The sequence below is a fragment of the Hymenobacter lucidus genome (assembly GCF_020447265.1).
In the GTDB taxonomy this organism is placed as follows: Bacteria; Bacteroidota; Bacteroidia; order Cytophagales; family Hymenobacteraceae; genus Hymenobacter; species Hymenobacter lucidus.
Genome location: NZ_JAJADR010000001.1, coordinates 859,811 through 975,153 on the forward strand (window position 1 = coordinate 859,811; position 115,343 = coordinate 975,153).

At 57.8% G+C, this 115,343-nt stretch carries 108 protein-coding genes and 4 tRNA genes (2 of these 112 running past the window's edge); 98 read left to right on the plus strand and 14 right to left on the minus strand.

What is annotated here, in order from left to right:
- The 57 genes from LGH74_RS03595 to LGH74_RS03875 form a co-directional block, all read left to right on the plus strand.
- Positions 1 to 1,446, plus strand: partial view of a M1 family aminopeptidase gene (locus LGH74_RS03595; protein WP_226172065.1) — the 3' portion only. 1,149 nt of this gene lie to the left of the window's left edge; 1,446 of the gene's 2,595 nt are visible here — the last part of the coding sequence; the start codon falls outside the window, past its left edge; it ends in the stop codon at positions 1,444 to 1,446.
- Between the two features lie 253 nt (positions 1,447 to 1,699).
- Positions 1,700 to 1,779 (plus strand) — tRNA-Tyr (locus LGH74_RS03600).
- A 71-nt stretch (positions 1,780 to 1,850) separates the two neighbouring features.
- Positions 1,851 to 1,923: transfer RNA gene (locus LGH74_RS03605), tRNA-Gly, on the plus strand.
- Between the two features lie 17 nt (positions 1,924 to 1,940).
- Positions 1,941 to 2,012: transfer RNA gene (locus tag LGH74_RS03610), tRNA-Thr, on the plus strand.
- A 170-nt stretch (positions 2,013 to 2,182) separates the two neighbouring features.
- On the plus strand, positions 2,183 to 3,373 hold the full coding sequence (gene tuf, locus LGH74_RS03615; protein WP_226172069.1) for an elongation factor Tu: 1,191 nt from the start codon (positions 2,183 to 2,185) through the stop codon (positions 3,371 to 3,373).
- Between the two features lie 127 nt (positions 3,374 to 3,500).
- Positions 3,501 to 3,571, plus strand: a tRNA-Trp gene (locus tag LGH74_RS03620).
- 53 nt (positions 3,572 to 3,624) lie between these two features.
- Entirely contained in the window at positions 3,625 to 3,819 is a 195-nt protein-coding gene (secE, locus tag LGH74_RS03625) for a preprotein translocase subunit SecE (protein WP_135464436.1), read from the plus strand.
- 15 nt (positions 3,820 to 3,834) lie between these two features.
- Positions 3,835 to 4,395, plus strand: a complete 561-nt coding sequence (gene nusG, locus LGH74_RS03630; RefSeq protein WP_226172072.1) for a transcription termination/antitermination protein NusG — start codon at positions 3,835 to 3,837, stop codon at positions 4,393 to 4,395.
- 187 nt (positions 4,396 to 4,582) lie between these two features.
- Positions 4,583 to 5,026, plus strand: a complete 444-nt coding sequence (gene rplK, locus LGH74_RS03635; RefSeq protein WP_226172078.1) for a 50S ribosomal protein L11 — start codon at positions 4,583 to 4,585, stop codon at positions 5,024 to 5,026.
- 21 nt (positions 5,027 to 5,047) lie between these two features.
- On the plus strand, positions 5,048 to 5,743 hold the full coding sequence (rplA, locus tag LGH74_RS03640; RefSeq protein WP_226172081.1) for a 50S ribosomal protein L1: 696 nt from the start codon (positions 5,048 to 5,050) through the stop codon (positions 5,741 to 5,743).
- Positions 5,744 to 5,760: 17 nt separating this feature from the next.
- Complete coding sequence (gene rplJ / locus LGH74_RS03645; RefSeq protein ID WP_226172084.1) at positions 5,761 to 6,315, plus strand: 50S ribosomal protein L10; 555 nt, start codon at positions 5,761 to 5,763, stop codon at positions 6,313 to 6,315.
- A gap of 65 nt (positions 6,316 to 6,380) precedes the next feature.
- On the plus strand, positions 6,381 to 6,758 hold the full coding sequence (rplL, locus tag LGH74_RS03650; RefSeq protein ID WP_226172087.1) for a 50S ribosomal protein L7/L12: 378 nt from the start codon (positions 6,381 to 6,383) through the stop codon (positions 6,756 to 6,758).
- 203 nt (positions 6,759 to 6,961) lie between these two features.
- Entirely contained in the window at positions 6,962 to 10,852 is a 3,891-nt protein-coding gene (rpoB, locus tag LGH74_RS03655; RefSeq protein ID WP_431357437.1) for a DNA-directed RNA polymerase subunit beta, read from the plus strand.
- A gap of 339 nt (positions 10,853 to 11,191) precedes the next feature.
- Positions 11,192 to 15,541: a DNA-directed RNA polymerase subunit beta' gene (gene rpoC / locus LGH74_RS03660; RefSeq protein ID WP_226172090.1), complete on the plus strand. Its 4,350-nt coding sequence runs from the start codon at positions 11,192 to 11,194 to the stop codon at positions 15,539 to 15,541.
- 100 nt (positions 15,542 to 15,641) lie between these two features.
- Positions 15,642 to 16,055: a hypothetical protein gene (locus LGH74_RS03665; RefSeq protein ID WP_226172093.1), complete on the plus strand. Its 414-nt coding sequence runs from the start codon at positions 15,642 to 15,644 to the stop codon at positions 16,053 to 16,055.
- Positions 16,056 to 16,066: 11 nt separating this feature from the next.
- Positions 16,067 to 16,399 carry a DUF3467 domain-containing protein gene (locus tag LGH74_RS03670; RefSeq protein WP_226172096.1) on the plus strand — a complete coding sequence of 111 codons (333 nt, stop codon included), beginning with the start codon at positions 16,067 to 16,069 and terminating at the stop codon, positions 16,397 to 16,399.
- 236 nt (positions 16,400 to 16,635) lie between these two features.
- A complete protein-coding gene (gene rpsL / locus LGH74_RS03675; RefSeq protein WP_135496054.1) occupies positions 16,636 to 17,064 on the plus strand; it encodes a 30S ribosomal protein S12 in 429 nt (142 codons plus the stop codon).
- A gap of 86 nt (positions 17,065 to 17,150) precedes the next feature.
- Positions 17,151 to 17,618, plus strand: coding sequence for a 30S ribosomal protein S7 (gene rpsG / locus LGH74_RS03680; protein WP_100337277.1), 468 nt, complete (start codon positions 17,151 to 17,153; stop codon positions 17,616 to 17,618).
- Between the two features lie 111 nt (positions 17,619 to 17,729).
- Positions 17,730 to 19,874 carry an elongation factor G gene (gene fusA / locus LGH74_RS03685; RefSeq protein ID WP_226172115.1) on the plus strand — a complete coding sequence of 715 codons (2,145 nt, stop codon included), beginning with the start codon at positions 17,730 to 17,732 and terminating at the stop codon, positions 19,872 to 19,874.
- 21 nt (positions 19,875 to 19,895) lie between these two features.
- Positions 19,896 to 20,201 (plus strand): 30S ribosomal protein S10, encoded by a 306-nt coding sequence (gene rpsJ / locus LGH74_RS03690; RefSeq protein WP_022822123.1) that lies wholly within the window; start codon positions 19,896 to 19,898, stop codon positions 20,199 to 20,201.
- Positions 20,202 to 20,348: 147 nt separating this feature from the next.
- Positions 20,349 to 21,623, plus strand: coding sequence for an O-antigen ligase family protein (locus tag LGH74_RS03695; RefSeq protein ID WP_226172118.1), 1,275 nt, complete (start codon positions 20,349 to 20,351; stop codon positions 21,621 to 21,623).
- A gap of 282 nt (positions 21,624 to 21,905) precedes the next feature.
- Positions 21,906 to 22,526, plus strand: a complete 621-nt coding sequence (gene rplC, locus LGH74_RS03700; protein WP_135464443.1) for a 50S ribosomal protein L3 — start codon at positions 21,906 to 21,908, stop codon at positions 22,524 to 22,526.
- Positions 22,527 to 22,532: 6 nt separating this feature from the next.
- Positions 22,533 to 23,171, plus strand: a complete 639-nt coding sequence (gene rplD / locus LGH74_RS03705; RefSeq protein WP_226172121.1) for a 50S ribosomal protein L4 — start codon at positions 22,533 to 22,535, stop codon at positions 23,169 to 23,171.
- A complete protein-coding gene (rplW, locus tag LGH74_RS03710; protein WP_226172124.1) occupies positions 23,171 to 23,458 on the plus strand; it encodes a 50S ribosomal protein L23 in 288 nt (95 codons plus the stop codon). The genes rplD and rplW overlap by 1 nt, the downstream gene beginning before the upstream one ends.
- A gap of 39 nt (positions 23,459 to 23,497) precedes the next feature.
- Entirely contained in the window at positions 23,498 to 24,325 is an 828-nt protein-coding gene (rplB, locus tag LGH74_RS03715) for a 50S ribosomal protein L2 (RefSeq protein ID WP_226172126.1), read from the plus strand.
- A 3-nt stretch (positions 24,326 to 24,328) separates the two neighbouring features.
- Entirely contained in the window at positions 24,329 to 24,607 is a 279-nt protein-coding gene (gene rpsS / locus LGH74_RS03720) for a 30S ribosomal protein S19 (protein WP_044515463.1), read from the plus strand.
- A gap of 1 nt (position 24,608) precedes the next feature.
- Positions 24,609 to 25,094 carry a 50S ribosomal protein L22 gene (rplV, locus tag LGH74_RS03725; RefSeq protein ID WP_100337284.1) on the plus strand — a complete coding sequence of 162 codons (486 nt, stop codon included), beginning with the start codon at positions 24,609 to 24,611 and terminating at the stop codon, positions 25,092 to 25,094.
- A gap of 5 nt (positions 25,095 to 25,099) precedes the next feature.
- A complete protein-coding gene (gene rpsC / locus LGH74_RS03730; RefSeq protein WP_226172129.1) occupies positions 25,100 to 25,987 on the plus strand; it encodes a 30S ribosomal protein S3 in 888 nt (295 codons plus the stop codon).
- Between the two features lie 39 nt (positions 25,988 to 26,026).
- Complete coding sequence (gene rplP, locus LGH74_RS03735; RefSeq protein ID WP_135496044.1) at positions 26,027 to 26,452, plus strand: 50S ribosomal protein L16; 426 nt, start codon at positions 26,027 to 26,029, stop codon at positions 26,450 to 26,452.
- Position 26,453: 1 nt separating this feature from the next.
- Positions 26,454 to 26,666, plus strand: a complete 213-nt coding sequence (gene rpmC, locus LGH74_RS03740; protein ID WP_226172132.1) for a 50S ribosomal protein L29 — start codon at positions 26,454 to 26,456, stop codon at positions 26,664 to 26,666.
- A gap of 2 nt (positions 26,667 to 26,668) precedes the next feature.
- Entirely contained in the window at positions 26,669 to 26,959 is a 291-nt protein-coding gene (rpsQ, locus tag LGH74_RS03745) for a 30S ribosomal protein S17 (protein WP_226172139.1), read from the plus strand.
- Position 26,960: 1 nt separating this feature from the next.
- On the plus strand, positions 26,961 to 27,329 hold the full coding sequence (gene rplN, locus LGH74_RS03750; protein WP_073107059.1) for a 50S ribosomal protein L14: 369 nt from the start codon (positions 26,961 to 26,963) through the stop codon (positions 27,327 to 27,329).
- A gap of 4 nt (positions 27,330 to 27,333) precedes the next feature.
- Positions 27,334 to 27,597 carry a 50S ribosomal protein L24 gene (gene rplX, locus LGH74_RS03755; protein WP_100337290.1) on the plus strand — a complete coding sequence of 88 codons (264 nt, stop codon included), beginning with the start codon at positions 27,334 to 27,336 and terminating at the stop codon, positions 27,595 to 27,597.
- A 15-nt stretch (positions 27,598 to 27,612) separates the two neighbouring features.
- Positions 27,613 to 28,173 (plus strand): 50S ribosomal protein L5, encoded by a 561-nt coding sequence (gene rplE / locus LGH74_RS03760; protein WP_226172142.1) that lies wholly within the window; start codon positions 27,613 to 27,615, stop codon positions 28,171 to 28,173.
- Positions 28,166 to 28,435: a 30S ribosomal protein S14 gene (gene rpsN, locus LGH74_RS03765; protein WP_135464447.1), complete on the plus strand. Its 270-nt coding sequence runs from the start codon at positions 28,166 to 28,168 to the stop codon at positions 28,433 to 28,435. Before rplE ends, rpsN begins: the two co-directional genes overlap by 8 nt.
- A gap of 186 nt (positions 28,436 to 28,621) precedes the next feature.
- Positions 28,622 to 29,020 (plus strand): 30S ribosomal protein S8, encoded by a 399-nt coding sequence (rpsH, locus tag LGH74_RS03770; RefSeq protein WP_226172145.1) that lies wholly within the window; start codon positions 28,622 to 28,624, stop codon positions 29,018 to 29,020.
- An 18-nt stretch (positions 29,021 to 29,038) separates the two neighbouring features.
- The gene (rplF, locus tag LGH74_RS03775; RefSeq protein ID WP_226172148.1) at positions 29,039 to 29,593 is read left to right on the plus strand and encodes a 50S ribosomal protein L6; all 555 of its coding nucleotides are present in this window, start codon (positions 29,039 to 29,041) and stop codon (positions 29,591 to 29,593) included.
- A gap of 9 nt (positions 29,594 to 29,602) precedes the next feature.
- The gene (gene rplR / locus LGH74_RS03780) at positions 29,603 to 29,953 is read left to right on the plus strand and encodes a 50S ribosomal protein L18 (RefSeq protein WP_100337295.1); all 351 of its coding nucleotides are present in this window, start codon (positions 29,603 to 29,605) and stop codon (positions 29,951 to 29,953) included.
- Positions 29,954 to 29,959: 6 nt separating this feature from the next.
- Positions 29,960 to 30,556, plus strand: coding sequence for a 30S ribosomal protein S5 (gene rpsE, locus LGH74_RS03785; protein ID WP_226172151.1), 597 nt, complete (start codon positions 29,960 to 29,962; stop codon positions 30,554 to 30,556).
- Between the two features lie 6 nt (positions 30,557 to 30,562).
- Positions 30,563 to 30,742, plus strand: a complete 180-nt coding sequence (gene rpmD, locus LGH74_RS03790) for a 50S ribosomal protein L30 (protein ID WP_100337296.1) — start codon at positions 30,563 to 30,565, stop codon at positions 30,740 to 30,742.
- Positions 30,743 to 30,755: 13 nt separating this feature from the next.
- Entirely contained in the window at positions 30,756 to 31,202 is a 447-nt protein-coding gene (gene rplO / locus LGH74_RS03795; protein WP_135464449.1) for a 50S ribosomal protein L15, read from the plus strand.
- Positions 31,203 to 31,215: 13 nt separating this feature from the next.
- Positions 31,216 to 32,538, plus strand: a complete 1,323-nt coding sequence (gene secY, locus LGH74_RS03800; protein ID WP_226172154.1) for a preprotein translocase subunit SecY — start codon at positions 31,216 to 31,218, stop codon at positions 32,536 to 32,538.
- Between the two features lie 7 nt (positions 32,539 to 32,545).
- The gene (gene map, locus LGH74_RS03805; RefSeq protein WP_226172157.1) at positions 32,546 to 33,316 is read left to right on the plus strand and encodes a type I methionyl aminopeptidase; all 771 of its coding nucleotides are present in this window, start codon (positions 32,546 to 32,548) and stop codon (positions 33,314 to 33,316) included.
- A gap of 4 nt (positions 33,317 to 33,320) precedes the next feature.
- A complete protein-coding gene (infA, locus tag LGH74_RS03810; RefSeq protein ID WP_086592757.1) occupies positions 33,321 to 33,539 on the plus strand; it encodes a translation initiation factor IF-1 in 219 nt (72 codons plus the stop codon).
- 9 nt (positions 33,540 to 33,548) lie between these two features.
- On the plus strand, positions 33,549 to 33,665 hold the full coding sequence (gene rpmJ / locus LGH74_RS03815; protein WP_046246595.1) for a 50S ribosomal protein L36: 117 nt from the start codon (positions 33,549 to 33,551) through the stop codon (positions 33,663 to 33,665).
- Positions 33,666 to 33,691: 26 nt separating this feature from the next.
- On the plus strand, positions 33,692 to 34,069 hold the full coding sequence (gene rpsM, locus LGH74_RS03820; RefSeq protein ID WP_226172164.1) for a 30S ribosomal protein S13: 378 nt from the start codon (positions 33,692 to 33,694) through the stop codon (positions 34,067 to 34,069).
- A 75-nt stretch (positions 34,070 to 34,144) separates the two neighbouring features.
- Positions 34,145 to 34,537: a 30S ribosomal protein S11 gene (gene rpsK / locus LGH74_RS03825; protein WP_226172169.1), complete on the plus strand. Its 393-nt coding sequence runs from the start codon at positions 34,145 to 34,147 to the stop codon at positions 34,535 to 34,537.
- A 130-nt stretch (positions 34,538 to 34,667) separates the two neighbouring features.
- The gene (gene rpsD / locus LGH74_RS03830; RefSeq protein ID WP_226172178.1) at positions 34,668 to 35,273 is read left to right on the plus strand and encodes a 30S ribosomal protein S4; all 606 of its coding nucleotides are present in this window, start codon (positions 34,668 to 34,670) and stop codon (positions 35,271 to 35,273) included.
- Between the two features lie 70 nt (positions 35,274 to 35,343).
- A complete protein-coding gene (locus tag LGH74_RS03835) occupies positions 35,344 to 36,333 on the plus strand; it encodes a DNA-directed RNA polymerase subunit alpha (protein ID WP_226172181.1) in 990 nt (329 codons plus the stop codon).
- Positions 36,334 to 36,570: 237 nt separating this feature from the next.
- The gene (gene rplQ / locus LGH74_RS03840) at positions 36,571 to 37,158 is read left to right on the plus strand and encodes a 50S ribosomal protein L17 (RefSeq protein ID WP_226172184.1); all 588 of its coding nucleotides are present in this window, start codon (positions 36,571 to 36,573) and stop codon (positions 37,156 to 37,158) included.
- Between the two features lie 229 nt (positions 37,159 to 37,387).
- Positions 37,388 to 38,698, plus strand: coding sequence for a TraB/GumN family protein (locus LGH74_RS03845; RefSeq protein WP_226172187.1), 1,311 nt, complete (start codon positions 37,388 to 37,390; stop codon positions 38,696 to 38,698).
- A 77-nt stretch (positions 38,699 to 38,775) separates the two neighbouring features.
- Complete coding sequence (locus LGH74_RS03850) at positions 38,776 to 39,780, plus strand: sensor histidine kinase (RefSeq protein ID WP_226172199.1); 1,005 nt, start codon at positions 38,776 to 38,778, stop codon at positions 39,778 to 39,780.
- A 15-nt stretch (positions 39,781 to 39,795) separates the two neighbouring features.
- A complete protein-coding gene (locus LGH74_RS03855; protein ID WP_226172201.1) occupies positions 39,796 to 40,572 on the plus strand; it encodes a LytR/AlgR family response regulator transcription factor in 777 nt (258 codons plus the stop codon).
- 108 nt (positions 40,573 to 40,680) lie between these two features.
- The gene (eno, locus tag LGH74_RS03860; RefSeq protein ID WP_226172203.1) at positions 40,681 to 41,952 is read left to right on the plus strand and encodes a phosphopyruvate hydratase; all 1,272 of its coding nucleotides are present in this window, start codon (positions 40,681 to 40,683) and stop codon (positions 41,950 to 41,952) included.
- 97 nt (positions 41,953 to 42,049) lie between these two features.
- Positions 42,050 to 42,364, plus strand: coding sequence for an FtsB family cell division protein (locus LGH74_RS03865; RefSeq protein WP_226172206.1), 315 nt, complete (start codon positions 42,050 to 42,052; stop codon positions 42,362 to 42,364).
- 110 nt (positions 42,365 to 42,474) lie between these two features.
- Positions 42,475 to 46,485, plus strand: a complete 4,011-nt coding sequence (locus LGH74_RS03870) for a CARDB domain-containing protein (RefSeq protein ID WP_226172209.1) — start codon at positions 42,475 to 42,477, stop codon at positions 46,483 to 46,485.
- A gap of 149 nt (positions 46,486 to 46,634) precedes the next feature.
- A complete protein-coding gene (locus LGH74_RS03875) occupies positions 46,635 to 47,081 on the plus strand; it encodes a hypothetical protein (protein WP_226172212.1) in 447 nt (148 codons plus the stop codon).
- A gap of 12 nt (positions 47,082 to 47,093) precedes the next feature.
- Here LGH74_RS03875 and LGH74_RS03880 read toward each other — a convergent pair whose 3' ends face one another.
- Both LGH74_RS03880 and hscA read right to left on the minus strand, forming a co-directional pair.
- Positions 47,094 to 48,296 (minus strand): anhydro-N-acetylmuramic acid kinase, encoded by a 1,203-nt coding sequence (locus LGH74_RS03880; protein ID WP_226172223.1) that lies wholly within the window; start codon positions 48,294 to 48,296, stop codon positions 47,094 to 47,096.
- Positions 48,297 to 48,381: 85 nt separating this feature from the next.
- Entirely contained in the window at positions 48,382 to 50,238 is a 1,857-nt protein-coding gene (gene hscA, locus LGH74_RS03885; RefSeq protein WP_226172226.1) for a Fe-S protein assembly chaperone HscA, read from the minus strand.
- 414 nt (positions 50,239 to 50,652) lie between these two features.
- On the opposite strand from hscA, the gene LGH74_RS03890 reads away from it, so the two are divergent.
- From LGH74_RS03890 to LGH74_RS03920, 7 genes are all read left to right on the plus strand, one after another.
- Positions 50,653 to 52,701 (plus strand): DUF4331 family protein, encoded by a 2,049-nt coding sequence (locus LGH74_RS03890; RefSeq protein WP_226172229.1) that lies wholly within the window; start codon positions 50,653 to 50,655, stop codon positions 52,699 to 52,701.
- A gap of 162 nt (positions 52,702 to 52,863) precedes the next feature.
- Entirely contained in the window at positions 52,864 to 54,189 is a 1,326-nt protein-coding gene (locus LGH74_RS03895; protein WP_226172232.1) for a tetratricopeptide repeat protein, read from the plus strand.
- Positions 54,190 to 54,209: 20 nt separating this feature from the next.
- Positions 54,210 to 54,896 carry a HupE/UreJ family protein gene (locus LGH74_RS03900; protein WP_226172235.1) on the plus strand — a complete coding sequence of 229 codons (687 nt, stop codon included), beginning with the start codon at positions 54,210 to 54,212 and terminating at the stop codon, positions 54,894 to 54,896.
- 66 nt (positions 54,897 to 54,962) lie between these two features.
- Positions 54,963 to 55,349: a hypothetical protein gene (locus LGH74_RS03905; protein WP_226172237.1), complete on the plus strand. Its 387-nt coding sequence runs from the start codon at positions 54,963 to 54,965 to the stop codon at positions 55,347 to 55,349.
- Positions 55,350 to 55,479: 130 nt separating this feature from the next.
- Positions 55,480 to 55,710 carry a hypothetical protein gene (locus LGH74_RS03910; RefSeq protein ID WP_226172239.1) on the plus strand — a complete coding sequence of 77 codons (231 nt, stop codon included), beginning with the start codon at positions 55,480 to 55,482 and terminating at the stop codon, positions 55,708 to 55,710.
- A 2-nt stretch (positions 55,711 to 55,712) separates the two neighbouring features.
- Entirely contained in the window at positions 55,713 to 58,073 is a 2,361-nt protein-coding gene (locus LGH74_RS03915) for a TonB-dependent receptor (protein ID WP_226172241.1), read from the plus strand.
- A gap of 168 nt (positions 58,074 to 58,241) precedes the next feature.
- Positions 58,242 to 59,039, plus strand: coding sequence for a murein L,D-transpeptidase catalytic domain family protein (locus LGH74_RS03920; RefSeq protein WP_226172243.1), 798 nt, complete (start codon positions 58,242 to 58,244; stop codon positions 59,037 to 59,039).
- A 219-nt stretch (positions 59,040 to 59,258) separates the two neighbouring features.
- Here the strand turns inward: LGH74_RS03920 and LGH74_RS03925 are convergent, their stop codons facing one another.
- The gene (locus LGH74_RS03925; protein WP_226172246.1) at positions 59,259 to 61,634 is read right to left on the minus strand and encodes an alpha-amylase family glycosyl hydrolase; all 2,376 of its coding nucleotides are present in this window, start codon (positions 61,632 to 61,634) and stop codon (positions 59,259 to 59,261) included.
- Positions 61,635 to 61,936: 302 nt separating this feature from the next.
- Between LGH74_RS03925 and LGH74_RS03930 the strand changes: the two genes are divergently transcribed.
- Positions 61,937 to 62,755, plus strand: coding sequence for a murein L,D-transpeptidase catalytic domain family protein (locus LGH74_RS03930; RefSeq protein WP_226172249.1), 819 nt, complete (start codon positions 61,937 to 61,939; stop codon positions 62,753 to 62,755).
- 81 nt (positions 62,756 to 62,836) lie between these two features.
- Here LGH74_RS03930 and LGH74_RS03935 read toward each other — a convergent pair whose 3' ends face one another.
- From LGH74_RS03935 to LGH74_RS03945, 3 genes are all read right to left on the minus strand, one after another.
- Complete coding sequence (locus tag LGH74_RS03935) at positions 62,837 to 63,898, minus strand: Ldh family oxidoreductase (protein ID WP_226172251.1); 1,062 nt, start codon at positions 63,896 to 63,898, stop codon at positions 62,837 to 62,839.
- 200 nt (positions 63,899 to 64,098) lie between these two features.
- Entirely contained in the window at positions 64,099 to 65,049 is a 951-nt protein-coding gene (locus LGH74_RS03940) for a Ppx/GppA phosphatase family protein (protein ID WP_226172254.1), read from the minus strand.
- A 98-nt stretch (positions 65,050 to 65,147) separates the two neighbouring features.
- Positions 65,148 to 66,029: a class I SAM-dependent methyltransferase gene (locus LGH74_RS03945; RefSeq protein WP_226172257.1), complete on the minus strand. Its 882-nt coding sequence runs from the start codon at positions 66,027 to 66,029 to the stop codon at positions 65,148 to 65,150.
- A gap of 148 nt (positions 66,030 to 66,177) precedes the next feature.
- Between LGH74_RS03945 and LGH74_RS03950 the strand changes: the two genes are divergently transcribed.
- The 16 genes from LGH74_RS03950 to amaB all read left to right on the plus strand — a co-directional run bounded on the left by LGH74_RS03950 (position 66,178) and on the right by amaB (position 86,480).
- Entirely contained in the window at positions 66,178 to 66,669 is a 492-nt protein-coding gene (locus tag LGH74_RS03950) for a DinB family protein (RefSeq protein WP_226172259.1), read from the plus strand.
- 61 nt (positions 66,670 to 66,730) lie between these two features.
- Positions 66,731 to 67,531, plus strand: a complete 801-nt coding sequence (gene dapF, locus LGH74_RS03955) for a diaminopimelate epimerase (protein ID WP_226172262.1) — start codon at positions 66,731 to 66,733, stop codon at positions 67,529 to 67,531.
- A gap of 71 nt (positions 67,532 to 67,602) precedes the next feature.
- A complete protein-coding gene (locus LGH74_RS03960; RefSeq protein WP_226172264.1) occupies positions 67,603 to 68,133 on the plus strand; it encodes a GNAT family N-acetyltransferase in 531 nt (176 codons plus the stop codon).
- A gap of 188 nt (positions 68,134 to 68,321) precedes the next feature.
- Entirely contained in the window at positions 68,322 to 69,551 is a 1,230-nt protein-coding gene (locus tag LGH74_RS03965) for a glycosyltransferase family 1 protein (protein WP_226172266.1), read from the plus strand.
- 75 nt (positions 69,552 to 69,626) lie between these two features.
- Complete coding sequence (gene glf / locus LGH74_RS03970; RefSeq protein WP_226172268.1) at positions 69,627 to 70,802, plus strand: UDP-galactopyranose mutase; 1,176 nt, start codon at positions 69,627 to 69,629, stop codon at positions 70,800 to 70,802.
- Between the two features lie 195 nt (positions 70,803 to 70,997).
- Entirely contained in the window at positions 70,998 to 72,305 is a 1,308-nt protein-coding gene (locus LGH74_RS03975) for a family 1 glycosylhydrolase (protein WP_226172281.1), read from the plus strand.
- A gap of 3 nt (positions 72,306 to 72,308) precedes the next feature.
- Positions 72,309 to 73,241 carry an SDR family oxidoreductase gene (locus LGH74_RS03980; RefSeq protein ID WP_226172283.1) on the plus strand — a complete coding sequence of 311 codons (933 nt, stop codon included), beginning with the start codon at positions 72,309 to 72,311 and terminating at the stop codon, positions 73,239 to 73,241.
- 205 nt (positions 73,242 to 73,446) lie between these two features.
- Positions 73,447 to 76,848: a preprotein translocase subunit SecA gene (gene secA / locus LGH74_RS03985; protein ID WP_226172285.1), complete on the plus strand. Its 3,402-nt coding sequence runs from the start codon at positions 73,447 to 73,449 to the stop codon at positions 76,846 to 76,848.
- Positions 76,849 to 76,961: 113 nt separating this feature from the next.
- Positions 76,962 to 78,656, plus strand: a complete 1,695-nt coding sequence (locus LGH74_RS03990; RefSeq protein ID WP_226172287.1) for a T9SS type A sorting domain-containing protein — start codon at positions 76,962 to 76,964, stop codon at positions 78,654 to 78,656.
- 153 nt (positions 78,657 to 78,809) lie between these two features.
- Entirely contained in the window at positions 78,810 to 79,493 is a 684-nt protein-coding gene (gene deoC / locus LGH74_RS03995) for a deoxyribose-phosphate aldolase (RefSeq protein ID WP_226172289.1), read from the plus strand.
- A complete protein-coding gene (locus LGH74_RS04000) occupies positions 79,474 to 80,019 on the plus strand; it encodes a sporulation protein (RefSeq protein ID WP_226172292.1) in 546 nt (181 codons plus the stop codon). Before deoC ends, LGH74_RS04000 begins: the two co-directional genes overlap by 20 nt.
- A gap of 172 nt (positions 80,020 to 80,191) precedes the next feature.
- A complete protein-coding gene (locus tag LGH74_RS04005; protein ID WP_226172295.1) occupies positions 80,192 to 81,406 on the plus strand; it encodes a M20 metallopeptidase family protein in 1,215 nt (404 codons plus the stop codon).
- Positions 81,407 to 81,471: 65 nt separating this feature from the next.
- On the plus strand, positions 81,472 to 82,290 hold the full coding sequence (locus tag LGH74_RS04010) for a hypothetical protein (protein WP_226172298.1): 819 nt from the start codon (positions 81,472 to 81,474) through the stop codon (positions 82,288 to 82,290).
- 246 nt (positions 82,291 to 82,536) lie between these two features.
- Positions 82,537 to 82,980 carry an Hsp20/alpha crystallin family protein gene (locus tag LGH74_RS04015; RefSeq protein ID WP_226172301.1) on the plus strand — a complete coding sequence of 148 codons (444 nt, stop codon included), beginning with the start codon at positions 82,537 to 82,539 and terminating at the stop codon, positions 82,978 to 82,980.
- Between the two features lie 199 nt (positions 82,981 to 83,179).
- The gene (locus tag LGH74_RS04020) at positions 83,180 to 84,682 is read left to right on the plus strand and encodes a Do family serine endopeptidase (RefSeq protein WP_226172304.1); all 1,503 of its coding nucleotides are present in this window, start codon (positions 83,180 to 83,182) and stop codon (positions 84,680 to 84,682) included.
- Positions 84,683 to 84,884: 202 nt separating this feature from the next.
- On the plus strand, positions 84,885 to 86,480 hold the full coding sequence (gene amaB / locus LGH74_RS04025; RefSeq protein WP_226172315.1) for an L-piperidine-6-carboxylate dehydrogenase: 1,596 nt from the start codon (positions 84,885 to 84,887) through the stop codon (positions 86,478 to 86,480).
- 78 nt (positions 86,481 to 86,558) lie between these two features.
- Here amaB and LGH74_RS04030 read toward each other — a convergent pair whose 3' ends face one another.
- Positions 86,559 to 87,101, minus strand: a complete 543-nt coding sequence (locus LGH74_RS04030; RefSeq protein ID WP_226172318.1) for a hypothetical protein — start codon at positions 87,099 to 87,101, stop codon at positions 86,559 to 86,561.
- Positions 87,102 to 87,301: 200 nt separating this feature from the next.
- Here LGH74_RS04030 and LGH74_RS04035 point away from each other — a divergent pair, with 200 nt between their 5' ends.
- The 5 genes from LGH74_RS04035 to LGH74_RS04055 all read left to right on the plus strand — a co-directional run bounded on the left by LGH74_RS04035 (position 87,302) and on the right by LGH74_RS04055 (position 91,484).
- The gene (locus LGH74_RS04035; RefSeq protein WP_226172320.1) at positions 87,302 to 87,865 is read left to right on the plus strand and encodes an RNA polymerase sigma factor; all 564 of its coding nucleotides are present in this window, start codon (positions 87,302 to 87,304) and stop codon (positions 87,863 to 87,865) included.
- A gap of 97 nt (positions 87,866 to 87,962) precedes the next feature.
- Positions 87,963 to 88,706 carry a hypothetical protein gene (locus LGH74_RS04040; protein ID WP_226172323.1) on the plus strand — a complete coding sequence of 248 codons (744 nt, stop codon included), beginning with the start codon at positions 87,963 to 87,965 and terminating at the stop codon, positions 88,704 to 88,706.
- A complete protein-coding gene (locus LGH74_RS04045) occupies positions 88,703 to 89,974 on the plus strand; it encodes a hypothetical protein (protein WP_226172326.1) in 1,272 nt (423 codons plus the stop codon). The genes LGH74_RS04040 and LGH74_RS04045 overlap by 4 nt, the downstream gene beginning before the upstream one ends.
- A gap of 131 nt (positions 89,975 to 90,105) precedes the next feature.
- Positions 90,106 to 90,663, plus strand: coding sequence for a PPC domain-containing DNA-binding protein (locus LGH74_RS04050; RefSeq protein ID WP_226172329.1), 558 nt, complete (start codon positions 90,106 to 90,108; stop codon positions 90,661 to 90,663).
- A 311-nt stretch (positions 90,664 to 90,974) separates the two neighbouring features.
- Positions 90,975 to 91,484 carry a DUF4442 domain-containing protein gene (locus LGH74_RS04055; RefSeq protein WP_226172332.1) on the plus strand — a complete coding sequence of 170 codons (510 nt, stop codon included), beginning with the start codon at positions 90,975 to 90,977 and terminating at the stop codon, positions 91,482 to 91,484.
- A gap of 257 nt (positions 91,485 to 91,741) precedes the next feature.
- On the opposite strand, the gene LGH74_RS04060 is transcribed toward LGH74_RS04055, so the two are convergent.
- Both LGH74_RS04060 and LGH74_RS04065 read right to left on the minus strand, forming a co-directional pair.
- Complete coding sequence (locus LGH74_RS04060) at positions 91,742 to 93,295, minus strand: DNA integrity scanning protein DisA nucleotide-binding domain protein (protein WP_226172335.1); 1,554 nt, start codon at positions 93,293 to 93,295, stop codon at positions 91,742 to 91,744.
- 176 nt (positions 93,296 to 93,471) lie between these two features.
- Positions 93,472 to 94,275 carry an energy transducer TonB gene (locus LGH74_RS04065; protein ID WP_226172338.1) on the minus strand — a complete coding sequence of 268 codons (804 nt, stop codon included), beginning with the start codon at positions 94,273 to 94,275 and terminating at the stop codon, positions 93,472 to 93,474.
- A 111-nt stretch (positions 94,276 to 94,386) separates the two neighbouring features.
- Between LGH74_RS04065 and LGH74_RS04070 the strand changes: the two genes are divergently transcribed.
- The 6 genes from LGH74_RS04070 to LGH74_RS04095 all read left to right on the plus strand — a co-directional run bounded on the left by LGH74_RS04070 (position 94,387) and on the right by LGH74_RS04095 (position 103,314).
- Positions 94,387 to 94,827, plus strand: coding sequence for a RidA family protein (locus LGH74_RS04070; protein WP_226172340.1), 441 nt, complete (start codon positions 94,387 to 94,389; stop codon positions 94,825 to 94,827).
- Between the two features lie 34 nt (positions 94,828 to 94,861).
- Positions 94,862 to 97,069, plus strand: coding sequence for a TonB-dependent receptor (locus LGH74_RS04075; protein WP_226172343.1), 2,208 nt, complete (start codon positions 94,862 to 94,864; stop codon positions 97,067 to 97,069).
- A gap of 75 nt (positions 97,070 to 97,144) precedes the next feature.
- Positions 97,145 to 98,980 (plus strand): MutS-related protein, encoded by a 1,836-nt coding sequence (locus tag LGH74_RS04080; protein WP_226172346.1) that lies wholly within the window; start codon positions 97,145 to 97,147, stop codon positions 98,978 to 98,980.
- Between the two features lie 169 nt (positions 98,981 to 99,149).
- Positions 99,150 to 100,118 carry a bestrophin family protein gene (locus LGH74_RS04085; protein WP_226172349.1) on the plus strand — a complete coding sequence of 323 codons (969 nt, stop codon included), beginning with the start codon at positions 99,150 to 99,152 and terminating at the stop codon, positions 100,116 to 100,118.
- Between the two features lie 476 nt (positions 100,119 to 100,594).
- Positions 100,595 to 100,975: an STAS domain-containing protein gene (locus LGH74_RS04090; protein WP_226172351.1), complete on the plus strand. Its 381-nt coding sequence runs from the start codon at positions 100,595 to 100,597 to the stop codon at positions 100,973 to 100,975.
- Positions 100,976 to 101,175: 200 nt separating this feature from the next.
- Entirely contained in the window at positions 101,176 to 103,314 is a 2,139-nt protein-coding gene (locus LGH74_RS04095) for an FUSC family membrane protein (protein WP_226172353.1), read from the plus strand.
- Positions 103,315 to 103,320: 6 nt separating this feature from the next.
- On the opposite strand, the gene LGH74_RS04100 is transcribed toward LGH74_RS04095, so the two are convergent.
- The 4 genes from LGH74_RS04100 to LGH74_RS04115 all read right to left on the minus strand — a co-directional run bounded on the left by LGH74_RS04100 (position 103,321) and on the right by LGH74_RS04115 (position 109,461).
- Positions 103,321 to 103,971, minus strand: a complete 651-nt coding sequence (locus LGH74_RS04100) for a response regulator (protein ID WP_226172373.1) — start codon at positions 103,969 to 103,971, stop codon at positions 103,321 to 103,323.
- 57 nt (positions 103,972 to 104,028) lie between these two features.
- A complete protein-coding gene (locus LGH74_RS04105; RefSeq protein ID WP_226172375.1) occupies positions 104,029 to 105,900 on the minus strand; it encodes a sensor histidine kinase in 1,872 nt (623 codons plus the stop codon).
- A 207-nt stretch (positions 105,901 to 106,107) separates the two neighbouring features.
- On the minus strand, positions 106,108 to 107,277 hold the full coding sequence (locus LGH74_RS04110) for a hypothetical protein (protein ID WP_226172378.1): 1,170 nt from the start codon (positions 107,275 to 107,277) through the stop codon (positions 106,108 to 106,110).
- A 126-nt stretch (positions 107,278 to 107,403) separates the two neighbouring features.
- Entirely contained in the window at positions 107,404 to 109,461 is a 2,058-nt protein-coding gene (locus LGH74_RS04115; protein ID WP_226172381.1) for a S9 family peptidase, read from the minus strand.
- A 169-nt stretch (positions 109,462 to 109,630) separates the two neighbouring features.
- Here LGH74_RS04115 and LGH74_RS04120 point away from each other — a divergent pair, with 169 nt between their 5' ends.
- Both LGH74_RS04120 and LGH74_RS04125 read left to right on the plus strand, forming a co-directional pair.
- On the plus strand, positions 109,631 to 110,533 hold the full coding sequence (locus LGH74_RS04120; protein ID WP_226172384.1) for a LysR substrate-binding domain-containing protein: 903 nt from the start codon (positions 109,631 to 109,633) through the stop codon (positions 110,531 to 110,533).
- A 93-nt stretch (positions 110,534 to 110,626) separates the two neighbouring features.
- Entirely contained in the window at positions 110,627 to 111,655 is a 1,029-nt protein-coding gene (locus LGH74_RS04125; protein ID WP_226172387.1) for a YeiH family protein, read from the plus strand.
- A 102-nt stretch (positions 111,656 to 111,757) separates the two neighbouring features.
- Here LGH74_RS04125 and LGH74_RS04130 read toward each other — a convergent pair whose 3' ends face one another.
- Positions 111,758 to 111,943 carry a hypothetical protein gene (locus LGH74_RS04130; protein WP_226172390.1) on the minus strand — a complete coding sequence of 62 codons (186 nt, stop codon included), beginning with the start codon at positions 111,941 to 111,943 and terminating at the stop codon, positions 111,758 to 111,760.
- 153 nt (positions 111,944 to 112,096) lie between these two features.
- Here LGH74_RS04130 and LGH74_RS04135 point away from each other — a divergent pair, with 153 nt between their 5' ends.
- The 4 genes from LGH74_RS04135 to LGH74_RS04150 form a co-directional block, all read left to right on the plus strand.
- Complete coding sequence (locus LGH74_RS04135; RefSeq protein ID WP_226172392.1) at positions 112,097 to 112,345, plus strand: hypothetical protein; 249 nt, start codon at positions 112,097 to 112,099, stop codon at positions 112,343 to 112,345.
- 50 nt (positions 112,346 to 112,395) lie between these two features.
- Entirely contained in the window at positions 112,396 to 113,124 is a 729-nt protein-coding gene (locus LGH74_RS04140) for a hypothetical protein (protein ID WP_226172395.1), read from the plus strand.
- A gap of 33 nt (positions 113,125 to 113,157) precedes the next feature.
- Positions 113,158 to 114,327: an SHOCT domain-containing protein gene (locus LGH74_RS04145; RefSeq protein ID WP_226172397.1), complete on the plus strand. Its 1,170-nt coding sequence runs from the start codon at positions 113,158 to 113,160 to the stop codon at positions 114,325 to 114,327.
- A 79-nt stretch (positions 114,328 to 114,406) separates the two neighbouring features.
- On the plus strand, positions 114,407 to 115,343 hold the 5' portion of the coding sequence (locus LGH74_RS04150) for a DUF3089 domain-containing protein (RefSeq protein ID WP_226172399.1). The gene runs 128 nt beyond the window's last position; the window shows 937 of its 1,065 coding nt (coding positions 1-937); the start codon lies at positions 114,407 to 114,409; its stop codon lies beyond the right edge, outside the window.

A 115,343-nucleotide genomic window follows, 5' to 3' on the forward strand; every position in this document is an offset into this window, starting at 1 on the left:
TACGTTACAGCTGAGTCGTGGTCAAATCTGCCCCTGAACGAGGCCTTTGCTGATTACTCTGAGCTACTCTGGGCTGAATTCAAGTATGGAGCCGATGCGGCGGAATTGGTTCAGCAGGAAAAGCTGAACCAGTATCTGACTGAAGCCGAAAGCAAGCGGGAACCGCTGATTCGCTACCGCTATGCCGAGCGGGAGGATATGTTCGACCGTCATTCCTACGATAAAGGCGGCCGGGTGCTGCATATGCTGCGCAAGCAGGTCGGCGACGACGCCTTCTTTGCCTCCCTGAACCGCTACTTGACCACCAACAAGTTTTCAGCCTCGGAAATAGCCAAGCTGCGCATCGCCTTCGAAGAAACTACCGGCGAGGATCTGATGTGGTTCTTCGACCAGTGGTTTATGCAGCGAGGTCACCCCGAGTTGCGCGTCACGCACTCTTACGCTAATGGCCAGGTCACAATGCGCGTGCAGCAGCTACAAGATTCCACGTTCGTACCCATCTACCGCCTGCCCGTCACGGTCACTACTTGGATTAACAAGCAAGCTACCGATACGCGCATCGTCGTTACTAAAGCCGACCAAACCTTTCAGTGGGCCGCCCCGCAGCGTCCCAACCTTGTCAAGTTTGATTCCGAAGGCCAACTGCTGGCCAAAACTCAGGAGGAGCGCAGTCAGGACGAGCTTTTATTTCAGTACTACAACGCCCGCAGCTATCTGCAGAAATACGAGGCAATTGACGGGCTACGCAGCAAAGTCGGTGACTTGGCAGTGAGCGGCATGCTGCGCAACGCGTTGAATGACAATTTCTGGGCCGTCCGTAATGCTGCCCTAGAAGCTCTACGTAAGTATAAAGGCCCTGAAGGCAATGCCATTCGCAAGGACATTAAGCGCGTAGCCGCCGGCGACGTCAAGAGCCAGGTGCGGGCCACCGCTCTTGGTACACTGTCGACTTTTCCCAACGAGGATTTCAGTGACGTCTATAGCGTAGCCCTCAATGACAGCTCCTACCTAGTAGCCGGAGCGGCCATCGATGCGCTGACCAAGGCCCCAACTGTCGACACACGGGACCGAATCAATGCGCTGCAGGAAACCAGTAGCCCCACGATTCTAAGCTCGTTGGCCAACTATTACTCGCTCAACGGCAACCTCGACCAGTACCCGTGGTTTCTGCGCCGCCTGAACGATGTACCAGAAGATGACCTCTACAACTACCTACAGAACTTCGGTACGCTTATGACGCGCATTCCGCCCATCGAGCGGGAGAAGGGAATTCAGCGACTGGAAGTTTTGGCCCGCACTCACCGTAACTACGCCGTAAAGCTGGGCGCTTACCGGGCCCTCAATACCTTGGTGGCAAGTACGCCGAGTTTGAAGCCTTTACTGCAGGATATCAAAGCCAAGGAGAAGGATAGCCAACTAAAAGCTTTCTATAGCCTGCTGCAATAAAAAAACAGAAAAAAATGTACCGGGCTGTTCGTGTCTGTTTCACCAGCGTTAGTCCGCTAAAATCAGCCTCTTAGCTTTCGTTGCGAGGAAATGATGAACGACTCGCTAGAAAAATATTGCAACGATTTTTGCCGATAGGCTTGACTTGCATCAGAAAGCCACTAATTTTGCAACTCCTTTAGCAACCACCCCACTTTTTAAGGGTGTTAACGAAAGGGAAAAGCTCAGCACAAACGGTGCTGAAAAACAAACTGGGGGTATCGCATAGCGGCAATTGCGGGTGACTGTAACTCACCTCCTTCGGGTTCATAGGTTCGAGTCCTGTTACCCCCACAGTAGTGAAATAGTGATTTAGCGTAAGAGTGAACTTGTGCCCTTGGGTGCAGGTTCACTACTTCGCAAACGCGGGAGTAGCTCAGTTGGTAGAGCGGCAGCCTTCCAAGCTGCAGGTCGCGGGTTCGAACCTCGTCTCCCGCTCAACTTTTCAAACATAAGCCGTTTTAGCTCAGTGGTAGAGCACTTCCTTGGTAAGGAAGAGGTCATGGGTTCAAATCCCATAAATGGCTCACAATTACATTACGAATACCGACGGAGCAGCGCGACTGCCCTGTTTGGATCTGTCAAACAGGCAAAGCGACGTGCAGAACCATAGGTGGAGCTGCGTTTCGCTTTCTTGTAGTATAGTTCAGTCGCGTTTTTCCTCTCATCCCACAAATCCTCTTTTAATCTCTTTACAATGGCCAAAGAAAATTTTGATCGTTCCAAGCCGCACGTGAACATCGGTACGATCGGGCACGTCGACCACGGCAAAACCACCCTGACCGCTGCTATCACCACGGTACTGGCGAACAAAGGTTTGGCCGCTAAGCGTGACTTCTCGTCGATCGATAACGCTCCCGAAGAAAAAGAGCGTGGTATCACGATCAACACGGCTCACGTTGAGTACTCGACCGTAAACCGTCACTACGCCCACGTTGACTGCCCTGGTCACGCTGACTATGTGAAGAACATGGTTACGGGTGCTGCCCAGATGGACGGCGCTATCCTCGTAGTAGCTGCTACCGACGGCCCAATGCCCCAGACCCGTGAGCACATCCTGCTGGCTCGCCAGGTAGGTGTTCCTCAGCTGGTTGTGTTCATGAACAAAGTGGACATGGTGGATGACCCCGAGCTGCTCGAGCTCGTGGAAATGGAAATCCGCGAACTGCTCTCGTTCTACGACTTCGACGGCGACAACATTCCCGTAATTCAGGGCTCGGCTCTGGGTGGCCTGAATGGTGATGCCAACTGGGTTCCGAAAATCGAGGAGCTGATGGACGCTGTTGACAGCTACATTCCAATTCCGGCTCGTCTGACCGATCTGCCCTTCCTGATGCCAGTAGAGGACGTATTCTCTATCACGGGTCGTGGAACGGTTGCTACCGGCCGTATCGAGCGTGGTATCATCAACTCGGGTGAGCAAGTTGACATCCTGGGCATGGGCGCTGCCCCCGGCCTGAAGTCGACCGTAACCGGTGTTGAGATGTTCCGCAAGATTCTTGACCGTGGCGAAGCTGGTGACAACGTAGGTCTGTTGCTGCGCGGCATTGAAAAAGAAGCCATCCGTCGTGGTATGGTTATCTGCAAGCCTAACTCGGTAACTCCCCACCAGAAGTTCAAGGCTGAGGTTTACGTTCTCTCGAAAGAGGAAGGTGGCCGTCACACGCCTTTCTTCAACAACTACCGTCCGCAGTTCTACCTGCGCACCACCGACGTTACTGGCATCATCACCCTCCCAGAAGGTGTTGAAATGGTAATGCCCGGTGACAACATCACCATCCAGGTTGAGTTGATCAGCAAGGTGGCAATGGAAAAAGGTTTGCGTTTCGCTATCCGCGAAGGTGGCCGTACGGTAGGTGCCGGTCAGGTTACCGAAATCCTCGACTAGTTTCTCTCTAGAATCTAGTAAATCAAGACAATCCGCCTCTGATTTTTTCAGGGGCGGATTTGTTTTGTATAAAGAGTTCAGTACATTTGCAGTCCCAATCCGGCTTTACTGGATTTAACACGCATCCACGGGCGTAGTTCAAGGGTAGAATAGAGGTCTCCAAAACCTTTGATGGGAGTTCGAATCTCTCCGCCCGTGCAAGTAATGGTCATGCGCAACTGACCGCAATAGCTAAAGCCAAACCCGGCACCATGAGCAAGCTGACGAAATATTTCCGCGATACCACGGAGGAGATGCGTTACAAAGTAACGTGGTCTTCTTTTGAGGAACTGCAGAAGAGTGCCGGACTGGTGCTCATTGGTTCGCTCGTATTTGCCGCCGTCGTGGGTATTATGGACATTGTGTTCAAAACTGGCCTCGAAGCGTTTTACAACTCATTCCGTTAATCGAATTCAGCAGAGATGGGAGAGTTGAAGTGGTACGTAGTTCGTTCGGTTAGCGGACAGGAGAAGAAGGCTAAGCAGTACTTGGAAACCGAAATTGGCCGTCATGGTCTTTCGGAACTGGTACCCCAGGTGTTGATTCCGGCCGAGAAGGTTTACGAAATGCGTAACGGCAAGAAGCGAGTTCGGGAGCGGAACTTCTTCCCCGGTTACATCCTGATCCACGCTGATCTATCGCACGGCGAAGTTGACCACATTATTACCAGCACTCCCGGCGTAATTGGTTTCCTGAGCGACAAAGAAGGCAAAAGCACCAACACCAAGCCAATTCCATTGCGTCTGGCTGAGGTAAATCGGATTCTGGGCATCGTCGACGAAGCTGAAGAAGAAACGGCCAGCCTCGAAACACCATTTGTGGTAGGCGAACTGGTAAAAGTAGTAGACGGTGCCTTCAGTGGCTTTTCGGGCAACGTCTCGGAAGTGTTTGAAGAGCGTAAGAAGCTCAACGTTATTGTCAAAATATTCGGCCGTAGCACTCCCATGGAGCTTAGCTATACTCAGGTCGAAAAAGAATCATAAGTCAGCAGTATACTTTGAGAGCTGAGAAGCAAGGGAATTCTCCTGCTTCTCAGCTCTCTAGTCTACTCTCTGCAAAGAACGTCGTCGGTTATTCGCTCTGAGCCGGCGGTGCTTCCACTAGAGCACAAACAAAATAAAACGGAGGGCTGCCTGTGTTACGACAGACAGCCCGAAGCCTTTCAAACCAATGGCCAAAGAAATTAGAGGTTATCTGAAGCTTCAGATAAAGGGAGGCGCTGCGAATCCTTCGCCGCCGGTTGGACCTGCACTTGGTAGCAAAGGCCTTAACATCATGGAATTCTGCAAGCAGTTTAACGCTCGCACCCAGGATAAGGCCGGCCAAGTATGTCCCGTATTGATCACCATGTACACCGACAAGTCGTTTGACTTCGTGGTGAAAACCCCTCCAGCGCCAGTAATGCTGCTGGAAGCTGCCAAGCTCCAAAGTGGTTCGAAAGAGCCTAACCGGAACAAGGTAGGTTCGGTTACGTGGGACCAAATCCGCACCATCGCTGAAACTAAAATGGTTGACCTGAACGCCTTCAAGGTGGAGTCGGCTATGAAGTCGGTAGCTGGTACGGCCCGCAGCATGGGTATTACCATCAAGGGCGATTCTCCCTTTGCTGAATAACTTTAAAGGAGAACAAGACTGATGGCAAACGTTAGCAAAAAGCGCAAGGAAGCCCTTGCCAAACACGACCTGACGCAAGTACGCAACTTGGTAGAGGCTGCCAAAGTGGTGAAGGACATTACCTACACCAAGTTTGACGCCTCTGTTGATATCGACGTACGTCTGGGCGTTGACCCCCGTAAAGCCGACCAGATGGTACGTGGCGTCGCCACGCTGCCCCACGGTACCGGCAAAACCGTACGCGTTCTGGCTTTGGTAACTCCTGACAAGGAAGCCGAAGCTACCGCAGCCGGCGCTGATTTCGTAGGCTTGGACGACTATATCTCGAAAATCGAGAAAGGCTGGACTGACATCGACGTGATTATCACGATGCCGTCGGTAATGGCTAAAGTTGGTCGGCTAGGTCGCGTACTTGGTCCCCGTGGTCTGATGCCAAACCCGAAGTCGGGTACGGTAACGACCGACGTAGCCAAGGCAGTGCAGGAAGTGAAGGCTGGTAAAATCGACTTCAAAGTTGACAAAACCGGTATCATTCACACCAGCATCGGCAAAGTATCTTTTGATGACCAGAAGCTGGCGGAAAACGCCATCGAAGTAATCCAGACGCTGACGCGTTTGAAGCCTTCTTCGGCTAAAGGTACCTACATCAAGAGCATCACGCTGAGCAGCACGATGAGCCCCGGCGTTCCGGTTGACACTTCGGTTACTTCCGCTTAATTCACAATCAACGAGATATGACAAGGGAAGAAAAACAAGTCCTCGTCGACGAGTTGAGCGAAAAGTTTCAATCGCACAACGCGTTCTACATTGCCGATGCGTCGGGAATGTCGGTGGCGAAAATCAACGAATTCCGTCGCCTGTGCTTCACGCGCGGCTTGGAGTTCAAAGTGTACAAAAACACGCTGATCCGCAAGGCGCTCGATACGTTGAGCACCGATACGGCTGAGTTGGATGCTGCGCTGAAAGGCCAGTCGGGTGTGCTGTTCTCGAAAGAGGCTGGCAATGCTCCCGGCAAGCTGCTGAAAGACTTCTACAAAGCTCAGAACTACAGCAAAAACGCGGTTCCAAAGCCAGCTTTGAAGGGTGCTTACATCGACGCCAGCATCTACTTGGGTGCTGAGCAACTCGAAACCTTGAGCACGCTGAAAGGCAAAAATGAGCTTATCGGTGAAGTTATCGGTCTGCTCCAGTCGCCTGCCAAGAATGTTATCAGTGCTCTGTCGAGTGGTGGCAACAAACTGGCTGGTATCCTCAAGACGCTTTCCGAAAAAGAAGAGGTTGCTGCTTAATTGCCGCCCATCTTTTTCCCCTCAATTCAAATTCAACAACCCCTTTTTTTTAACAATCTACAGAAATGGCAGATTTGAAAGCATTCGCTGAGCAGCTCGTTAACCTGACGGTGAAAGAAGTAAACGAACTGGCTACGATCCTGAAGGACGAGTATGGCATTGAGCCTGCTGCTGCTGCTCCCGTAATGGTAGCTGGTGGTGGTGCTGCTGCTGCTGACGCTCCTGAGGAGAAGACGTCGTTCGACGTAATCCTGAAGTCGGCTGGCGCAAGCAAACTGGCTGTGGTGAAACTGGTGAAAGACCTGACCGGTCTGGGCCTGAAAGAAGCCAAAGAACTGGTTGACGGTGCTCCTAAGGCCCTGAAAGAAGGTGTTGCTAAAGACGAAGCTGATTCGTTGAAGAAGCAACTGGAAGAGGCTGGCGCTGAAGTAGAAGTTAAGTAAGCTGCCCCGCGCTTTTCTCTTAGAAACATGGATAGGCCTGGCAACTAAGCCAGGTCTTTTCCTGTTTGTAGGCTACGAGCTTTACCAGATTGCCCCCAGACGCCGCATTGCGGCTTTTTGTGCCTACGGGTAACGGACGAGGGCGCGGCAGCGTTTGCCGATAGTATAGTACGCTTCAGTGTCCATTTTTAACCTTCAACGCATTGGCTACACCGAAAGCACAGGCTTTGCAGAAAGCCGACGAGCGAATCAATTTCGCCAAGATTAAGAAAGTTATCGAGTATCCGGATTTCCTGGACGTGCAGGTTCGCTCGTTTATGGATTTCTTCCAGCTGGAGACGGCGGCCGAAAGCCGCACCGACGAGGGCCTGTTCAAGGTTTTCGCCGAGAACTTCCCCATCTCGGATTCGCGCGAGAACTTTGTACTGACGTTCATGGACTACCACGTCGATCCGCCGAAGTATTCGGTAGACGAGTGTATCGACCGTGGCCTGACGTATTCAGTTCCGCTGAAAGCTAAGTTGCGCCTGGTCTGCAATGACTCGGACAACGAGGATTTCGAAACGATTGAGCAGGAAGTGTTCTTGGGAAATATTCCCTACATGACCGAAAAAGGCTCGTTCGTGATTAACGGCGCCGAGCGGGTTATCGTTTCGCAGCTTCACCGTTCGCCCGGTGTGTTCTTTGCCCAGAGCAAGCACACCAACGGTACGAAGCTTTATTCGGCCCGTATCATTCCGTTCAAAGGTTCGTGGATTGAATTTGCCACGGACGTGAACAACGTGATGTACGCCTACATCGACCGGAAGAAGAAATTCCCGGTTACGACGCTGCTGCGCGCTATCGGCTACGGCACCGACAAAGACATTCTGGACCTGTTCGGTTTGTCGGAGGAAGTGAAGGCTGAGAAGAAGGCTTTGAAGAAAGCCGTCGGCCGGAAGCTGGCTGCCCGGGTGCTGCGCACTTGGACGGAAGACTTCGTGGACGAGGATACCGGTGAAGTGGTATCTATCGACCGCAACGAAGTGCTGTTGGAGCGCGACTCGACCATCGAGGAGGACGACATTGACACCATCCTGAACGCTGGAGCCAAGTCGGTTATTCTGCACCGTGAGAACGTGAACATTGCGGACTTCGCAATTATTTACAACACGTTGCAGAAAGACAACTCCAACTCGGAGAAGGAAGCCGTGGAGCAAATCTATCGTCAGCTCCGTAACACGGAAGCTCCCGACGAAGAAACTGCCCGCGACATCATCCAAAAGCTGTTTTTCTCGGATAAGCGCTACGACCTTGGTGACGTAGGCCGCTACCGTATCAATAAGAAGCTGGGCCTCGACAAGAATTGGGAAGCTCGGGTACTAACCAATGAGGACATCGTCCTGATCGTGAAGTACCTGATTGGCCTGATCAACTCGAAGGCAGTAGTCGACGACATTGACCACTTGTCAAACCGTCGGGTACGTACCGTAGGGGAGCAGCTGTACGCCCAGTTCGGCGTCGGCCTGGCCCGGATGGCTCGTACCATCAAGGAGCGCATGAACGTGCGGGACAACGAAGACTTCAAGCCCGTTGATCTAATCAACGCTCGTACGCTGTCGTCGGTTATCAACTCGTTCTTCGGCACCAACCAGTTGTCGCAGTTCATGGACCAGACCAACCCGCTGGCGGAGGTGACGCACAAGCGTCGCGTATCCGCACTGGGGCCGGGAGGTCTGTCGCGCGAACGGGCTGGTTTCGAAGTACGTGACGTTCACTACACGCACTACGGCCGCCTGTGCACCATCGAAACGCCGGAAGGACCAAACATTGGTCTGATTTCGTCGCTGTGCGTGCACGCCCGGGTGAACTCGATGGGCTTCATCGAAACGCCCTACCGCACGGTAGAGAGCGGCAAGGTGGATACCAGCTCGAACGTGAAATACCTAACGGCTGAAGAAGAAGATACCCACCACATTGCCCAGGCTAACGCCCGGATCGATGAGAACGGTAACTTCATCAACGACCTAGTAAAAGGCCGTTTCGAAGGTGACTTCCCCGTGGTTGAGCCCGGTGAGTACAGCTACATGGACGTAGCGCCGAACCAGATTGTATCGGTGGCTGCTTCGCTGATTCCGTTCCTGGAGCACGATGACGCCAACCGGGCCCTGATGGGTTCGAACATGCAACGCCAGGCTGTACCGCTGCTCCGCCCGCAGGCTCCCATTGTGGGTACGGGTCTGGAAGGCCGTACTGCTATTGACTCCCGTGCCCTCGTGGTGGCGGAAGGCGACGGTGTTATCGACTACGTGGATGCCAACAAGATTGTAGTGAAATACGATCTGACGTCGGACGACATTCTGGTGAGCTTCGACGCGGAGAAGATTTCGTACGATCTGATCAAGTTCCGTCGCACCAACCAGGATACTTGCATCAACCTGACCCCAATCGTGAAGCGCGGTCAGCGCGTGACAAAGGGTCAGCCACTGTGCGAAGGCTACGGCACCAACAATGGTGAGCTGGCTCTGGGTCGTAACATGCAGGTGGCCTTCATGCCCTGGCAGGGTTACAACTTCGAGGATGCCATCGTTATTTCGGAGCGGGTAGTACGGGACGACATCTTCACTTCGATTCACATCGAAGAGTTCGAACTCGAAGTGCGGGAAACCAAGCGCGGCGAGGAAGAGCTAACGTCGGAAATTCCGAACGTAAGCGAAGAAGCCGTTCGCAACCTCGATGACAACGGTATCATCCGTCTGGGTGCTGAGGTGAAGGAAGGCGACATTTTGATCGGTAAGATTACGCCGAAAGGCGAAACCGACCCGACCCCAGAAGAGAAGCTGCTCCGCGCCATCTTTGGTGACAAAGCCGGCGATGTGAAAGACGCTTCCCTTAAGGCGCCGCCATCCCTGCAGGGTGTGGTTATCGGTACCAAGCTGTTCTCTCGTCCGAAGAAAGACAAAAACCTGCGGGCCAAGTCGAAGAAGGAAGTGGAAGAACTCAAGGATGCCTATGCCAAGGAGCTCCGCGGTGTGAAAGCCGTAATGATCGACAAGCTAGTGCAGTTGCTGGAAGGCAAGACGTCGCAAGGCGTACGGCACAAGTTTGGCGACGAAATCCTGACCAAGGGCGTAAAATTCGGGAAGAAGAACATTGCTGATGCGCTGTTCCCCGAGAAGAACCCTTATAAGGACGAGAGTAACTACGCTGTTCCGGAGGAGGTCAACATGTTCAAGGATCTGATCCTAGAAGGCTGGACCGCCGACGAGAAAGTGAATGGCATGGTGCTGCAGATGGTGAAGAACTACGCCAAGAAGCGCAACACTATCACCGCTCGTTTCAAGCGCGACCGGTTCACGCTGGAAGTTGGTGATGAATTGCCAGCCGGTATCGTGCAGCTCGCTAAAGTATACATCGCCAAAAAGCGCAAGCTGAAGGTGGGTGATAAAATGGCAGGTCGTCACGGTAACAAAGGGGTAGTAGCCCGCATCGTGCGCGATGAGGACATGCCTTTCTTGGCCGATGGTACGCCAATGGACATCGTGCTGAACCCGCTGGGTGTACCAAGCCGGATGAACATCGGGCAGATTTACGAAACCGTACTGGGCTGGGCCGGCCTCAAGCTGGGCCGCACCTACGCTACGCCAATTTTTGACGGTGCTACCGAAGAGGAAGTGTCGAAGGAACTGACGGAAGCTGGGTTGCCAACGTTCGGTCGTTCGTACCTGCACGATGGTCTGACTGGTCAGCAGTTTGACCAGCCCGTAACCGTAGGCGTTATCTACATGTTGAAGCTGGGTCACCTTGTCGACGACAAGATGCACGCCCGCTCCATCGGGCCGTACTCGCTCATCACGCAGCAGCCGCTGGGTGGTAAGGCGCAGTTCGGTGGTCAGCGCTTCGGTGAAATGGAAGTGTGGGCCCTGGAAGCCTTCGGCGCTTCGAACGTGCTGCAGGAAATTCTGACGGTGAAGTCGGATGACGTGGTGGGTCGTGCGAAGGCCTACGAAGCCATTGTGAAAGGCGACGTACTGCCCAAGCCGAATATCCCCGAGTCGTTCAACGTACTCATTCATGAGTTGCGTGGTCTGGCCCTGGAAATCACGCTTGACTAAGGTTTGAACATAGTGGCTGCTGATACTTCGGTATTGGCAGCCACTTTTCAAGTCTTTCCCAATACATGCGGATCGGGCAACCGATGCTTACTGCCGCCGGCGTCGTTCCGAGATAAGGTCAGAACGAGACTACCTCCCGGCTTAAGTTGACCGCAGCCGCCCGGACTTGCCCAAGTTCGAGCGTATTCACCCTGACCTAGCAAAATCTACTGCGCGGCGTACCTATCCGAACCGCAGAGCACTTTTCGCAGAGTCGAACTGTTATGTTCTTTCCGACCAGTCTTAAGACCGGCGTATCTAACTAACAGCATAAAAAGCCAACAGCTAACAGCTTTCTACATGGCGTTTGCAAAAAACAAAAAACTGGTACAGGACTTCTCGAAAGTCACCATTTCGCTGGCCTCGCCCGAATCCATTTTGGAGCGGTCGAACGGTGAAGTTGTGAAGCCGGAGACCATCAACTACCGGACGTACAAGCCCGAAATGGGCGGCCTGTTCTGCGAGCGGATTTTCGGTCCGGTGAAGGACTGGGAATGCCACTGCGGCAAGTACAAGCGGATTCGTTACAAAGGCATCATCTGCGACCGTTGCGGCGTGGAGGTGACCGAGAAGAAAGTACGCCGGGAGCGGATGGGCCACATCGAACTGGTGGTGCCCGTAGCGCACATCTGGTACTTTAAGTCCCTGCCCAATAAAATAGGCTACCTGCTGGGCTTGCCCACCAAGAAGCTCGACCAGATTATCTATTACGAGCGGTACGTAGTGGTGCAGCCTGGTGTATTGGCCGAAGAAGGCGTACAGCAGCTGGACTTCCTGACCGAAGACGAATACCTCGACATCATCGACAAGCTCCCCCGGGAGAACCAGATGTTGCCCAACGAGGACCCCAACAAATTCATTGCTCGCATGGGAGCTGATGCGCTGCAACTCCTGCTGGAGCGTACCAACCTCGACGAGCTGTCTTATAGCCTCCGTGACTCGGCTGCGCACGAAACGTCGCAGCAGCGTAAAGCGGAAGCATTGAAGCGTCTGCGCGTAGTGGAAGCTTTCCGTGACGCCGCTACCCGCGTGGAAAACAAGCCCGAGTGGATGGTAATCCGCATGGTGCCCGTTATTCCCCCGGAGCTGCGCCCCCTCGTTCCGCTCGACGGTGGCCGTTTCGCCACTTCCGACCTGAACGACCTGTACCGTCGCGTTATCATCCGTAACAACCGCCTCAAGCGCCTGATCGAAATCAAGGCTCCCGAGGTGATTCTGCGGAACGAGAAGCGCATGCTGCAGGAAGCCGTTGACTCGCTCTTCGACAACTCGCGTAAGGTGAATGCCGTGCGCGCCGAAGGCAACCGCGCCCTGAAGTCGCTGTCCGATATGCTGAAAGGCAAGCAGGGCCGCTTCCGTCAAAACCTGCTCGGTAAGCGTGTTGACTACTCCGGCCGTTCGGTTATCGTCGTGGGTCCTGAGCTGAAACTGCACGAGTGCGGTCTGCCTAAGAACATGGCGGCCGAGCTGTTCAAGCCCTTCATCATCCGTAAGCTCATTGAGCGCGGTATCGTGAAGACGGTGAAGTCGGCCAAGAAAATCGTGGACCGCAAGGATGCCGTAGTTTGGGACATCCTGGAGAACGTGCTGAAAGGCCACCCAGTGCTCCTGAACCGAGCTCCAACCCTTCACCGCTTGGGTATCCAGGCTTTCCAGCCCCGTCTGATCGAGGGTAAGGCTATTCAGCTGCACCCACTGGTTTGTACGGCCTTCAACGCTGACTTTGACGGTGACCAAATGGCTGTGCACGTTCCCCTCGGGCCGGCCGCTATTCTGGAAGCCTCCATGCTCATGCTGGCCTCGCACAACATCCTGAACCCAGCCAACGGCGCACCGATTGCGGTACCGTCGCAGGACATGGTTCTGGGCCTGTACTACGTGACCAAAGGCAAGCGCACGACGCCCGAAGAGAAAATCGACGGCGAAGGCATGACGTTCTACTCGGATGAGGAAGTCGTTATTGCCCTCAACGAAGGCATTCTGTCGAAGCACGCCTACATCAAGGTGCGTACGATGGTCCGCGACGAAAACGACGACTTGGTTCCCAAGATCATCGAGACCGTAGCTGGCCGCGTGCTGTTCAACCAGATGGTACCAACGGAAGTGGGCTTCGTGGATGAACTGCTAACCAAGAAGAAGCTGCAGCAGATCATTTCGATGGTGTTCAAGCGGACCGGTATGGCCCGTACCGCGCAGTTCCTCGACGACATCAAGACGCTGGGCTTCCAGTCGGCTTACAAAGGTGGTCTGTCGATGGGTCTGGGCGACATCCAGATTCCGAAGGAGAAGGATGCCCTGGTGCTGCAGGCGCAGAACGACGTGAAGGCCGTTACTCAGAACTACCAGATGGGTCTGATTACCGACAACGAGCGTTACAACCAGGTTATCGACATCTGGACCCGCATCAACAACCAAATCACTGAAACCCTCATGGGTCGCCTCGAAAAGGAGAACCAGGGCTTCAACTCGATTTACATGATGATGCACTCCGGTGCTCGTGGCTCGCGTGAGCAGATTCGTCAGCTCGGCGGTATGCGGGGTCTGATGGCCAAGCCGCAGAAGTCGCTGCAGGGCTCGGTAGGCGAGATTATCGAAAACCCGATTCTGTCTAACTTCAAAGAAGGCCTGGACGTTATCGAGTACTTCATTTCGACCCACGGTGCCCGTAAGGGTCTGGCCGATACAGCTCTGAAAACGGCTGACGCCGGCTACCTGACCCGTCGTCTGGTAGACGTTTCGCAGGACGTAATCGTGAACGAAGTCGACTGCGGTACGCTACGTGGCATCGAGACCTTCGCCCTGAAGGATAACGAGGACGTAGTAGAGCCCTTGGCTGAGCGTATCCTGGGCCGCGTGGCGGTGCACGATATCGTAGACCCGCTGACGGATGAAATCATCCTGACCGCCGGTGACGAAATCACCGAAGAGGTAACGCGTCGTATCGACAACACCAGCATCGAATCGGTGGAAATCCGCTCAGTACTGACCTGCGAATCGAAGCGTGGTATCTGCGGTAAGTGCTACGGCCGTAACCTGTCGTCGGGCCGCATGGTCCAGAAAGGTGAAGCTGTAGGTGTAATTGCAGCCCAGTCGATTGGTGAGCCTGGTACTCAGCTGACGCTGCGTACGTTCCACGTAGGTGGTACGGCTTCCAACATTGCTGTTGAAGCCAGTCTGCGCGCCAAGTTTGCCGGTGTTGTTGAGTTCGAAGACATTCGTACCGTCGATTCTCTGAATGCCGAAGGCGAGAAGGTAAAAGTGGTAATGGGTCGTTCGGGCGAGGTGCGCATCGTGGAGAAGGGCACCGGCAAGGTGTTCATCTCGAACCACGTTCCCTACGGCTCTTTCCTGCTCGTCGAAGAAGGTCAGGAAGTAGAGAAAGGTCAGGAGCTCAACAACTGGGACCCTTACAACGCCGTTATTTTGGCCGAGTTTGATGGTACCGTGCAGTACGACGCTATTACGGAAGGTGTCACCTACCGCGAGGAGTCGGATGAGCAGACCGGTCACCGGGAGAAGGTTATTATCGAATCGCGCGACAAGGCTCAGAACCCCTCCATCATTGTGAAGGCTGGGAAGAAAGATGCCGAGGAAGGCTCGAAGGGCTATAGCATCCCGGTAGGCTCGCACATTAGCGTCGAAAACGGCGAGAAAATCAAGGCTGGTCACATTCTGGCTAAGATTCCCCGGGCCGTGGGCAAAACCCGCGACATTACCGGTGGTCTGCCCCGCGTTACCGAGCTTTTCGAAGCCCGTAACCCTTCGAACCCGGCCGTTGTGTCGGAAATCGACGGCGTAGTAACCTACGGTACTGTGAAGCGTGGTAACCGTGAAATCTTCGTCGAGTCGAAAGACGGCGTGAAGAAGAAGTACATGGTGCCGCTGTCGAAGCACATTCTGGTGCAGGATAATGACTTTATCCGCGCCGGTATGCCGCTCTCCGATGGTGCCATTACGCCTTCCGATATTCTGAGCATTCAGGGCCCGGGTGCCGTTCAGGAGTACCTCGTGAACGAAATCCAGGAAGTATACCGCTTGCAGGGTGTGAAAATCAACGATAAGCACATCGAGGTGGTAGTTCGCCAGATGATGCAGAAAGTGGTTATCCTCGATGCCGGCGACACGACTTTCTTGGAGCACCAGGTTATCGACAAAATCGTGTTCATGGAAGAAAACGATACCATCATCGATATGAAGGTGGTAACGAATGCCGGCGACTCGTCGAACATGAAGCCTGGCCAGATTGTGAGTGCCCGTCGCCTGCGCGACGAGAACTCCAGCCTGCGTCGTCGGGACTTGCAACTGGTGGAAGTACGGGATGCCCAGCCTTCCGTATCGCGCCCCACGCTGCAGGGTATCACCCAGGCTTCGCTGGGTACTCAGTCGTTCATCTCGGCCGCTTCCTTCCAGGAAACGACCAAGGTGCTGTCGGAAGCCGCCATCCGTGGCAAGGCCGACGAACTGCTGGGCCTGAAGGAGAACGTAATTGTAGGTCACCTCATCCCGGCCGGTACCGGTCTGCGCGAGTACACTCGTCAGATTGTCGGTTCAAAAGATGAGCCCGAAGTTACGGCTCCCGCTAAGTCTGATGCTCCCGAGCCCAAGACGCGTGCCTCACGCGCCCCCAAGCGCGAAGTATCGGCTGAGTAAGCTGAGTTAAGAAGTAAGGAGAAGCCGGCCGGAGTAATCTGGCCGGCTTTTTCTGTTTATTTGCCTCAACGCTAATTCGCCCTCACTTCACCCAATACCTATGGCAGCAGTTTCTCAGGTTCCTTTGCTTGACACCAGCGCCTCCAGATTTCAGGTTGGCCAAGTCTGGGAATATCGTACCAGACCAACCGAAACAGACTCTTTGTTGACGGTGGTTAAAGTAGAATTACAGCATGGCACTGCCGTAGTAGTACATGTGCACGTAGACGGGCTGATGCTAAAACCAACCGACCTTACTGCAACACCTGGAACCACCGCATCCCACCTGCCATTTTCTGAAGAAGCATTGAATGCTAGCGTAACCCATGTGGTTCGCCACGACAAGGTGCTGCCAGAATTTGGAGAAGGTTATGCGCTATGGCGGGAAGCTTTCCTAGCCGGCGAGGCAGGAACATTTAGCGCAACAGTAGCTGAAGTACTGGACTTCATCGAATCTACATTCAGCAATCAGTAATTAAGTAACTCATGAACGAGCCCCAAGAAACTCCCGGCCCTCAGGACCCCAACGCAATTAATATTGAACTGTCGGAAGCCATAGCCGAAGGCGAGTACGCCAACTTAGCTATGATTGCGCACAGCAGCAGCGAGTTCGTCATCGACTTCATTCGCCTGATGCCCGGTGTGCCGAAAGCCAAAGTCAAAGCCCGCATCATCGTAACACCCGAACACGCCAAGCGGCTGCTCTCGGCCCTGGCCGACAATGTGGAGCGGTTCGAGCAAACGTTCGGGCCCATCAAGCAGCAGCCCGATATGCCCAGCTACCCCATGGGTTTCGGTGGCACGATGGGGGAGGCGTAGGCTGCAACCCACACCCGAGCGAACCTAACCGGTATCAAAAAGCCTTATGGACTCATCCATAAGGCTTTTTTCTTAGAGCTGTAGCGTTGAAATAGACTGTCAGAAGGTGTCAGTCCACACTTCCGACTTTGTCTAAAACAAACTATTTCAACCTGTTTGCTATTTCCGACTAGCTTTTATACCTTTGCAAGCCTAATTTTTTGGGAGAGAACCCTCCTTGACAAACCATTCCGTAGATGCCTACCATTAACCAATTAGTACGAAAAGGCCGCGAGAAGCTGACGACGAAGTCGAAGTCGCCGGCTCTTGACTCGTGCCCGCAGCGCCGTGGCGTTTGCACCCGTGTGTACACCACCACGCCTAAGAAGCCGAACTCGGCCATGCGCAAAGTGGCCCGCGTGCGTCTCACCAACGGTAAGGAAGTTAACGCCTACATCCCGGGTGAAGGCCACAACCTGCAGGAGCACAGCATCGTGCTGATCCGTGGTGGCCGTGTGAAAGACCTTCCCGGTGTGCGTTACCACATCATCCGTGGTGCCCTCGACACCGCTGGTGTTGGTGGCCGTACCCAGCGTCGTTCGAAGTATGGCGCCAAGCGTCCGAAGCCAGGTCAGCCTGTTGCAACGGGCAAAGGCGGCAAACCAGCTCCCGGCAAGAAAAAGTAATTGAATACGAGTGAGGTAGCGCGTAGTGCCGGATAGCACATGGTTCTTATCCCACTTCCCGCTGCTTTACACTCATTTCTAAACTCATGAGAAAGTCAAAACCAAAGAAGCGCATCCTGCTTCCCGATCCGAAGTACAAGGAAACGCTGGTAACTCGTTTCGTCAACTACATGATGTATGACGGAAAGAAAAACCTTGCTTACACCATTTTCTATGATGCCTGCGAACTGGTTGAGCAGCGCACTAAGGAAAACGGCCTGGAAATGTGGCGCAAGGCGCTGAACAACGTAATGCCAACTGTCGAAGTAAAGAGCCGCCGCGTAGGTGGTGCTACCTTCCAGGTGCCAATCGAAGTTCGCCCCGACCGTCGTATTTCGGTAGGTGCAAAGTGGATGATTCAGTATGCTCGTCGTCGTGGTGAAAAAACCATGAAGGACAAGCTGGCTGGCGAAATCATTGCCGCTGCGAAAGGTGAAGGTGCTTCTGTTAAGAAGAAGGACGACACCCACCGCATGGCTGAAGCCAACAAGGCATTCTCGCACTTCCGCTTCTAACAATCGTTATTAGGCACTGGGGTCTTAAGGACTTGGATTTTTTTGACGGATTGTTCTGTTGAGTAGCCCAAGACCTTAAGACCCTAAGTATCTAAGACCCCAATAAAAGCAATGGCTGTTAATAAAGACCTGCAATACCTCCGGAATATCGGGATTATGGCGCACATCGACGCCGGTAAGACCACGACTTCGGAGCGCATTCTCTACTACACCGGTAAAACCCACAAAATCGGGGAAGTGCACGAAGGTGCTGCCACGATGGACTGGATGGAGCAGGAGCAGGAGCGTGGTATTACCATCACTTCGGCTGCTACTACCACCTTCTGGAACTACCCTACCGACGCGCAGGGCGACCCAACTCCAGACACCAAGCAGTACAAGATCAACCTCATTGATACTCCCGGCCACGTTGACTTCACGGTAGAAGTTGAACGCTCGTTGCGGGTACTTGATGGTGCCGTTGCTCTGTTCTGCGCCGTGTCGGGTGTTGAGCCCCAGTCGGAAACCGTATGGCGTCAGGCTGACAAGTACAAGGTGCCCCGCATCTGTTTCGTCAACAAGATGGACCGTGCCGGCGCTGACTTCTTCAAGGCAGTATCCGAAATCAAAGACAAGCTGGGTGCTAACCCCGTACCGCTGCAAATTCCAATCGGTGCCGAAGATACCTTTAAAGGTGTTGTCGACCTGCTGACCGGTAAGGCCATCGTATGGGATGATGCTACCCAGGGCAAATCGTACCACGAAATCCCGGTTCCCGAGGATCTGGTGGACACGGTAGCCGAGTGGCGTCAGAAGCTGGTAGAAAGTGTTGCCGAATACGACGACCGTCTGCTGGAGAAATTCTTCGATGATCCGGACTCCATTACCCGCGACGAAATGATGGTCGTTATCCGCCAGGCGGTTATCGACATGAAGTTCTCGCCCGTAATGTGCGGTTCAGCCTTCAAGAACAAAGGTGTGCAGTCTATGCTGGACGGTGTAATGGCTTACCTGCCTTCGCCGCTCGACATGCCACCCATCATCGGTACCAACCCCGAGACGGGCGAGGAAATCGAGCGTCACCCTGACAACAGCGAGCCTTTCACCGCCTTGGCGTTCAAGATTGCCACTGACCCCTTCGTTGGTCGTCTGTGCTTCTTCCGCTGCTACAGCGGCGTGCTGGACGCTGGCTCGTACGTGCACAACAACCGCACGAACAAGAAGGAGCGTATCTCGCGTCTGATGCAGATGCACTCTAACAAGCAGAACCCGATTGACAAGATCCAGGCGGGTGATATTGCTGCTGGTGTTGGCTTCAAAGACATCAAAACCGGTGATACGCTGACCGACGAAAAGTCGCGCATCGTGCTGGAATCGATGAGCTTCCCCGAGCCCGTAATCGGTTACGCCATCGAGCCTAAGACCCAGGCGGACATGGACAAAATGGGTATGGCTATTGCCAAACTCGTGGAAGAAGATCCTACCCTGGTGGTACAGACTGACCCCGAGACGGGCCAGACGGTACTGAAAGGTATGGGTGAGCTTCACCTTGAAATCATCATCGACCGTATGCGTCGTGAATTCAAGGTTGAAATTAACCAGGGCGCCCCAATGGTAGCCTACAAGGAGATTCTGACCAAGAAGGTGGAGCACCGCGAAACCTACAAGAAGCAAACCGGTGGTCGTGGTAAATTCGGTGATATCCAGTTCGAACTGGGCCCGAAAGAAACCGATCCGGAAAAACCAGGTCTGGAGTTCGTAAACGGCATCACCGGTGGTGTTATCCCGCGCGAATTCATTGCTCCGGTTCAGAAGGGCTTCGAAGAGGCTATGAAGAACGGTCCGCTGGCTGGCTTCCCAATCGAAGGCATGCGCGTGCGTCTGTTCTACGGTTCCTACCACGACGTTGACTCGGACGCCCTGTCGTTCGAACTCGCTGCCCGTGGTGGTTTCCGCGAAGCTGGTCGCTTGGCCGGCCCGAAACTGCTCGAGCCTATCATGGCCGTAGAAGTAGTTTCGCCCGACGAGTACACGGGTGCCGTAACTGGTGACCTGAACCGTCGTCGCGGTATCATGAAAGGTTTGGATACCAAAGGTGGTCTGAACGTGGTGAAAGCTGACGTTCCGCTGTCGGAGCTGTTCGGCTACGTAACTACGCTGCGTACGATTTCGTCAGGCCGTGCTTCGGCGTCGCTCACGTTCTCGCACTACGACCAGGTTCCACAAAACCTTGCCGAAGGCATCATCGCCAAGCAAAAGGGTAACTCCATTCGCTAATCCGCTTTCACTCAACATCACATGAACCAGAAAATTCGCATTAAACTCAAATCCTACGACCACAACTTGGTGGACAAATCGTCGGAGAAGATTGTGAAGGCGGTGAAGGCTACGGGCGCTATCGTAAGCGGTCCGATTCCCTTGCCGACCGACAAAGAAAAATTCACCGTGCTTCGTTCGCCCCACGTGAACAAGAAGTCGCGTGAGCAATTCCAGCTTTGTACCTACAAGCGCCTCGTGGACATCTACTCGACTTCGTCGAAGACGGTAGATGCTCTGATGAAGCTTGAACTGCCCAGCGGCGTTGACGTTGAAATCAAAGTCTGAGGACCGGTTTCACTGACTAATTAAGACAAACACCCCATTGGTTTTCGGACCGGTGGGGTGTTTTCTTATATATACCAGGCAACTTGCAACGGTATAGCCGTCTCATTTACCAAATCAGCTTCCCTAACATCCGCTTACTACTTCCTTATGAGGTCAATCCTAACGGTTCCACGCCTGCTTGTTGCTGCTGCAGTTTTCTGCTCATTCATCGTCGTGGGGCTGTTTGTTGCCAAATTCTTCCGAATTCTGCCCAGCATTGGTATCATCGGGCTGGTACTGACTGCTATTGGCTATGCGTTTTTGCACGGTAGGGGAGAGGAAGCTAGCAAGGATTGGCGGCCCTATGTGGCTTTAAGCTGCGTGTTTCTCATTCATGCGGCGGCAGGAATTCACACTGAGCAAGCCAACATGAGCGAGTATACCCGAGATGTAGTACTACAGTCTCCTTTTCTTTTGTTGCCACTGGCTTTCTGGCTGTTGCCTGGCTTGCCAACTCAGTACTTAAGAATTCTCTGGCAACTGTTCATCGGCTGCGTAGTGGTAGCAGCCTTGGTTGCTACCGGCAATTATCTGCTGCACCCGGCCGAAATCAACGAGATGTACCTGCATTCTAAGATTATGCCCACCGAGCCCGACCATATCCGGTTTAGCCTGATGGTAACGCTGGCTACGGCGGCTGCTTTGGTGCTGTTTGCCTTCGACAAGACGCTCGCCAAGACCAACCGCCAACTTCTGCTGTTTGCAGTTGTGCTACTAGCCCTGTTCCAGCATCTGCTTGCTGTTCGTAGTGGCCTAGTTACTTTCTATGCAATAGGTTTGATAATGATTGGCTGGCTAGTAGTTCGGGCCCGGCAGTTTCGGCAGGCAGCTATACTAGCGGCGGTACTACTTGTACTACCAGTGATAAGCTATGCGAGCTTTCCTACGTTTCGGAATAAGTTTGCCAACACACAGGATGACTTGAGCAAAGTAAGCAACACAGCTGCCGCCAATGACTATTCTCTGGTGGCCCGGGTGTATTCCTATAAGGTTGCAGCCAAGGTCGTCGAAGCGAATCCTTGGTTTGGGGTGAGTAAGGCCGATATGGAAACAGAGCTGGCTGTGCATTACCGACAGGACTATCCTAGTATCAGAGCCGAGTCCTACATCATGCCCCACAATCAGTTTATCTATCTGGCCGTGGCTTTTGGACTATTAGGCGTGCTGCTCTTCACCCTCTGCTTTTATTACCCTCTGCTTTGGACCTGGCCTCGGTTTGCGCCGTTGATTGTCATCCAATATGCTATAGTGTCCCTCTCTTTCTTGGTGGAATACACGTTGGAAACCCAGATAGGGCTGACCTATTCGTTGCTATTTATCCTTTTGGCATTGAATGGTACCAGCAACGGAGAGGAAAAGGCTGGCAGCTGGCGGCCAAGTTAGCCCACCAGACCCGCAGTATTGGACTTTTCAGGAATGCTACTGGGCACGGCTAAGTGGGTGGCGCCTGAAATAGCCTCTGCAGAATGAATCCCAATTGTTAGAGGCCAATAGGAAGCCCCTGAAACTGAGTGAATAGCCGGCTAGATAAGCCAACTGCGTGATTCTGAAAATATTTCGGAACGTGGTTGGGCTATGACGTAATATTTTCCTAGCTTTGCACTCCCATTACGAAAACGCTATTTGGGCGTTTTCTCATTGCGTCTTTTCATTAAATCTAACAGAATGCCTGGCATCATCGGTAAAAAAATCGGTATGACAAGCCTCTTCACTCCGGACGGGAAAAACATTCCCTGCACGCTCATCGAAGCGGGTCCGTGCGTAGTGACGCAGGTTAAGACAGTCGCTAACGACGGTTACACCGCCGTTCAGATCGGCTACGGCGAGAAAAAAGCGAAGAACACGACCAAAGCTTTGGCTGGTCACTTCGCTAAAGCCGGTACCACCCCCAAGAAAAAGCTGGTTGAATTCCGCCTCGACGCGGAATCGACGTACGCTGCAGGCGCCACCATCGACGCAAGCCTCTTCGAAGAAGGCGAGTTTGTTGACGTAGTTGGTACCTCAAAAGGTAAAGGTTTCCAGGGCGTAGTGAAGCGCTACAACTTTGCCGGTGTCGGCGGACAGACCCACGGTCAGCACAACCGTCTGCGTCACCCTGGTTCCATCGGTGCTTGCTCCTGGCCTTCGCGCGTATTCAAAGGAATGCGCATGGGTGGCCGCATGGGCAACGACCGGGTTAAAGTGCAGAACTTGAAAGTGATGCGCGTAGTAGCGGACAAGAACCTGATTCTGGTGAGCGGCTCTATTCCCGGTGCCAAGAACTCTTACGTGGTCCTGGAAAAATAACGCAAGATGGAACTGTCAGTATATAACATCAAAGGTGAGGACACCGGCCGCAAGGTTACCCTGTCCGACGCCATCTTCGGCCAGGTGCCGAACGAGCACGTGATGTACCTCGACGTGAAGCAGTACTTGGCCAACCAGCGCCAGGGCACGCACAAGTCGAAGCAGCGCAACGAGGTGCACGGCACCACGAAGAAGCTCAAGAAGCAAAAAGGTACGGGCGGTGCCCGTGCTGGTAGCATGAAGTCGCCAGTATTCATTGGTGGTGGCCGCGTATTCGGTCCCGAGCCTCGTGACTACGGCTTCAAGCTCAACAAAAAGACCAAGCGTCTGGCCCGTTTGTCCGCTCTGTCGGTACTGGCCCAGGATGGCAAGGTTGCTCTGGTAGAGAATATCTCGCTGAGCGCTCCTAAAACGAAAGATTTCCTCTCGATCCTGAACGGTCTGAAGCTCAACAACGGCAAGAAAACCTTGTTCGTTGCCGCTGAAGCCGACAAGAACGTGCTGCTCTCGGCCCGTAACATTCAGCGCGTGAAAGTTGCTACTCCGGTGGCTCTTAACACGCACGATTTGCTGAACACGGATACCCTGCTGCTGTCGGAAGACGGGTTGAAATCCTTGGAACAACTCTATACTACCGCTGAGTAATGAGCACGCTGAAGAAACCTATCGTGACCGAGAAGGCCACGGCCCTGAACGAAAAAGGCCAGTACTCTTTCCAAGTAGAGCGCACTGCCAACAAGGTTCAGATCAAAAAGGAAATCGAAGCTCTGTACGGGGTAACGGTAACGGGCATTAGCACGATCCGCACCAACGGCAAGCTGAAGTCGAAATTCACCAAGGGTGGCTCCGTTTCGGGCCGTCGCCCCCACGGGAAAAAGGCTATTGTAACCGTGAAGGAAGGCGACGTAATCGACTTCTATAACGGTATCTAAGGTTCGGGCAACTGAACGAAACGCGCATTTTAAGATAAAATGGCACTCAAAAAACTAAGACCAACATCACCGGGTCAGCGCTTCCGCATCGCACCCGCGTTCGACGAGATTACGACGTCGACGCCGGAGAAGTCGCTGTTGGCACCCCTGAAAAAATCCGGTGGCCGGAATGAATCCGGAAAAATGACTAACCGCTACATCGGCGGTGGTCACAAGCAGAAGTATCGGGTAATCGACTTCAAGCGCGACAAGGCTGGTGTTCCAGCTACCGTCAAGACGATTGAATACGATCCGAACCGCACTGCCCGCATTGCTCTGCTGAGCTACGCCGACGGCGAAAAGCGCTATATCATTGCGCCCGCTGGTCTGGAAGTAGGTACGGTAGTCGTTTCGGGTCCAGGTGTAGCTCCTGAAGTTGGCAACGCTCTGACCCTGCGCGAAATTCCGCTGGGTACGATCGTACACAACATCGAGCTGATGCCCGGTGGCGGTGCTTCTATCGCCCGTTCGGCTGGCACTTATGCTCAGCTGGTAGCTCGCGAAGAGAAATACGCAACCCTGAAATTGCCTTCCGGTGAGATGCGCATGGTACTCGTTACCTGCATGGCTACGGTTGGTACGGTTTCTAACGGTGACCACATGAACGTTCGTCTCGGCAAAGCCGGTCGTAACCGTTGGATGGGTCGTCGCCCACGTGTTCGTGGTGTTGCCATGAACCCAGTGGATCACCCAATGGGTGGTGGTGAAGGTAAGTCGTCGGGTGGTCACCCACGTAGCCGCAACGGTATCTTCTCCAAGGGTCAGAAGACTCGAAATAAGAACAAGTACTCCGAGCAGCTCATCGTTAACCGTAAAGGCAAGAAGTAACCAATGGCACGTTCGCTAAAAAAAGGGCCGTACATTGACTTCCGGCTCGAGAAGAAAGTCACGGCAATGGAAGATTCCGGCAAAAAGTCGGTGGTGAAGACCTGGTCTCGCCGCTCGATGATTTCGCCCGACTTCGTAGGCCACACCTTCGCCGTTCACAACGGCAATAAGTTCATCCCGGTGTATGTAACGGAGAATATGGTAGGTCACAAACTCGGTGAGTTTGCCCCGACCCGTAACTTCCGTGGCCATATCGCCAAGAAAGATAAAGGCAAGCGCTAAGATGGAAGCTACCGCTAAACTCCGCAATGTGCCTACCTCGCCTCGCAAGATGCGCATGGTAGCCAACCTGGTACGTGGTCAGAAAGTGACCCGCGCCTTGGGCTTGCTGAAATTCGAAGCTAACTCGGGTGCTGAGAAAATCGAGAAACTGCTCCTGTCGGCTTTGGCCAACTGGCAGCAGAAGAACGAGGACGAGCGCATCGAGGATGCTAACCTCTACATCAAAGAGATTTTCGTTGATGAAGGACGTCAGCTGAAGCGTCTGCGCCCCGCCCCTCAGGGTCGTGGTCACCGCATCCGCAAGCGTAGCAACCACGTGACGCTGACTATCGACACGAAAGTAGAAGCACTGGGAAGCAAGGCTGCTGTAAAGCAGGCTGCTGAAACCAAACCTGCTACTGACGCTGTTGCTGAAGCTCCGAAAAAAACTACTCGTCGTAGCTCAGCTAAGAAATCCAACGAAACCTCGGCTGAAGCCACCGCATAAGCACTATGGGACAGAAAGTAAATCCGGTTGGCTTCCGTCTGGGCGTCATCAAAGGGTGGGACTCGAACTGGTACGGCGGCAAGGACTTTGCCGACAAGCTGGTTGAGGACGAAAAAATCCGCAAATACATCATGGCTCGTATCCCGAAAGGTGGCATTAGCCGCATCGTGATTGAGCGTACTCTGAAGCGTATCACCATCACCATCAACACGGCTCGTCCGGGTGTGGTAATCGGTAAAGGCGGTGCAGAGGTTGATAAAATCAAGGACGAGCTGAAGCAGATCACTAGCAAGGACGTTCAGATCAACATCTTCGAAATTAAGCGTCCCGAGCTCGACGCGAAACTGGTAGGCGAGAGCATTGCTCAGCAGCTCCAGGCTCGTATCTCGTTCCGTCGCGCCATGAAGATGTCGATTCAGGCTGCAATGCGTGTTGGTGCCGAAGGCATCAAGATTCAGTGCGGTGGCCGTCTGGGTGGTGCTGAAATTGCCCGTTCCGAGCAGTACAAAGAAGGTCGTACGCCGCTGCACACGCTGCGCGCTGATATCGACTACGCTTTGTCGGAGGCTCAGACCGTATATGGCAAGATCGGCATCAAGGTGTGGATCATGCGTGGTGAGGTATTTGGCAAGCCTGACTTGTCGCCGAACCAGCAGCCTGCTAACCAAGGTAACGATACGCGCGGCGGCAACGACCGTGGCCCACGTGGCGACCGTAACGACCGTGGTGGTGACCGTGGCCCACGTGGCCCACGCAATGACCGTGGCGGTGATAACCGTGGTGGTCAGGGTGGCGGTGGTGCCGCAGGTGGTGGTCAGCGTCGCGGTGGCGGTGCTCCCGGTGCCGGTGGTGGTGCCAACCGTGGCGGTGGTCAGGGCGGCCCACGTCGCTAGTCCTTTTTCCTTTTCTGAAATTTCAATTTTCAATAACTCATGTTACAACCGAAACGGACCAAGTATCGCAAGATGCAAAAGGGTCGCGTGACAGGCTTGGCCTTCCGCGGCAGCTCCATAGACTTCGGTTCCTTCGCTATCAAATCGTTGGAAGTGGCTTGGATTACGGCTCGTCAGATTGAGGCAGCCCGTATCGCCATGACCCGCGCCATGAAACGTGAAGGTCAAGTATGGATCCGTATTTTTCCAGATAAGCCTATCACCAAGAAGCCCGCTGAAGTTCGCATGGGTAAGGGTAAGGGTTCCCCAGAATATTGGGTAGCCTGCGTGAAGCCCGGTACCATCATGTTCGAATCGGATGGCGTGCCGCTGGAAGTGGCTCAGGAATCCCTGCGTTTAGCTGCGCAGAAACTGCCAGTGAAAACTAAGTTTGTTGTTCGTCGCGACTACGAAGAGAACAAGTAAGATGAAGAACGCAGAAATCCAAGCCCTTTCGCTAGAAGCGCTGAAGGAGCAAATCAAGACTGAACAAGCCGGTGGCCAGGCATTGCGTTTTGCGCATGCTATTTCGCCCCTGGAAAACCCAGTTCGCCTGAAGCATAGCCGCCGTAACGTAGCTCGTCTGAAGACTGAGTTGACCCGTCGCGAAAACGAGCAGGCAAACCAAACTGCTAAATAACGATGGCAACCAACGAAGAACAGCAGGCTACTACCGCCGAAGAGCGGAACCTGCGGAAAGAAATCATCGGGCGCGTAACTTCTGCCAAAATGGATAAATCCATCACGGTAGTAGTAGAAAGCAAAATGAAACACCCGATCTACGGCAAGTTCGTTACCAAGTCGACCAAGTTTATGGCTCACGACGAAAGTAACGAGTGTGGCGAAGGCGACACGGTTCGCATCATGTCGACCCGCCCGCTGAGCAAGAACAAGCGCTGGAGATTGGTAGAAATTGTAGAACGCGCCAAATAAGATGATACAGCAAGAATCCCGTCTGACCGTCGCTGATAACAGCGGCGCCAAAGAAGTTCTCTGCATTCGTGTCCTCGGTGGCACGGGCAAGAAATACGCCAGCGTAGGCGACAAGATCGTCGTTTCGATCAAGTCGGCTATTCCTTCCGGCAATGCCAAGAAAGGCACTGTATCGAAGGCTGTGGTAGTTCGCACAAAGAAGGAAGTACGCCGCAAAGACGGTTCGTACATCCGCTTTGACGACAACGCCGCCGTGCTGCTTAACAACAACGATGAGCCCCGTGGTACCCGTATTTTCGGCCCAGTAGCTCGTGAGTTGCGTGAGCGTCAGTTCATGAAGATTGTTTCACTAGCTCCTGAAGTTCTCTAAGCATATGGCAACGAAGACGAAAGCTCAGCCCGTGAAACTGCACGTCAAAACCGGTGATACCGTTCTGGTAATTGCTGGTGATGAGCGTGGCAAGACCGGCGTTATCAAGTCGGTAAACCGTTCAACGCAGCGCGTTATCGTGGAAGGCCTGAACTTGGTGACCAAGCACAATAAACCCAGTGCTAAAAACCCGCAAGGGGGTATCACCAAGATCGAAGCTCCCATCCACGTATCCAACGTGAAGGCAGTTGAATCGAAAAACGCCTAACCCGGTACGACGACAATGGCCCGACTGAAAGATATATATCAAAAAGAAGTAGTACCCGCGCTCCAGGAGAAATTCCAGTTCAAGAGCATCATGCAGGTACCACGCATCACCAAGATCTGCATCAACCGTGGTATTGGTTCGGCAGTAGCCGACAAGAAGCTGGTTGACAATGGTGTGGATGAGCTGACGACCATTACCGGTCAGAAAGCTGTTCCTACCATCGCCAAGCGTTCGGTGTCTAACTTCAAACTCCGTGAGGGTATGCCAATCGGCGCCCGCGTAACGTTGCGCGGTGAGCAGATGTACGAATTCATGGACCGTTTGCTGACGGTTGCGCTCCCCCGGGTTCGTGACTTCAAAGGCATCAACGACAAAGGCTTTGACGGCCGGGGTAACTATACCCTCGGTATCAAGGAGCAGATCATTTTTCCTGAGATTTCGATCGACAAGATCAAGTCAATCTCGGGTATGGACATTACCTTCGTAACGTCGGCTGAAAACGACGAGCAGAGCTACGAGCTCCTCAAAGCTTTCGGAATGCCGTTCGCTAACGCCAAGAAAGAAAACAATGGCTAAGGAATCCGTCAAAGCAAGAGAAAGAAAGCGCATCGCCACGGTAGAACGTTACGCTGAGAAGCGTAAGGCTCTGAAAGCCGCCGGCGACTACGAAGGCCTGGACAAGTTGCCCCGCAACGCCTCGCCCGTACGCGTCCACAACCGGGACAAGATCAACGGTCGTCCTCGTGGCTACATGCGTAAATTCGGCATCAGCCGCGTTACGTTCCGCGAAATGGCTTTGGCTGGTAAGATCCCCGGCGTAACGAAGTCGAGCTGGTAATACAGCTTTTGCCTTACTTATCCTAAGGCAGTGATATTTGGCAGGTTGCCGAAAGAAACCATTGGCCGAGCCTAAGTAAGTCGAGCCAAGTAGTCTTAACCGAAAATTTCGTCGCCACTTTCAAATGGCGGCGAAATTTTCATATCTTTGCGGCTCCCTAAAAAACGGGCTGCTCTCATCTACACAATGAATACAGATCCAATTGCCGACTTCCTGACCCGGGTGCGCAATGCCATCAAGGCAAACCACCGGGTAGTCGAAATTCCGGCCAGCAACATCAAGAAGGAAATCACGAAAGTGCTTTACCATAAGGGTTATATCCAGAGCTACCGCTTTGATGACTCTTCGGTACAGGGCACCATCAAGATTGCCTTGAAGTACAACCCGACTACGAAGCAGCCTGCTATTACCAAACTGGAGCGCGTAAGCTCGCCCGGTCTGCGTAAGTATGCTGACGTGGAGAACATGCCCCGCGTATTGAGCGGCTTGGGTATTGCTATCCTCTCTACCTCGAAAGGGGTAATGACGGAGAAAGAGGCGAAAGCCCAGAACGTGGGTGGTGAAGTATTGTGCCACGTTTACTAATCGAGGAAAAACGAGACTATGTCACGCATTGGTAAACTGCCGATCAACCTGCCTTCGGGCGTTCAGGTTGAAGTAAGCAACGAAAACACCGTAACGGTGAAGGGCCCGAAAGGCACCCTGACTACTCCGGTTGACCGCGACATCACCCTTACCCAAGCCGATGGCCAGCTGGTTGTTGAGCGTCCTACTGAGCAGAAGCGCCACAAGGCCATGCACGGTTTGTACCGCTCGTTGATCAACAATATGGTCAATGGTGTAAGCAACGGTTTTGAGCTGAAGCTGGAGCTGGTAGGTGTAGGTTACAAAGCAGCAATGGCCGGCACTACGCTGGAATTGTCGCTGGGTTACTCGCACAACATCTTCCTGGCCTTGCCCAAAGAAGTTACGGCTACAGCCCTGACGGAAAAGGGTAAGAACCCAATCGTTACGCTGAACAGCATTGATAACCAATTGCTGGGTCAGGTAGCTGCTAAGATTCGCTCGCTGCGCAAAGTTGAGCCTTACAAAGGCAAAGGCGTGCGTTTCGTGGGTGAGCAAATTCGTCGTAAGGCTGGTAAAACGGCTTCGAAATAATTTCGCATCATGGCTTTCGATAAAGCAACTAGAAGAAAACGGATCCAGCGCATCATCCGCACTAAGGTGGCTGGCACGTCCGAGCGTCCACGTTTGTCAGTGTTCCGCAGCAATACGGGCATCTATGCTCAGATTATTGACGACACCACTGGCCGTACGTTGGCGGCTGCTTCCTCGAAGCACGTTTCGGTGGAAGAGGGCAACGGAGTCGCCCTGGCTGCCGCAGTAGGTAAAGAACTTGCCTCCCGTGCTCAGGAAAAAGGAATTTCGAAAGTGGTATTTGACCGTTCGGGTTACCTCTACCACGGCCGCGTAAAATCATTGGCAGAAGGAGCCCGCGAAGGCGGCCTCAATTTCTAAATCATCATGGCAGAATTCAACAATAACCCCCGTGGTGGTGGCAATGACCGTGGCGGTAATGACCGTCGGGGTGGTGGCAATGACCGTGGCGGCAACCGTGACCAGGCGCCCCGCGCCGGCGAATCCGATCTGAAAGAGAAGGTAGTCGCTATCAACCGTGTTGCCAAAGTAGTAAAAGGTGGTCGTCGCTTCAGCTTCTCGGCTATCGTAGTAGTAGGTGACGGCAACGGCACCGTAGGTTTCGGCCTCGGCAAAGCCAACGAAGTTACCGACGCTATTGCCAAAGGTATCGACGACGCCAAAAAGAACCTGGTGAAAGTGCCGCTGTATAAGCACACTGTTCCCCACGTAATGGAAGGCAAATATTCGGGTGGCTTCGTATTGGTACAGCCAGCAGCAGCTGGTACCGGCGTAATTGCTGGTGGTGCTATGCGTGCAGTATTTGAAAGCGCTGGTATCAAGGACGTGCTTGCTAAGTCTAAAGGTTCTTCGAACCCCCACAACGTAGTAAAGGCAACCTTCGACGCTCTCCTGAAGATGCGCGACCCGATGCAGATTGCTCAGCAGCGTGGTATCACTCTTTCCCAAGTTTTCAACGGTTAAGCAGAGATGGCGCAGATCCAAATTAAACTCGTGAAAAGCGTTATTGACCGCCCCGAGCGTCAAAAGCGTACCGTAAAGGCCCTGGGCCTCGGTAAAATTGGTAGCACGAAGGCCGTGGAAAACACGCCTCAGGTAGCCGGTATGGTAGCCGCTGTGCAGCACCTCTTGGAAGTAACTGAACTCTAGGATTTCCCTCGATATGAATCTCAGCAATCTATCCCCCGCTGTTGGCTCGACGCGCAATAACAAGCGTCTCGGTCGCGGTACGGGTTCCGGCCGCGGCGGCACGTCGACGCGTGGCCACAAAGGTCAAAAGTCGCGTTCGGGTTACTCCAAGAAGTCAGGCTTCGAAGGTGGCCAGATGCCTCTGCAGCGTCGCGTTCCGAAGTTCGGTTTCAAGAACATCAACCGCGTTGAGTACAAAGGCATCAATCTGGATGCTCTCACCAGCCTGAACGAAAAGAACAGCACTTCCACCATGGATGTTGCTTACTTCGTATCAGCTGGCCTGGTGTCGAAAAACGCCAAAATCAAAATCCTGGGTCGTGGTGAGGTTACTACCGCTCTGGAAGTTCATGCCCACGCATTCTCGAAGTCGGCTGTTGAAGCCATTGAGAAAGCCGGTGGTAAAGCTGTGACGCTGTAAAGTCTTATCGGCGATGAAAAAGTTTATCGAAACGATAAAGAACATTTTTGCGATTGAAGATCTGCGTACGCGGATCTTCAATACGCTTTTTTTCATTGCCATCTATCGGCTGGGTTCCTACGTGGTGCTTCCCGGCGTTGACCCTGCTCGCTTGAAGCAGGGAGGCGCCGAAGGTCTGTTCGGCATTCTGGATACGCTGCTGGGCGGTGCATTCAGCCATGCTTCGATCTTTGCTTTGGGCATTATGCCCTATATCTCAGCCTCTATTGTATTGCAACTGCTGACCATTGCAGTTCCTTATTTCCAGAAGCTACAGAAAGAAGGCGAGTCAGGTCGTAAAAAGATCAACCAGTACACCCGGATTCTCACGATTCCGATTGTAATGGCTCAGTCGGTCGGCTTTATTGCAACCATCAACGCGGAAGCTATTATTGCTCCCGGTCCGTTTTTTACCTTTTCAACGATGCTCATCATCACAGCTGGAACGCTGTTTTGCATGTGGCTAGGAGAAAAGATTACGGATAAGGGTATCGGCAACGGCATTTCCATGATCATTATGATCGGGATTGTGTCGCGTTTCCCTGGCGCTATTATTGGCGAGGCTGCTGCTAAAGGCATGCGTGGCTCGTTGATCTTCCTGATTGAACTCGTAGTGTTGTTCCTGGTCGTAATGGCCGTAATCGTACTGACGCAGGCTGTGCGCCGGATTCCGGTGCAGTATGCCAAGCAGGTGGGCGGTACAACGCAACTCAATGCCCAGCGGCAGTTCATTCCTCTTAAGGTGAATGCTGCCGGTGTAATGCCGATTATCTTCGCTCAGTCGCTGATGTTTGTGCCCGCCATTGTAGCTTCAGTATGGCAGGCAGATAGTGATTTTGCTGCTACAGTAGGACAGAAGTTTTCGGACTATACTTCCTGGCAGTATAACCTAGTTTTTGCTACGCTAATCATCGTCTTTACTTACTTCTACACGGCCATTAGTGTCAACCCCAACCAGATTGCGGATGACCTGAAACGCAGTGGTGGTTTTGTGCCTGGGGTGAAACCCGGTCGTGATACCTCGGAGCATATCGATGAGATTCTGACACACATTACTCTGCCCGGTGCAATTGTGCTGGCGCTCATAGCCATCTTCCCGGCTTTGGCCCTGTTGGCTGGTGTTACGCGTCCGTTCTCCGCTTTCTATGGTGGCACTTCGCTGATCATCATGGTTGGGGTGGTATTGGATACGCTAAACCAAGTTGAGAGCTACCTGCTGATGCGTCATTACGATGGTATGATGAAGACTGGCAAACTACGGGGGCGTTCTACTCCAAACGTAGCTTTGGCCTCCTAATTCGGTCATGATCATTTACAAGACCGAAGAAGAAATAGAACTCATCCGGGCTAGTGCGAAAGTGCTGGCTCAAGCCCACGGAGAAGTTGCGGGCATGATTAAGGAAGGAGTTACAACGCGCGCACTTGATCAGCGGGCCGAGGAATTCATCCGGGACCATGGCGGGCAACCTTCTTTCAAAGGGTATAACGGTTTTGAATACAGTCTCTGCATCTCACCAAATTCGGTTGTGGTGCACGGTTTCCCGGGTGACTACCAGCTGAAGAGCGGGGATGTTGTATCGGTAGACTGCGGAGTGTTGTTGAACGGCTACCATGCCGATAGTGCTTACACCTACCCGGTAGGGGAAGTGGCGCCGGAAGTGCTCAAGCTTCTGGAAGAAACCAAAAAGTCGCTGTATCTGGGCATTGAACAGGCAGTGGCAGGCAACCGAATGGGCGACCTGGGCTATGCCATCCAGAACCACGTTGAGAAACAGGGCTATGGAGTAGTGCGGGAACTTGTGGGCCACGGAATTGGTCAGAAGCTCCACGAGCGGCCAGAAGTACCAAACTACGGTAAACGTGGGGCGGGCCTTAAGTTGCAGACGGGGCTGGTGCTGGCCATTGAGCCCATGGTGAATCTGGGAACGAAGAGTGTGATTCAGGAGAAGGATGGCTGGACTATCCGAACCAAGGATTTCAAACCTTCAGCGCATTTTGAGCACACAGTCGTAGTACGTAAAGACAAAGCGGAGATTCTCACTTCCTTTGAATACATAGAAAAAGCCTTACAGTAGCCTTATGGCCAAACAATCCTCCATTGAACAGGACGGAGTCATTCTGGAAGCCCTCTCAAACGCCATGTTCCGCGTGGAGTTAGAAAACGGCCACCAGCTCGTTGCTCACATTTCGGGCAAAATGCGAATGCACTACATCAAAATCCTGCCGGGCGATAAGGTGAAGCTGGAAATGTCCCCTTACGACTTGTCGAAGGGCCGAATTGTTTACCGTTACAAATAACCCGACGACATGAAAGTCAAAACCTCGGTCAAGAAACGCAGCGTTGACTGTAAGCTTGTTCGCCGCAACGGCAAGCTCTACGTCATCAACAAAAAGAACCCACGCTTCAAACAGCGTCAGGGTTAGTAGCACCAGACTTTTTAAGAAAGCAAATGGCTCGTATTGCAGGGGTAGATATCCCGGACAACAAGCGCGGTGAAATCGCGCTGACCTACATTTTCGGCATCGGCCGTTCATCCGCTCAGAAAATCCTGACTAAGGCCGGCATCGACCTCAGCAAGAAAGTGAAGGACTGGACGGAAGCGGAAGCTGGCGAAATCCGTAGCATCATTGCCGCGGAAGTAAAGACTGAAGGTGTTCTGCGCTCGGAAGTGCAGCTGAACATCAAGCGCCTGATGGACATCGGTTGCTACCGTGGTCTGCGTCACCGTAAAGGTCTGCCAGTTCGTGGTCAGCGTACCAAGAACAATTCGCGGACGCGCAAAGGCAAACGGAAGACCGTTGCCAACAAGAAAAAAGCTACTAAATAAATTGTAGCGGGAATCGAAGCCGGTTCAGGATTCTGAACCGGCTTCAACACCTTCCGCAGTTTTTGCGATAACCAAATGGCACAAAAAAGAAAAGACAAGGCTAAAAAGCGCGTTGTCATTGTTGAGCAGATTGGCCAGATTCACATCAAGGCTTCCTTCAACAACATCATCATCTCCATCACCAACAACAATGGCCAGGTTATTTCCTGGGCATCAGCTGGTAAGATGGGTTTCAAAGGTTCTAAGAAGAACACGCCCTACGCTGCCCAGATGGCAGCTACGGATTGCGCCAAAGTTGCCCACGACCTGGGCATGCGCAAAGCCGAAGTATTCGTGAAAGGTCCGGGCGCTGGCCGTGAGTCGGCTATCCGTACCCTCCAGAACGTGGGCATTGAGGTAACCACCATCCGCGACGTGACCCCGCTGCCGCACAACGGCTGCCGTCCTCCTAAGCGTCGTCGCGTCTGATATACTGAACTCGCGAACTATTTGGTTCGCCCCTGTGTCGGGTTTCCGATCCGGCTTGCACTACGTGTGAGCCGCATCCGAGGAGCCCGACACGCGTGGTTCAACCCCTGAAAAACTCAAATACCCCGAAATGGCACGTTATACTGGTCCTAAAACCAAGATTGCCCGTCGCTTCGCAGAGCCAATCTTCGGCCCAAGCAAGGCACTCAACAAAAAGAACTACCCTCCAGGCCAGCACGGCCGTGGCCGCCGCAAGAAGCAGTCGGAATACGCTGTGCAGTTGATGGAGAAGCAGAAAGTGAAGTACATGTACGGTGTACTGGAGAAGCAATTCGAAAACCTGTTCCACAAAGCTGCAGCGCTGCCCGGTATCACCGGTGACAACCTGCTCGGTCTGCTCGAGTCGCGGCTGGACAACACGGTATATCGTTTCGGCATTGCTCCGACCCGTCGTGCTGCCCGTCAGCTCGTACTGCACAAGCACATCACGGTAAACGATGAAGTAGTAAACATTGCTTCGTACAAGCTCCGCGCTGGTGACGTAGTAGCTGTTCGCGAAAAGTCGAAGTCTTTGGAAGCCATCACCACCAGCCTGAGTGCCCGCAACGCGCGTGCTTTCTCGTGGCTGGAGTGGGACGGCAAGGAATTGGTGGGCAAGTTCTTGAACGCCCCCTCGCGTGACCTGATTCCGGAGAAAATCACGGAGCAGCTCATCGTCGAGCTTTACTCGAAGTAATTACTGGAACCCGGCTTATGGTCGGGTTCTTACTTCGTTTTTTCCTTGTTGTATTTTTAAAGCCCCACTTATGTCAATCTTAGCTTTTCAAATGCCGGAGAAAGTAGTGATGGAGAAATCCGACGACTTCTACGGAACATTTGAATTCAAACCGCTGGAGAAAGGCTACGGCGTCACGATCGGCAACGCATTGCGCCGCATCCTGCTGTCGTCGCTGGAGGGCTACGCCATTACGTCGGTCCGCACTTCCAGTGTGTTGCACGAGTTCATGACGATTGAAGGGGTGATTGAGGACATGTCCGAAATCATCCTGAACCTCAAGCAGGTTCGCTTCAAGAAAGTGAGCGACGCCATTGAGGACAAAATCACGGTCCGCATCAAGGGCCAGGAGACGTTTAAAGCCGGCGATATCAACAAATTCTCGACTGGTTTCGAGGTGCTCAATACAGAGATGGTTATCTGTAACATTGACCCTGCAATCGAGTTGGAATTTGAATTCACGATTCAGAAAGGTCGCGGCTACGTGCCGGCCGAAGAGAATCGTCCTGCCGATCAGGTGTTCGGGCAAATTGCCATCGATGCCATCTTCACGCCTATCAAGAACGTGAAGTACAGCATTGAGAATACCCGTGTAGAGCAGAAAACCGACTACGAGAAGCTCCTCATCGAGATTCAGACGGACGGTTCGATTCATCCGGAGGACGCGCTGAAAGGTGCGGCCAACATCCTGATTCAACACTTCATGCTGTTCTCGGACAACACCATGACCTTCGAAACGGCTAAAGCTGAAGAAGAAGAGACGGTAGACGAAGAGACGCTGCACATGCGTAAGGTTCTGAAGACGCCGCTGGCGGATATGGACCTGAGCGTACGTGCTTACAACTGCCTCAAGGCCGCCGACATCAAGACGCTCGGCGAGCTGGTGCAGCTGGACATGAGCGACATGATGAAGTTCCGCAACTTCGGTAAGAAGTCGCTGACCGAACTTGAGAACCTCGTGGAGGAAAAAGGTCTGACCTTCGGGATGGATCTGGGCAAGTACCGCCTCGACGAAGACTAGGCATTATAATGTGCTAATGTGGTAAATGTGGGTAATGTGCTAATGAGAATTAGCCTGACGTCCACCACCGCATTAGCACATTTTGCTTGTCTGACAGCTTTAATACAATACTTCAATAACACTTTTCACCAGTGTGCCCGAGGTAGGACGGTTCTAATGAGGTAGCCACTACACTTCGGCTGCCCGCCGTGGTCGTCCTACGCAAGCACACACATTCATGCTGTAAAGCACAAACCAATGAGACACGGTAAAAAAATCAACCACCTCGGCCGTACCGCTTCCCACCGTAACGCGATGCTGTCAAACATGGCTTCGTCGCTGATCATGCACAAGCGCATCGAGACGACCGTTGCAAAAGCCAAAGCCCTGCGCAAGTTCGTAGAGCCCCTGCTGACTAAGTCGAAGAGCGACACCACGCACTCGCGTCGTACCGTATTCGCTACGCTGCAGAACAAAGAGTCGATTAAGGAGCTGTATGACACGGTAGCTGGCAAAATTGCCAACCGTCCCGGTGGCTATACCCGCATCATCAAGCTGAGCGACAACCGTCTGGGTGACAACGCCGAAATCTGCATCATCGAGCTGGTAGACTACAACGAAACGTTGTTGGAAGCCAAAACTGCTGGTGAGGCTAAAGCTACTACCCGTCGTTCGCGCAGCAAAAAGAAGGCTGACACGGCTGAAACCGCTGCTCCAGTAGCTGCTGCTACCGAGGCTCCGGCCGCCGTAGTAAGCGAAGAGGCTGCTGCCGTCACGGATGCTCCGACCGAAACGCTGAAAGAAGGCGAAACTCGTGACGAGAAAAGCGAAGAAGCTGCTTCGTAGTTTTCGAGCTACCTACTTATAAAAAAGGGACGTGCCGGCTGGCACGTCCCTTTTTGCTTTTATGGGTTGTTGGTAAGCAACTAGGCATTGGGAAAAGCAAGCCGGTGCATCAACGGAAATTTGCCTGAGTTTAAGGAAATTTTCAGGGGATTGGAAAACAGTAGCCGGGAAAAGGCCGGGAAAGCGGCGTGCTTTGGAGCATCCATTCCACTCTTAGCCTGCCAACTATATGAATCCTCTGTTTACCACATTTTACCGCTCACTGGCTTTGGGTGCCTTCCTGCTCACCGTGCATGCTACCGTGAAGGCCCAAGCACCGCAATCGGTAAGTTCTGCGCCAGTGTTTGCCGGCGTGCCACAGGAGCCGATTGAACTAGGAGATGCCAGTTTCCGGCTGTTTGACAAGGCTTTTTATACCAACCAGCTGTTTTTACTGGGCGAGGCGCACGGCGTAGCCCGGCCCCAGGAACTCGACTTTATACTGTTCAAGCACCTGAACCAACGGGCGGGCGTGCGCTATTATGCTGGCGAGTTTGACTGCGCCAAAGCCTATTACCTGAACTACTATCTGCGCAACGGCAACGACAGCACGCTGCGGCTGGTGTTTCGTAGCTGGGTGAAGGCAGAGTCGCAGTGGGCTAATAAGGACCTGTTCGACAAGTTCCGGAAGCTGCGGGCCCTGAACCTGACGCTGCCCGAGGAGCGTCGGTTTGAGTTTATGGGGCTCGATGAAGTGCAGGATATGCCGCTGGCCGCCGACTACCTGGATCATCTGCTGCGGAAAAAGACGTATGGCTCGCCTGGACTGGTTGCGCTGCGCGACTCACTGCTTACGCTGATGCGGCAGCCAGTAACTTCTCCCGTATTGGCGGCGGTGGCCCGGCGCACTCTGAGTGAACTGGAGCAGCACCGCAAGTCGTACAAGTTTTGGCTGGCTGGCTCTTATCCGGCGCTCCAGCATTTGCTCCGCAACCTTACGTACCGCGCCGATGGGCTGGGCCGGGAGCAGAGCATTTTTGCCAACTACCAAGCGTTGAGCCAGACCAAAGAGCTGACGGGCCGGAAAATGTACGGGCTATGGGGACTGGCGCACGTGCTGCAAAGCCCGTTGCAGGGAGGCTACTCGACGTTTGCGGCCATGGTGCGGCAAAGCAGTCTGCCCGCGCACGACAAGGTGGTATCGGTGATGTGCGCGTTTTCGGGATGCCGGATGCTGTATCCCAACAGTGGCCTGCCCGTGGCCTGGCAAACGAAAGGGCAGGTGTATGGCAGCACAACCAAATTTAACCACGATGGGCCATTGACGGTCATTGGCGGCATCGAGGAGCTGAAGGCGCAAACCAAGCCGGGCAGCACCACGCTCTTCCGGCTTGATGCTGCGGGGGCGGCTACCGTGCGCCAGCCAATTCGGGTGACGTATGCGCCAGGCATTCCAGCAGCCCAGCAGATGCAGTTCGACCTGAAGCTACCCGCGGCGGCCTACGTACAGTACTTGGTGCTGGTGCGCGACTCGGAAATGGTGCAGTCCCTGCGGCCCTGATGCTGACAACAGTAGAAACGTGGGGGCAAAGCGTGCATATTGCGCCGCCAACGTGGAGGCGGAACATACTGCAAACTATGAACTCTCTGGTAGAGCGGCCTTCCCGCTCCGATATAGCCGTGCTGCTGGCGTATTGGCTGGTGGCGGTGCCCATTATTCTGCAGACCTACGTGACACAGTTTGGCTGGCCCGGTTCCGTGCGCGGTATCCTGTTTACGATGGTGCTGGATACGCTGACCGTCGGGCTGCTGGTATTCGGCCTGTTGCCGAGGTTGCTGGCAAGGCCCCGGTGGTGGAAAGTGCTGGCTGTGTTGGTGCTGTTCCCGTTGCTGAGCGGCAGCGTGTACTACGGGGGCTACACGGCCGTATTCGGGTTGGAGGCCAACTGGAGCTGGCAGACCGTATTTTTCGGGGCGGCCCAGCACGCCATGAGCTACGGCTTCCTGGGAATTGTGCTGAGCGGTAAGCGGTATTTCGATATGCAGAAGCGGCTGCTGCAAACCAGCCAGGCCCAGACGGAAATGGAGCTGCGCCTGCTCAAGGCCCAGATTGACCCGCATTTTCTCTTCAACAACCTCAACATTCTCCACGGCCTGATTCAGCAGGACAAGGAAGCGGCCAGCCACTACCTGAGCTGTTTCGCGGCGCTCTACCGCTACCTGATTCGCCACAAGGACGACGACTTCGTGACCCTGGCCCAGGAGCTGCAGTTTGCCCACGAGTACATCTACTTGCTGCAACAGCGCTTCGGCGACGCTTACTGCTTCGAGCAGGAGCTGCTGACCACGCTGCCGCCCGATATGCTGTTTGTGGTGCCGGGCACGGTGCAGATATTACTGGAAAACGCCATTAAGCACAACCGCGGCGACGAAGATGACCCTCTAGTAGTGCGCCTGCGGGTTGACAATGAAACTCTGGCCGTCAGCAACCGGATCCTACCCAAGCTCACGCCGCCTGAATCGACGCGTACCGGGCTGCAAAACCTGCGGGAGCGGTACAAGATTCTGGCGGGCCGGCCCGTGGTGGTGCGGCAGGATGCGGAATTCTGCGTGACGGTGCCCGTAGTGAGCAGTGCGCGGTAAGCTTTACTTTTGACAATGCAGATTCTTATTCTGGAAGATGAAGAGCCGGCCGCCCTGCGCGTGCGGCAGTTTGTGGAGCAATCGGAACTGCCGGTAGCGGGCCTCACCGTGCTGCGCAGCGTAGCCAAGGCCCAGGCCTGGCTAATCGGCAATGCCATGCCCGACCTGGTTTTCTCCGATATTGAGCTGCTCGACGGCAACGTGTTTGAGCTCTACCGCCGCGTGGCCGTTACCTGCCCCATCATCTTCCTGACGGCCTACGACCAGTTTTTGCTCCAGGCCTTTCAGGTCAACGGCATTGCCTACCTGCTTAAGCCCTTTACCTACCCGCAGTTTGAAGCCACGCTGGCCAAGTACCAGGCCATGAAAAACAGCTTTGCAACTCCGGCTGCGCCGCAGCTGAGTCCGGCTCTGGTGCAGGAGCTCCGGCAGGCCCTGCAGCACAATGCTCGCAGCTACCGGCAGCGCTTCTCAGTGCGGCTGCGCAACGACCTGCACCTGCTGGCCGTGGACGATGTGGCCTACCTGCAGGCCGATGAGGGGGTTATTTTCGCGGTGGACAAGGCCGGCAGCCGCTTTCCGCTGGGTGGCACCCTCACCGAGCTGGAGCAGCAGCTGGACCCCAACCGGTTTTTCCGGCTCAACCGGAGTGAGCTGGTCAATATTGCCTACGTGGAGAAAGCCGAAGCGTATTTTAACAACCGGCTGGCCGTCAAAATCCGCTATAGTGCTACTGCGCTTATCACTAGCGCGGCCCAAACGCCCGAATTTCGGAAGTGGCTGGAAGGGTAGGAGGGTACAAAGTGAATTCCTTACCTTTCGGCCCCGCAGCCGGAAGTGGGGCCTAGGTTTAGGTTCGGCGGCTGCGGAAACGAATTCCTCACCACAATTCCTTTCAACATGAGCATTATAGCAGCCATCCATGCCCGGCAGATTTTTGATTCGCGCGGTAATCCGACCGTCGAGGTAGATGTAACCACGGAATCCGGCGTAGTGGGTCGCGCCGCGGTGCCGTCGGGGGCCAGCACCGGCAAGCACGAAGCCGTGGAGCTGCGCGACGACGACAAGTCGAAGTACATGGGCAAGGGCGTGCTGAACGCAGTGGAAAACGTGAACAGCAAGATTGCCGAAGAGCTGATTGGCTTCTCGGTATTCGAGCAGGGTTTGCTCGACAAGATCATGCTCGAAATTGACGGTACGCCCAACAAGGCTAACCTCGGTGCCAACGCCATTCTGGGCGCTTCGCTGGCCATTGCCCGCGCTGCCGCCCAGGAAGCCGGTATGCCGCTCTACCGCTACGTTGGCGGCGTGGGTGCTACCACGCTGCCCGTGCCGATGATGAACATTCTGAACGGTGGCTCGCACGCCGACAACAGCATCGACTTCCAGGAGTTCATGATTATGCCCGTAGGCGCCCCTTCCTTCTCGGAAGCCTTGCGCTGGGGTACCGAGATTTTCCACCACCTCAAGGACGTGCTCAAAAAGCAGGGCTTCAGCACCAACGTGGGTGATGAGGGCGGCTTTGCACCCAACATCAAGAGCAACGAGGACGCCATCAAAATCGTCATTCAGGCCATCGAAAAGGCTGGCTACAAGCCCGGCGACGACGTGATGATTGCCATGGATGCCGCTGCTTCCGAATTTTACTCCGACGGCCATTACCACTTCAAGAAAAGCACCGGCGACAAGCTGACCTCGGCGGAAATGGTGGCCTACTGGACCGACTGGACCAAGAAGTACCCCATCATCAGCATCGAGGATGGTATGGACGAGGACGACTGGACCGGCTGGAAAAACCTGACCGACAGCATTGGCAGCACCACCCAGCTGGTGGGTGACGACTTGTTCGTGACCAACGTGCAGCGTTTGCAGCGCGGTATCGACGAGAAGATTGCCAACTCCATCCTGATCAAGGTAAACCAGATTGGCACCCTCACCGAAACTATTGATGCCGTAAACCTGGGCCGCCGCAACGGCTACAAGAGCATCATGAGCCACCGCTCGGGCGAAACCGAGGACAATACCATTGCCGACCTAGCCGTGGCCCTGAACACCGGCCAGATCAAGACCGGCTCGGCCTCGCGCTCCGACCGGATGGCCAAGTACAACCAGCTGCTGCGCATTGAGGAAGAGCTGGGCGAAATTGCCTACTTCCCCGGCCGCAAGATGTAGTGCGCCGGTAGTTGTTGGATAATTCCACGGCTGCCAGTAAAATTTAAAGGGCCCGGTCTATGTGCAGACCGGGCCCTTTGTTTTATCTTTGAGAGCTATGCAGTTACTAGAGTTATTCCAGCGCGTGCCCCGCTTTTTGCGGAGCTTTTATTTTCTGGCCGGAACCGGGTTTCTGGTCTGGATGCTGGTGTTCGACTCCAATGATTTGCTGAAGCAATATGATATGTATGCCAAGTGGCGCGAGCTGCAGGCCGAGAAGGAATACTACCTCAACAACATTGAATTAGTGAAAAAAGACCGGGCTGAGCTATTGAGCAGCCCTGAGCTACTGGAAAAATTTGCCCGTGAAAAATATATTATGAAGCGTCCCGGCGAGGACGTGTTTATCCTGGTGCCCCAGCCGGCGGAATAGCGCCGCCCACCACTCCCTGTCTTTCATTTGACTGCCACGACATGGCTATATGTCGGCTGCTGGCCTTGCCCGCAGGATTTTAGCTTATTTCCTAACTCCAACAACACTGTATGCAACACAATTACCCTCACGGCACCGGCCGCTTCACTTCCTGGTGGGCAATGGCAGTGGCGCTGGTACTGCTGCTCACCGGCCAGGTTGCCGCGCAGACCTACTCGATGCCCACCACGGGCACCACGGCCATTACCACCTGTGCCGGCACGCTCTATGACGATGGTGGTGCCACCGGCAACTACACACCCAATGCCAACGGTACCGTCACCATTACGCCCGCCACGGCTGGTAGCAAGGTACGGCTGCAGTTCAACGGCTTTTCGGTGGGCTACTACGACCGGATGACGATTTACGACGGTTCCAACACGTCGGCTCCCATTATCGGCACCTACTACGACTACTATAGCCCTGGTACGGTGTATGCCACCACCAGCGCCGGTACGCTCACGGTGCGCTTTGCCACCGACTATTACAGCAATGGTTACAGCGGCTTTGCCGCCGATATTGCCTGCGTAACCACCATTCCGCAGTCTGATCTGGTGATTCAGGGTGCTTCGGCCACGCCGATTTCGGCCGTACCGGGCTCCACTCTCTCGCTCTACAGCTCGATTTATAACCTCTCGGGCACTACGGCTACCAGTTCCAACATTGGTTACTACCTCTCCACCGATGCCACGCTGGACGCGGCCGACGTATTGCTGGGTAGCTCCACGGGTAGCAGCCTCAGCGTGGGTAGCTACTCGAGCCGCAGCAACTACGTAGTGCTGCCTGCCAACACCACTGCCGGCGCGTACTATCTGCTATTTGCGGCCGACTACCAGAACGTAGTAAGTGAGAGCAACGAAACCAACAACGTGACGAGCGTGTACCTGAACGTGGTGCCACCTACCGTCGATCTGGTTATTCAGCAGCCTTCGGTGAGCCCGACGAGCACGGCTCCCGGTAACGTAATCGGGCTTTCCTGCACTATCAACAACCAGGGTAACGCCACGGCTACCTACAGCAGCGTAGGCTTCTACCTCTCCACCAACACGACCCTCGATGCCAGTGACCAGCTGCTGACTTCTGCCTACGGCAGCCAGCTGTCGCCCAACTACCCCTCGTACCGCAGCGTGACGACCAACGTGCCCCCGGGCACTACGCCCGGCAACTACTACATTCTGTTTGCCGCTGATTACCAAAATGTGGTAACGGAAAGCATTGAAACCAACAACGTATCGGCCGTAGCCCTGACCGTTGCTGCACCCAACGTCGACCTGACTGTGTCGCAGGCCAGCTTGAGCTACTACTCGGTATCGGCCGGCACCACCATCAGCGCCGGAGCTACCGTGTATAACCAGGGCAATACGGCCTCGCCTTCGAGCAATGTGGGCTACTATTTCTCGTCGGACGCGACCTTGTCGTCGAACGACGTATTGCTGAACAGCAGCACCGGCAGCGCACTGGGCGCGGGCCTGAGCAACTATCCCGGCGCTACGATTACTGTTCCGGCCACGGCTACGCCCGGTAACTACTACATCCTGTTTGCTGCCGATTACCTGAATGCCGTAACCGAATCGAACGAGAACAACAACGTGCGCAGCGTATCCATTACGGTGGTAGCGCCCAGCATCGACTTGGTCATTCAGTCGGCTTATCTGAACTCGACCACCACCACGGCGGGCACCACAATAAGCGGTAGCCACTACATTTACAACCAGGGCAATACCTCGGCTGCCAGCTCCAACGTGGGTTACTATCTCTCCACGGATGCCACGCTGAGCGCCAACGACGTGCTGCTTTCCTCCACTACCGGCGGAGCTCTGGTCAGCGGCGGCTATGCTACCCGCTACCCAAGCATGACCATTCCGGCCAGTACGGCTTCGGGCAACTACTACATCCTGTTTGCTGCCGATTACCAGAATGCCGTAACCGAAACCAACGAGGTAAACAACGTAGCGGCCATCGGCCTGACGGTGGTAACACCCGGCGTCGACCTGGTGATTCAGTCGGCTTACCTGAACTACTCGACCGTAACGGCTGGCAATGCTACTAGCGGCAGCCATTACATCGTGAACCTGGGCACGACTACCGCCACCAGCTCCACGACTGGTTACTACCTTTCTACGGATGCTACGCTGAGTTCCAACGACGTGCTGCTGGGCTCGGTTACGGGCGGTGCCCTGGCCGCTGGCGGCTACAGCACCCGCTACCCCACAATGACCATTCCGGCCAACACGGCCGCGGGTAACTACTATGTTCTGTTCGTAGCTGATTACCTGAGCGCAGTGACGGAAACCAACGAGACGAACAACGTATTCGCGGCGGCTCTGACGGTGGTAACGCCGGGCATCGACTTAGTACCTACGCAGCCGGGTTTGTCGCGCACGGCGGCGGCGGCTGGCACGCTCCTCACCGTTTCGGCCACTATCTACAACCAGGGCACTACGGCTACTACCTCCAGCGACATGGGCTTCTACCTCTCTACGGATGCTACGCTGAGTGCCAACGACGTACTCCTGGGCTCGGCCACTGGCTATACGATTTACGCTGGCGGCTACGACTATCGCTCGGCCAGCGTGACCATTCCTGCGGCTACTGCTACCGGCAACTATTACGTGCTGTTTGTGGCTGACCATCGGGGTGCGGTGACGGAAACCAACGAAACGAACAACGTAACCAGCGTTGGGCTGGCCGTAACCGCCCCTTTCAACGGCACGCTGGTGCCTTTCAGCGGCACGGCTACCATCACTACCTGCGGCACTTCTATTGCTGACAATGGTGGCAACAGCGACTACGCCGACTATTCTAACGGCTCTTTGACGATTAACCCTGCCACTACCGGCAGCAAAGTGCGTCTGACCTTCACCTCTTTCGCGCTGGAAACCTGTTGTGACCGGGTGACGATTTACGACGGCCCGTCGACCAACTCGCCTATCATTGGCTCGTATATCTATAGCCCGGGTATTGTAACGGCCTCGACTACCAACACCTCCGGTGCTCTGACGGTGCAGTTTGTCAGTGATGGTAGCGCGGTGTACTCCGGCTTCGAAGCCTCGGTGTCGTGCGTGACGACCACCACCGTGCAGCCCGACCTGATTGTGCAGAATCCTACGCAGTCGGTTACCTCGGTGGCCGCCGGCAATACCATCGGCCTGGGCGGCACCGTTCGCAACCAGGGTGCCGGCGATGCCAGCAGCAGCCAACTGGGCTACTACCTGTCGCTGAATACGACTATCGACGGTAATGATCTGTTGCTGGGCACCAGCAGCGGCGGCGCTTTGGGCGCGGGCCTCACGGCTCAGCGTACCGGCGTATTCAGCATTCCGTCCGGCGTTACGCCGGGTGCCTATTACGTAATCTACGTAGCTGACCCCAACGCTGCCGTGATAGAAACCAATGAAACTAACAACACCTCTGCGCTGGCCCTGACGGTGGTAGCTGCTCTGCCGGATCTGGTAGTATCGCAGGCTACGCTGAACCCAGCTACGACGCCGGCCGGTGGTACGGTTTCGGCCTCCTGCCTGCTCACTAACTCAGGCACGGCTTCGGCTGCGCAGAGCACCATGGGCTTCTACCTCTCTACCGACAACGTGTGGAGCAGCGGCGACGTGCTGCTGGGCTCGGTAGCGGCGGCGGCAATGCCCGTTAGCGCCGGTACTACCCGCGCGGCTTCTTTCGCCATTCCAGCTACTACGGCCGCCGGCAACTACTATGTACTCTACGTGGCCGATGCCCAAGGCGTAGTAACGGAATCGAGCAAGACCAATAACATCATCAGCATGCCGCTGACCGTGACGCTGACTACCCCAGTGCGGGAACAGCTCAATGGCTTTACCCTGAGCGTGTATCCGAACCCGGCTACCGGCGGTGAATTCTCGGTGCGCATGGATGGCCCCAACACCGGCAAAACAGCCGAGCTGGCCCTCTACAACAGCATCGGCCAGCAGGTAAGCCTGCAGTCGTTGACGCTAACTGCGGGCCGGGTTCCAGCGCGCTTCGTGACCAAGAACCTGGGTACTGGCGTGTATATGCTGCGCATTACCGGCGACGACCTGAACGTAACTCGGCGCATCCTTATCGAATAGTGCGGCAGTAGCCAAACTACGGCAAGCGGCGGCATCGACTCCAGAAGGTAACTTCCGGGGTGGGTGCCGCCGTTTTGTTTGCTACCTGGCCGGCGTGGCCCCGTATTTGACAAGCCCGGCCCGTAATCCATGTTTTGTCGGACAGCACTATGAACAAGTTTTGGAGAAGCCGGGGCGCCCGCCGGGTTGTGGTGTTGCTGGTTGTGTTGCTGCTGGCCGTGCCAACCGTGGCCCGACCCTCGCAGGTGCAGGTGGCCCGGCAGTTTCTGCTGGCCGTACTGCGCGGGGAGTACAAGGCGGCGTATGCGCTGCTCGCTCCCGAATTGCAGGCCAGCATGACGCCGCGGCAGTTTCGGGCGGCAGCTCAGCCACTGATAGCCCAGAGCCGGCAGCGCGGCCGGCCCATCGACTTATACAAGCTGGGCTACCGTATCGGCGAGGCCAACGACGTGCGCAATTTCTACAGCTTCATGTTCAAGAGCGACACGCTGGCCCGCCTGCCCCAGGTGCAGCTCGACGTAGTGTTTCGAGACTCGACGGCCACCCACATCCTGAGCTTCGGGCTGATTCCGGCCCCGCAAAGCAAGCGTAAGTAAGGAGCAGATAACTCAGCCCGGGAAAGAAATCTTGCCCAGCGTAACGGCGGGCACCGCTTGGGCACCGTGCCCAATGGGTCGGGCTTCGCCCACGAGCGTCTCGTTGGCCAGAATGGCGAATAGCACGGCTTCTTTGGCGTCGGGGGCAATGCCCAGCGCGGCGGTAGTGGAGAATTGGCACTGCGGCAACTCCCGCTCCAGCGCGGCCATCAGCGTGGGGTTGTGCATGCCGCCGCCGCTGGCATACACCACAAAAGGCCGTTGCGACCCGAAAGACTGTCGCACTGCTTGGCCCACCCCGGCGGCACTGAAGGCAGTGAGCGTAGCCAATAAATCGGGAGCGGGCAGTTGCTCCGTGCCGGTTCGTTGCTGCGCGGCGCGCACGTAAGCCGGGTTGAACAGCTCGGGGCCGGTGGTTTTGGGAATAGCCGCCGCGAAAAACGGATGCGCCAATAATTCCGCCAGCAACCCGGAATGTACAGTGCCCTGGGCGGCTAAAGCGCCATTTTCGTCGTATTGCCGGCCGGGGTACAGTTCCCGCACGAAGGCATCGAGCAGCGTGTTGCCCGGGCCGGTATCGGTACTGAACACCTCGGTGGCGTCGAGGCTGGCGGCCAAGTAAGTGAAGTTGGCAATGCCGCCCAGATTGAGCAGCAGTCGGTCTTCGCCGGATTGGGAAAACACCAGGTAGTCGCCGTACACGGCCAGCGGCGCGCCCTGCCCGCCGGCGGCTACGTGCTTCTGCCGAAAGTCGCTGAGGGTAAGAATACCGGTGCGCACGGCTATATGGTCTGCGTCGCCGAGCTGCAGGGTGGCATTGGGCCAGCCAGCTAGGCCATGCTGGTGCTGCGGGGCATGAAATACCGTTTGGCCGTGGCTGGCAATGGCATCTACTTCGGCGGGCGTAATCTGCCACTGGGTCAGGCACTGCAGTACTATATCGGCGTGCAGTGTGCCCAGCCAGGCGTGGAGTAGCGTAAGGTGCTGCAGCCCGACCTGTGGCCGGGCAAAAACCTGTCGGATTTCGTGGCGGATCTGCTCGGAATACGGTACTGTGGCAAACTGCTCGACCGTGACCTGAGTGGCCGCCCCGTGACCCGAAAAGCGACACAGCGCCACGTCCAGCCCATCCAGGGAAGTGCCCGACATCAGACCGATAATGCGGCGCTCCGGCTTTTGGGCCGCCGCGAGCAGCTGGGTAAGGTTGGTATTCATTGCCGTAAAACTGGGGTAGCAAGCCAATAAAAAAGCGGGTCATCGTAGGCAAGCTACCATGACCCGCTTCCGGTTCGACTATTCCTTATTCAATCTTTTTGCCGGCCATAGCCTGCTTGATGGAAATGTTCATTACCCGCTCGGCAAACGGGCTGGTGAGGCTTTCCAACTCGTCGACGGCCTTCAGGATGGTGTCCTTGACGTTGGTTTCCAGCGCCTCGCGCAGCACCTGGGTCTGGGCGGCCGTCTGGGTTATTTCGTCTTCGGTCAGGTACTGGGAGTTCTTGTCCACGAAGCGCTCCACCTGGTAGAGCATCTGCTCGGCCACGGTGCGGGCCTCGATAACCATGCGGGCGGCCACGTCTTCGCGGGCGTGGGTGAGGGAGTCCATCAGCATCTGCTCTACCTGCTCGTCGGTGAGGCCGTACTGGGGCTTGATTTCCACCGCCTGCCGGGTGTTGGAGCGCAACTCAATGGCCTCCACCTGCAGAATTCCGTCGGCGTTGAGCAGGAAGTTGACATCGACCTTGGGCAGGCCGGCGGGCATAGCCGGAATACCGCGTAGGTCGAATTCGGCCAGCTTGCGGTTTTCCTTCACCAAATCCCGCTCGCCCTGATATACCGAAATTTTCAGGTTCACCTGTCCGTCCACGGAAGTGGTGTACTGGCGGCCGGCCTTGGTCGGAATCTTGGAGTTGCGCGGAATAATCGGGTCCATCAGCCCGCCCAGCGTTTCAATGCCCAGCGTGAGCGGCGTCACGTCGAGCAGCAGCACGTCGCGGCGGTTGCCGGCCAGGATATCGGCCTGAATGGCCGCACCGAGGGCTACTACTTCGTCGGGGTTGAGGGAGCTGTTGGCGGGCTGCTGGAAAAACGCGGATACCGAATCATACACCAGCGGCACGCGCGTGGAGCCACCTACCAGCAGCACCGCGTCGAGTTGCTGCGGCGTCAGCTTGGCATCGGCCAGGGCCTGGCGGCACGAAACGATGGTGCGCTCGACCAGAGGCTGGATCAGTTCGTTGAATTTCGTTTTGGTCAAGGGTAGCAGCGTGCCGCCGAAATCGGCCGAAAACTCTTCGTGCCGGCTCAGGTGCTTTTTGGCGGCTTCAGCCAGCAGCCGCAACTCCTGCTGGGCACTGCCATTCTGGTACAGATACGCGGCAAGCTGGTAGTCACTGGTCCAGTAGTCGATAATGGCCCGGTCAAGGTCGTCGCCGCCAAGATAGGTGTCGCCGTTGGTGCTGAGCACTTCAAAAATACCCTGCTGTATGCGTAGAATGCTCACGTCGAAGGTGCCGCCGCCGAGGTCGTATACGGCCACGGTTTTTTCCTCGTCGGGGCTCAGACCAATGCCGTAAGCCAGGGCGGCGGCCGTGGGCTCGTTCACGATGCGCAGCACTTCGAGGCCCGCCAGGCGGCCGGCGTCGCGGGTGGCCTGGCGCTGGGAGTCGTTGAAATAGGCCGGCACGGTAATCACGGCCTTGTTGACGGGCGTTTTCAGGGCGTGCTCGGCCCGCAGGCGCAGTTCCTTCAGAATCTCGGCGCTCAGCTCGATGGGGGAGTAGAACCGGTCGCCAACCCGGATTTTGACCAGGCCTTCGGTGTTGTCGTCGATAACCTTGTAGCCAAGCTGGGTGGCATGCTCGCCCAGGTCGCGGTACGACTTGCCGAGCAGGCGCTTCACGGAGTAAATCGTGTTCTGCGGGTCGGTTAGTAGGTAGTCTTTGGCCTCGGTGCCCACAATGGGCTCCTGAGCGCCGGCCGGAAAATGCACCACAGACGGCACGATGGTGCCCCGGCCCTGGTCATTGATAGCCAGCGGGTGCCCGTCGGGGTGGATGTAGGCCACCAGGCTGTTGGTAGTGCCCAGATCAATGCCGACGATGATTTCTTCCTGCTGAATACTCCCCGTGGAGAGGTTGATTGCGACTTTGGCCATGGTAAAGAAAACGACGCGCCGCGGCGCGGAAGGGTACGCTAAAAAAGAAGTAGGACGTGTTTTGCCTACCTACGATGAAGGGGGCAAAAGTAGCGAAGAAATACCGGTGGGTCAGGATAACAAACCGTTGGCAGAGTTGGCGTTGGACCGGGTGCTATTTTTTTGAAATAAAGTTCCATCGGTGCCAATCCAGACTCGGCCTCACCTCCGTATGTCCCTGCAATTCCGCCCCTCCTTATTTTCCTGTTGCTGAGCATTTAGCTCACTCTGCTACGCCCTTGCCCAGCCGCCACACAGCTGGCGGGCACACAGTGCTGCCACTTTCGCAGCCGTCCTATCCCGGTCTCTTTTCAGTGCTTGCCGGCTTGCCGGTAAGGTCATATTTCCTTTTTACCCACTCCAAATTCCTTTATCATGAAGAAGACCTTTACTCGTCCGATTCTCCACATGGGCTTAGCCGCTACTGCTATAGTAGGCGCCCTGGCCTGGAGCGGACAAAACACCCGCATTGAGGCGTCCAGCCACCGTGAGGCGCCGCTTATTGCGGATGACCCATTGGCCGACAACACCGACCTGTATGCCTTCCGCGACCCGAACAACGCGGAAATGATTAACATCATTGCCAACTACATTCCGCTGGAGCTGCCCCAGGGCGGACCCATCTACAACACGTTTGGCGAGAATATCCGCTACGAAATCCACATCAAGAACAAGACGACTTCGACTGGCGACGACCTGACCTACCGGTTCACGTTTACCCGCACGAACGAGGACGGCACCACGTTTTTCCGCACCCGGCTGGGCAAGGAAAACCAGAAAACCACCTACACCGCCGAGCTAAGCGTGAATGGCGGTGCTTTCACTTCCATCGTAACCGGCGGCGTTGTGCCCCCACCCAACATCGGCCCCCGCTCTATTGAGGGCGCCAATGGCCTGAATACGCCCTATAATACGCTGATGACTAACGCCATCCGGACGCTGGCCAATGGCACCAAAGTGTTCTGCGGCCCGGTGGATGACCCATTCTTCGTGGATCTGGGTGGTATTTTCGATTTGGGCGGCGTGCGTCAGACGGGTGCCCGCGACGGGGTAGCTCGTAAAAACACCCACACCATTGCTCTGCAAATTCCAATTTCGGTGCTGCAGAAAGACGGCAAAACCGGCGCTCAGGCCGCCAATATCCTTGATTCGGACTACGTAATTGGGGTGTGGGCCTCGGCCAGCCGGCCGGCTCTGCGCACCCTGAACGTGGACGGCACCCAGACCCACACCGGCAACTACGTGCAGGTTTCGCGCCTGGGTATGCCGCTGACCAACGAAGTGGTTATTCCCATCGGCCAGAAAGACGAGTGGAACGCGGGCAACCCCTATGGTATGGTCGCCAAGTTCGACGAAAACGCCATGAACCCGGAGCTGGCCCTCTACATGGACGAAAGCCGCTTCGCTGCGGCCGTACCTGGCCTGAACCCACTGCGCATCCAGGCCAACTCGCTGCAGGCTTTCGACTTCCGCAATGGTAAGGACGGCCTGGCCAACCTGACCACTGCCCAGCGTGCCGGTACCGTTTTCGCCGACCCAACGTTTGGCCCTTACCTGCTGCGCGCCGGTAAGCCCCGCTCGGTTGATATTCTGCCCATCTTCCACACGGGTGTGCCCAACCTGCCGCCTTACCAGCTGGCTACCGGCAAGCCAGCCCGCAACCCGCTGGCTGCTGGCAAGCCGTTTATCAATAACTTTCTGCCCACGCTCGGCGACATGCTGCGCCTGAACATGGCCGTGCCTACCACGGCCCGCAACTCGGCTGACTTCAGCTCGGAAGGCCTGCTGGCCGCCGCCGTATTGGGTCTGACGGATCCGCGCTACAACACCAGCGCTGCACTGCAGGCTATTCCTAACATGGACGGCTTCCCTAACGGCCGTCGTTTGGAAGATGACGTAACGCGCATCGAGCTACAAGCTGTAGGTGGCGTGGTACTGGCCGCTATTGGCCTGTTCTACGACGACTACTCGGCTACGGCCGCCAGCCCGCTTACGCCCCAACTGCTGAGCGTAGTTGGTTTCCGGACCGGCGTAGAAGCTAACGACACCACCTTTACGTCGGCTTTCCCCTACATGCAGACGCCGTGGCGCGGTACCAAAGCACAGGCTACCATTACTTCCCAGCGAGGCAGCGTAGGCCTGGGCCTGCAGGCTTCGCCGGTTGAGCTGGCGCAGAACTACCCGAACCCCTTCACCGACAAGACCACCATCCGCTACGAAGTAGGCGTGAAAGGTCCGCTGACCATCGTTATCAGTGACATGATGGGCCGGCCCGTGGCTACGCTGGTGAGCAACAAGGAGCACAAGCCCGGCACTTACGAGATGCCGTGGAAAGTGCAGAACCTGGCTGCCGGCACCTACATTGCCACGGTAAAATCGGGCGAAACGGTATTGCAGTCCATTAAGCTGGTGCATACCAACTAAGCAAGCTGACTTCTGAGGAGCCGATTGCCTAAGCTCCGTGCTGTGGCAGTCGGTTCTGAAGTGGGTCACTCTGATAGCCGGACCCGGGTGAGTTCGGCTATCTTGTTGGCTTTCAGTTCTACCCTTAGCTGGGCGCTTTTCTACCCTTTAGCTTCCGCTGCTTTGAGAAAATATCTTTACCCTACTCTGCTGGTTTGTTTCGGCCTGGCCGTGGCAGCCCTGTTTTTCTTCCGCAAGCCCGAGCCCATTCCCACCCTCAAGGAGCGCCACGGCGACCTGGCCCTGGGCGGCGAATGGCTGAATACCAAGAATGCCATTGGGGGCCTGCTGGCGCAATTGCGCGCCAAACCCGACGACAACAAAGCCAAACTGCTGCTGGCCCAGGCCTACATGCAGGAGGCCCGCGTTACCGGCGACCATCCGTACTACGATATGGCCGCCATGCAGCTGCTGAACGGTGTGCTGCAAAAGGAGCCCGAAAACTTTGAGGCGCTGTGCTGCAAAGCCTCCCTGTGCCTCACTCAGCACCACTTTTCCGAAGGCTTGGCCGTAGCCGAACAGGCCGTAGCTCTCAATCCGTCCAACGCTTTCGTCTACGGCTTGCTGTGCGATGCCAACGTGGAGCTGGGCCGCTACCCCGAAGCCGTGAAAATGGCCGACAAAATGAACCAGGTGCGCCCCGATCTGCGCTCCTATTCGCGGGTTTCCTACCTGCGCGAAATCCACGGCGACTACCCGGGGGCCATTGAGGCGATGGATATGGCTGTGAAAGCCGGCTACCCTGGCTTGGAGCAAACCGCCTGGACGCGCATCACGCTGGGCCACCTCTATGAGAATACCGGCGACCTGACCAATGCCGAAAAGCAGTATGCGCAAGCTCTGCTGGAACGGCCCTACTACGCCTATGCCCTGGCCGGTATGGGCCGGGTGGAAAAGGCCCGTAAAAATTACCCGGCCGCCATTGAGTACTTCCGCAAAGCCCGCGCTACGGTGCAGGACTACGCTTTTGCCGATGAGCTGACCGACCTCTACCGCCTAAGCAACGAGCCCGCCAAAGCTACCCAGATGGCCAAAGAAGCCATTTCGATGCTGGCCGACGACGCCAAAGAAGCCGACGACAACGAGCAGATGGGCCACTACGCCGACCGGGAGCTGGCTTATGCCTACGTCAAAACCAACGAGCTGGACAAAGCCCTGACCCACGCCAAAATCGAGTACGACCGGCGCCCCGACAACATTGATGCCTGCGAAACTCTGGCCTGGGTACACTATAAGCGCGGCAACTTCAAGGAAGCCCAGCAGTTGATTACGACGGCTCTGCGTACCAACTCCCAGAACTCCACGCTACTCTGCCGCGCCGGCCTGATTGCCACCAAAAACGGCCAGGCCGAAAAAGGGCAGGCTTTGATTCGGAAGGCACTGGATACCAATCCTTACTTGAGCTTCGACCTGGCTGACGAAGGCAAGAAGCTGCTGGCCGCTAACTAACCAAGCTGGCTCCAACTGCTATGAAGGCACAAGTCTGGCATAAGGGAATAGCCACGCGGGTAGCTTTGCTGCTGCTCGCCGGGCTGCTGTGGCCCCAACTGGCCGCCGCCCACGTGCTGGATGTGGACGTGAGTAAACTCTCGCGCACCGACATCATCAGCACTTATCTGCAGCTCGGTTACACCCACATTCTGCCCCTCGGCCTCGACCATATCCTGTTCGTGCTGAGTATCTTTTTTCTGGAGCCCCGCCTCAAGCCGGTGCTATGGCAGGCCACGGCTTTCACCGTGGCGCACTCCATTACGCTGGGCTTGGCTATGTACGGGCTTATTTCGCCGCCGGCATCCATCGTGGAGCCCGTTATTGCGCTTTCCATCCTGTTTGTGGCCATCGAAAATATCGTGGCCGACAAGCTCAACCCGTGGCGGGTCGTCATCGTGTTTGGCTTCGGCCTGATTCACGGTATGGGTTTCGCCAGTGTGCTAACGGGCCTCGGGCTGCCCCGCACCATGTTTGTCGAGTCCCTGATTTCCTTTAACGTGGGCGTCGAGTTGGGGCAGGTCACCGTGATTCTGCTGGCCTGGCTGCTGGTAGGCCGCTGGTTTGCCGATAAGCCCTGGTATAAGCAGCGCGTGGTAGTGCCCATGTCGGTGCTCATCGGCCTCATTGCCGCCTACTGGACCGTAGAGCGGGTTTTCTTCGCTTAGTTTCCACCTCGAAGTACAACCTGCCAGTCAATTTTTAGCTACCAATTCTCAATTTCTGATTCAAAAATGCTGCGTTTCTGGCTCGTGCTGCTGTTGCTCACCAACTACCTTGTGGTAGTAGGAGCTGGCCTCGTGAACCGGCCGGAAGCCCCGCGCTACTCCGCTGCGCACCCCTACCAGCACAGCCACGACTGCCAGCAGAAGCACTACCTGATGCTTGACTGCTTCGACCAATGCAACGGCGACCAGCAGGCCATTCAAAAGCAAGCTGCCGGCAAGACGGCCCAGCATCTGCTGTCGGTACTCAAGGGCATCGATGTGCATTGCCTGAGTGAAACGGCAGCGGTAACACCTATTTATTATTCTACCCAGATGGCCTTGCCCGCCGCCGCTACGCCGGCCGTGCCCGTGGGCTTTCAGGCTGCTTTCTACCCGCCTCCCCGTCGGGGATAAGTCGTTTTGCCGGCTGTAACAAGCTGGCTCGCTGCGCGTGAAGTTCTCCGCGCCGTTTCGTCTTATCCACTTACCTGCTGCTGCCCGCCGGACGACCCATTCCCGGCTGCCGCAGCTACTCTACCGACGCATGCAATCCTTGTTTACTTTCTCGCTGCCGCTGGCTACTGCCACCGGGCATTTTGCGGCTGCTCCGCTGCCGTCATCCACCACTGTTCAGGGTTCTATTCTTGCTACAAAGCAAGAACCAGCGGCCAAGCACACCTACAAGCCCCGCGAATATGCCAGCCTCGCCACCCACCGGGCGCAGGTACTGGCCCAGCGCCGCACGGCCATTCGTAGCTCTGCCAAGCGTTGGTAAACATGGAGCAGCCCTATTCTCTCTCTGTTTCAAGCGCCCAGGCTGGTCAGGCAACCCCAAAATATGGCTCGTATAGTCTGGCGCGGCGCTTCCTGGCTACGATTGTACTCACGCTGCTGAGCCTTGCCGCTTCGGCTCAACATCCAGCTGCCGGCACGGCCAGCATCCGCGGTACGGTGGTCGATTCAGTGTCGGGGCAGCGCCTGCCGGGCGTCGGAATTCGCCTGGAAGGGCAGGCGGCCGGCACGGCTTCCGACGCGCTGGGTGCTTTTCGGCTCGATAAGCTGCCGGCCGGCACTTACACCGTGCGGGCCACGGCCCTGGGTTACCGTAGCCCGGCCGCTACCGTTACGCTTGTGGCCGGCGCTACCCAAACCGTGAGTCTACACTTGGCCCCAGTGGCTTTGAGCTTGCGCGAAGTCACCGTGTCGCAGCCCCGCGACCCGAACCAGTCGCTAGCTACCATCACTCAGATCGACCGGGTGCTGCGGCCCCTGAACTCGGCTCAGGACCTGCTGCCGCTGGTGCCGGGCCTCTTCATTGCCCAGCACGCGGGCGGCGGCAAGGCCGAGCAGATTTTCATCCGGGGCTTCGACGTGGACCACGGCACCGATTTCAACGTGAGTGTGGATGGGCTGCCGGTGAATATGGTGAGCCACGCCCACGGCCAGGGCTACGCCGATTTCCACTTCACGATTCCGGAAACGGTGGAGGCTCTGAATGTGTACAAAGGCCCGTACACGGCTCGATTCGGAGATTTTGCCACGGCCGGAGCCGGCGAGTTCAGCACCAAAACCAGCCTGACGCACAGCCAGGCCAAGCTGGAGCTGGGCCAGTTCGACACGCGCCGGGCCCTGCTCATGCTCGACTTGCTCCCTGATGGCAAGCACTTGCTCAGCCAACACACCGAAAGCGCCTACCTAGCGGCCGAGTATTCATTTACCAACTCCTATTTCGACGCCAAGCAGGATTTCAAGCGCTTCAATGGCCTGGCCAAATACACTGGCCTGCTCTCGGAGCGTACGTCGTTGATGGTGCTCGGCTCGCACTTCACTTCCAACTGGGATGCCTCGGGCCAGGTGCCGGAGCGGGCCATTCGCGACGGGCATATTTCGCGCTTCGGCAGCATCGACCCGAGTGAGGGCGGCCGCACCAACCGCACCAACGCCACGGCCACGCTCACTACCACGCTGCCCCACGACGCGGTGCTGCGCCAGCAGGCTTACTTCGTCAACTACAACTTCAACCTGTATTCCAACTTCACCTTCTTCCTGGAAAATCCGGTGGAGGGCGACGAAATCCGCCAGAACGAGCACCGCAATATCTACGGCTACACTGGCACGTATGAGCGCGACACGCAGCTGGGCAGCCGCAAGCTGCACTCGGTGCTGGGCGTGGGCACCCGCCTCGACGACGTAGACGTGGCCCTGAGCCGCACTGTAAACCGCGCCGTGCGTGACACCATCGTATCGGGTCACGTCTACGAGCAGAACCTCAACGCCTACCTCGACGAAACCCTGCCGCTCACCGACCACCTGACGCTAAACGCTGCCCTGCGCGTCGATTATTTTCGCTTTAACTTCCAAGAGCAAAACGACCCGGCGCAGTCGGGCAAGGCTGGCAAAGGGCGCGTGAGTCCCAAGCTGAACCTGTACTACGATCTGACGCCCGACGTGCAGTTTTTTGCTCGCTCTGGTTTTGGCTTTCACTCCAACGATGCCCGGGCGGTGGTACAAAACCCCACGGCCAACGTGCTGCCCCGCGCCATCGGCTACGAGGTGGGCAGCACCTTCAAGCCTGTGCCGAGCCTGGTGGTGAATACGGCCCTCTGGGCACTACACCTGCAGGATGAGCTGGTGTACGTCGGCGACGGAGGCTTCACGGAAAGCGCCGGCCGCACCCGCCGCTACGGCGTCGATTTGTCGGTGCGCTACCAGCTCAGTCGCACCCTGTTTCTGGATGCCGACCTCAACTACAACCACGGCCGTCTGGTAGAAGCCCACCCCGATTCCAACCGGATTCCGCTGGCGCCTACGTTCACCAGCATTGGCGGTATCACCTACAAGCAGCCCTCGGGCTTTAGCGCCAGCCTGCGCTACCGCCACCTCAACGACCGGCCCGCCAACGAATTCAACTCGGTGCGGGCCCGGGGCTACTTCCTGCTCGATGCCGTGGTGAGCTACACCCACCGCCGCTTTCAGATGGGCGCCAGCGTGGAAAACCTGCTGAACGTGGAGTGGAATCAGGCCCAGTTCGACACCCAGAGCCGCCTCCCTGGCGAGGCTCCCGAGGGCGTATCGGAGCTGCATTTCACGCCCGGTACGCCGTTTTTCCTGAAAGGCAACGTCAGTGTATTTTTCTAGCGGGCAAAGTACGGTGGCCAGTAGCGGCCACTGTTTTTCCAACCTAGGCAGCGCACCTTCCGAAAAGAAGCCTGATCTTGGCCCCTGGCTTCCCTGTTATCTGTGTAAATGTCCTGTTCCACAACCTACAAACCGTCATTCCCAGGCTGGCTGGCCGGCTTGCTACTTTTGGGAACCGTAAGCTGCCAATCGGTAGGGGAAAAGAGCCAGCCCACAGCCGCCAACGTGTCGGTGCTGCCACCGGTGTTGGCCGATACCGTGAAACCTATAGCTGCCGCCCCCGCCGATTCGTTACTGCCCACAGTGCTGGCTCCCGTGCCTGGCCTGTCCGATTCGTTGCGGCGGGAAGTAGCCGCGCTGTACCAGGCCCTGGGTGCTGAGGCGCAGGCTTTGCGCCTCAGCGTACTGGAGCGGGCCTGTGTAGGCTACCTCACCCTGCGCCACGCCGGCCGCATCGGCCGCCCCCGGGTGCTGGCCGTGGTGGATATGGATTTGCCCTCCACCGAAAAGCGCCTCTGGGTGCTCGATCTGAGCAAAAAGCAGGTGCTGCACCGCAGCTACGTGGCCCACGGCCGGGGCTCTGGTCAGCTGCGGGCCCGGCGCTTCTCCAACCGGATTAAGTCGGCCTGCACGGCGCTGGGCTTCTACCGCACTGCCGACACTTATGGCGGCAAGCATGGCCTCTCGCGCCGTCTGCACGGCCTCGACGCCGGCCAGAATAGCAACGCTCTTAGCCGCTACGTGGTGCTGCACGGCGCCGACTATGCCGGTCAGGACTATCTAAACGCACACGGCCAATTGGGCTACAGCCGGGGCTGCCCCGCGCTGCCGCCCGAGCAATACCGGGTCATTATCAAAGCCGTGGGGGAGGGAGCCTGCCTGTTTCTGAGCGGCCCTGGCCTGGAGTCGAAGTGGCTGGATGGGGCCACGGCTGGCCGGCAGCTGGCCGCAAGGGGCTGGCGGTAAGTGGTAAAAGCAAGTTATGTCGAACAAAGTGAGACACCTCGCGTGCAATGATAAATAAGTAGCATTGCTATAGAGATACTTCGGCAGGCTCAAGATGCCAGGGTAAACAACGTCAGCACGTGAGATTCCGCGCGGGGCTCGGAATGTTGTTCTTGCAAAACAGAAAAAGGCCCCGCCGAGAACCGGCGGGGCCTTTTTTACTATCCAGAGTGGGCTGTTTTACTTCAGCACCAGTTTCTGGGTGAGGCCAAACTCCGCTACCGATAGCTGGTAAATACCAGTCGGCAGGGTCTTTTGCGGCACCAGGTGAATCTGGTTGGAGCCGCTGTAGAGTCGCACGCTTTCCTGATGCACGAGGCGGCCCGTTACGTCGAACAGGCGCACGGTAGCCGACTGCTCGGCCGTGGTTTGGAGCACAAATTCGATTCGCTCAGCCGTAGTTGGGTTCGGGAAAAGCTGCATTTCGGCTTTAGCCGGCGCCGCTATGGCTGCTGGGGCGGCGGTAGCAGACGTAGCCCGGGCCGTCATCGAGCCGCTTACCACTGTGGGGGCCGTATAGGTCGCCTTCACGAAAGCACGCTGGGCGGGGTTGGTAGCCACGGCGTTTTTGGCCTTCAGCGTAATCCAGCCGGCGGTGGTGGGCGTGTAGGTGCCCGTGAGCGTGCCGGTGCCGGTTTTGCTGCTCACCAGCGTACCGGCAGTGTTGTAGAGGGCCACGGTCAGGCTGCGGGTGGCGTCGGTGGGGAAGAGGGTGTAGGTGATGGCCTTATTGGCATCGGCGTAGATGCGGCCGGCTGTGCGCAGGGCCGTAGAGCTGGCCGGCAGTTGGCCGCCTTGCTGCAACGAGCGGGAATCACTGTCGCCGAGGTCATCGGCCAACTCCCATTCCTGCGAGGTAGCCATGGCAGCCCGCACATAGTTGGTACCGATGCCCACCGGGGCCCACACCGAGTAGCCGCGCCGGCCACCGGCGGCCGTGCCGTTGCAGGGCGGCGTATTGATGGCCACGGTCTGGGAGCCGCTCACCGTTACGGTAGCCGTGCCATTAGCCCCGGAATAGTCCTTGAGTACGGTGCCGGGCGCAAAATCACAGGATACGGTGCTGTTCTGCCAGGCCGAGAAATTGTCGTTGATGCCGATGATGGCCTTGGTGCTGCGCTCAATCACGAGGTGGTCGGCGGCCTGCCAGCGCACTTTGTAGGCCCCATCCTTGAAGCGCAGATTCTGGTGGCACCAGATCAGGTTTTCGAGGTCGGAGCGTACCGGAAGGTCGGTGGTGCTTTTGGGGCTATGCGAGTAGCGCTTGCCGGTGTTGCCCACGTTAAACAGGTCTTCGAAGAAAATTTGGGGTGAGCCATCCACGGCCAGCGCGGCGGCATAGGTAGGCGAAAGGCGCGGGTCGAACGGGTCGATGTGGGGAGCCAACTCCGAGCCAGTATTCCAGCCGGTATAGTCGCCGGTGCTGCTCACCTGGGGCCGGAACGTGTCGTGGTTGTTCACGAACGGCACCGTGCGGTGCACATACTGCCCGTTGATGAGTACCGTGCGGGTGCCCTGCTGATAGCCTGGCAGCGTACCCAGGTCGAAGTTACCGCCGCCGCTGACGATGCTGTAGAGGCCGTTGCGCAGCGAGAAGTCGAAGGTGCCCGAGCGGCTTTGCACGGCCGAAACCCACGAGTCCATCTGACTGCTGGAGCCTACCCATTCGCCCACGGCGTACATCGTGGCCGTGCCGTTGGCCCAGCCGGCGTTGCTTTGCAGGTTATAGAGGAAATCCTCCATGGCGAAGTCAGGGAAATGCTTCACCGCATCGAGCCGCACGCCGTCGAAGCCCACCTGCTTTTTGTACCAGATTAGCCAACTGCGTGTGTTATTGCGCATGTAGTCGGCGCTTTGGGCCGGGTTGAAGGTGGCATTGGAGCTGGTGCCGTACGAGCCGTTGTAGTAGCTCACATCGGGCCCGAAGTACACGGCGTTCCAGTCGCCGGAGGTGGAGTTATTGCCGGGGTTGGGGTTGAAGTTCTGCCAGTTTTTGGAGAAGCGGCCGTTGCGGGCCAGGTAGTTAGCGGCGGTTTCGTCGGTGGCGGGCTTGGTGTAGCTCACGTACCGGAAGTTCTTGTACCGGCCGGTCGTGTAGTCGTCCCAGGCGGCCGGATCTACGCCGCCCTGGCCGGCCGCCGAGCCGGCATTGTCCACGTGGTTGAGCACAATATCCTGCACTACCTCGATGCCATTGGCGTGCAGAATGGCTACGCCGCGCAGCAACTCATCCTTGGTGCCGAGCCGGGTGGGCAAAAACCCTTTCTGGTATTTATCCCCGAGGTCGTAGTTGTCGAACGGGGAATAGCCGTTGCCCTGGTTGCCGTTCTTGATGGACGGCGGCATCCAGACCGCGTCAATGCCCATAGCCTTGAGGCGCGGAGCCAGATCGGCAATGTAGTTGGCCCAGCCATTGGGGTAGTTGGTGTTCCAGTAGTCCCACCAGAAGCCTTGCAAAACGACTTTCTGGGCGCGGACCGGGTTGCCGGTCAGCAGCAGGAATAGGGAAAGTGCGACCAGCAGCCAACGGCTGGGTCGGGGAGTAGAGTTGTACATCTGTACTGTGGGAATTGGGTTGGTAAAGGGAGCGGGATGGAATCTATTACTTGCGTAGTTTATTCCGGTAGTAAGGTAGCGGGTTGTTGTAATAAACCAATATATGATACTGGTTAAAAAATTTGGGGCTTCTGCAAGAGCCCAGTGAAAGCCCAAATGGGAATTAATTGAATATCGACATTGTTGGATATGCTGCGACCCGATACTTTGCACCATCGGCGCGGCTTTCACGTATAGTCTTTATACAAGGCCTTAGCCTTGTATAAAGACTATATTTTGATAACTGAAACTGATAAGCGCGAATGGAAAAGCCAAGTGTAACCCAGCGTAAGCGACTAAAAATCCGGGCCCGTCGACTGACGCGCCGGGTGCTGCCGTTTGTGGCTTCGTTGTTTATGGCTACTCCGCTGGCCGCGCCCGTGGCGCGCACTTCCGCCGCCGGCATGGAAACCAAGATGCCCTCGGCCAAAGCACTGCAGAGCGCCTTTTTCGACCAGCGCCTGCACGACCTCTACCGCGACCTGCAGGTAGAGCAGCAGGGCCTGCGCTACGAGGTGTTTGAAAAGGCCGTAACGGGTTATTTCAATCTCAAAAACGAGAATAAGCTCAACGATAAGCAGCTGCTCACCGTCATCGACTTCGACCTGCCCTCCACCGAAAAGCGTCTTTGGGTGCTCGATCTGGCCAGTAAGCAGGTGGTATTTCATACGCTGGTAGCGCATGGTCACAACTCGGGCGAAAACGTGGCGACCAACTTCTCTAACGAGAATGAGTCGAACATGAGCAGCCTGGGCTTCTATGTTACGCAGGCCGAATACGTGGGTAAGCACGGACGCTCCCTGAAGCTGAACGGCGTAGATGAAGGCTACAATGATAATGCCCTCATGCGTTCCGTGGTCATGCACGGCGCCGACTACGTGAGTGAGGAATTCATCAAGCAGAATGGCCGCCTGGGCCGCAGCCTCGGTTGCCCCGCGCTGCCCATGGACCAGTATGCTGAAATCATTGACACGGTTGGCAACGGTACCTGCCTGTTCCTAAATGGTAGCGACACTTCGTACTCGTCGAAGTACCTGAACGAGGACGTGGCCATGAATACGCTGCTGACTACCAACAGCTAGACTGATTTTGGCATAATTGAAAAAGGCCACCCGCGCGAGCAGGTGGCCTTTTTTGTTGCTGGCACTTTCAGCGTTACGGCCTTACAGCTTCACGCCGAACTTCTGGCCGACGCTTTCCAGGTCCTTAATTACCGGGTCGAGCAGGGGAATGCCTTCCAGCAGCCGGTGCTGGGACATGATGCGCTCCGGGTCGCCGGGAATGATTACCTGCTTGCCTTCCACGGCCTGGGCACTGCGGAACGTGCTGATCCAATTGTCCATATGGGCCTTGAACTCGGCGGCGGGCCGGAAAGCATCTACGCGCATAGCCCCGAAGAAATGGCCGATACCCTGGCCCACGGGGTCGGCGGGAGGCTGCAGGAAGGCCACGAACGGCGGCACCCACGGCCCATAATTGGCCCCGGAGAGTACCGCCGAGAAAATATCGACGATGCTGCCCAGGCAGTAGCCTTTGTGGGAGCCGGTTTCGCCACCCAGCGGTAGCAGGGCGCCACCGTTTTTCACGGCGTTGGCATCGGTCGAGCCGCTGCCGTCGGCGTTCTGCACCCAACCCTCGGGCACCGGCAACTGCTTACGCTGGGCAATTTCGAGCTTACCGTTAGCGGCAGTAGTGGTGGCAAAGTCGGCCACAAAATCGGGCTGCTCCCCGGCCGGAATGGCTACCGCAATAGGGTTGGTGCCCAAGAGGCGGTCTAGGGAATAAGTAGGGGCTACCAGGGGGCTGGCATTGGTCATGGCCATGCCAATCATGTCGTGGGCCAGGGCCTTCATGGCGTGGTAGCCGGCAATGCCGAAGTGGTTGGAATTCTTTACCGATACCCAGCCGGTACCGGCCACGCGGGCTTTTTCCAGGGCAATGTTCATGGCCTTGGGTGCTACCACCAACCCCAGGCCCCCGTCGCCATCTACTACGGCCGTACTGGGCGTTTCGTATACCACGCCCACCCGGGGAGTGGCATTGATGCGGCCCGCTTCCCAGAGCCGCACGTAGCCGATAAGCCGGGCTACGCCGTGCGAGTCGATGCCGCGCAGATCGGCCGACAGTAGCGCCTCGGTGGCCAGCGTGGCATCGTCGGGAGGGCAGCCCATGCTCAGGAACACGGACTCGGTGAAGGTGAAAAGCTGGTTGTAGGGAAAGGTCATTGGGGGGAGGTTGGGCAGAGTAAAAAGAACGTCATGCTTGATCTGACGGCAGCTTGCCGAATCATGTCTACCGCTTCGTTGCAATAATTTTGGTTACTACTACGGTAAAGATTCAGGATGGCAGACGGAACAATGTCAGCACGCGAGATGTCGCGCGCTGCTCGACATGACGTCTAAGGGCATGACGGTTAAATAAAAACTTACTGGGCCAGCATTTCCTGCAGCAGACCTTCTTTCAGGGCGTAGGCTGAGGCGCGGATGTGCAGGAAATCGTAGGTTTTGAGCACGAAGTCAATCAGCACGCAGGCCACCACAATCATGTCGGCGCGCATGGGCGTCATGCCGGGCATGGCCAGGCGCTGCTCGTGGGTGCTGTGCAGCAGCTGGTGGTAGCTCTGGTAGAAGCTGTCGAGCGAAATCGGGGTTTCGGGCGGCAGGTTGTTGCCGCGGGGATGCCCGTCGCGGGCGGCCTGCAGGTCGCCGAGGGTATCGAAAGTACCGGAGGCGCCCACCAGGGCCGATGGGCGGAAGTGCTGCACGGCCGCAGTAAGGGCCGTGAGCTTACCGGTCAGGTAGTGCTGCAACTCGCGCACGTCATCGGTGGAGAGCGGGTCGTGGTGGAAAAACTGGTCGAGCAGGCGCTGGGCTCCGATTTCGAAGCTCTGCTTCCAGAAAATTGTTTCCTGATTGGCCACAATGAACTCCACGCTGCCCCCACCAATATCCATTATCAAATGGGCCTGCTCGCCCAGCGGTACGGCCTGACGCACGCCCTGGCAAATCAGCTCGGCCTCCCGGGCCCCGGGAATAATTTCGACCCGGATGCCGGTCTGCTCGAAAATGTCGCGCACTAGGGCGGGGCCGTTGTTAGCATTGCGCACGGCGCTGGTGGCCGTGGCCCGCACTTCCGTTACCTGGTGCAGCTCTATTTCCTCCTGAAAAGCGGCCAGCGTGTGCAGGGCGCGGGCATAGGCTTCCGTCGCAATTTCACCCTTGCTGATACCGTCTTCGCCCAGCCGCACGCCCACCTTGGTCCGGAGTAGCACCACCGGCTCGGGGTGGCGGGCTTCGGGCAATTCTACGATCATCAGATGAAACGTATTGGTGCCCATATCAATCAGAGCCAGGCGTCGGTGACGAGGATTGGTCATTGGTTTTTAGTTATTGGTTTCTGGTTTTTCGTCACGTTGGTAAGTTCGGTTGATAAGCGGAGCCAAAAACCAACAACCATCAACAAAAAACCAACAACTCAGTTGGCGAAGCGGCAAAACGTGCCCAGCGGCAGCTTGCGCTGACCCCGGTCGTGGAGGTAGATTTCCCCAATTTCGCGGGTGGCGTGCTGCTGCGGAAAGATTTGTGTCACCAGGTTGTCCAGAATCAGGGCCGAGAAGCCTAACGAATACAGGTTAATCAGGAAGAAGTGGTCTTCGGGGTCGAGCAGCTGCCGGCAGAGCTTGAGCATCTCGTTCAATTCATCTTCCAGCTGCCATTTCTCACCATTGGGGCCGCGGCCGTAAGCGGGCGGGTCCAGGATGAGGCCCTGGTACTTGTTGCCGCGCTTTACTTCGCGCTGCACGTACTTCATGGCGTCTTCCACCAGCCACCGCACCCCGTCGAGGTTCGAGGCTTCCATGTTGTCGCGGGCCCAGAAGTTGACCTGCTTCACCGAGTCGAGGTGGGTTACGTCGGCCCCGCCGGCGCGGGCGGCCAGCGTGGCGGCCCCGGTGTAGGCAAACAGGTTCAGCACGCGCGGCACGGCGGCTTTGCGCTTTTTGGTTTGCTCGTAGATAAACTGCCAGTTAGGGTCCTGCTCCGGAAACAGGCCGACGTGCTTGAACGACGACATGCCCAGCCGAAACCGTAGCTTGAGGCCTTCCTGCCCGTAATTGATGATCCACTGCTCGGGCGTGCCGGGCTTTATTTTCCACTGCCCACGCTCCTGGCTGCCTTTTTCGCGGGTGAAAGTAGCATTGGCGCGCTGCCACTCACTGGCCGGCAGGTGCGGGTCCCAGATGGCCTGTGGCTCGGGGCGGGCCAGGATGTGCTTGCCAAATCGTTCGAGTTTTTCGAAGTTGCCCGAGTCGATGAGCTCGTAATCCGGCCAGTTGCCGGTGGTCAGAAAAGAATACATACAGATACAGCTGAAGGGCCGCGCCGCGGCCCGCCAAAGGTAGGGCTTCCGGCTTGAACGATGGTGGTGCCGAGAGCAGCAGGCCGCTGAAGTGGACGCCAGCAGTGAGTTTCTACCCTATCCACACATTTTTACCCCCACCTGTGCCATGACCGAACTCCACCGAATCCAAGACCAGCTTACCCGCGCCTTCAACGGCGAGGCGTGGTCGGGACCCTCACTGCTGGCTACGCTGGAGCCCGTGGCGGCGGGCCAGGCGGCAGCCCGCCCGCTGCCCCAGGCCCACAGCATCTGGGAAATAGTGCTCCACCTCACCACCTGGACCAACGTGGTGCGGCAGCGCGTGGCTACCCGGCAGAGCCAGCCCGTGCCCGATACCGTTGACTGGCCCGCCCAACCTGCTGCCCCCGATGAAGCGCAGTGGCAGCAGGCCCTGGCGCAGCTGCGCGCGGCCCACGAGCTATTATTGACGGACGTAGCGGCGTTGAACGACGACGCTCTAGAGGAGCCGATAGGGGAGGAGGCCGGCAGTGAACCAGGCCGCGCCAACACGGTTTATGTACTGCTGCACGGCCTGGCGCAGCACAACCTCTACCACGCCGGCCAGATTGCTCTGCTGCGTAAAGCCGCCGGAAATTAAACCCACTTGCATTGCCGCTCCCGCTCCAACCTTTCCTCCCATCTTTGCACCTATTATGACCATGACGACCACGCTTACTTTCCATAAATACCAGGGCACCGGCAACGACTTCGTGATGCTCGACGACCGAGCCCGCACTTTCGATGAGCACGACAACCGCCTCGTGCGCCACCTTTGCGACCGGCGCCTGGGCATTGGGGCCGACGGCCTGATTCTGCTGCGCAACCACCCCGAGTACGACTTCGAGATGGTGTATTTCAACGCCGATGGCTTCGTGGGCTCGATGTGCGGCAACGGGGGGCGCTGCACGGTGGCGTTTGCCAAATACCTAGGCGTAATGCAGGAAAAAACCCGCTTTCAGGCGGCCGACGGCTTGCACGAAGCCCACGTAGATGCCCAGGGCCTGGTGCACCTGCGGATGCAGGACGTGCACGGGCAGCAGGAAGTGGAAGGCCACGGCGTGTTTCTGGATACCGGCTCGCCCCACCTCATCCGCTTCCTGCCCACTAGCTCTCTGGTTGATTTGAACGTATTTGCCGAGGGCCGGGCTATTCGCTACAGTGAGCTGTTCCGCGAAAAAGGCACCAACGTCAACTTCGTGGAAACGCCGGTGGCCGCCGACCAGCCCTGGCAGGTGCGCACCTACGAGCGGGGTGTGGAAGACGAAACTTTCTCCTGCGGCACGGGCGTCACGGCGGTGGCTCTGGCGGCTTCGCGGCGCGGCGCGGCCAGCCCGGTGCACCTGCGCACCCGTGGCGGCGACCTATACGTGGCCTTCGACGCCAACCCCGACGGCTCCTTCTCCAACGTGTACCTGAGCGGCCCGGCCGTGCGGGTGTTCGGTGGTACTATCGAGGTTTAAGCTTCTTTTTCGGGTTCCGGCGGGCTTGTATGATAAGCCCGCCGGAACCATTATTTCTATAATGCCACCTGATGCTGCAAGCCGGAAACGTGACGCTGCGGGCCCTGGAAGAGTCGGACCTGGAGTTTCTGTACGCGCTGGAAAACGACCCTGGCATCTGGGGTGTGTCCGACACGCTGGCTCCGGTTTCGCGCTTCGCCCTGCGCCAGTACCTGCAGCACGCCACTGCCGATTTTTACGAAGTGCGGCAGTTGCGGCTGGTTATCTGCGCCGATGGTCGGGCCGTCGGTACATTGGACTTATTCAACTTTGAGCCCCTGCACCAGCGGGCCGGAGTAGGCATTACCATTCTGGCTGCTGAGCGTAAGCTCGGCTATGCGGCGCAGGCACTGGCTTTGTTGCTGCCCTACGCCCGCCATACGCTGCGCCTGCACCAATTGTACTGTACCGTGGCCAGTGACAATGAGGCCAGTTTGCGGCTGTTTCAGCAGGCCGGTTTTGCGGTAGTGGGCGTGCGTAAGGACTGGCTGCGCAAAGATTTTTTCTGGCAGGATGCCATAGAACTGCAATGCCTGCTGATCGAAAAGAAGGCTGGCAGCTAACAGGTTAGCAATTAGGTCGAAAGAGCGGTAATTACTAGTGTTGAGCTTGTCCGGCCAGCGGTCCTTAACCGCGTCCAGCCGGGCTGTATCCTTTTTCCGGGGTACTTCGTAGAATACATAAGCCGCGGAAAGCAGGGTTGTGCCGAAAGCTTTCCGCAGCTATATCTACCTCTTCTAGCTTCTTTGATATGCCGCTCTCTACTCCGGCGGAGGCACCCTCGCGCGCTTCTTCCGCTACCACTACCACCACTTCCGATTCTGCTCGTTCTACTTTCTCCTACTCGCTGCCCGACTTCGTGTGCTTCGCGCACCTGCACTGGGATTTTGTGTGGCAGCGTCCCCAACACCTATTGTCGCGCTTTGCCCAGCACGGCCGCGTATTCTACGTCGAAGAGCCCTTTATTCACCACGACCAGACGGCGCCGGAGTTTGCGCATTTTGAAGTAAAAGAGCGCCAGAACGGCGTGAAAGTGCTGGTAGCCCACTTGCCCGCCGGCTTATCGGAAACTGAGTCGGATGAATTGCAGGCTAAGCTACTCACGAAGTATTTTGCCGAGAATAGCATCAATCAATACGTTTTCTGGTACTATACCCCGATGGCGCTCAGCAAGTCGCGCCACCTCACGCCGGCCCTCACCGTGTACGACTGCATGGACGAGCTGGCGGCCTTCAAATTTGCCCCACCCAAGCTGCGGGAGCTAGAGCAGGAGCTGTTCAAAAAGGCCGATTTGGTATATACCGGCGGCCAAAGCCTCTATGAAGCCAAAAGCCTGCAGCACCAGGATGCCCACTCGTTTCCGAGCAGCATCGACAAAGACCACTTCGGCCAGGCCCGCACTGCGCTGCCCGAACCTAAGGACCAAGCCGGCATTGCTCATCCCCGGGTTGGCTTTTTTGGGGTAGTTGATGAACGGCTGGATATCGAGTTGCTGGGCCAGTTGGCCGAGGCCCATCCCGAGTGGCAATTCGTCATTATTGGTCCCGTCGTCAAGATTGATGCTGCTACGTTGCCCCGTTTCAAGAACATCCATTATCTGGGTGGAAAAGAGTACAAGGAACTCCCGGCATATTTATGTGGTTGGGATGTAGCCACGCTGCTCTTCGCCGACAACGAAAGCACGAAGTTTATCTCACCCACCAAGACGCCCGAATACCTCGCGGCCGGTAAACCAGTGGTGAGTACGCCCATCCGTGACGTGGTACGGCCCTACGGCGACCTGAGCCTGGTTCAGATTGCGGCTACGGCTGATGAGTTCGGGCAGGCTATTGCTAAGGCGCTGGTGCAAAAGGACGATGCCGACTGGCGCGCCCGCACCGACGAGTACTTGGCCACCATTTCCTGGGACCTGACTTGGCAGCGCATGACTGAGCTTATGCAGGACCGCCTGAAGCTCAAGTCACAAGCTCAACCGAACTGAGGACCGCCCGCATCCGTATTGCCACTACCTATTCTTTCCATAACCGCACATTTCAGCCACCAAGACACCAGCCCTATGTTTGACTATCTCATCGTTGGAGCCGGATTTGCCGGCAGCGTGCTAGCCGAGCGGCTGGCTACTCGTTCAAATAAAAAAGTGCTTATCCTGGATAAGCGCAGCCATATTGCCGGCAATGCCTACGACCACTACAACGAGGACGGCATTCTGGTGCACAAGTATGGTCCGCATATTTTCCATACTAACTCGAAGGACGTATTCGAATACCTCTCCAATTTCACTGACTGGCGCCCCTACGAGCACCGCGTGCTGGCTTCCGTGGACGGGCAGATGGTGCCGATGCCCATCAACCTCGATACTATCAACAAGCTCTATGGCCTGAGCCTGAACAGCTTTGAGGTAGAGCAGTTTCTGGAGTCGCTGGCCGAGCAGGTACCCGTTATCAAGACCTCGGAAGACGTGGTAGTGAGCAAGGTAGGCCGAGAGCTGTACGAGAAATTCTTCCGCAACTATACCCGCAAGCAGTGGGGCATGGATCCCTCGGAGCTGGATAAGTCGGTGACGAGCCGCGTGCCCACCCGCACCAACCGCGACGACCGGTACTTTACCGATACCTACCAAGCTATGCCGCTGCATGGCTATACCCGCATGTTTGAGCGTATGCTGGACCATCCCAACATCAGCATCATGCTGAATACGGACTACCACGACGTTATCGACTTCATTCCTTTCAAGGAAATCATCTTTACCGGCCCGGTCGACGAGTATTTCGACTTCAAGTTCGGTAAGCTGCCCTACCGCTCCCTGGAGTTCAAGCACGAAACGCTGAACACCGAGAAGTTCCTGGCTGCTCCCGTCGTGAATTACCCCAACGAGCATCTCTACACCCGCATTACGGAGTTTAAGGCCCTCACCGGCCAGCAGCACCCCAAAACCAGCGTGGTGTATGAGTACCCGAAAGCCGAGGGCGACCCATACTACCCAATTCCGCGCCTCGAAAACGCGGAGCTGTACAACAAGTACAAAAAGCTGGCCGACGAAACGCCCAATGTACACTTCGTAGGCCGCCTGGCTACGTATAAGTACTACAATATGGACCAAGTAGTAGCCCAGGCCTTGACGTTGTACAAAAAGCTCACCGACAAAGCCGAAAAAGTGGCCGACAAGCCTTCCATCACCGGCTCGGCTTCCATCATGGAGAAGCTCGTACCGCGTGACCCGGCCAAAGAGTAACCCGTAAATACGCCGACGGAAGTCGGCCGCAGGTACACTGTCATCCTGCGCAGCCAAGCAGTTGCTTCGGATGTTCTGACTCACCTCAGCGCCCGAATCGAACTGTGGAGCTGCGCAGGATGACAGTCCTGTTTTCTGCCCGCCTCACCTGAACACTAGGCTAGGCTGGCTATCCGACCACGAACCGCAGTTGTGATGGAGAAAGTAGACGTATGGGGCGGAATTGAGTGTACCATCCGCCGGGTGGGCAACGGCTATTCCGACCAGCTAGTGAGCAGTGGCCACCGCACCCGCATAGATGACCTGAACCTATTTGCCGAGTTGGGTATCCGGAAGCTGCGCTACCCCGTACTCTGGGAGCAGGTGGCCCCCGACAGCCTCGACATCCCCGACTGGACCTGGACCGATGCCCGCATGGCGCGCCTGCGGGAGGTGGGCATCGACCCCATTGTGACGCTGCTGCACCACGGCAGCGGGCCGCGCTACACAGCCCTCCACAAAAAGAACTTCGTAGCTGGCTTAGCCCGTTTTGCCCGCATGGTGGCCGAGCGTTACCCCTGGGTGAAACACTATACGCCCGTGAACGAGCCTCTGACTACGGCCCGCTTCAGTGGCCTCTATGGCATCTGGTACCCGCATGCGCTGGACGATAAAACCTTCGTCCGGATTCAGCTCAACCATATCAAAGGCACGCGGGCCGCTATGCGGGCCATTCGGGAAGTAACGCCCGATGCCTTGCTGGTGCAAACCGAGGACTTGGGCAAAACCCACTGCACGCCCCAGCTGGCTGGTCAGGCCGAGTTTGAAAATAACCGGCGCTGGCTCACCTTCGATTTGCTGTGCGGCCGGCTCAACCAGCAACACCCGCTGTGGGACTACCTGCGCGACAATGGCGCTTCGGCCGCCGAGTTGTTGAATCTGGTGAAAACGCCCTGCCCGCCGGATATTATGGGCATTAACCACTACGTGACCAGTGAGCGGTTTTTGGACGACAGCACCCAGCACTTTCCTGGGCACCACCTGTGCCGCAGCGCCGAACGGGTCGACTATGCCGACGTGGAAGCCGTGCGGGTGCGCCTGGTGCAGTTGACTGGCCTACACAACCTGCTGCTCGAAGCCTGGAACCGCTACCAGCTGCCGTTGGCCGTAACCGAAGTGCACCTCGACTGTACCCGCGAAGAGCAGATGCGCTGGGTGCAATATGCCTGGGACGCGGCCACTCAGCTCCGGCAGGAAGGCGTAGATATGCGCGCCATTACCATCTGGTCGTTGCTCGGGGCCTACGACTGGAACAGCCTGCTCACCCAGGAAGGAGCCTTCTACGAAAGCGGCGTATTTGATATGCGCAGCGGCCAGCCCCGCAAGACGGCCTTGTTCAAAATGGTCAAAAGTCTGGCTACTACCGGGCAGTACAACCACCCGCTGCTCCAAACCAAAGGCTGGTGGGAGCGAAACGACCGTTTTCGCTACCACCACCATTGTCCCACTTCCAAGTCTTCCTGAGCTATGCAGATTCTTACTTCCAGTAACCTGAATACGGGGCCGGTTCAGCCCACGATTCAACCCTTGCTCATTACCGGCGCCAACGGCACGCTGGGCCAGGCCTTCCGGCGTATCTGCGCCATTCGTGGCATCGAAACTGTAGTCCTGGGCCGGCAGGAACTCGATATTACCGACCCGCTGGCGGTAGAACGGGCCCTGACGCAGTATAATCCCTGGGCCGTGGTAAACGCGGCCGGCTATGTGAAAGTAGACGAAGCCGAAAAGGATTTTGCCCGCTGTTACCGCGAAAATACTACCGGCCCGGCCATTCTGGCCGCTGCCTGCGCCTACCGTGACGTTCATTTCCTCACGTTTTCCTCCGACCTGGTTTTCGACGGCCGCAAATCGACTGCTTATGTGGAAACCGACCTACCCCGGCCTCTGAACGTGTATGGCAACAGCAAGCGCCTAGCCGAGCGAGAGGTGCTGCAGTGTATGCCCAAAGCGTTGGTGGTACGCACCAGCGCCTTTTTTAGTCCCTGGGATGAGTACAACTTCGTGTATTACGCACTGAAAGCCGGCTACCAGAATCACCCCTTCGAAGCTGCCGACAACGTGCTGATTTCGCCGACTTTCGTACCCGACCTGGTCAACGTGTCGCTCGACCTGCTCATTGATGAAGAGTGCGGCGTGTGGCACCTAGCCAACCAGGGTTCCTACACCTGGGCCGAGCTGGCACGGCTGGCCGCCGACATAGGCGGGCTGGATACTGCCTTTGTGGTGCCCAAGCCTATGCACACCTTTGGCCTGGCCGCCGACCGGCCCGTGTACAGCGTGCTGGAGAGCCAGCAGGGCAATCTGCTGCCCAGCGTAGAGCATCGGCTGCACGGCTGCGTGGGCGAAATGATGCACGCGCTGCGTACTACGCCGGATGAGCCGATGGCCGTAGCCTCCTAACGCGCCGGTTCCGCCATTTCCAGTATAAACCGCCCTGCTGCCCCTAAAACACCTGACATCTTTTCTTCCGCAGAAACCCCGCACACTCTTTGAGGTGGCGGGGTTTTGTCGTTTAAAGGGTCGGAGCGACGCTATGGCCGGGGAATTCCCAAAAAACGCCGTAAATTTGAGGTACGCCCCGGCGTTTCAGTTAACTACTAGCAGCATGTTTGATTTTTTAGGGAAGACCGTCGCCAAGATTTTCGGAACCAAATCGGACCGGGACTTGAAGGAGATTATCCCGTATGTGGCACTCGTGAATGCCGAATATGCCAAACTGGCACAGCTATCCGACGACGAGCTGCGGCAGCACACCGATGACGTGCGCAGCCGTATCGACGCCCACCTGAAAGGCATCGACGACCAGATAGCCGGCCTCCACCAGCGTATCGCCGCCGACCCCAACCTCGATATCGCGCAGAAAGAGCAGGTTTTCGACCAGATCGATGCCCTGGAAAAGCAGCGCAACAAAGAGCTGGAAGTAGTGCTCTTGCAAGTACTGCCCTCGGCCTTCGCCATCGTGAAGGAAACCGCCCGGCGCTACAAGGAAAACGGCCAATTGGTGGTTACTGCCACCGACTTCGACCGCGAAATTGCTACCCGCAAGGGTAACGTCACTATTCAGGGTGACAAAGCCATCTGGGCCAATAAGTGGATTGCCGGCGGCGCCGAAATCACCTGGGACATGGTGCATTACGACGTGCAGCTCATTGGCGGCGTAGCGCTGCACCAGGGCAAGATTTCGGAAATGGCCACCGGTGAAGGTAAAACCCTGGTGTCGACCCTGCCGTCGTTCCTGAATGCCCTGGCCCGCCGCGGCGTGCACGTGGTAACGGTGAACGACTACCTGGCCAAGCGTGACTCCGAATGGAATGCGCCGCTGTTCGAGTTCCACAAGATTACTGTGGACTGCATCGATAAGCACCAGCCTAACACCGATGCCCGCCGCAAAGCCTACGCGGCCGATATTACCTACGGCACCAACAACGAGTTCGGCTTCGACTACCTGCGCGACAACATGGCCCGCGAAACCAGCGAGCTGGTGCAGCGCAAGCACCACTACGCCATGGTCGACGAAGTGGACTCCGTGCTGATTGACGATGCCCGGACCCCGCTCATCATTTCGGGCCCCGTGCCCCGCGGCGACGTACACGAGTTCTACCAGCTCAAGCCCCGCATTCAAATGCTCGTGGACGCCCAGCGCAAGCTGGTGCAGGACTATCTGGTGCAGGCCCGCAAGCTGATCAAGGAAGGCAAAGAGGGAGTGAAGGAAGGCGAAGGCGGCCTGATGCTGTTCCGCGCTTACCGCGGCCTGCCCAAGAGCAAGCCCCTGATTAAGTTTTTGTCGGAAACCGGCATGCGCGCTATTCTGCAAAAAGTGGAGAATCACTTCCTGCAGGACAACTCCCGCATGATGCCAGAAGCCGATATGCCCCTGTTCTTCACCATTGACGAGAAGAACAACCAGATTGAGCTCACCGAAAAAGGCATTGACCTGATTACGGCACAGGGCGAAGATCCGCACCTGTTTATCATGCCCGATATTGGGATGGCCATTGCCGCCATTGAGAACAACAAAACCCTCGGCACCGAAGAGAAGCTGCACCAGAAGGAGCAGCTCATGTCGGACTACAACGAGAAATCGGAGCGGGTACACACCGTGAACCAGCTGCTGAAGGCCTACACGCTCTTCGAAAAGGACGACCAGTACATCCTGACTGAGGATGGCAAGGTGAAAATCGTGGATGAGCAGACTGGCCGCGTCATGGAAGGTCGCCGCTACTCCGACGGCTTGCACCAGGCCATTGAGGCCAAGGAAAACGTGCGGGTGGAAGACGCTACGCAGACGTATGCCACCGTCACGCTGCAGAACTATTTCCGCATGTACCACAAGCTTTCGGGCATGACGGGTACGGCCGAGACGGAAGCCGGTGAGTTCTGGGAAATCTACAAGCTGGACGTGGTAGTTATTCCGACCAACCGCGGCATTTCGCGCAAGGACGAGCACGACAAGGTCTACAAGACCGTGCGTGAGAAGTACAACGCCGTAGCCGAGGAAATCCAGACGCTGGTGAAAGCCGGCCGTCCGGTACTGGTGGGTACGACCTCGGTGGAAATTTCGGAGCTGGTAAGCCGCATGCTCAAGCTGCGCAGCATTCCGCACCAGGTTCTGAACGCCAAACAAAACCAGCGCGAAGCCGAGATTGTAGCTGCTGCCGGCTACCCCGGCACCGTTACCATCGCCACCAACATGGCCGGCCGTGGTACCGACATCAAGCTGCGTGAAACCTCGAAAGAATCGGGTGGTCTGGCCATCATCGGCACCGAGCGCCACGAAAGCCGCCGCGTCGACCGGCAGCTACGGGGCCGCGCCGGCCGCCAGGGCGACCCAGGTTCCTCGCAGTTCTTCGTCTCGCTGGAAGATAACCTGATGCGTCTCTTCGGCTCCGACCGCATTGCCAAGCTCATGGACCGCATGGGTCTGGAGGAAGGCGAGGTCATTCAGCACTCCATGATTACGAGCAGCATCGAGCGGGCGCAGAAGAAAGTGGAGGAAAACAACTTCGGCACCCGCAAGCGCCTGCTGGAGTACGACGATGTGATGAACGCCCAGCGCGAAGTGGTGTACAAGCGCCGTCGCAACGCCCTGTTCGGTGAGCGTTTGGAGCTGGACATTTGGAACATGATTTACGACGTCTGTGAAGACATTGCCGTGGGTCACAAGGTCAGCGGCGACTTCGAAGACTTCAAGCTGGCCGTTATCCGCGTGTTTGGCTACGATACGCACCTGACGCAACAGGATTTGAGCGGCCTGCAGCCCGCAGCCCTCACCCAGAAGCTCTACGACGAGGCTCTGGGCTACTACCAGAGCAAGAACGACCACATTGCCGGCAACACCCTGCCGCTGGTGAACGACTTGCTGGCCAACAACGCGCCCTACGAGAACATTGCCATTCCGTTTACCGACGGCCGCAAGCAGGTAACGGCCGTGGCCAACCTGCGCAAGGCCCAGGCCAACGGCGGCCACGAGGCCATCCGGGGCATGGAGAAAGTAGTGGTGCTGGCCATCATCGACGAAGCCTGGACCAAGCACCTGCGTGCCATGGACGACCTGAAGCAGGTAGTGCAGAACGCCGTCTACGAGCAGAAAGACCCGCTGCTGGTCTACAAGTTCGAGTCGTTCGAGCTCTTCAAGCAGATGATTGGCAAGGTCAACGAGGAAACCGTTTCCTTCCTCTTCAAGGCCGATGTGCCCATGAACCAGGAAGCCGGCCACGCCGACGAGGTAGAATACTTCGTGGAAGATGACCTGCCCGCCCCGGCCCCCGCGCCCAAGCTAAAGGCTCAGAAGGAAGTTTCCTCAGTGTCGCTCGGCGCCGGCCCCGAGGACATGGGCCCCGAGCCCACGCCGGTAATTGAGAAGCAGGTACCAATCCGGAGCCAGAAAGTAGCCAACCGCAACGAGAAGGTGAACGTGCAGTACATGGACGGCCGCATCGTGCGCGACGTGAAGTACAAGAGCGTGGAAGAAGACCTGCTCAACGAGCGGTGCGTGCTGATTGACTAGACAAGCAGCCCCCTAATTCAACAGACTGGCCGGTAGTTTCCAAAGAGACTACCGGCCAGTCTGTTTTATTGCACCTTTAGGATCTGATTTGCTACTATCCTTAACTCCACCATATGCGCAACATTTTCTCATTATCTGGCCTGCTACGCATGGCGCTAATCCTTTCAGTATGGCTGACTGCTTTTCCTGAAGCGCATGCCCAAACGCCGGACTGGCAGTCACTTATTCGCCCGGTAGGTGCGGGTGGGTATGAGGTAACGGCTACCACTACCGATGCGGCGGGTAATCTGATTATCGTTGGTAACTTCTACCAACCGATTATGCTGGGCACCACTACGCTGACTAGCTACGGGATGGACGATGCTTTCGTCGCCAAATGGAGTCCGGCCAGTCGTAGCTTTCTATGGGCTCACCAGATAGGTGGTTTATATACCGACCAGGCCTATGAAGTAGTGGCCGCCGGAGGGAATGTGTACGTGGCCGGTGAATTCGCAAGCGGTGATGCGAAGGCTGGGAGCATCACCTTGATCAATCGTCACTGCTGCAATCCAACTTCGGGTGTTTTTGTCGCCAAGCTCACCGATGCGGGTACGAGTGCCACTTTTGCCTGGGCCGAATCCATCAGCGGCTTAGGATTCAGAACCGTTGACCTGTTTAAAGGATTAGCCGTCAACGGCTCCAGCGTGTATCTGGCGGGGAGCTTTTCGACGGAGGCCATGTATAAAAATACGAGTATTCCCGGCGGGCACGTCCTGGTAAAGCTACTTGACAACGGCACTACCACCAGCTTTGGCTGGTTGGAGCGCATTGGCACCAACGGCGCCTCCAACAACACCATCAATGAGACGAGCGTGGATATGGTTGCCAATGGCTCCTCCGTATATTTTACCGGCTGGTTCCAGGGCACGGGCCAATTTGGCAACACTACCCTGACCAGCGCCGGCGGCGCAGATGGGTATATAGCCAAGCTCATCGATTCGGGTGGTGCCGGCGGCTTTGTGTGGGCGCAGTCGTTTGGTGGCGCTAGTTCCGAATTTCCATTCGCCATGGCCCTGCAGGGAACCGACGTATACGTGACGGGTACCTTTATCAACTCAGCCCGCTTTGGCAACACTACCCTGACTAGTGCCGGCAACAAAGACCTGTTTGTGGCTAAGCTAAACGATGCGGGCACCACCGCTTCCTATCAATGGGCGCAACGGGCCGGCGGTTCGGAGAATGATGTGTCACGGGCAATAGCCGTTCGTGGTATTGATGTATACGTGGCCGGTAGTTTTGCTGGTACCGCTGCCTTTGACACCAATACGCTGACGAGTGTGAATTCTAATGAAATTTTTGTGGCTAAGCTTCAGGATGGCAGTGCTACCGGCACTTTTCAATGGGCACAGCAGGCCGGTGGCCCCAGCTCCGATGATGTTGCTACTAACGTAAGCCTCAGTGTGGATGGGACACTATACGTCGGCGGAATAGCCCGTGCGCCAGCCATTTTTGGTGCGCTTAGCCTCACCCAGGTCGGGCCGGCATATATGCATGGCTTTCTGGCCACTCTCGCTACTGGTACCACGCTGAGCACGCCTTCTGCCGCCCGCCTGGAACTGGGCCTCTACCCCAACCCAGCTCACACCACCGTGCAGCTACCCGCTGCTACTGCTGCCACCAAGCTAACGCTGCTCGATAACCTGGGTCGGACGGTGCGGCAGGGCAATGGCAATACTCTTTCGGTGCTGGGCGTCGCGCCGGGGCTATATATCCTGCAAGCCGCCACACCCGGCCAGGCCCTGCGCACAGCCCGCCTCGTGGTCGAATAGCGCTGGCGGCATTATCTTTGTGCCGGGCGGTTTGCCCTGCCCAAAGACCCCACCACCGCTTCCAAATCCGGCCAGCCGGAAAATGAGTAGTATTAAGTGGCAGGTAGCTTACACGGAGCTGCCTGCCACTGCTCATTTCTAGCCCACCACCCTATGAGTCAAACCTCTACCAATGGCTTAGCCGCCCGCATCGACCACACGCTGCTGCGGCCCGACGCCACCGAAACCCAGATTGCCCAGCTCTGCCAGGAAGCCGCCCAGGCCCATTTTGCCTCCGTGTGCGTGCCGCCCTGCTACGTGCGCTTCGCGGCCGAGCGGCTGCTGGGCTCCGGTGTGCCGGTGTGCACCGTAGTGGGCTTCCCGCTGGGCTACCAGATTACCAAGGTCAAGTTTTTCGAAACTCACCAGGCCCTAGCCGACGGCGCCACCGAAATCGACATGGTGATAAACGTGGCCGCGTTTAAGTCGGGGCGGCTAACGGAGGTGCAGGACGAAATCGGGCAGCTGGCCGAGCTCTGCCACGTCAAGAAAGCCATTCTGAAGGTCATCATCGAAACCGCCCTACTCACGGAAGACGAGATTATTACGGCCTGCCACCTTTGCGAATCAGCCGGGGCCGACTTCGTGAAAACCTCCACCGGCTTCGCCAGCCGGGGCGCTTCGGTGGAAGATATTGCCCTGATGCGCCGCCACTTGCCGGCCCATATGCGTATCAAGGCCGCCGGCGGCATCCGCACCCGCACGGCGGCCCTGGCGCTGGTAATGGCCGGTGCCGACCGGCTGGGTTCTTCAAATAGCCTAGCTTTGCTGGAAGAAAATGATACACCTAGTTCGTAACGTGCTGCTGTTCTCCGCTTTTTTGTCGCTGGCGGCCTGTGCCGCATCGGCCCCGGCCAGCACCGTAGCCGCCCCCGACACCGCCCGTAAGCCCGCCACTCAGGCTGCCCCCGACGATTTGAGCCGCTTCCGGCCGGTTTTCACGCCGCCCAAAACTGCCGCCGTGCCGGCCGCGCCCGTCAGCCGCCAGCCGGTGGTGCCCACCAGCCACGTCAACCCCCAGATTGAGCAGCGGCTGCGCGACCAGTCGTACACCAACCAGAACGTGAAATATGCCCAGGGTTTCCGTATTCTGGCTTACGTGGGGCTAGAGCGCGAGCAAGCCATGGCTATTCGGCGCGCCATCATCAGCCGCTACCCCGAGGAAACCGACTACCTGACCTTTAAGCAGCCCGTATTCCGCCTCTGGATTGGCGACTACCTCACTCGCCTGGAAGCCGAGCAAGCCATGCTGCGCATCCGGCCCCTGGCCCCGAAAGCCGACTTGGAGCCCGCCCAGGTAGTACTCAACAAGACGGCCTACTAACTTTTGACCGGGCTGGCGCGCCAGCCGCTTCCCGCGCCCGTTTGCCCGGTTGTATAGTGCCTTTTGATGACCAGCTGCCCCGGGCGGTTGGTCATCGGCGTTTGGGGCTTACTTTTGCCTGCTGCCCGCCAGGTGGTGCGCTTAGATACCTACTGATTAACCCGCGAAATCCATGGACGCTGCCCAAGCCACGATTCAGAAGATAAAAACGCTGGCGGCCGAAGGGGCGGCGGCTACGGTGGCCGTGCGCCAGCACCTGCACGCCCACCCCGAGCTTTCCTTCGCCGAAGTAAACACGGCGGCTTTCGTTACCGAGCAGCTGCGCCAGATGGGCCTCCAGCCCCAGGCCATGGCCAATACTGGCGTGGTAGCTCTCATTGAGGGCCGCAACCCGGCGGCGCGCACCGTGGCCCTGCGCGCCGACATGGACGCGCTGCCCATTCAGGAGCAAAACGAGGTGCCCTACAAATCGACCAACCCCGGGGTGATGCACGCCTGCGGCCACGATGTGCACACGTCGTCGCTGCTGGGTACGGCCCGTATTCTGACGCAGCTGCGCCACGAGTTTGAGGGTACCGTGAAGCTCATTTTTCAGCCCGGCGAAGAGCTGCTGCCCGGTGGGGCCTCTCTCATGATTAAGGAAGGCGTGCTCGAAAACCCCGTGCCGGCCAGCGTATTGGGCCAGCACGTATTTCCGATGCTGCCAGCCGGCAAGGTCGGGATGCGGCCCGGGCGCTACATGGCCAGCACCGACGAGCTTTACCTGACCGTGCGCGGCAAAGGCGGCCACGGCGCCATGCCCGAGCAGAACCTTGACCCCGTGCTGGTGGCGGCCCACATCATTGTGGCAGCCCAGCAGATCGTGAGCCGGCGGGCCAGCCCCAAGCTGCCTTCGGTGCTGTCGTTCGGGAAGGTCATTGCCAACGGCGCTACCAACGTTATTCCCAACGAGGTGTTCATCGAAGGCACCTTCCGGACGCTGAACGAGGAGTGGCGCCGCGAAGCCCATGGCCATTTGCGCAAGCTGGTGGAAGGCCTGGCCGAGTCGATGGGGGCCACGGCCGAGCTGGAAATCCGCTATGGCTACCCGTACCTGGAAAACGAGCCCGAACTGACGGCCCGCATCCACGCCGCCGCCGCCGCCTACCTGGGCCCCGACAACGTGGTGGTGCTGGACCAGTGGATGGCCGCCGAGGATTTTGCCTACTACTCCCAACAGGCCGACGCCTGCTTCTACCGCCTGGGTACCCGCAGCGAAGACGGCCGCAATGCCTCCTCCGTACACACGCCCACTTTCGACATTGACCCCAAGGCTCTGGAAGTAGGCCCGGGCCTAATGGCCTGGCTCACGCTGCAGGAGCTGGCCGCCACGCCGGCCGGTAAATAGCTGCCAATCGGGTCCCGCTTATATCTCATCAACAAGAATTATTACGCGGCTTCGGGCTGCTCTTTATGAAACACCTCTTTCCCGTAGCCGCCCTGGCTGCTTTTCTGCTGAGTGGCCCAGCTGCTCAGGCCCAGCGCCGCGCCGTCAACAATACGCTGTTGCTGCCCGAGCTGCAGGCCGAATACGCCCTGCGTGCCGACGACTACCTGCTGCTGAGCCTGCAGGGTCCCACGCGCACCGGCGGCTTCGACGGCACCCAGCTCAACCAGCTTGGGCTGCAGGTAGCCTACGAGCGGTTCTGGAGCCCGCAATGGAGTGGGGGGGCTTCCCTGCGCGGTGCAGCCTACACTGTGTACCGCAACGGCAGCGACGTGCAGCGGCTCAATGTCGACGTGACGCCGGAGCTGTTTGTGCGCCATTGGAATACTATCGGCCAGTTCAATTTCCGGCAGCGCCTGGGTGTGGAGTATACCCTGCCGGCCGATGAGTTGGTGGATGGCCGTGCCCTAGCCCGCCTGCGCCTCGACGTAGACCGGCTGGTGCCGGTGGGCAAGCTTATGCTGCGCCCCCGCCTGGCCTACGAAGCCCTGGCCTACCTGCGCTTCCAGCGGGAAGAAACCGAGCCCAAGGAGCGGGTACTCGACTTCGGCAGCCTCCGCGCCGACCTAGGTATCGTGGTGTCGCCGCACTTCGACCTGACGCCCTGGGTGGCGGCCAGTACGGCCTACCGCTTCGTGCTGGAGCAAACCGATATCGATGGCAATGTGGTGGTGCCGGGTGGCAGCTTTAATTCTGTGACGCCCGTGGTGGGCCTCGACCTACGCTACACCATTTTCCGGGGCAAAGCCGAGTTTGAGCGGCGGCAGCTGCCCACCCAGCACTGAGGCACACCAGCCTTACTGGTATGTTTTGTGTCAAAATGTCGGCTACTGATTTTCGCTATAATCGCCGTTTTAGTGGTTTGGGCTGAATAGATTACAGTTGAGACGTGCGTAGTGGTAAAGTGTGTATTGTAAAATAAGACTTTTTGTCATTAAAATAGACGTCTTCGCCGAGTGGTACAGAATTTATAGAGTAGGGGTGTACCGAAACCGGTACTGCACTCAACTTCAACTCTACTTCTTACCACAATGGCCACTATTCTGTATAACAACCAGCCTGCCCTGCGTCCCGCCCGCGCTTTCAATAAAGTCCTCAACGAGCTGCTGCGCGACACGCTGCCGGCCACTACCGAGCCTAGCCAGACCTTCGTGCCTTTGGCCGACATCCTCGAATCGGAGCAAGGCTTCGAACTGCATTTAGCCGTGCCCGGCGTAGCGAAAGAGAACGTCAAGATTGACTTTCAGGACGGGAATCTCGTAATTAGCGGAGAGCGTAAAGCCCCGGTAGCCGAGGGAAACGGCCTGAAGTTCCGCCGCTTGGAAACCGCCTACGGCACCTTCACCCGGTCGTTCCGTCTGCCTGATTCGGTTGACGTAACCGCTATTGAGGCCCAGCTTACCGACGGTGTATTGCGCCTGAAGCTGCCTTTTGACAGCAAGAAGGTGACGAAACATCAGATTGAGATTCAGTAAGCGCCTCGCAGTCTGCAAAAAAGACACCCGGCGTGGTGTCTTTTTTGTTGGCGCAAGTGTTGTAGATAAAAAGCGGCTCGTGCAACCCTCATACCACCGCGCGCATCTTCTGCGTTAGTGGGATAGGGGTTCACCCGGGCCTCATTTTACCGCTGGTATTTTCATTCGTTTCTTTTTCTAAACCATCTTTTTATTACCCATGCAAGCAAAACAAATGATGCTCGGCCTGCTCGGTTCCGCCATTCTGGGCGGTGGCGTGGCGGTGGGTGGGTATAAGCTGCTGGAGCCTGCGCCAGGCAATGCCAACCAGGTAGTAGCGGCTGACCCCAACGTGCGTTACACCAGTGAGCTGCGAAATAGCAGCTACGTGGTGCCCGAGGGCCTCAACTTCGTGGCGGCGGCCTCCTCGGTGACGCCCGCCGTGGTTCACGTCATGACCGAGTACGCGCCGAAGATGAGCAGCAACGGCGGCCAGCGGATGGACCCGTTTCTGCGCCAGTTCTTCGGCGACGACTATGACCAGTATCATGCCCCCCAGCAAGGGCCGCAGATGGGCTCCGGTTCGGGCGTTATTATTGCCGCCAACGGCTATATCGTGACCAATAACCACGTTATCGACAAGGCAGATAAGATTGAGGTAGTGCTCGACGACAAGCGCAAGTACAGCGCCACGCTTGTTGGTGCCGACCCCAATACCGACCTGGCCCTGCTCAAAGTGGATGCCACCAGCCTACCCTTCGTGCGCTACGGCAACTCCGACAACGTGAAGGTAGGGGAGTGGGTACTGGCCGTGGGCAACCCTTTCAACCTGAACTCTACCGTGACGGCCGGTATCATCTCGGCTAAGGGCCGCAACATCAATATCCTGCGCCGCGAGGATAACATGGGTATCGAGTCGTTTCTGCAGACCGATGCCGTAGTAAACCCCGGCAACTCGGGCGGGGCCCTGGTCAACCTGAACGGTGACCTGATTGGCATCAACTCGGCAATTGCTTCGCGCTCGGGCGCTTTCGAGGGCTATTCCTTCGCCGTGCCCAGCAGCATCGTCAGCAAGGTAATCGACGACTTGCTGAAGTATAAGGTAGTGCAGCGTGCCCTGCTCGGGGTAAACATCCGGGAGGTGGACGCTACGCTGGCCTCGGAGAAAAAGCTGAGCAGCCTGAATGGCGTGTACGTCATGGGCCTGAGCAAAAACAGCTCGGCGGCCGATGCCGGCATCAAGGAAGGCGACATCATCACCGAAATCAACGGAGTGAAGGTGAACACGTCTTCGCAGTTGCAGGAGCAGGTAGCCCGCTTCCGCCCCGGCGACAAAATCAAGGTGGCCCTGCTGCGCGGCAACGACACCAAGACCGTAACGGCCACCCTGCGCAACTCCACCGGTACCACCGACATCATCCGGGAGGAAGTGGCCAAGTCCATCAAGTACGAAGGCGCTACGCTGGCCCCGGTGAGCAAACAGGAACTGAGCAAGCTGGGCCTCGAAGGCGGCGCTAAAATCAGCGGCATCAAGGGCTCCAACTTCAAGGAAACCGGCATCGACGACGGCTTCATCATCACCCGCATCGACAAGAGCAAGGTGAGCAAGCCCCAGGACGTGCAGCAGTACCTCGAAGCCGCCAAGGAAAACCAGGGCGCGCTGGTCGAAGGCGTGTATCCCGACGGCCGCAAAGCCTACTACCCCATCGGGCAGGCCGAATAAGCTGCCACTACGTTTGAATAGTTACAAAAGCCCCGCCAGGTATCTGGCGGGGCTTTTTCGTGGTCTAGTTAGGAAAAACCTCCACAGCTCCGGTAGAGCGACATTGGCCGGAAAGATGCCGCCCGGCCCGCGCCGATTTGCTAGCTTTACGGCTTGGTACCTTTCCACCCAACAAGAACCTCCCATCCAACCTTTCTCTAATATGAAACAGGCCCTCGAAGAAGCCACCGCCACCGGCACCGACGTGCAGGAACACGACCCACACGGTATCCAGCAGGTATTGCAGGAGCTGGGCATTGAGGCCGAAAACGCCGCCTACAGCACCGGTCTGCAGTGGGGCGGGGCCGGCCAGAACCTGAAAACCATCAGCTCGCCCACCGACGGCCGCCGCATTGCCGCCGTAGCCATGGCCACCGAGGCCGACTACGACACGGTAGTAAAAACCGCCCAGGAAGCCTTCAAAACCTGGCGGCTGATGCCCGCGCCCAAGCGGGGCGAAATCGTGCGCCAGATCGGCAACAAGCTGCGCGAGTACAAGGAGCCCCTGGGCAAGCTGGTGAGCTACGAGATGGGCAAGATCCTGCAAGAAGGCCTGGGCGAAGTGCAGGAAATGATTGATATCTGCGACTTTGCCGTAGGCCTTTCGCGCCAGCTGCACGGCTTCACAATGCACTCCGAGCGGCCCGCCCACCGCATGTACGACCAGTATCACCCGCTGGGTATCGTAGGCACCATCTCGGCCTTCAACTTCCCGGTGGCCGTGTGGAGCTGGAACGCCATGCTGGCTGCCGTGTGCGGCGACGTGAACATCTGGAAGCCCTCGGAGAAAACCCCGCTGGTAGCCGTGGCCGTGCAGCACATCATCAAGGACGTGCTGCGCGAGAATGAGCTGCCCGAGGGTATCTTCAACGTCATCATTGGCGGGCCTGAAGTGGGGGCTGCCATGGCCGCTGATACCCGCGTGCCGCTGGTATCGGCTACGGGCAGCACCCGCATGGGCAAGAAGGTAGGCGAGGTAGTAGGTGCCCGCCTGGGCCGCGCTTTGCTGGAGTTGGGCGGCAACAACGCCATTATTCTCACTAAGCACGCCGACCTCGACATGGCCATGCGCGCCGTGGTCTTCGGGGCCGTGGGCACGGCCGGGCAGCGCTGCACCACCACGCGCCGCCTCATCATCCACGATTCTATTTACGAGGACGTGAAAGGCCGGCTGCTGAGCATCTACCCCAAGCTGCCTATCGGCAACCCCCTGCAGGACGGCAACCTCGTGGGCCCGCTCATCGATAAGCAGGCCGTGGAAGGCTTCACCAATGCCCTGGCGGCCGTGCAGGCCGAAGGCGGTACGCTGCTCACCGGCGGCCAGGTGCTGGAAGGCGCGGGGTACGAAACGGGCACTTATGTGACGCCCGCGCTGGTAGAAGCCCGCAACGAGTACCACACCGTGCAGGAAGAAACCTTTGCGCCCATCTTGTACCTGATTAAGTATTCGGGCGACGTGGAAGCAGCCATTGCGCTGCAGAACGGCGTGAAGCAGGGCCTCTCGTCGAGCATCTTCACCCTGAACATGCGTGAGGCCGAAGCCTTCCTGGCCCAGACCGGCTCCGACTGTGGTATTGCCAACGTGAACATCGGCACCTCGGGTGCCGAAATCGGCGGGGCTTTCGGCGGCGAGAAGGAAACCGGCGGCGGCCGTGAGTCCGGCTCCGACGCCTGGAAAGTGTATATGCGCCGTCAGACCAACACCATCAACTACTCCGACCAGCTCCCGCTGGCCCAGGGCATCAAGTTCGACGTGTAGGTAGTTCTTTGCTACATTCACCTAAAAAGGCCCGTCCGGATATCCGGACGGGCCTTTCTTGTGAGACAGTAGATCAGCTTACTGCTGATGAATGTGCACGTCGCCGTGGCCTTTGTAGATGAGCGTGCCGTCGGCTTTGTAGAGCACGTAGTAGAGGCGGTACTTCTGTTCCTTAGGGAAAGTAGCCTCCTGAAACTCGTACTTCACTTGCAACGACCCACCTGCAGTGAAGGCGAAGTCATTACTGTTTAGAACATGGTAGTTTTTGTCGACCCATATCAGCTTAGCGCGACCTGCATGTGCTGAATTGAAGTGAAAAATACCATCTGAGCCGGGCGCAATCGGGTTGGGATAGACGCTCATGTTGGTTACGCCACCCAACTGGGCTCCATCCAGGTTTACGGGTACATCAAAAGTAAACAGCGCCTTTTCGCGGTCTTTCCACTGCCCGTCGGAGGTCCAGTCGGTGGGGTCGGTGAAGGCCATGGGACGGTTGCTGAAGTCGCGGTACGACACTCCCTCGCCCGCGCCGAAGTCGATGGAGGCTTCCGTATCGTTGTCTTTTTTGCAGCCAAAGGCCAGGGGCAATAAAAGCGCCAGCGCCAGGATTGATTTCTTCATGAATCGGGTTAACAACTACTAAGTAGAGTAGGGCGCAAGGTAAGGAAGCGGGGCGCGGGCCACAACTTCCGGAGCGGCGTGCAACTTTCGGGCCTCGGGGTTGTCTTTCTGCTGCTTACCCGTCATCACTAGCAGCTTAGCCCGGAAAGGTGGATATTTACAATCCTTCTGATTCTACCTTTCCACCAACCGAACAGCATATGGAGGCATTTGCGTACACTGACATCAACGCCCCGCTGGTGGAGCGCTGCCGCCTGGGCGACCGGCGGGCCCAAGCCGAGATTTATAAACGGTATGCCAAGGCGATGTTCAACGCCTCGCTGCGCATCACCGGCGACTATGCTGAGGCGGAGGACGTGCTCCAGGAGTCGTTTCTGAGTGCGTTCCGCGAGCTGCACAGCTACAAGGGCGACTCCTCGTTTGGTAGCTGGCTCAAGCGCATTGTCATCAACAAGAGCATCAACTGCCTGCGCAACCGGCGCTTGCAGTTGGTGCCCCTGGCCGACCAGCACGACTCGGCGGGTCCTGAGCCCGAAGGCGGCGAATACGACGCCGAAGAGCTGGGCTGGCGGGCCGACGTGGTGCGGCGCTGCGTGCAGGAGCTACCCGACGGCTACCGCGTAGTATTGTCGCTCTACCTGCTGGAAGGCTACGACCACGCTGAAATTGCCGGCATTCTGGGTATCACCGAATCGACGTCGAAATCTCAGTATAGCCGGGCGCGTAAGAAGCTGCTGGAACTGGCCCGGCAACACGGTTTGTAATCAATCAACGTATCAAGCAATAGTTGTGGCGGGCTGCTACCCACCCGGCTCCGGCCTGCCACTACCCTAGGGGCGAAACGTGCGAATAACCACCTGTATGAAAGAGAAGAAAAACGGCCTTGAGGATTTCGTTGAGCGGCACCGCGCCGACTTCGACGCCTTCGAGCCCCGTCCGGACTTGTGGGATGCCATTGAGCGTGACCTGAGCACGGCCCCCGTGGCTGCTGAGCAGGAAGAAGCTCCTTTGCGCATCGTGAAGCTGCAGCCGGCGGAAGAAACCGCGCCTGAAATCATTGTGCGGCCCCGCCGCTTCCACTACGGCATGGCCGCCGCCATTGCGCTGCTGGTGCTGGCCGGCATCGGGGCCATCTGGTCGAAGAATACACAGCCGCTGCCTTGGACGCGTACCGCCTCAGCACCCTTGGTGCTGAGCCAGCCCGAGGAAACCGTCAACACGGATGCCGCCGACTTCGGTGCTTCCACCGTGGGCATTGCCGCTGCCAATCCGCAGAAGCGCCTGGCAGTGGCCGTGGCCCGCATGGAAGACTACTACGCCACCCAGATTGGGGAGAAGCGCACCGAAATCAGCAACCTGAACGTGCCGGCCGCCACCGCCCCCGGCGCCGACTGGAACCGGGAGCTGGCCACGCTGGACTCGACCTATAATCAACTCAAAACCGAGCTTTACCGCAACCCCGAGCCCGACGTGGTACTGGAAGCCATGAACCGCAACATGCAGATCCGGCTGGACATCCTCAACCAGCAGCTGCGCCTGCAGGAGCGGATGAAAGAGTACAATGCCACGCCCAATACGGTGGCCGACAGCCGCCGCAATCCATGAAAATCAACCCAATAACCTCGCTGAATACCTGGCGCTATCTGCTGGTGGCTGCGGGCCTGCTGGCCGGGCTGCCGAATAGCTTCGCGCAGGCCGTAACGGTTGCCGGGGCCGAGTACAGTTATATGGTGAGCCCCGAAACCGAGGCTTTCCTGCACCGCTACGAAACCATGCCCGAGCCCGAGCTGCTTGGGCAAAATGGCCAGAATGGGGCTCAAGGGCCACAGCAGGGCCCCCAGGATGAAGCCAACGGCCCAACGCCGGCCGTGGAGAAAAACCGTAAGCTGAGCCGCACTTACGCCGTCGTAGCCAACCGGCCCTACAACCTGGAAACCCGCTACGGCCGCGTCCAGATCAATACCTGGAGCCGCAACGAAGTCCGGACCGACGTGGAAATCATCACCCGGGCCGACAACGAGGAAAAAGCTCAGCAGCTGCTGGATATGATTCAGGTGCAGATGACCGATGCGGATGCCGCTACTGGGGGCATTTCGTTCCGCTCGAAGTTCGGGGCCATGCCCCGGGAGTGCTGGAGCCGCACCAAGCTTTACGAAGTAAACTACACCGTGTGGCTGCCCAAAAACACTCAGTTGCGCGTGTACAATACCTTCGGTGACATCAGCATTCCGAATGACCTAACGGGCTCGACGGAGCTGGCCGTGGAGTATGGCACCTTGCGCGTAGCCCGCCTCGACGGCCCCCAGAATCTGCTGCGCGTGGGCAACGGCCAGGGCGCCATTACCTACGCCCGCCGCGCCAGCATCGACGCTTCCTACTCCAAGCTGCGCCTCGACGCGGGCCAGACCGTGGATTTGCGCAACAACTACTCCGACATCGACGTGGGCACAGTGCAGGACCTGACAGTGCACAGCAAGTACGGCGACGTGGCCCTGGGCACCGTGCGCAACCTGCGCGGCACGTCGGGCTACTCCCGCTTCAGCATCGACAAAATCAGTGAGCGGCTGGATATGACGGTGCAGTACTGCCCCTCGTTTGAGGTGCGCAATACCGGCCGCAACTTCCGGCAGATCAACGTGGACGGGGGCTTCAGCACGATTATGCTCAACTTCCCCGACGGGGCCGGCTTCAACTTCGACGTGAATACCCAGCATGGCAAGCTCCTGCTTGATAAGCGCCTGGTGAAGGTAGCCTCGGAGGAAAACAGTCCGTCGTCGAGTGATATGCAGGGGCAGTTTGGGGCCGTATCGGTGCGGAGCCCGGCCAACGTGAACATCAAGGTGCGCTACAGCGACGTGCGGTTCAACCGCTAGCCCAGCAGTAGGATTGACTTTCTGGAAAAGAGCCGGTTTGCACCGGCTCTTTTTTATTGCGTATTCTTGGCACCGGTTCGACGGGTCGGAAGCTGTTATTCCGGGACTGTCGGTCGGTTTTTTGCCCGATTATGAAGCGTATTGCCTGTTTTCTGCTGTTTCTGGGGCTGAGCGTATCGGCTGCCTTTGCCCAACAATCTACTATGCCCGCCGTTCCTGCCCTTGCCTCTCCCATGCGCTCCTACGCCCTGCGGCTGCGGCCCGGCCAGGATTTGCGCCAGCAGCTCACCGCCTTCACCCAGGAGCACCAGCTCAAGGCCGCTGCCATCGTTACGTGCGTGGGCAGCCTGACGACTACCACGCTACGCCTGGCCAACCAGAGCGGCCCGACGGTGTACAAGGGCCACTTCGAAATTGTGTCGTTGGTCGGCACGCTGTCGGTGAATGGCAGCCACCTACACCTGGCCGTGTCGGACTCGACGGGGCGCACCGTGGGCGGGCACCTGCTGGATGGCAACATTGTGTATACCACTGCCGAGCTGGTTATCGGGGTGCTGGAGGAGCTGGATTTCCGCCGGGAACCGGACCCGGTTTCGACTTATAACGAGCTGTCGATATACCCGCTGGCGCCGGCCAAACCGAAGAAAAGCCGGGCCGCAGAGCCGGAAAAAAGGGCAGGCAAACAATAAGCCGCCTGCCCCGGCAGTATTTTAAGCAAGCCGCTGCTGCCCGTATTTGAGCTAATCTGGCCTGTTTTAGTATTCTTAGCTTGCTGCGAAGCTATACCTATGGGCCTTGGTAGGGTCTTCGTCCCTCCGTTTGCCGTCGTGTCCCGCAAGCTCAGTATCGAGCATGAAGTAGATTGGGGCGGGCAAACGCCTTACTTTCCCTGGAGAACAGAGCATTTTGGTTTGAGCCAGGTAGAGCAGATAATCCGGGATAATGCTCGGCATGCCGAATAATTTTTGTTCATTGCATCTCTTATCCAGCCCGCTTTGCCATGTCCCAGTTTGTGCCCGTCCCGGTTGATACGCCCCAGGCCGCAGCCTTTCGCCGTACCATTTCCAACCCGCTGAAGCTGCGTCTGTTTATGCTGCGCAGCCTGCCCATGGCTTACCTGGCGGGCTTGCGCATCCGGGAAATCACGCCGGAGCGGGCTACTGTCACGGTGCCGTTTAAGTACCTGACCAAGAATCCGTTTCGCAGCATCTACTTCGCCTGCCTGAGCATGGCCGCCGAAATGGCCAGCGGCGTGCTCTCGATGATGAATACCAGCAACGGCGGGCCGGTGTCGATGCTGGTGGTGGGCTTGGAAGCGGAGTTTAGCAAGAAAGCCGTGGGCCTGATTGCCTTCACCAGCGAAGACGGCCTGCGCATTGCCCAGGCCGTGGCCGAAAGCCGCGCCACCGGCGAGGGCCGCACCGTGGTGTGCACCAGCACCGGCACGGATGAAGCCGGCGACACAGTGGCCGTATTCCGCATCACCTGGTCGTTTCGGGCGAAAAAATAATGTGCTCAGGTGCTAATGTGGTTGAATGTGCTGATGTGCTAATGCCCAACGTGTCATTGCGAGGAGGCACGAAGCAATCCGTCCTCTGAAATGTGCTGAACCCTCTAAAGTGAAAAGCCCTTTACTCCAGCTGGAATAAAGGGCTTTCTGGTAAAAGAGCGTTGGTCACTAGCAGAGGACGGATTGCTTCGTGCCTCGCAATGACACGTTGGGCATTAGCACATCAGCACATTCCCCACATTAGCACATTAAAAAACCTATTCCCGCTCCGCCAGATTGTCTTTCGTAATGACATCCACCAGGCCGTCTTCACTGACCACAATGGCCATGCACGGATACGGGCTGCTTTCGACATAACGGATGGCCGAGTTGTAGCGGGCTCCGCGGGTGCTGGTACCGTGGCCCGAGGCCTTGCCGTCGAGAATGACGCCGATGGAGTAGCAGTAGGAATCCGGGTCGACGAGCACCGCGCCATCAATGGCCGTGACCAGGCGGGTGATGAGCGGGGTGAGAGGTACGGGCTCAATGAGGGTACACTGCAGCTTAAGCCGGTCGGCTTCGGCCAGGGCTTCGGTGGTCACGACGACCAGTGTGCCGTGCTTCTGGCGGCTGGCTTCCACTACCACATCCCAAAGGCGCTCCACTTTTTCGGGGGCCGTGAGGTCGAAGATGCGGCGCAGGTCTTTGCGGAACTGCACCCGATTCAGGCGCGGCCGGGGCAGGCTGGGCTGGCCGTAGTGGCTGCGCATCAGTACCCTGCCATCGTGCTGAAACTCCCAGGCATAGTGCGTCACAAAGTTGATCATGAACAGGTCTTCGCGGCTGGCGTCGTAGGTGCCCACCAGGCGGCCCAGGGCGTACACATTTTCACCGTCGGCCAGCAGGCTCACATCAGGCGTGGTCATTTCGAGCAGCTTACGCACGGCCCGGTAGTCGGTGAGCGGGGTGGGGCAGGTGAGGGCAAATACCTCCTCCAGGTTGGGGTGGCGGCGGCGGGCCAGCAGCAGCTTGCCGATGCCCTCGGCACCCTCGTAGCGTAGCGAGGAAATAGTATTGCAGGTAGCAAATAGCTTAGCCGTGGACGGATGAATACCCAGAGCCTGGGCGGGCGTATCCATCAGCAGCTTGCCGGCGGCCCGCACCAGCTCGTCGGTTTCGCGGGGGCGCACCAGCATGCCTGAGCCGGGCTCGGGCTCGTTGAGGGCCTTCACGCATTCTTCCTGAAAGCGCAGCACGGCGGCCAGCACCAGCGACGGGGCCAGCGGCTTGCCATCGGTGTAGTAGCGGTCGGGGTGCAGGGTGGGGTTGCCGCGCAGGGCCTTGCGGTTGAGCTGCAGCACCGTGATGACGTGGAACCGCCCCACCGTAATAGGCCAGCCGGCGAAGTATTGGTTTTTGCCCCCCACGGCCTCCAGCGCCTCTTGGGTGGCCATGCGCAGGCCCACACCCTGGTAGCGCCGCCGAATCATTTCTTCCGTCAGCTGGTCACGGTCGGCCGGGGCCCAGGCGTAGGCGCTCTGCAACTCCTGGCCCCGGTGCAGCACTTCGCCGAAATGCCGGAAGTCGAGGCCGCAGTCGGCGGGCTCCAGGCACACTACCTCTTCGGCACTGCCCTGCCCCACGGGAATGCCGATGAGCGTGACTTGCGGGTCGAGGTCGTCGTCGAGGGCCGAGAAAATGCCGTCGGCCATGGCCTGGGCCGCCTGCTGAAACCGCGCCTGATAGGGCCAGATAGTGAGCGGACCGGAAACCGGCGGCGCGGGAATAGGAGCAACCGGCGGGGCAGATAATACGGGTAGCGGAGCCAGCATAGGAATAGAAAGCAGGTGAAAGGAAGAAAGCAGGAGCGGAATTTGGGAAGCTGGCACTGCCGCCGGATGCACCCGGTGGCAGAGAATGGCATTGAGCAGCGTGCTAGCTTAGTTACTGGACGAATAGCGCCGCCGGATATTTTGCCGCTCCGTCGCTAAAAGCGGGATGGATGCACCTAGAGCAGTGTGAAAAGCACCGGCAGCACCATTTTTTGCTTCACCGGCTCGCCTTTGTAAGTAGCCGGTTCCCATTTGGGCGCGGCTTTGATCAGGCGCAGGGCTTCCTCGTCGAGGCCGGCGCCGAGGCGCTTCACCAGCTTTACGTCGGTCAGGGAGCCGTCTTTCTGCACCATGAACTCAACCAACACCTTACCCTGAATGTTCTTTTTGCGGGCCAGGGCCGGGTAGCGCTGGTTTTTCTGGATCCATTCGAAGAAGGCGTCGGTGCCGCCCACGGGGCGGGCAGGCTGCTCGGCTTTCACGATGGTAGGACCGTCCTTCTTTTCGGGCTGCGACTCGTCGTTCATGCCCGTGGCCGGGGCGGGGCCGCCGGCGCCCAGGGGCAGGCGGAAACTGATGGGGATGGTGATGCGCTGCCGTACTTTGGCACCCTTATTTTCGGCCGGGGTCCATTTGGGGCCGGCTTTGATGAGGCGAATGGCTTCGGCATCAAGGGCCGGGTCGAGGGGCGTTTTGGCTACCACATTCGACACGCTGCCCGACTTTTCCACCACGAACGATACTTCCACGGTACCATCCCGGCCGGCTTGTAGAGCGGCGGTGGGGTACTGCTGGTTTTTCTCGAGGTAGTTGGCGTAGGCCTGCAGGCCACCGGCCGGCACGGCGGGCTTGGCCACGGCGTCGTAGATCTGGTCGGCCTGCTGTTTGGGATATTTCAATTTCTGCTGGGCCTGGGCGGCGGTGAGGGCAGCGGTGCTCAGGGCCAGGAGCAGCGAAAAGCGGCGGAAGGTGGAGCGCATACGAATCGGGGGTTAGAAGCGGTGCAGCTCAGCCAGGAGGCAACAACCGCACCAGTGCAAGAACGGACAATTCTCCTACGCATTGCGGCCGAATTCGGTAGTTTTGACGGTATGCAACCTGACGAAACCTCTACCGCGCATAATTCTTCCCGGGCTCCGGAGCCCGTAGGCCTCTACCCGCACGCCCGCCGCGTGGGCAATCTGCTGTTTTTGTCGGGCGTGGGGCCCCGGCAGCGCGGCCAGAAAGCCATTCCCGGCGTCGAGCTGTCAGCCACGAATACCGTGGTGCGCTACGACTTCGAAAGCCAGTGCCACGCCGTGTTCCAGAACGTGCGCTACATTCTGGAAGAGGCCGGCTCGCGCTGGGAAGACCTAGTGGACGTGACGGTATTCCTGACCAACATGAAGGACGACTTTGCCACCTACAACCGGCTCTACGCCGAGTATTTTCAGTCCAACCAGCCCTGCCGCACTACGGTCGAAATCAACTGTCTGCCCACGCCCATTGCCATTGAGCTCAAGTGCATTGCCGTAGTGGGCGAAGGCCGTTAAAAACTGACATGTTATCTTTTTATCTTTAAGACCGATGAAAAAAACGATACCCTTCCTATTTGCCACTTTGTTTGGTTTCGAGCAAGCCCAGGCTCAGAATTCCCAACCCGATACGCTCCGGGTTATTGGCCTGAGCGAAGTGGTGGTATCGGCCAACCGGGTGCAGGAGCGCAAGGCCGACATTCCCCAGCAGATTGACGTGCTGCGGGCCGCCCAGATCCGGCTGCAGAACCCAATGACTACCGCCGACGCCTTGATTAACACTGGGCAGGTATTCGTGCAGAAGTCGCAGTTTGGTGGCGGCAGCCCGGTTATTCGGGGCTTCGAGGCCAACAAGATTCTGCTCGTAGTAGACGGCGTGCGGATGAACAACGCCATTTACCGAGCCGGTCATTTGCAGAACATTCTCAGCACCGATGCCAACGTCATGGACCGGATTGAAGTGCTCAGCGGTGCGGGCTCGGTGCTATACGGCACCGACGCGCTGGGCGGCGTTATCAGCATTCTGACCAAAAACCCGCTGTTGGCCGACAGCACCTCGGCCACCCAGCCGCGGGTACACACCAACAACCTACTGCGCTACGGCACGGCGGCCAAGGAAAAAACGGCCCACACCGACATCAGCCTGGGCTGGGAGAAATTTGGGTCTCTCACCAGCATCACCGCCTCCGACTTCGACGACCTGCGCAAGGGCCGCCGCCCCTACAAGTCGTTCCCTAGCTTCGGCGAAAACCTGCGCTACGTAGAGCGGCAGGACGGCAAGGACGTGGTGGTGCCGAACGACAACGTGAACATTCAGCGGCAGTCGGGCTACCGGCAGCTGAGCGTGCTGCAAAAGTTTCTGTACCGGCCCAGCGCCACCCAGCAACACACCCTGAACGTGCAGTATTCTACCACTTCCGACGTGCCGCGCTACGACCGGCTGCAGGAGTACCGCAACGGCAACCTGCGCTTTGCCGAGTGGAACTACGGCCCGGAAAAGAGGTTTTTTGCCAGCTACCAGTTTCAGTACTCGCGCCCCACGCGCTTCTTCGACATGGTGCGCCTGACGCCCGCCGTGCAGAAGGTAAACGAAAGCCGGTTGTCGCGGGCCTTTGGCAACGTAAACCGCGACGAAAACCTGGAGGAAGTGAAGATTGGCTCCCTCAACCTGGACTTGTTTAAGCAAATCGGCAAGCACGAGCTGCGCTACGGGGCCGAGGCTACCCACAACAAAGTGGAAAGCACGGGCCGCCGCGTCAACATCGACACTGGGGCTTCCACTGGTATTGCCACGCGCTACCCCAACGGCTCGACCTACGCCACCCAGGGCGTGTACGCTTCGCACAACTGGGAAATTACGCCTCAGCTGATCTTGTCCGACGGGCTGCGCTTTAGCGCGGTGCAGCTGAAAGCCAATTTCAACCCCGAGTTCTTCAAATCCAGTTTGCTGAACTCCGACCAGGAGTCGTCGTCGCTGAACGGCAACCTGGGCTTGGTCTGGATGCTGCCGGCCGGCTTCCGGGTGAGCGGACTGCTGTCGACAGGCTTCCGCAACCCCAACCTGGACGACGTGAGCAAGACCTTCGAGCAAAACAACGGCACGCTCATCGTGCCCAACCCCAACCTGAAGCCCGAGCAGATTTTCTACCGCGAAGCGGAACTCTCGAATACCATCGAAGGCAAGCTGCACGTGGCTGTTACGGGCTTCTACAGCACCCTGACCGACGCCATTGTGGTGCGCCCCTTCACGGCCCCCGACGGCTCGACTACTACCGTGTATAATGGGCAAAACTTCACGACGGTAGCCAATACCAACGCCAACAAGGCCCGCATCTACGGCGTGAGTGGCCGCTTCAACGCGGCGCTGTTCAACCACTGGAGCGCCCAGGCTACGGCCACCTACACCAACGGCCGCGTGCTGAGTACCGACGTACCCCTGGACCACATTCCGCCCATTTACGGCCGGGGTGCCATTACGTACAAAGACCGGAAGCTCACGGCTGAGGCCTCGATGCTGTTCAACGGCCGCAAGGGCGTGGCCGACTATAGCCCCTCGGGCGAAGATAACCTGATTCAGAACACGCCGGTGGGCGCTTTAGGCTGGCAAACCTTCAACCTGCGCACCACTTATCAGGTAACGAAGGGCTGGAGCGTGCAGTCGGGCCTGGAAAACATTCTGGACCAGAGCTACCGGCCATTTGCTTCGGGCATCAACGCGGCCGGTCGGAATTTCTACTTGGCGGTGCGGTTTGAGCACTAAGCCGGGGCGTAACCAATAATACCGAACGGGGAGGGTGAGAGTGTTACTTTTGACACGCTCACCCTCTTTTGCGTCGTGCCCGTATCCTCCGTCCTCCGTCCGCTTACCGTTGCTCCGGCCGAGCTGTTCACCGAAAACCTGGCGGCTCACACGGCCCAGGAGCGTTACTACACTAGCCGGCACCGTGCCGTAGCCTGGGTGCGGGTGGTAGCGTTTGGGGCCAGCATAGCAGCCGTGTGGTGGCTGTTTTCGCGGAACGAGCTGCCGGCCGCTTTTGCTGTAGTAGCCGTAGCCTACGCGGTATTCCTGCTGTTGGTGCGCTGGCACAGCGCTGTGGGCTACCAGCGGGAGCATTACCGGCTACTGGCTCAGCTCAACCAGGAGGAGCTAACCCGGCTCGAGGGCAAGCTCACCGGCTTCGACCCCGGCACCCGTTACCTCGACGCCGCTCATCCTTACACCGCCGACCTCGACGTGTTCGGTCCGCACTCGTTGTACCAGCTCCTGAACCGCGCTACCTCCCGCCTGGGCCACGACTGGCTGGCCGGCTGGCTGCTGGCGGCTTCGGCGCCGGAAGTGGTGCAGCTGCGGCAGCAGGCCGTAGCCGAGCTGGCGCCCGATGTGGCCTGGCAGCAGGAGTGGCAAGCCCGCGCCAAGCACTACCCTAAGCAGGACACCGACCCGCGCCGCTTCACCGAATGGCTGCGCCAGCCCGATTTTTTCCGGGGCAAGGCGTGGCTCAAGGCCCTGCTGCTGATTTTGCCGCCCCTAGCCGTGGCCAGCGTGGTGCTATGGCTGCTGGGCTACTCGGCCAAGCCGGTGCTGGTAGCCGTGCTGGTGCTGGGCAGCCTGAACGCTATGTTTCGGCAGGCCCGGGCCGAGTATTTCCAGCACAGCAGCTCGATGCGTGACGCGCTGCGCGCCTACCGCGACCAGCTGGCTTGGTTTGAAGGCCGGCAGTGGAAAGCACCCCACCTGCGCCAGCTGCACGCCACGCTACACGCAGGCCAGGGCCCGGAAACGGCCTCAGTATTCATTGGGCAACTCTCGCGCATCACGGGACTGTTTTCGATGCGGGAAAGTCCGGTAGTAGCGGCCATCTTCAACAACATTCTGCTCTGGGACCTGGGCTGTATGTGGCTGCTGGAACGTTGGAAAACCCGCCTCGGCGGGCAGCTCGACGCCATGCTGGAAGTAGGAGCCGAACTGGAGGCGCTGGTGAGCTTAGCCGGGTTTCAGACGGCCAACCCCACGTATGCCGTGCCCGAGCTGAGCAGCACGCCGCTGGAAGTAACGGCCGCCGGGCTGGGCCACCCGCTGATTTTCACCCGGCAGCGCATCACCAACGACTTCAGCACGGTGGGAGCGGGGCAAACGGGTATCATTACGGGCTCCAACATGTCGGGCAAAAGCACGTTTCTGCGTACTGTAGGCCTGAATATGGTGCTGGCCCAGGCCGGGGCCGCGGTGTGCGCCCGGGCGCTGCGGCTGGCTCCCGCGCAGGTATACACCGCCATGCGCACCCAGGACAACCTTTCGGAAAGCACGTCTTCGTTCTACGCTGAGCTCAAGCGCCTGCGCCTGCTGCTGGAGCTGACGGCCGCCGGCCAGCCCGTGTTTTATCTGCTCGACGAAATCCTGAAAGGCACCAACTCCCGCGACCGGCACCGCGGCGCCGAAGCCCTGATCCGGCAGCTGCACCAGCGCCCGGCCAGCGGCCTGGTCAGCACCCACGACCTGGAGCTGGCCGCCATGACCGACGAGCTGCCCGATTCCGTAACCAACTACAGCTTCAACAGCACCATCGAGGGCGACGAAATCCGCTTCGACTACCACCTCACGCCCGGCCCCTGCCGCGAGTTCAACGCCAGTAAGCTCATGCAGCTAATGGGCATTGAAGTGAAGTTGTGAGATGGTGGAAAGGTGAGTTTGACGTTCTGTCTTGTGCTCAGTCATGCCCTTCAACGCTCCGGCGGAGCTTGCGTAAGCAATAACCGGCACCGTAGTGCGCAATAAAGTGAGAGTTCGGCCGGGGCAAAACAAAAACTCACTAATTCACTAATTCACTAACTCACCGCTTGTGTACATCCGGGAAAATCTTCGTTGGCGCGTAATCTGGAAATACGCCTGGCGCAGCGTACTGCTCTTTACCCTCTACTCACTGCTGCTTTGCACGCTCTATTCGGTGGCAGGGCTGCACTTCATTGCCATTCCGTGGCAGCCCGTGGCTACGCTGGGTATTGCGGTATCGTTCTATATCGGCTTCAAAAACAACGGCTCCTACGACCGGTTTTGGGAAGGCCGGCAGCTGTGGGGTGGCATCGTAAACGCCAGCCGCACCTGGGCCATCAAGGCGCTGGAATTCGTGACCTCGATTGTGGATGCGCCCAACGTGCAGGCTCCGGCTGCCAGCGCCCATGAGCTGAGCCACCGCCACCGCCAGCTGGTGTATCGTCATATTGCCTGGTGCAACGCTCTGCGCCTGCAGCTGCGCCGCCAGCCCGAGCTCTGGGACGAGCAGGTTGCCCCTTTTCTGGACCCGGAAGAGTCGGAAATAATGCGCCGCAAGCAGAACCCGCCCACGCATCTGCTGCGTCAGCAAAGTGCCGAGCTGCGGATTCTGCGCGAGGAGCGAGGCCTGCTCAACGACTTCCAGCACGTGTCGATGGTCGAAACCATTGAGCAGCTCTACACGCTGCAGGGCGGCTGTGAGCGAATCAAGAATACGCCGTTTCCGCGCCAGTACGCCTTCTTCAGCTACGTATTCGTGTGGTTGTTCATTGCCTTGCTGCCCTTAGGTTTGCTGGGCGAGTTTTCCAAGCTGGGCCCCGACCACGTCTGGCTGACCATTCCGTTTTCGGTACTGGTGTCGTGGGTGTTCAACACGATTGAAATCGTGGGCCACACCAGCGAGAATCCGTTCGACAACCAGATGAACGACGTACCCATGACGGCTTTGTGCCGCACCATCGAAATTGACCTGCGCGAAATGCTGGGCGAAACCCAGCTGCCCACGCGTCTGGAGCCCATCGACGATATTCTTTACTAAGTGCTTGGCTTCTTGCGGACTTATGGTAAACACCCGTTGGGAAACTAACGGGTGTTTGTGTTTTGAGGCAATTTGGAGGCTAGCCTATATAGTAAAATCATCTTGTAGTAGTCGGTTCGACAATGGGCCCGAGGGCGCTATTACAGCCGCAAAGCTGGAAAAGCCCTGACTGCGGGACCGAAGCAGGCCGTTAAACGCCGCTGCTGCGGCCCGTTTGACCTAATTGTACTTATCATAGTGTGCTTGTAATTTTGAAACTATTTATTTAGTAATGAGTGTATTACGAGCGAAAATAATACCTTCGGCAGCTGGCCGATTTTGCTGCGTAAACGTATGCATATACCACTACCCGGTAGTACTGCGCCTGGCCACAACTGGCGTGCAGCTACCTGCCGAAGAGCCGCTCGGCTGCTTCCGCTTTCCGCCCTGCCTGCCCCTCTTTGACAAAAACCCGCCAACTATTCTTGAACCTTGCCATGGAAGTTTATCGTGAGATTCTGCCGGAGAGCTACCTTCTGATTCTGGCCGATGATGTACCCACCGACACCGATCCGGAGGACGACGCCCTGGACCGGGCCCTGAGCCGGGCTGCCCGCAGCGGCAAGTCCAGTGTGTGGGTTGACTGCAGCCACCTGCACCACCTGCCTTCCGATGCGGCCGAGCTGCTCACCTACTATTACCACAAGCTCAGCAAGCACGGCATGAACCTGGTGCTGTGCCACCTCAGCGACGATGCCCGGCAGGAGCTGGCCAGTCTGGCGCCTTCTTTGAGCGTGCCCATCGTGCCCACCCTGCTCGACGCCGAAAAGTATTGCCGGCAGCACCTGCTGCACAACACCCGCTCCGACGCGGCCTAGCGGCCAAATCAGCGCCTTTTTCAAAAGCCTTGCCCTTGCTGGTGAGGCTTTTGGCATTTTCAGGCGGTGGCTGAGCGGCGGTGGGCGGCCACTGGCGGCCGGGCACCGAGCAAAAAGTAGCGGCGCGGTATTGCCAACTGCCCTTACCTTGCCGGCCGTATAAGGAGCCCTACCGGCCCCCGACCTGATACCCCGCGGCAATGAACGAACACACCCGAAAAATCCACTACTTCTTCTTTGGACAGGATTTTTCCGACGGGCTGCGCATCACCTTCGCCATTTTGCTGCCCGCGCTGGTGTTTGCCCGGCTAGGGCAGTTCGAAACCGGCCTTACGCTTTCCACCGGGGCCGTCTGCATCAGTATCACCGATTTGCCGGGCCCCATCGAGCACAAGCGCAACGGCATGCTTTACGGCATCGGGTGCATTTTCCTGGTGGCGCTGCTCACGGGCCTGGTGCAGCACTCCAACTTTCTGCTGGGCGTTGAGGTAGCGGCCCTCACTTTCTTCTTCACCATGTTTCTGGTGTATGGGGCGCGGGCCGGGGCCCTGGGCTCGGCGGCGTTGCTCATCATGATTCTGCAGATGGATAAGCCCCTGACCGCCGCCCAGGTGCTGCCCCACGCGGCGCTGGCGGCGGCTGGCGGCCTCTGGTACACGGTGCTGAGCCTGCTGCTGCACCAGGTGCGGCCCCACCGCGCCGCCCGGCAGGCCCTGGCCGAGTGCATCCACGCCATTGCCCAGTTCCTCACTATCAAGGCCGATTTTTACACCCTCGAAACCACGCTGGAAGAAGACTACCGCCGCCTCATTGCCCAGCAGGTAGTAGTGAGCGAAAAGCAGGATGCCGTGCGCGAAGTGCTGTTCAAAACCCGCCAGATCGTGAATGAATCCACGAACCGGGGGCGGCGGCTGGTCGTCACCTTCATCGATGTGGTAGACCTCTACGAGCATATCACGGCCACTTACTACGACTACGCGGCCCTGCGTGCCCAGTTTGGCCACACCGGTGTGCTGGGCGAAGTAGCCAGCATGATTCGGCATATGGCCGTGGAGCTGGACCACATCGGAGTGGCTATTCAGGCTAATCGGCCCTACACCACCCGCGCCAACCTGAAAGGCCAGCTGGAAACGCTGAAAATCCGCATCGACGCCATCGGGGAGGAAGGCACGGCGGGCAGCAATCTGGTGCTGAAGAAGATACTGGTGAACCTGCGCAACCTCACCCAGCGCGTGAATGACATCCTCAACTACTTCGACGCGGCCAAAGTGGGCCAGACCCGCAACCGGGAGCTGGAATTTTCGCGCTTTGTGTCGCACAACGAGTTTGATTTGAAGTCGTTGCGCGACAACCTCACATTCAACTCGTCCGTGTTTCGGCACGCCGTGCGCATGACGCTGGCCTGCTCCGTGGGCTTTGTGGCCTCCAAGCTGCTGTTTCCGGGCAACCACAGCTACTGGATTCTGATGACGACCACCTACATGCTCAAGCCCGGCTTCAGCCTGACCAAGGAGCGCAACTACCAGCGGATTTTGGGCACGCTGGCCGGGGGCGTCATTGGCGTGCTCATCCTGTGGCTGATACCTGACACTGGGGTGCAGTTTGCCTGCATGGTGCTGCTGATGGTTGTTTCCTACAGCTTTCAGCGCACCAATTACATCATCACCGTCACCTGCCTCACGCCCTTCATTCTGATTATGTTCAGTCTGCTGGGAGTGGGCTACCTGGGCGTCATTGAGGAGCGGGTACTGGATACGCTCATTGGCTGCGCCATTGCCTTTTCGGCAGGCTACTTTCTCTTTCCGAAGTGGGAGGGCGAGCAGCTCGGCGACTTTATGCGCGACGTGCTGCGGGCCAATATCAAGTACCTGCACAAGCTGGCCGAGGGTATTTCGGGGGTGGCTTTTCGCCAAACCGACTACAAGCTGGTGCGCAAGGAAGTGTACGTCAGCTCGGCCAACCTCTCGTCGGCCTTCCAGCGGATGCTTTCGGAGCCCAAAAGTACTCGGCGCAACAGCACGGAGGTAATGGACTTCGTGGTGCTGAACCACATCTTGTCGTCCAATATTGCTTCTATCACCTCGGCTGCTACTACCCAGCCCATTGCGCCGGCTACGCGCAAGCCGCTGCGGCAGGCCCTGGCGGCCCTCACGCGCAGCCTCAAGAAGCTGGACCCCACCGCCACCGACCCCGCCACCGATTTTCTGGCCGTGGAGGCCGAAGCGTTTCCCAAACAAGTGCTGACGCCGGAGGAAAACCTGCTGCGCGAACAGCTGGAGTTCATTCAAAAAATCAGCAGCGACATCAGCAAAGCCACCGATACCATTCTGGTGCAATAGCCGGGACTACAGGCCGTAGTCGAAGGCAAACTGCAGCAGCGCGGCCATATTGGGCAGCTCTAGCTTGTGCATGATGTTGCGCCGGTGGGTGCCCACGGTGAACTCCGACAACGACAGCCGCTCGGCTATTTCCCGCGTCGTGAGGCCCGCTCTGATGAGGCCTACTATTTCCCGTTCCCGCCCCGACAACCGGTGTAGCCGCAGCAAGGGCTCGGTGGTGGCGGCGGGAGCCGAGCTCGGGCGGCGCGGCAGCAGCGGAAACACCTTCTCGCCGGCATACACGCTCCGAATAGCCGCCAGCAGCCGGTCGGCATCGGCCGACTTGGGCAAATAGCCGTGGGCGCCGGCTGCTGCTACCCGTTCTATCAGCTCGGGGCCGGTGGCGGTGCTGAAAACCAGCACCCGCAGCCGGGGCCATTTCTGCAGCAGCACCGGCAGCAGCGTGAGGCCATCGGTGCCGGGCAGGTGCAGATCGAGCAGCAGCACATCGGCGGGCAGGGGAAGGGGCGCATTATCCAGCCAGCTAACCAGCGCCTCCCCCGAGGCCAGCTGCGCTACTACCGCAATGTCGGGATGTTCGGTGAGCAGTAGTGCCAGGCTTTGCGTGAGCATCAGATGGTCATCGACGATCAGCAAGCGGCAGGGAGCAGATAGCATACAGGTGGCGGCGGGAAGGTGTAGGGTAAAAAGGGAAGGTAGAGCGCGGCAACAAACTCAGCAAGGTATCCGGACCACAATGCTCGTGCCGTGCGGCGAACTGTCGATGTAAAGCTGGCCCCGTAGGTAATCGGCGCGGGCCCGCACCCCGCGCAAGCCGATACCAGCGGCGGCGCCTTTTTGTTCGAAGCCCCGGCCGTTATCCTCCACCAGAATTTCCAGCTCAGTGGGATGGTGCAGCAGCTGCACCGAAACTTCCTTGGCCCGCGAGTGGCGAATAGCATTGTTGAGCAGCTCGGCCGCAATGCGGTAGGCACCCTGTTGCAGCGGGGCCGGCAGCTCGTCGAGGCTGGAGTCGCAATACGCCTGCACTACGGGCGAGCCGTACACGTTGTGCAGCTCGGCCAGCATCGATATCGACTCGCACAGCTTGCCCTGGCCGGGCTCTACGGGCAGCAACGTGTGGCTGTAGGTGCGCACTTCGTCGCGCAGGTGACGCAGCAGCAGCTCGGTGTGGTGGGCCACGGCCGTAGCCGCCGGCGAGCTGGCCAGCGCTTCGCGCAGGGCCTGGCCCTGCCAGGCCATGTGCAAAGCTGCCAGGTTGGGGCCCAGCGCATCGTGCAGCTCCCGGGCCAGCTGGGCGCGCTCTTCTTCCTGGGCCGCAATGAGGCGCGCACTCTGCGCATTGCGCACCCGCAGCTGGCGCACCCGCAGTTTCTCATTCTGGCGCAGCGTGTCCCGAAACCGGCCCGTGAGCAAGGCGCTTAGCACCAGCAGTTCCAGCACCAAACCCCAGGCCAGGGCATTGGGTCGGATGATGTTGAAGTTGGTCAGGCCCAGATGATTGAGCCAGAAGAGCATAAAGCCTACGAAGAAGAAGAAGTAGGTAAGCGCATAGTAAGCCGCCATCCGCCGCCGCCGCGAAAGCAGCACCGCTACCAGGCACATCCAGGTATACACAGCCAAAGCCAGCAGCAGTACTTCGCGGGTAGCGTTGAGCACCGTGGGGTAGATAACGTCGTTGGCCTGCACCGCCACCGGAAACAGCAGAGCGTATGCCACCACGAAAACCGCCGCCGCGCCGGCCAGCCAGCGGCCGAGGCGGTAGAGGCGGGGCCAGCCGGCCTGTAGCCGCAAGAAGGCCTGCATAATCTGGATGCCGCAGGCTGCCGCTAGCAACAGCAGGTTGAACTGCCCCACCGACCATATTGCCCGGTAGAGCAGCGTGGGCAGCACCCAGGCATCGAACCCGTCTTCCATCAGTAGAAAGAGCGTGAGGCAGAGCACGTATACCCCGTACCAGATGTGGATTCGGTCGCGCAGGAAGGTGAAGAGCACCAGGTTGAACAGCGCGCTGCTCACGTAAAAGCCCAGCAGCCAAATCCAGTGCCGCTCAAACGGGGCCTGTACTTCCGACGCCAGATACTGCTCCGTGGTTTCGATGTAGGTGGGCAGATACAGCGCCCCCGCCCGGTGGTCGACGCGCAGGTAGAGCACAGCTCGTTGTCCGGCCTCCAGCGTGAAGGGAAAACTAAGGGAGCGGCCGGGAAAAGCCCGCTCACGGGCCGGCTGCCACGAGCTGGCCGTAATGGTCTGAAACGACTGGCCGCCCTGGGCCCGGAAGTAGAGGGTGGCGCTGTCGGTGAAGTTGTAGATGCTCCAGACGTAGCGGCTGCGTTGGGCCGAGGTATTGGCTACGGCAATGCGCTGCCACACGCGCTGGTGCAGAAAGCCCAGGCTGAGTGCCTTGTGCCAACGGCCGGGCCCGAAAGCGCCGGTGCGCCAGAGGCTGTCGGCTCGCTCGGGGCTGGGTGCTACCGAAAACGGCTCGGTATAGTAGCGATAGGCTTCCGAAACGTGCGTATGGTTTTCCCCGTCTAGGTACAGCGTATCCAGCACCGTGTGGCTGTCGTCGGTTGCTTGAGCCAAGCTATGCGCTGAAAAGCCGAGTAGAAAAGCGCATAAAACGACAAGCAAGCGGATGGACACGGCAGGATATGCAATAAGGTAAGAACAAGTGAACAGGCAGTCTGATAGCAATATAGTACCGCCCGGGGCTTGCGGCGTTGCATAACCTACAAATTCGGGCAGAATCAGTTCCGAACCCCTGCTCTCAGGCGAATCAAAGAGGCTGCTTTATTGGTAGTAGAGGTAGAAATAGCGGTAAAATACAGCTTTGGCACCCTGCACGTTCGTGGTTTCACCCGACAATAAGCCCTGGGGAAAATAAGAATATACTGTGTAAGTAGTGCGGGGCGCTGCCATGGGTACGCTGAGGCGCTCTTGCCGGCCTAGCAACTGGCCCAGGTTGTTGTAGGTGTAGTACACGATGGTCTGCACGGTCTGTCCCGTAGTACCCACCGGGCTCGTAATTTCCTGCCGGATCAGGCGGTGCTGAGCATCGTAATAGTGGCGCCGTTCGGGCTCCAGGCCGTAGCCGGCGCGCAGTGTGGCCAGCATCTGCGCACAGCTCATCACCCCGGGTTGGTCAGTTGGGAGCCCTATGCTCCGGGCGCGGGCCATGGTGGCCAGGTTTAGCTTGCCGCTTTCCCGGAGCCGGCCGTGCCGGTAAAGCAGGTAGTTGACTTGGTAGCTGGTCGGTTGCTGGCTCTGGTCATAAAAGCAGGTCAGGCTGAGTACCGTGTCGGGGTGGGGCACCAACCGGATACTGCGCTGGTGGTACTGCGGATACTGGTACTGCTGCACCCTTAGTGCCCGGGCTTTAATTTCGGTCAGCAGCGTGTCGCCGCTGTGGTAGAGCCGCTTTTCACTGACTACATTGTGCTGCCCGTTGGCCTGCAACACTTCCTGCTGGCCCTGCTCCAAAGCGGGATTGTAGGTGGTAACTACCGTATAAGGCCGGTTTGGGCTCGGGTATTCGACCAGGGAAGTACAGTGACCGTTCTGGTTGTAAGCCCACTGCCGCTGTACTGAGGCGGGGCCGGTACCCACCTGCTGCCAACGGCCCTGCCGGTCTACGGTCTGGTATTCCAGGGTGTCTTCCACTTCGCCCCGGCGGTTTATTCTGACTTTCATCACCGCCCGCACCTTGTGGCGGGCGTACAGGTGCCGGGTAGCCGTATCCGGCTCCGCTCTGATGGCGCCATCGGGGCCAACGGGAATCGTCGGCTGCACGGTTATCAGCCGCGCCATCCGGGCCTGCGCTGGTGACTGGAGTAGCTGATACGACTCAGAAGGCGGGGGAGGGGGCTGGTTGCGTCCCATCGGCACCTGCCCGTAAGCCTGTTCCGACCCGGCGGCCAACCCACTCAGCACGAAGAGCGACAAAAGCAACGGGAGGCGCATGGGGTTAGGTGGCTAAGGCGGAATAGCTTCTATAAGATAGCGCAACAACGACAGAAAAGCCACTACAAAAACGGACTCCACCGTAGTTGGCAGAGTCCGTTTTCGTAGTGGGCCTCACTAGCGGCATTACTTGGCCGCCTGGGTTTCGGGCTTCAGCGTGCGGCCCAGCCACTCGAAGAACACCCGCTGCCAGAGCACTGCGTTCTGGGGTTTCTGAATCCAGTGGCCCTCGTTGGGGAAGTACAGAAAGCGGCTCGGAATGCCGCGCAGCTGGGCCGAGCCGAAAGCTTCCATCCCCTGGCCCTCGGGCACCCGGAAATCCTTGCCGCCGTGAATCACCAGAATCGGGGTGTCCCACTTGCCCACAAACTGCTGGGGGTTAAACTCGGTGTAGCTCTTGTGCTGCGGCGTTTCCCAGGGCGCGGCCCCGATGTCGTGCTTGGCAAAGAACATTTCCTCGGTGCTGGGGTACCAGCTGGTCAGGTTAAAGAGGCCGGCGTGAGCAATGAAGGTCTTGAAGCGGCCCTCGTGGTGGCTGGCCAGGTAGTACACCGAGTAGCCGCCGTAGCTGGCGCCCACGCAGCCGCGCCGGTCCTTGTCCACAAACGGCTCCTTGCTCACGTCGTCGATGGCCGAAAGGTAGTCACGGATGGGCTGCCCACCCCAGTCGCCCGAAATGCTGTTGTTCCACTCGGTGCCGAAGCCGGGCAGGCCGCGCCGGTTGGGTGCCACCACGATGTAGCCGTTGGCAGCCATCAGCTGGAAGTTCCAGCGGTAGGAAAAGCTCTGGGTAATGGGGCTCTGTGGCCCGCCCTGGCAATAAAGCAGCGTGGGGTATTTCTTGCTGGCATCGAAGCCGGGCGGATAAATGACGTACACCTGCATCTGCTTGCCGTCGGTGGTCGTCACGCGGCGGTTTTCTACCTTGCCCATCGTCACGCCAGCCAGGTCATCCTTGTTGATGGAGGTCAGCGCGGTTTCCTTGCCGGTTTTCAGATCCACGCGCACCAGGTCGGCGGGGCTGCTGATGGTGGTTTTGTTGGCCACGACCTGGTCTTTTCCTACCAGCTCGAAGGCGTTGTAGTTTTGCGCGCCCTGCGTGATTTGCCGGATTTTGCCACCCTTGCTCGGCACCGAGAAAATCTGGTCGGTGCCCTGAATAACACTGGCGAAGTAGATGATTTTGCCGTCGGCGCTCCACCGGATATTGGCCGCCGCCTGCTCCGAGCCCTTGGTGATATCCTCACGCTTCTTGGTCTTGAAGTCGTACACCACGATGCCGTTGCGGTCCGACTCGAAGCCCGGCGTGGCCATGCTCAGCCAGGCCACCTTGGTGCCGTCTGGCGAAAACACCGGCTCGATATCGTAGCCTTCCAGGCCCTGGCTCAGGTTCTCGGTTTTGTTTTCCCGGATGTTGTAGAGGTAGATGTCGGAATTGGTGCTTTCGGCCTCGGCCTTGCCCGTGAGCTTGCGCGAGGTGTAGGCCACCGAGTAGCCGTCGGGCGAAAAAGCCAATTGCTCCGAGCCGGCCAGGGGCTGCACCGGCGCGTCAAACTTCTCCCCGGCCATGGCGTCCTTGCCGTAGCCGGTGGGCTTGCCATCGGTGCCGATGGGCTGGAAAAACACGTGCGAGACCTTGTAGTCGTCCCACACATTCCAGTGGCGGTAGTTCAAATCGTCGATGATGCGGGCGTCGGCCTTAGGCAGATCCGGAAACCAGTCCTTCACCTCTTTGCCCGTTTTCACGTCCTGGGTGTAGAGAATGAAGTTGCCTTTAGGCGAATACTTCAGGTTGCTGAGGCCCTCGTCGGGAAACTCGCTGAGCTTCTGCTTGCCCGAGCCGTCGGCGCTGATAACGTAGAGCTGGTCGGTGCCGCCTTCGCCCGAGAGAAAGGTGAGCTTGCCATCGGGCCGCCAGTTGAGGGTGTTTTCCGAAACGGTGGGCGTATTGGTAAGCTGCCGCACGGCCCCGCCGGCCACGGGCACTAAGTAAATATCGGCGCTGCCTTTGTTGTCGGTCAGGCTGTAGCGCGTCACGGTGAAGGCCACCGTTTTCTGATCCGGCGACACCTGCATTTCGCCCAGGCGGCCCAGCTGCCAGAGCTTTTCCGGCGTCAGCACGCTTTGTTGGGCCGCGGCGGCCAGTGGGAGCAGGGCCAGCGCGGCAAGGAAAGGTTTTCTCATGGGGAAAGGTGGAAATGGAATTGCTCAGGAAAGGTAAGCAGGTTTGGTTTTTGGTGGGTTATTGTCGGTTTATAGTCGGCCAGTTGAGCATGACGTTCTGCTACTGAAAGCCGGCCAAACAACCGTAATCGGCAACGAACAACCAACAACAACCAGCTACCTTGCGCTCATGCCCGATTTTCGTCTTCGCGTTTTTCAGTCGGTGGCCCGGCACCTTAGCTTCACCAAAGCAGCCCAGGAACTGTTTATCACCCAGCCCGCCATTACCAAGCACATCCGGGAGCTGGAGCGCAGCTACGGGCAGCGCCTGTTTGAGCGGCGCGGCAACCGCGTCACGCTCACCGAGGCCGGCCGCCTGCTCCTAAGTCACGCCGATGCCGTGGAAGTACTCCACCAGCAGCTCACCGACCAGCTCCACGGCCTGCACGCCGAAGCGGCCGGCCGCCTGCGGCTGGGCGCCAGCACCACGCTGGCCCAGTACGTACTGCCGCCCATTCTGCCCGGTTTTCAGGCCCGCTACCCCAACATCGAGCTGACGCTCTACAACGGCAACTCCGAGCAGATTGCCGAGGCCCTGCTCTACGGCCACATCGATTTGGGCTTCGTGGAAGGCCAAGTGAAAAACCGCGACCTGCACTACGAGCCCCTGCTCGACGATGAGCTGGTAGCCGTGCGCCGCGCCACTGCTGCCGGTCCGCCCGCTGAGCCCATACCACTGCCCGATGTGCTGCAGCATCCGTTGGTGCTACGGGAGCGGGGCTCGGGCACGCTCGAAGTGCTGGAATTTGCGTTGCGGGCCCAGAAAATCAAAATGGCCGACGTGCAGGTGGCGCTGTATCTGGATAACACCGAAGCCATCAAGTCGTACCTGGAAGCGGCAGCTAATTGCCTGGGCTTTGTTTCGAAACAGGCTTTGAAGAAGGACATCGAAGCCGGGCGACTGGAAATAGTACCGGTGCAAAACCTGACCCTGACGCGGCAGTTTGAGGCGGTTTGGCTGCAGGGTCAACCCCTGGCCGTACCAGCCCGCCGCTTTCTGCTGTATGCCCAGCAAGAGTTCAGCGAGGTTTAGTATAACTTCAAGTAATGACCGATAATCATTTTTGATTATCGAACGGGGTGGGGGACGCGTACTTTTGGGGTAGTTATTGCTTCCGCCCCACCCATGAAAGTTTCCCACCCTGCTCGTCCGGTCCTGCCGCACCCCGAGGAAGCCCGCAGTGCCTTTGCGGCTTTCCTAACGCAGCCATTGCCCGTTTGGGGCTCGGCTCTTACGCCGCAACGGCTGGTATTTGCTGTAGCCTTGCTGGTTTGCGTGTCGCCGTGGGGCTCTCCGCCACTGGCCTTACTGCTGGGGCTAGTAGTGGCGCTGGTTATCGGCAACCCATTCCAGGCCCAGAGCCGGCGCATCACCGGCAAGCTGCTGCAATGGTCGGTTATCGGGCTGGGCTTTGGCATGAACGCCCACGCCGCCGTGCAGGCCGGCCGGGAAGGCATCTTGTTCACGGTTGCTTCCATTGCCGGCACGCTCACGCTGGGCTACTTCGTGGGCCGCTGGCTGAAGCTGAACCCCAAGACGTCCCACCTCATTGCCAGCGGCACCGCCATTTGCGGTGGCAGCGCCATTGCGGCCGTGGGTCCGGTGCTGAAAGCCGATGAGTCGCAGATGTCGGTGGCGCTGGGCGCAGTCTTTATACTGAACTCCATTGCGCTGTTCATTTTCCCCGTGTTGGGCCACGAGCTGCACCTGAGCCAGAATCAGTTCGGCCTCTGGTGCGCCATTGCCATCCACGACACCAGCTCGGTGGTAGGCGCCGCCAGCCACTACGGCGACCAGGCCCTGCAGATTGCCACCACCGTGAAGCTGGCCCGCGCCCTCTGGATTATCCCGGTGGCCCTGGGCACGGCTTTCCTCTTCAAAACACCCGGCGCCAAGGTCAAGCTGCCCTATTTCATTCTGGGCTTCATCGGGGCGATGCTGCTCAATACCTACGTGCCCGCCCTGCAGCCCCTGGCGCCAGTGGCGGTGAAGCTGGCCAAAATAGGCCTCACACTGACCCTGTTTCTGATTGGAGCCGGCCTCTCGGCTCAGGTGCTGCGCTCGGTCGGGGTACGGCCCTTCGTGCAGGCCGCGCTGCTGTGGGTTACCATTTCGGCCGTCTCACTCTACGCCATTCTGCACACGGTTAATTAGCTTTTGTCATGTCTCCCGCTGGTCGACATGACGTTCTGTTACAGCAACAAAAGGCCCGTCCCAAAGCAGGAACGGGCCTTTTGTTGCTCTTGAGCAGTTCTTTTACTTATCCGATTTCTTGCGGCCGGAGCCGCTCTTTTTGCCGCCGCCGTCCTGCTTGTTAACGGTGGCCCAGGCTCGGCGCTCGGCTTCGTCTTCCGAGAGGCCGCGCTTTTCGTAGCCTTCCTCAATGTGTTCCGCCTGCCGCTTCTGCTTGTCGGTATAGGCCGATTTATCTCCCTGGGGCATGATTACAAGATGATTAAGTGAAACAAACGGTAAATCAACTGACTAGCCCACTATACGCGGCCCGTTTGCGGGTGTTATGACGAGCTTGGCCGGCAGGCAGTTGCGGCAGGGTGCCTATCTTCGCCCCGTCAACCACCGCTAATTCCTGCCGCCATGCGCCAGCTCGCCGATATTCCGCACCCGGATGCCAAAATCACGCTTTTCTCCTGGAACGGGAAGTACCTCATCAAGCTCGAAAAAGGCCCGTTGGAGCAAACCTACAAGGTGAGCGAGATGGACGTGACCAGTGAGGCCGACATCCGCACCCTGCTCGATGAGGAATTCATTGCCGCCGCCGTGCAGCGCTTCGCCCAGATGAACCAGGATTTGCAGGCCGCCTTCAACCGGCACGATATTTATTAGCCTGCGGCTATCTTTCCCGTAGCTTTCGTTTACCCGATTCCCTTCCGACCATGAAATTCCTGTTTTCTACTTTTTTGCTGGCTGCCCTGGTTAGCCTCTCGGGCCCCCAGGCCAGCGCCCAGCTCTACGATGCCCGCACCAGTACCGTCAATTTCGAGAAGAAGGAGCGCGACGCGGTGAAGGTGCAGGTAGAAGGCACCGCCGCCTGGACTCGCGACTTCTGGCAGTCCTGGCTGAAGGATACTTACAACATTAAGCTGAAAGGCGACGGGGTATTCGGAGTTGGCAAGAAAGACGTGCTGGCCGCCAAGCAAACCCCCGCCTCCAGCGTATCGGGCAAGCTGATTGACTTTTACTCAATGGTAACTTCGCCCTCCGATACTACTTCGGAGCTGTCGGTCTTCGCCGCCTTCGGCCCCGATACGTTTCTGAACCCGGATAAAACGCCCACCGAATTTGCGGCCCTGCGCAGCATGACGCAGAGCTTTGCCACCGCCGCCCGCGTGAAGGCTTACAAGGAGAAAATTGCCGAAGCCGAAAAGCAGCTGAAAGAGGCTGAAAAGGAGAAGGAGCGCCTTCAAAAGGAAATAACCTCCCTCGAAGCCAACACGACCAGCAACCTGGCCCGCATCGAAGCCCTGAAGCAAACCAACATCAGCAACGCTCTAAAAGCCCGCGAAGATTCAGTAAAGCTCATCACGACCGGCCAGCAGATGGAGCTGCGCAAAGTACAGCTGCAGAAGCGGCGTGACCGTCTGTCGGCTCTCGACCGTAAATAAGCTGTTGCCTGCCCTCTCCACCGCTACTTTCCCATGGAAAAAGACCCGTCGCCCCTCGATACTCTGCGCCAGCTCAAAGAGTGGCTCGATGCCGGCACCATCACGCCCGCCGAGTTTGAAACGCTGAAACGTAAGCTCCTTTTCAACGAGCAGCAGGCTCCTTCGGCCGCTGCCCCCGTCACGCCGCCTGCTGCCCCGATTGCGCCGTCGGTTATGCCGCCACCCGTGCCCGAGGCCCGGGCCGTTAGCGCGCCCATCGAAGACCCGCTGTTACCGCCCATCGTGACGCCCAAGCCCGCGCCGACTCAGTATCAGCCGCCGGTAGAGCAGGTAACAGCTCCGGCCACACCCGACCAGCCCTTTAGTCACCCGCGCGAGTCGGGCCGGCCGGGCACCTCGCCCAGCGCTACCGACGGCGGCGCCTACGATACCTATGATGCCACCGAGCCGGAGCTGGCCGAAGAGCAGGAGGAAGCGCCCTATGTGGCCCCAACCCGCAGCCCGCTTTCCACGATTCTCATCGTGGGCGGCATTTTGGCTTTGCTGGCCCTCACTGCCTACCTCACGCTCGGCAACCGCGAATCGGAACACCTGAGCAGCGCCACCCGTACCGAGCAGGACAGCCTGAGTGCCACGCCGGAAGTGGGCCCCCAAGCCGAGCAGATTGATTTGCCACCCGCCGCTGCCCCCGAAACCGTGCGCGTTGCACCCGCCATTGCCCCGGCCGCTCCTGCCGTTGATTCAGCCTCTACGGCTCCGGCCGCTACCCCGGAACCTGTGCCAGCCCCCACACCTGCCGACGACAGCGCCGTGCGCGGCCGTATCGAAAGTCTGCTCTCGGCTTATTACGAAGACCTGAAAGCCGCGCCCTTTAGTGCCGCGCAATACTTTTCGCCCACGGTCGAACGGTTCTACACCCTGCAGAACACCACGCCGGCCGCCATCAACGAGGAGCTAGTGAAAAGCCACTTCCCGGAATTCCTGGAAGCTTCCAGCGAAATTGAGCCCGGTAGCCTGCAAATCAGTGACGTAGGCGAAGACGGTTCCCGCGTGGTGACCTTTCTGGAGAAAAGCCAGGCCTTCCGCCAGTCGCAGCAAAAGCACCAGCAAACCCGCGCCCAGGTGCGCGTGCGCCTCGATAAGAACTATAAAATCAAATATCTGCGCCAGGAACGGCTGCTGGAAAACACCTTTACCGATTAGCTGGTTGTAGGCTCAGCAAGCGAATAGCTCACGCAACCCGGTTGCGTGAGCTATTTTTGTGTTTCTGATACCGTTGCCCATGCGTTCTGCTGCTCTGTTTCGTGCTGTTTACCTAAGCCTTCTGTTGCTGATTGGCAACAGTTTGGTTTCCTGTCTCACGGTTATCAAGCCCGGCAAGCAGTTTACTGCCTACCGGCCCGCCACTATTCCTGACTACGCCCAGCCCGACAACTGGGCCGCCCTGCCCACCCGCCGCGACTCGGCCGACCTGGTACCGCTCGGCTCGGGCCTGCGCGATGAGCAGAAAACCGCCTTGGCCGACGTGTTCTATGTGCACCCCACCACGTTCTACAAGCGCGAGTCGTGGAATGCCGACCTGGCCGATGAGCGCCTGAACCGCTTCACCGACAACAGTACCATCCGCAAGCAAGCCACGGTATTCAACGCTGCGGCCCACATCTACGCCCCGCGCTACCGGCAGGCCACGCTCTATTCCTTCTTCGACGAGAAAAGCACCAACGGCAAAGAGGCCCTGGAGCTGGCGTATTCCGACGTAAAAGCTGCTTTCCAGTACTACCTGGCGCACTATAACCAGGGCCGGCCCATCATCATTGCCGGCCACAGCCAGGGCACGTTCCACGCCACGCGCCTGCTCCACGAGTTCATCGACAACAACCCCAAGCTGCGCAAACAGCTCGTGGTGGCCTACCTCATCGGCTTCAAAGTGAAAACCGACGAATACCAGACCCTGCGGCCCTGCGAAGACTCCACGCAAACCGGCTGCTACGTGGGCTGGAATTCCGTGGCCTGGGGCAACGAGTACCCGCCTTTCGCCGGCGGCGTGGCTACCAACCCCCTCACCTGGACGCGCGACACCGCCGCCGCCCCCAGCCATTTGAATAAAGGCGGCGTCCCGCTTTCCTTCAACCGCATCGATACGGCCGTAGTCGATGCCAAAGTCCACAACGGCCTCGTCTGGATGCACGCGCCTCAGCCCACGGGCTACCCGCGCTTCC

Coding starts and splice junctions, on each gene's coding strand:
- LGH74_RS03880 (WP_226172223.1), bottom strand. CDS start 48,296: ATGAATACCAACCTTACCCAGCTGCTCGCGGCGGCCCAAAAGCCGGAG.
- LGH74_RS04045 (WP_226172326.1), top strand. CDS start 88,703: ATGAAAATCAACCCAATAACCTCGCTGAATACCTGGCGCTATCTGCTG.
- LGH74_RS04000 (WP_226172292.1), top strand. CDS start 79,474: ATGATACACCTAGTTCGTAACGTGCTGCTGTTCTCCGCTTTTTTGTCG.
- LGH74_RS04005 (WP_226172295.1), top strand. CDS start 80,192: ATGGACGCTGCCCAAGCCACGATTCAGAAGATAAAAACGCTGGCGGCC.
- rplV (WP_100337284.1), top strand. CDS start 24,609: ATGGAAGCTACCGCTAAACTCCGCAATGTGCCTACCTCGCCTCGCAAG.
- rplE (WP_226172142.1), top strand. CDS start 27,613: ATGGCCCGACTGAAAGATATATATCAAAAAGAAGTAGTACCCGCGCTC.
- LGH74_RS03940 (WP_226172254.1), bottom strand. CDS start 65,049: ATGACCAATCCTCGTCACCGACGCCTGGCTCTGATTGATATGGGCACC.
- infA (WP_086592757.1), top strand. CDS start 33,321: ATGGCCAAACAATCCTCCATTGAACAGGACGGAGTCATTCTGGAAGCC.
- LGH74_RS03845 (WP_226172187.1), top strand. CDS start 37,388: ATGAATCCTCTGTTTACCACATTTTACCGCTCACTGGCTTTGGGTGCC.
- rpsN (WP_135464447.1), top strand. CDS start 28,166: ATGGCTAAGGAATCCGTCAAAGCAAGAGAAAGAAAGCGCATCGCCACG.
- LGH74_RS04140 (WP_226172395.1), top strand. CDS start 112,396: ATGAAATTCCTGTTTTCTACTTTTTTGCTGGCTGCCCTGGTTAGCCTC.
- LGH74_RS03975 (WP_226172281.1), top strand. CDS start 70,998: ATGGAGAAAGTAGACGTATGGGGCGGAATTGAGTGTACCATCCGCCGG.
- rplC (WP_135464443.1), top strand. CDS start 21,906: ATGCCTGGCATCATCGGTAAAAAAATCGGTATGACAAGCCTCTTCACT.
- LGH74_RS04030 (WP_226172318.1), bottom strand. CDS start 87,101: ATGAAGAAATCAATCCTGGCGCTGGCGCTTTTATTGCCCCTGGCCTTT.
- LGH74_RS04035 (WP_226172320.1), top strand. CDS start 87,302: ATGGAGGCATTTGCGTACACTGACATCAACGCCCCGCTGGTGGAGCGC.
- rpsG (WP_100337277.1), top strand. CDS start 17,151: ATGAGAAAGTCAAAACCAAAGAAGCGCATCCTGCTTCCCGATCCGAAG.
- rplD (WP_226172121.1), top strand. CDS start 22,533: ATGGAACTGTCAGTATATAACATCAAAGGTGAGGACACCGGCCGCAAG.
- LGH74_RS03935 (WP_226172251.1), bottom strand. CDS start 63,898: ATGACCTTTCCCTACAACCAGCTTTTCACCTTCACCGAGTCCGTGTTC.
- dapF (WP_226172262.1), top strand. CDS start 66,731: ATGACGACCACGCTTACTTTCCATAAATACCAGGGCACCGGCAACGAC.
- LGH74_RS03870 (WP_226172209.1), top strand. CDS start 42,475: ATGCAACACAATTACCCTCACGGCACCGGCCGCTTCACTTCCTGGTGG.
- amaB (WP_226172315.1), top strand. CDS start 84,885: ATGAAACAGGCCCTCGAAGAAGCCACCGCCACCGGCACCGACGTGCAG.
- rpsE (WP_226172151.1), top strand. CDS start 29,960: ATGGCAGAATTCAACAATAACCCCCGTGGTGGTGGCAATGACCGTGGC.
- LGH74_RS03665 (WP_226172093.1), top strand. CDS start 15,642: ATGGCAGCAGTTTCTCAGGTTCCTTTGCTTGACACCAGCGCCTCCAGA.
- rplB (WP_226172126.1), top strand. CDS start 23,498: ATGGCACTCAAAAAACTAAGACCAACATCACCGGGTCAGCGCTTCCGC.
- LGH74_RS04070 (WP_226172340.1), top strand. CDS start 94,387: ATGCAACCTGACGAAACCTCTACCGCGCATAATTCTTCCCGGGCTCCG.
- rplX (WP_100337290.1), top strand. CDS start 27,334: ATGGCAACGAAGACGAAAGCTCAGCCCGTGAAACTGCACGTCAAAACC.
- rpsJ (WP_022822123.1), top strand. CDS start 19,896: ATGAACCAGAAAATTCGCATTAAACTCAAATCCTACGACCACAACTTG.
- LGH74_RS03695 (WP_226172118.1), top strand. CDS start 20,349: ATGAGGTCAATCCTAACGGTTCCACGCCTGCTTGTTGCTGCTGCAGTT.
- rplA (WP_226172081.1), top strand. CDS start 5,048: ATGGCAAACGTTAGCAAAAAGCGCAAGGAAGCCCTTGCCAAACACGAC.
- rpmD (WP_100337296.1), top strand. CDS start 30,563: ATGGCGCAGATCCAAATTAAACTCGTGAAAAGCGTTATTGACCGCCCC.
- LGH74_RS03950 (WP_226172259.1), top strand. CDS start 66,178: ATGACCGAACTCCACCGAATCCAAGACCAGCTTACCCGCGCCTTCAAC.
- secE (WP_135464436.1), top strand. CDS start 3,625: ATGAGCAAGCTGACGAAATATTTCCGCGATACCACGGAGGAGATGCGT.
- eno (WP_226172203.1), top strand. CDS start 40,681: ATGAGCATTATAGCAGCCATCCATGCCCGGCAGATTTTTGATTCGCGC.
- LGH74_RS04125 (WP_226172387.1), top strand. CDS start 110,627: ATGAAAGTTTCCCACCCTGCTCGTCCGGTCCTGCCGCACCCCGAGGAA.
- LGH74_RS04050 (WP_226172329.1), top strand. CDS start 90,106: ATGAAGCGTATTGCCTGTTTTCTGCTGTTTCTGGGGCTGAGCGTATCG.
- LGH74_RS03915 (WP_226172241.1), top strand. CDS start 55,713: ATGGAGCAGCCCTATTCTCTCTCTGTTTCAAGCGCCCAGGCTGGTCAG.
- rplO (WP_135464449.1), top strand. CDS start 30,756: ATGAATCTCAGCAATCTATCCCCCGCTGTTGGCTCGACGCGCAATAAC.
- LGH74_RS04040 (WP_226172323.1), top strand. CDS start 87,963: ATGAAAGAGAAGAAAAACGGCCTTGAGGATTTCGTTGAGCGGCACCGC.
- LGH74_RS03670 (WP_226172096.1), top strand. CDS start 16,067: ATGAACGAGCCCCAAGAAACTCCCGGCCCTCAGGACCCCAACGCAATT.
- rpsC (WP_226172129.1), top strand. CDS start 25,100: ATGGGACAGAAAGTAAATCCGGTTGGCTTCCGTCTGGGCGTCATCAAA.
- rpmC (WP_226172132.1), top strand. CDS start 26,454: ATGAAGAACGCAGAAATCCAAGCCCTTTCGCTAGAAGCGCTGAAGGAG.
- hscA (WP_226172226.1), bottom strand. CDS start 50,238: ATGGCCAAAGTCGCAATCAACCTCTCCACGGGGAGTATTCAGCAGGAA.
- LGH74_RS03960 (WP_226172264.1), top strand. CDS start 67,603: ATGCTGCAAGCCGGAAACGTGACGCTGCGGGCCCTGGAAGAGTCGGAC.
- deoC (WP_226172289.1), top strand. CDS start 78,810: ATGAGTCAAACCTCTACCAATGGCTTAGCCGCCCGCATCGACCACACG.
- rplF (WP_226172148.1), top strand. CDS start 29,039: ATGTCACGCATTGGTAAACTGCCGATCAACCTGCCTTCGGGCGTTCAG.
- LGH74_RS03990 (WP_226172287.1), top strand. CDS start 76,962: ATGCGCAACATTTTCTCATTATCTGGCCTGCTACGCATGGCGCTAATC.
- rplW (WP_226172124.1), top strand. CDS start 23,171: ATGAGCACGCTGAAGAAACCTATCGTGACCGAGAAGGCCACGGCCCTG.
- LGH74_RS03875 (WP_226172212.1), top strand. CDS start 46,635: ATGAACAAGTTTTGGAGAAGCCGGGGCGCCCGCCGGGTTGTGGTGTTG.
- rpsS (WP_044515463.1), top strand. CDS start 24,329: ATGGCACGTTCGCTAAAAAAAGGGCCGTACATTGACTTCCGGCTCGAG.
- LGH74_RS03930 (WP_226172249.1), top strand. CDS start 61,937: ATGGAAAAGCCAAGTGTAACCCAGCGTAAGCGACTAAAAATCCGGGCC.
- rpmJ (WP_046246595.1), top strand. CDS start 33,549: ATGAAAGTCAAAACCTCGGTCAAGAAACGCAGCGTTGACTGTAAGCTT.
- secA (WP_226172285.1), top strand. CDS start 73,447: ATGTTTGATTTTTTAGGGAAGACCGTCGCCAAGATTTTCGGAACCAAA.
- rpoC (WP_226172090.1), top strand. CDS start 11,192: ATGGCGTTTGCAAAAAACAAAAAACTGGTACAGGACTTCTCGAAAGTC.
- LGH74_RS04075 (WP_226172343.1), top strand. CDS start 94,862: ATGAAAAAAACGATACCCTTCCTATTTGCCACTTTGTTTGGTTTCGAG.
- LGH74_RS04145 (WP_226172397.1), top strand. CDS start 113,158: ATGGAAAAAGACCCGTCGCCCCTCGATACTCTGCGCCAGCTCAAAGAG.
- LGH74_RS04095 (WP_226172353.1), top strand. CDS start 101,176: ATGAACGAACACACCCGAAAAATCCACTACTTCTTCTTTGGACAGGAT.
- LGH74_RS03865 (WP_226172206.1), top strand. CDS start 42,050: ATGCAGTTACTAGAGTTATTCCAGCGCGTGCCCCGCTTTTTGCGGAGC.
- LGH74_RS04100 (WP_226172373.1), bottom strand. CDS start 103,971: ATGCTATCTGCTCCCTGCCGCTTGCTGATCGTCGATGACCATCTGATG.
- LGH74_RS03925 (WP_226172246.1), bottom strand. CDS start 61,634: ATGTACAACTCTACTCCCCGACCCAGCCGTTGGCTGCTGGTCGCACTT.
- map (WP_226172157.1), top strand. CDS start 32,546: ATGATCATTTACAAGACCGAAGAAGAAATAGAACTCATCCGGGCTAGT.
- LGH74_RS03900 (WP_226172235.1), top strand. CDS start 54,210: ATGAAGGCACAAGTCTGGCATAAGGGAATAGCCACGCGGGTAGCTTTG.
- LGH74_RS04090 (WP_226172351.1), top strand. CDS start 100,595: ATGGAAGTTTATCGTGAGATTCTGCCGGAGAGCTACCTTCTGATTCTG.
- LGH74_RS04120 (WP_226172384.1), top strand. CDS start 109,631: ATGCCCGATTTTCGTCTTCGCGTTTTTCAGTCGGTGGCCCGGCACCTT.
- LGH74_RS03890 (WP_226172229.1), top strand. CDS start 50,653: ATGAAGAAGACCTTTACTCGTCCGATTCTCCACATGGGCTTAGCCGCT.
- fusA (WP_226172115.1), top strand. CDS start 17,730: ATGGCTGTTAATAAAGACCTGCAATACCTCCGGAATATCGGGATTATG.
- rpsD (WP_226172178.1), top strand. CDS start 34,668: ATGGCACGTTATACTGGTCCTAAAACCAAGATTGCCCGTCGCTTCGCA.
- LGH74_RS03965 (WP_226172266.1), top strand. CDS start 68,322: ATGCCGCTCTCTACTCCGGCGGAGGCACCCTCGCGCGCTTCTTCCGCT.
- rplP (WP_135496044.1), top strand. CDS start 26,027: ATGTTACAACCGAAACGGACCAAGTATCGCAAGATGCAAAAGGGTCGC.
- LGH74_RS04060 (WP_226172335.1), bottom strand. CDS start 93,295: ATGCTGGCTCCGCTACCCGTATTATCTGCCCCGCCGGTTGCTCCTATT.
- secY (WP_226172154.1), top strand. CDS start 31,216: ATGAAAAAGTTTATCGAAACGATAAAGAACATTTTTGCGATTGAAGAT.
- rpsK (WP_226172169.1), top strand. CDS start 34,145: ATGGCACAAAAAAGAAAAGACAAGGCTAAAAAGCGCGTTGTCATTGTT.
- rpsM (WP_226172164.1), top strand. CDS start 33,692: ATGGCTCGTATTGCAGGGGTAGATATCCCGGACAACAAGCGCGGTGAA.
- tuf (WP_226172069.1), top strand. CDS start 2,183: ATGGCCAAAGAAAATTTTGATCGTTCCAAGCCGCACGTGAACATCGGT.
- rplK (WP_226172078.1), top strand. CDS start 4,583: ATGGCCAAAGAAATTAGAGGTTATCTGAAGCTTCAGATAAAGGGAGGC.
- rplJ (WP_226172084.1), top strand. CDS start 5,761: ATGACAAGGGAAGAAAAACAAGTCCTCGTCGACGAGTTGAGCGAAAAG.
- LGH74_RS03945 (WP_226172257.1), bottom strand. CDS start 66,029: ATGTATTCTTTTCTGACCACCGGCAACTGGCCGGATTACGAGCTCATC.
- rpsH (WP_226172145.1), top strand. CDS start 28,622: ATGAATACAGATCCAATTGCCGACTTCCTGACCCGGGTGCGCAATGCC.
- LGH74_RS03905 (WP_226172237.1), top strand. CDS start 54,963: ATGCTGCGTTTCTGGCTCGTGCTGCTGTTGCTCACCAACTACCTTGTG.
- LGH74_RS04110 (WP_226172378.1), bottom strand. CDS start 107,277: ATGCGCCTCCCGTTGCTTTTGTCGCTCTTCGTGCTGAGTGGGTTGGCC.
- rpsL (WP_135496054.1), top strand. CDS start 16,636: ATGCCTACCATTAACCAATTAGTACGAAAAGGCCGCGAGAAGCTGACG.
- LGH74_RS04055 (WP_226172332.1), top strand. CDS start 90,975: ATGTCCCAGTTTGTGCCCGTCCCGGTTGATACGCCCCAGGCCGCAGCC.
- rplN (WP_073107059.1), top strand. CDS start 26,961: ATGATACAGCAAGAATCCCGTCTGACCGTCGCTGATAACAGCGGCGCC.
- LGH74_RS03910 (WP_226172239.1), top strand. CDS start 55,480: ATGCAATCCTTGTTTACTTTCTCGCTGCCGCTGGCTACTGCCACCGGG.
- LGH74_RS04115 (WP_226172381.1), bottom strand. CDS start 109,461: ATGAGAAAACCTTTCCTTGCCGCGCTGGCCCTGCTCCCACTGGCCGCC.
- LGH74_RS03855 (WP_226172201.1), top strand. CDS start 39,796: ATGCAGATTCTTATTCTGGAAGATGAAGAGCCGGCCGCCCTGCGCGTG.
- rplQ (WP_226172184.1), top strand. CDS start 36,571: ATGAGACACGGTAAAAAAATCAACCACCTCGGCCGTACCGCTTCCCAC.
- LGH74_RS03835 (WP_226172181.1), top strand. CDS start 35,344: ATGTCAATCTTAGCTTTTCAAATGCCGGAGAAAGTAGTGATGGAGAAA.
- LGH74_RS04010 (WP_226172298.1), top strand. CDS start 81,472: ATGAAACACCTCTTTCCCGTAGCCGCCCTGGCTGCTTTTCTGCTGAGT.
- LGH74_RS04065 (WP_226172338.1), bottom strand. CDS start 94,275: ATGCGCTCCACCTTCCGCCGCTTTTCGCTGCTCCTGGCCCTGAGCACC.
- rplL (WP_226172087.1), top strand. CDS start 6,381: ATGGCAGATTTGAAAGCATTCGCTGAGCAGCTCGTTAACCTGACGGTG.
- rpsQ (WP_226172139.1), top strand. CDS start 26,669: ATGGCAACCAACGAAGAACAGCAGGCTACTACCGCCGAAGAGCGGAAC.
- LGH74_RS03850 (WP_226172199.1), top strand. CDS start 38,776: ATGAACTCTCTGGTAGAGCGGCCTTCCCGCTCCGATATAGCCGTGCTG.
- rplR (WP_100337295.1), top strand. CDS start 29,603: ATGGCTTTCGATAAAGCAACTAGAAGAAAACGGATCCAGCGCATCATC.
- LGH74_RS04130 (WP_226172390.1), bottom strand. CDS start 111,943: ATGCCCCAGGGAGATAAATCGGCCTATACCGACAAGCAGAAGCGGCAG.
- nusG (WP_226172072.1), top strand. CDS start 3,835: ATGGGAGAGTTGAAGTGGTACGTAGTTCGTTCGGTTAGCGGACAGGAG.
- LGH74_RS04020 (WP_226172304.1), top strand. CDS start 83,180: ATGCAAGCAAAACAAATGATGCTCGGCCTGCTCGGTTCCGCCATTCTG.
- glf (WP_226172268.1), top strand. CDS start 69,627: ATGTTTGACTATCTCATCGTTGGAGCCGGATTTGCCGGCAGCGTGCTA.
- LGH74_RS04135 (WP_226172392.1), top strand. CDS start 112,097: ATGCGCCAGCTCGCCGATATTCCGCACCCGGATGCCAAAATCACGCTT.
- LGH74_RS03980 (WP_226172283.1), top strand. CDS start 72,309: ATGCAGATTCTTACTTCCAGTAACCTGAATACGGGGCCGGTTCAGCCC.
- LGH74_RS04015 (WP_226172301.1), top strand. CDS start 82,537: ATGGCCACTATTCTGTATAACAACCAGCCTGCCCTGCGTCCCGCCCGC.